Origin of the sequence: Allofournierella sp. CML151 (assembly GCF_027853465.1) — a bacterium.
Taxonomy (GTDB): Bacteria; Bacillota; Clostridia; order Oscillospirales; family Ruminococcaceae; genus Allofournierella.
In genome coordinates this window covers 54829-167921 of record NZ_JAPNNW010000001.1, presented here as the reverse complement: position 1 = coordinate 167921, position 113093 = coordinate 54829, and the positions used below count along the sequence as shown (strand labels likewise).

Sequence of the window (113093 nt, the reverse complement as noted above, 5' to 3'; positions counted from 1 at the left end):
ATGGCAGCCGCGGCAGCACAGCAGGTCCGGCATGAAGCCGGCCTCGCACACCGCCCGCAGCTCGAACACTGCCTTGATCTGTGCGAGAGGCTTTTTGCCCTCGCTGATCAGATACAGACTGTTCAATGTGAGCCGCAGCAGCGCCTCGGCCTCGCCGCCCACCGGCGAAAGGGTGAGCGCCAGCTCGGCCAGATACATGGCCAGCGCCATGGCCTCCACGCTTTCGTGCAGGCCAAAGAACACCTTTTTCACCTGGGCGTCGTTGGCCAGATACATATTCTTGCCCGCGAAAAGGGTGAATTCTGAATAACAAAAAAGCCCGCAGGCGCTGAAGAGCTTGCTTTTCAGCCGCAGGCTGCCTTTGGCGGATACCGAAATGACCCCCAGCTCCGGTGTGAGCACCGTGAGGATCCGGTCCGCCTCGCCGATCTTTACCTCCCGCAGCACAAGGCCCGGGGTCACCAGCTGCATTCCCCCTGCCATAGCGGTCAGTTGGTCTGCTTGAAGCCAAAGTCGTTGAGCAGGAAATCGGAATCGCGCCAGTCGTCCTTCACCTTGACCCAGCACTGCAGATTCACCTTGGCTCCCAGGAAATCCTCGCAGTCCAGCCGGGCCTGGCTGGCGATCTTTTTCAGCATCTGGCCGCCCTTGCCGATGACCATGCCCTTGTGGCTCTTGCGCTCGCAGTAGATGTTCACGTCAATGTCGATGATGTTTTTGTCCGGCCGCTCCTTGAACCGCTCCACCGTGACGGCGATGCCGTGGGGGATCTCGTCCCGCAGATTCAGCAGCATCTTCTCCCGCAGAATCTCGCTCACCAGCGCCTTTTCCGGCATATCGGTGTAGGCGTCATCCGGGAAGAAATGAGGGCCCTCCACCGCGTAGCGGGCCAGCACATCGAACAGCTCCTCGCAGCCCTTGTCCTCCCGCACGCTGGTGGCCAGCACCCGGTCGAACACGCCCAGCTCCTCCAGCTGGCGGCGGCGAACGTCCAGGTCGGCCTGGTTTTTCAGGGTATCGGTCTTGTTGATGACCGCCAGCGCGGGACCGCCGTTGGCCTTCAGGGCCTTCAGCATGGCCTGCTCAGCCTCGGTGAAATCGCCGTAGGGCTCGAACAGCATCATGCTCACGTCCACATCCGCCACCGAATCGCTGGCGGCCTTGCTCATCCGCTCGCCCAGCTTGGTGCGGGGAATGTGCACGCCGGGGGTGTCCAGCAGCACATACTGCACCGGGCCGCGGGTCACAATGCCGGTGATGCGGGTACGGGTGGTCTGGGGCTTGGAGGTGACGATGGCCACCTTCTCGCCCACCAGCCGGTTGGTCAGGCTGGATTTGCCCACATTGGGCCGGCCCACCAGGGCCACGAATACAGAAGAAGTTTGCACGGTTCAGTTACCCTTTCTTTTTTGGTTGCAGCACAAAGCAGACAGCGCAGGGCAGCGATGCCGCCAGCAGCGTCAGTGCCGCCGGGTGGCCTGCCAGCCAGCCCGGAATGTGCGCCAGCACGGCGGGCTGCCAGAACAGCACAACGCCCACCGCAGCGGCGGCCAGGCTGAACACCAGCACCGCTCCCGCCGCCATATCCTTGGCAAGGCCCGCGGCGGCCCAGTGGGCGGCATCCGGCCGGTCCACTGCACGCTCCACCGCGCTGTTCGCAAGCTCCAGGCTCATCACGCCGCCGATGCAAAGGAACAGCAACGCATATTCCGCCCGGTCAAAGTCGTAAAAGCAGCTGAGCAGCAGCACATACACCGCCGCGCACAGATGAAAGCGCAGGTTACGCTCGGCGCGAAGGGCTGCCCGTACGCCGCTGGCTGCGTAGCGAAAGCCCCGCAGAAAGCGGAGCAGCTCAGATTTCATCGGTGGTGTAGGAAACGGTGCGGGGCAGACCCAGCTGGATCAGCACAGCCTCTTCCTTTTCCCGCATGCGCACCGCCTCCAGGCCGCCGGCCTCGTGGTCGTAGCCCAGCAGATGCAGCATGGAATGAACGGTCAGGAACGCCACCTCGCGCTGCAGCGCATGGCCGTACAGCTCGGCCTGTTCCATGGCCTTTTCCATGGAGATCACAATGTCGCCCAGCAGGCTGGCGCCGGTGTCCTCGTTTTTGTCGTACACACCGTTTTCCCCCAGCGGGAAGCTGAGCACATCGGTGGGCATGTCCTTGCCCCGGTACTGGGCGTTCAGCTCCTGGATGGCCGCATTGTCCACAAAGGTGACGCTGATCTCAGCGGGGCCTTCGAACTTTTCGTATTCCAGCACCGCATTGCAGCTGCGGCGGATCAGAATGCGCAGCCCGGAAGGGATCTTGACGGCTTTTTGATGATTGGTGATGTAAACTTTGTTCGACATAGCTTCTCTCCTCGCTGTTCTATGGGCTCACCCATTCCTGCGGGACCGCGCGGCGGCGGCCCGATCATATGCTTTCACAATCTGCTGCACCAGCCGGTGGCGGACCACGTCCTTCTCGCTGAAATAGACCCGGCCGATGCCCTCCACGTTTTTCAGCACGCTCAGCGCGTCCACCAGGCCGCTGCGGGCCTTGTCCGGCAGATCAATCTGGGTCACGTCGCCGGTGACCACCACCTTGCTGCCCACGCCCATGCGGGTCAGGAACATCTTCATCTGCTCGGGGCTGGTGTTCTGGGCCTCATCCAGAATGATAAAGGCATCGTCCAGCGTGCGGCCGCGCATGTAGGCCAGCGGGGCCACCTCGATGCTCTGCTTCTCCTGCAGCTTCTGGAAGGTCTCGGGGCCCAGCATGTCGTACAGTCCGTCGTACAGCGGGCGCAGATAGGGGTCCACCTTGTTCTGCAGGTCGCCGGGCAGAAAGCCCAGCTTTTCGCCCGCTTCCACCGCCGGGCGGGTCAGGATGATTCGGGTGACCTCCTTGCTCTTGAAGGCCTTCACCGCCATGGCCACCGCCAGATAGGTCTTGCCGGTACCGGCAGGCCCCACACCGAAGGTGATGGCGTTTTTGCGGATGGAATTCAGGTATTCCTTCTGGCCCAGGGTCTTGGGGCGCACCGGCCGGCCCTTGGCGGTGATCGCCACAAAGTCCTCGGTGAGCTCCTGCACCCGGCTCTCCTCCCCCGCGCCGGCCAGACTGATGCAGTAGCGCACCGTCTGTTCCTCCAGGGGGGTGTGATTTTCCAGCAGCGTGAGCATCGCGTCCACCGCGCGGCCCGCGGCGGCCACGCCCTCCGGCTCACCGGTGAACTTGATCTGGGTGCCGCGGCACACCGCGGTGATCCCGAATTCATTCTCCAGCAAACGGATGTTTTCGTCGCAGCTGCCAAAGATGGCAAGCGCAGTATCCACACTGTTCAGTTCAATCAGTTTTTCGGCCATTGTACACCTGCTTTTTGGTTTGTTATCTGCTGTATTTTTACCAGAATCTTGCGATTTAACAGAAAAATACATAGTATTTCATCAGTAATTATATCACAAAATTTTTGCAATGGAACTGTTAAAAATCAACAAAATTTTTCGTCCCGCCTCTCACATCTGCCGGGCCGCCGCGATGTTCGCCTCCACCTGCAGCACCACCGTGACCGTAACATCGTCCGGACCGGCCGAAACCTCCTGGGTCTGGCGCAGAATGCGCGCGTCCGGGAAGTCCCGGAACAGCTGCCGCAGGCAGGCAAGCCGCGCCTTTTCCCGCGCCTGGTTTTCGGTCAGCCGCAACGTCTCGCTCCGCCGTTCCATCACCAGCCGTTGCTCCACCGTGACCGGCAGTGCAAAGCCGAACAGCGTGAGCGGCTGGTGGGTGACCGTGCAGCGATCCTGCCCGCCGGGCTGACGGGCAGGCAGCTCCAGGCTGCGGCCCGCCGCCCGCAGGCACAGGCAGCGCCACACCTGACCGGTGGGCAGCAGCGCCTGGTATTCCAGCGGCTGGGTACACTGGTAGCTGCGGGTGAACCGGGCCTGCACCGTCCCCTTGGCGTGGACCGGAATCAGCGCGCCGTCCCGATCCAGCTTGCCCGCGGTGACCAGCACCTCCCCCGCCGCCACCGTCTGACCCGGCTGTTTTGCGGCGAATCCCTCCTGCACGTTCATCTCCAGGATCAGCCCGTCGGTGAGGGCGGTCAGATCAGCCGGATTGTTGTCCTCCACCTCCGGCTGGGCCTGGGCGGGTGCAGCCTCCACCACCAGCCGTCCTCCGGCAAAATTCAGCGAGACCCAGGCCAGGTCATCCTGCTGGTTCAGCAGCAATTTTTCCGTCCGGCGCAGCTGGGTCTGGGTTAAAAAGGCGCCCTCGTAAATATCCATGGAGTAGAGCGCCTGCCGGATGCCGGAGCGTTCCGCCGGGGTGAGCGCCGCGTCGTAGCGAATGGCCCAGACCATCTGCTGCAGCAGCGCGAACACCGCCGCAAAGGCCAGCGGCCCCAGCAAAAGTCCCCAGCGCCCCCGGTAGCGCCGCAGCCGGAACCAGAGCCCCCGCCGCCGCTGGACCCGAAGGCGGGTGCGGCAGGGCCGGGCCTGCGCCGCCGCCTGTTTGTAATAGCGGGCCGGCATGACGCCGCACACTCCACCCGGCACTGGCCGCAGCCGGGCCAGCGGAATGCCCGCCCGGGCGCATCGGCTTACAAAACGTTCGTAGCGCCCGCCCAGCGCCACAAACCGCACCCGGGCGAACAGTCCGTCCCACAGCTTTGCCATTTCACTGTCCCTCCTTGTAGGAAAACTCCGTGCGCAGCACCCGCCCCTGCAGCAGCAGCTGCCCCCGGCTGGCGGTGCACAGCTCCAGCCCGTCGCCGTACAGGGTCACCTCCCAGCGGCCCATGTCCAGCCGGATGCGGCTGCTGTCATACAGCAGGATTTCCCGGCAGTTCTCCACCTGCACCTGCCCCTCACAGTTGATGTGCAGCATGGGCTGCGCGTAGAAATCCGCCGCCGGCTGGCGGAACAGATCCCGCAGAATCCGGCTCGCCGGTTCCCTGTTCTGTTTTGGTTTTCGCTTCACCGCAGCCGCCCCCCTTGTTTTCAAGCCCGTTACACGCATATATACGACGAGGGAGGAACCTGTTATGAAGAAATTGGACGGCAAAGCTCTGGCCCGCGGCACGGCTGCGCTGGGAATACTCTGCCTGCTGATCTGCCTGCCCGAAGCCAGCGCCCGGGGCGTGGCAGCCGGCTTGAAAAGCTGCACGCTGCAGGTAATTCCGGCACTGTTTCCCTTTTTTGTGGTCACCGGCCTTATTCTGGGCAGCCCGCTGGCCGGGTGGCTGGGACTGGGCCTGCTCCCGGTGACCCGGCTTGGCCTGGGCATCCGGCAGCGGCGAGCCGCCACGGTGCTGCTGCTGTGCTGGCTGGGCGGTTTTGCGGTGGCTGCGTCGGCCATCTCCTGCGCCTACCGCCAGGGTGAGCTGGACCGCCGCCAGGCCATGCTGCTCACGGTGTGCGGGGTCGGGTCCGGCCCGGCCTTTGTGGTAAATACCGTGGGCCTGCTGATGCTGGGCAGCGCGCCGGTGGGGATCTGTCTGCTGGGCGCGATGCTGGCGGCCAATGTGTGCACCGCACTGGCATTCCGACTGCTGCTTTCGCTGCGGCTGCCCTCGGCGGACGCTGCCCCCGGCCCGCACTCCGCCGTCCCGCCCAGGCCGGACGCTGGGCTGGTGGAGGCCGTGCAGAACGCAACGCGCTCCATGCTCACCGTCTGCGGCTTTGTGGTGTTTTTCCGCTTTCTGTGCGAGGCGGCCGCTCAGGCGCTCTCGCTGCCCGGTGCAACGGCCTATCTTCTCTGCGCCGGGCTGGAGGTGACCAGCGGCTGCGCGGCGGGCGCGGCGCTGCCCGGCCGGGCCGCATTGGCCTGCTGCGCGGCCCTGAGTGTGCAAAGCCTTTCGGTGTTTCTGCAGGTTCGGGCGCTGCTCTGTGCCGAACTGCCCCTCTGGCCGCTGGCCGTGACGCGCCCGATTCATCTGGGGTTTTCTCTGCTTTTTCTCCGGCTCCTGCTGGGCTGGCTGCCCGGCACGGTGCAGGCACTCAGCACACTGGCGCCCCGGGTGATCTGCCGCACCCGCACCGCACCGGACGCGGCGCTGGTCCTGTTCGCCCTCTGCTGCCTGATGCTGTTCCGGCTGGAGGGGAGCAAAAGCCGGTTCTGCCGGAACCGAAAGGGCAGCACGGAATAACCACCCCAGTCTGCACACAGAAAAACGGGACGCCCCCCGGCGTCCCGTTTTCCATCCGATTTTTATGGCAGCGCCGCAGTCCAGCCCCCGGCTATTCCGTTTGTTCCGGCAGCGGTCGATTCATCCGATAGTTCCCCTTGCCCTGTTTTGTCACGATTCCTTCCGTCTCGTACTGGTTGAGGATTCGCTGCAGCTGACGGGCGCTGCAGTTCAGGCGAAATGCAGCCTGCTCCACCCCCTTCAGTTCCCCGTTCTCGCATTTGTATTGCATGTAGACCAGGACCCGCTGTTTCAGGGTGGCGGGGGCGGCATCCAGCCGGGTGATCGCCTCCATCTTCCGGGTGAGCGAGGCGATCACCAGCTGCAGGAACCGGCAGCTGGCCAGCATCTTCTCCCGATTTTCCCGGATAGAAAACGCCAGACAGATCAGGTCATCACAGGCCTGCGCATAAACGCTGCCCGGCTCTTTCTGGAACAGGGCCATCTCCCCCACCAGATAATCCTTTTGGCCGTTGGCCAGCGAGTAGCTGGACCCATCGTCCCGGATGTAGTAGATGCGGAGCGTCCCCTCCACCACGATCTGAAGCAGTTCCGTATGGTTCATCGGCGATGTGACAAACTCTCCCCGTTCATATCGAATTACGAACAGGCTGTCCCTCAGATCTCTCAGGAACGCTTCGCAGCTGCTGTTTGCCAGATATTCTTCCACCAGCGCTTTGTCGTAATATTTTTTCATACCTTCCTCCAACAGGACAGATGTCCGGGTTTATGCTTTTCATTTTAGGATATGCTTACTCCGTTTGCAATAAGCAAGTCACGGAGGTTTTCATTGCATGACAACAGTATTTGAAGAAAAAAACGCATCCAAAGCAATTCTGCGCGTGGGACTGCCCGCCATGCTGGGACAGCTCACCACCCTGATTTACAACATCGCGGACACCTTTTTTGTCTCTCTGACCAAAGAGCCCGCCATGATTGCCGCAGTCACCTTGTGTACCCCCATTCTGCTGATCATCATGTCCATCGCGTCCATTTTCGGCATGGGCGGAAACAGCGTGATCGCCAGACTGCTGGGTGAAAACGATACCAAACGGGTCCGGCGCACCCTGAATTTCTGCGTGTACGCCATGGCAATCGCCGGAATCGTCATCCTGCTGATCGGCGTTGTGTTCATGCAGCCAATCGCAAGCCTTTCCGGCGCGGACGCGGAAAACATGGCGTACACCTGCGATTATCTGCGCTACATTTTCCTTGGTGCGCCGTTCATCATCCTTTCCAACGGCGCGGTCCATCTGTTCCGCTCCATCGGCTTCATCAAGGAGAGCACCATCGGCCTGGCCCTGGGCAACTCCGTCAACATCGTGTTCGACTTTCTCTTCATTGTGGTGTGGGGCTGGGGGACCGCCGGCGCCGCGCTGGCCACATCCTTCGGCTTTTTCTGCTCCACGGTTTACTACCTGGTCTGTCTGATCCGGGCCCAGCGAAAGGCAAACCCGTTGATTCAGCTTTCCCCCAAACAGTTTGCGCCCGACAGCCGCATGGTTGCCCAGGTGGTGACCATCGGCATCCCCGGCGCGCTGATCACCGTTCTGCTCAGCGTGTCCAACATCGTCCTCAACAACTTCATCGGCATCTACGGGTCCGACGCGGTCGCCGCATACGGCATTGCCTACAAACTGGACATGGTTCCCATCATGCTGTCGGTGGGCCTTGCGCAGGGCGTCGCCCCGCTGGTGGGCTATCATTTCGGCGCGGGCAGACGGGATCAGATGGCACGGCTCATGCGCACCGCCACCCTGTACGCCATTCTTCTGGGCGCGGTGTTTCTTGCCACCTTCTGCCTGTTGGGCGCCCAGCTGGCAAGCATCTTCCTGCACGATGAGGTCCTGATCCGGCAGGCAGGGCACTTCATCACGGTGCTGGGGCTTTCCGCCCCCATGGTCGGAATCATCAACACCGTGACCAGCTATTTCCAGGCACTGGGCGCGGCGCTGAAATCCCTGGCGATCACCATGATGCGGAATGCGGTGCTCTTCATTCCCGCCGTCATCCTGCTGAACCACTTCTGGCAGCTGAGCGGCGTCATTGCCGCCCAGCCCATTGTGGAGACCATCCTGGCAGTCGTTTGCGTTATCATGTATGCGCGAGACTGTGCCGCGCACAAGGCTCCCGCCCGCAAACAGGCCTGACCGGCATTCCGTAGGCATTCTCTTTTCCTTGCACCGGGTTCTTTCGCAGACCAGCCCTTTGGACGGTTCGATCCAAAGGGCTGTTTTCCTGTTTTGAAACTTTCTTTGCCTGGCCGTTTCCGGAGGTGTCGACAGGGCTCGCAAAACGCAGCAAAAAAGCCCCGCAAACAGCATGTTTGCGGGGCTTTTGGAGCTGGAGATCGGACTTGAACCGACGACCTGCTGATTACGAATCAGCTGCTCTACCGACTGAGCCACTCCAGCAAATCACACAGCCGCTTTCTCCGGCTGGGCAACAATAAATATGATACCGAAAAAAAGGCGTTTCGTCAAGAGGGAATCGCGCAAAACCGGCAAGATATGTTAAAATAAACCTGGAATCCCCACCTGCGATTTTGTCCGCCGCCATCATTTTCCGTCCTTTGCAGAAAAGGAGGTCGTTTCATGCTGCTGAGCGTCAGCCGCCGCACCGATATTCCCGCCTGGTATGCAGACTGGTTTTTCCGCCGCCTGGCCGATGGGTTTGCCCTGGTTCCCTCTCCCCATGCGCCGCACCGGCTGTACCGGGTTCCTCTGGGCCCGCAGATCGTGGACGGCATTGTGTTCTGGACCAAAAATCCGCTGCCCCTGCTGCCCCGGCTGGGCGAGCTGGCCGACTATCTCACGGTGTTTCAAATCACGCTCACCGGCTACGGGGCCAATGTGGAACCCACCCTGCCAGACAAGGACACAGTGCTGCTCCCGGCATTTCAGCGTCTCTCCCGGGCACTGGGTCCCCGCCGGGTGATCTGGCGGTACGACCCCATCTTTTTCACCCGGGAATACACCGAGGCCTGGCATCTGAACCGGTTCGCGCAGCTGGCGCACCGGCTGCGCGGATACACCGAGACCTGTGTGATCAGCTTTCTGGACGAATACCCGGGCACCCGCGCCCGGATGCGTCCCCTGGTTCCGGCGGCCTTTGATCCCCGGGCTGCCGCACGCCTGGCCGGGGGACTGGCACGCATCGCGGCCGACTGCGACATCCGCCTGCAAAGCTGCGCGGAGGCGCTGGACCTGCGGGCCCAGGGCGTTGCCCACGGCAGCTGCGTGGACGGGACGCTGCTGGAATCCCTGCTGGGGCAGCCGCTGCACTGGACCCCGGCCAAGGGTCAGCGGCCGGAATGCGGCTGCGCGGCCAGCGTGGACCTGGGTATTTACAACACCTGCCCGGGCGGCTGCCGGTATTGTTACGCAAATTTTTCGCCCGGCCGGATTGCCGCCAACCGGGCGGCCCACGACCCCCGTTCTCCCCTTCTGATGGGATGGCCCGGCCCGCAGGATGAGATCATCCGTCCCTCGTTTTCCTCCCTGCGGGGCGGTCAGCTGCGCATGGAGGGATTCTGAGTCCCCCGAAAAAACGCCCGCCCGGCACAATTGGCCGAGCGGGCGTTTGCTTTTTGGTTTACCGCTGCTCCATGGCTGCCCGATACTCCGCCGGGCCGGTCTGGTACAGATTATTGCCCAGGGAATCGATCACCACGGTCAGAGGCATCTGGTCCACCTCCAGCCGGCGAATGGCCTCGCTGCCCAGGTCTTCATAGCAGACCAGCTGGGCGGTCTTCACCCGGCTGGCCATGAGGGCACCTGCGCCGCCGATGGCCGCCAGATAGACCGCACCGGTCTGCTTCATGGCCTCCACCACCTCGTCGCTGCGTTTGCCCTTGCCGATCATGGCCTTCAGTCCCAGCTGCAGCAGCCGGGGGGCGTAGGCATCCATCCGATAGCTCGTGGTGGGACCGCAGGCGCCGATGGCCTGGCCCGGCCGGGCGGGGGTGGGGCCCGCATAATAGATGGCCGCATTCTTCACGTCGACGGGCAGTTCTTCGCCCCGGTCCAGGCATTCGCACAGCCGCTTGTGGGCCGCGTCCCGGGCGGTGTAGATCACGCCGGACAGCAGCACCGTATCGCCTGCCCGCAGCTTGCGGGTCACCTCTTCGGTGAGGGGCGTTGTGAGCTTGTATTCCATTACAGTACCGCCTCCTTGTGCCGGGTCACGTGGCAGTTGATGTTCACCGCCACCGGCATGCCCGCGATGTGGGTGGGATAGGTCTCGATCTGCACCCCAAGCGCGGTGGTCTCGCCGCCGAAGCCCTGGGGGCCGATGCCCAGTCGGTTGATCCTGTCCAGCAGCTCCTGCTCCATGGCCGCGTAGTAGGGGTCCGGATGGCGGCTGCCGACCGGGCGCAGCAGAGCCTGCTTGGCCAGCAGGGCGGCCTTTTCAAAGGTGCCGCCCACCCCCACGCCCACCACGATGGGCGGGCAGGGATTGGGCCCCGCCAGCCTGACGGTCTCCAGCACAAAATCCTTCACGCCCTGCTCCCCGTCCGAGGGCTTGAGCATGCCAAGGCGGCTCATATTCTCGCTGCCGAAACCCTTGGGGGCCACGGTGATCTTCAGCCTGTCGCCGGGCACCAGGCGGGTGTGGATAACCGCCGGAGTATTGTCGCCGGTGTTGCCCCGGCGGATGGGGTCCTTCACCACAGATTTGCGCAAAAAGCCCTCGGTGTAGCCCTTGGCCACGCCCGCGTGGATGGCAGCTTCAAAGTCGCCCTGAATGTGCACCTCCTGGCCGATCTCACAGAAGACGCAGGCCATGCCGGTATCCTGGCAGATGGGCAGGCCGGTGTCCCGGGCGGCATCCAGATTGTCGCACAGGGTCTTCAGCGTGGTTTTGGCAATGGGCCACTGCTCGGCTTCAAAGGCCGAGCGCACCGCATGCTCCATATCCGGAGAAAGGCGGCTGTTGGCCTCGATGCAGAGACGGGCCACCGTTTCGGTGATGGCCTGGGCGCTGATCTCTCTCACAGCCGGGCCACCCCCGTTTCCCGGGCGGCCTTTGCCACCGCGTCCGCCACAGCCTGCGCCACCCGGGGATCGAAGGCGCCGGGGATGATGTAATCCTCATTGCGCTCCTCGTCGCTCACCAGGTCGGCGATGGCGTGGGCCGCTGCCACCTTCATGGCGGTGTTGATGTCCCGCGCCCGCACGCTCAGGGCCCCCTTGAACACGCCGGGGAAGGCCAGCACGTTGTTGATCTGGTTTGCAAAGTCGCTGCGTCCGGTGCCGATGACCCGCACACCAGCGGCCTTGGCTTCGTCCGGCAGAATCTCCGGGGTGGGGTTGGCCATGGCGAACACAATGGCATCCTTCGCCATGGTCTTTGCCATTTCCGGCTTCAGAGCGCCCGCCACCGACACGCCAATGAACACGTCCGCACCCTTGATGGCGTCCGACAGATCGCCCCGCAGATCCTCCTTGTTGGTGATCTCACAGAGCATCTTTTTATGATCCTGGATACCCACGCCACGGTCCTTATACAGGATTCCGTTTTCATCGCAAGCAATCACGTTCTTCACGCCCGCGGCCAGCAGCATCTTGATGATGGCAGTGCCTGCGGCGCCGGGGCCGTTCACCACCACCTTGATGGAGCCGATGTCCTTTTTCACCACCCGCAGTGCACCCAGCAGCGCAGCGGTGACCACGATGGCGGTGCCGTGCTGGTCGTCGTGGAAGACGGGAATATCCAGCTCCTTTTCCAGGGTCTCTTCAATATAGAAGCAGTTGGGAGAGGAAATATCCTCCAGGTTGATGCCCCCGAAGACAGGGGCCAGCAGGCGCACCGCCTCGATGACCTTCTCCGGGTCCTCGGTGTCCAGGCAGATGGGGAAGGCATCCACGCCGCCGAACTCCTTGAACAGGATGGCTTTGCCCTCCATCACCGGCTGAGAAGCTGCCGCGCCGATGTTGCCCAGGCCCAGCACCGCCGTTCCGTTGCTCACCACCGCCACCAGATTGCCCTTGGCGGTGTAGGTGTAGGCCGCCGAGGGGTCCTTGGCGATCTCGCGGCAGGGCTCGGCCACGCCGGGGGTATAGGCGGTGGACAGGTCCTCGCGGGTCTTCACCGGGACCTTGCTCACCACTTCGATCTTGCCTTTGTGCTCTTCGTGCATTTCCAGCGCTTTTTTATAATAATCCATCGGGGTTTCGCCATCCTTTTCTTAGGTTTTCCTGTTCCAGTATACAAAAGTTTCGCAGGCTTGTACAGTCTGCGGGGCATAAGTCGCACTACTGTTTCGCTGCCCTGGCGCATACCATTTTATCAAAAGCGCGCACAGATTTTACAAAAGCAGGCTATCGCCCCGGCCGCCCGGTCTGATACACTGAAATCAGGTTCACAAAGGCGGCACGCCTTATGGGCGGCTGCGTTGCCCTGAAAGGAGTTGCATCGTTATGATTCCCTGCCGTTCCTCCTGCCCTCACTACGCCGAGGGCTGCCACAAGACCTGCGCCTACTGGAAAAACTACCAGCGGGAGCTGCAGGACCAGCAGCGCAAAAAAATGCAGTGGCTCAAGGCCCAGAATGAGGTATGCACCACCGTTCTGCGTCAATATCTGGCCATGAGCGCAGCTCGCCCCACCTATTATTGATCCGGTTCCTCCTTTTTGCAAAAGGGCCGGGCCCCAGACCGCCTGTGTGCGGCTGAGAGCCCGGCCCTGATTTTATTGTTCCTGCAAAATCCACCGATCAATGGCATAGGCCACCCCGTTGCAGCGGTTGCTTCGGGTCACCTGACTGGCCTGCGCTTTGAGCGGCTCCACCGCGTTGCCCATAGCGATGCGCAGCCCGGCGGCCTCGAACATGGACAGATCATTCTCTCCGTCGCCGATGCAGGCAATCTGTTCCTTTGGAATATTCAGCCGGGCGGCCAGTGCGGCCAGCGCCGCTCCCTTGGAGGCGTTGCGGGAGAACACCTCCACATACTGGTTTGTAAATGCCCAGCGGCAATCCGGCGCGTACCGCTCCAGCATGCAGCGCAGCTTTTGGCCGGTACGTTTGGTGAAGAAGTAGAACTGCAGCTCCTCCACATCGCTGGGCCGCAGCCGCAGCTGCCGGTTCATATTGTCGATGCACAGGCTGGCGGCGGCATCCGGCCCGAAGGCCACCCGCCCCAGCAGCCAAAAGGCGCGGCCGCGCACCAGGTATTCCTGCTCCACATGAGCAGTGATGCTTACCGGCAGACTCTGGGCCAGCTGGACCAGACGCATGGCCCGCTGCTTCGGGATGAGCGCCTGGAACAGATCCTCGCCCGTGTGCAAATCGGTGACCTGGGCTCCGTTGGAGGAGATCACGTAACGAAAAAACTTCTCATTGCGCAGCCGGTACGGCAGGCAGGAAAGGCTGCGCCCGGTGGTGGGCACCACCAGGATGCCCGCCTCGGCCGCCCGGCGCAGGGCGGCCAGATTTTCGGCGCTCATACGGCTGCGGTCATCCAGGCAGGTGCCGTCCATATCCACGGCAAGCAGTTTGATCATGGGATATTTCCTCCGTTTAACTGGGTATTTAAACTCACTCTACTCTCCCTGTTCCATTTTGTCAAGCCGGTTTTATTCCACAGCAAAAGGCCCGCGCTTTTCCAAGAAAGCACGGGCCTTTTCTCTATGGTTCAATCCGGATGGATCACAGATGGTTCGCTACCTCAAAGGCATCCCAGATGGCGTACATGATGTTGGCCACCTTGCGGGCATCGCCCAGGCAGTAGAGCTCGGGAACCGCGAACTCCAGCTCCTTGTAGAGGCTGTCCTCTTCCTTGTAGCCCACGCAGAGGATCACGTCGTCAGCCTCCAGCTTGCACTCGCCTTCCGGAGTCTGGGCGGTGAGCACACCGTTCTCGAAGTGCTGCACCTTGGCATTGGTCACAACCTGGATATTGTTGTAGGGGATCAGTGCCTCCAGCATCTCGCTGTTGGCGTGGCACAGGGGGCCGTTCACAGCCAGCAGCTTGCCCAGCGCTTCCACAATGGTCACCTGCTTGCCCTGCTTTGCCAGCCACAGAGCGGTCTCACAGCCAACCAGGCCACCGCCCACGATGGTCACCTTGTCGCCGCAGGTCACTTTGCCGTTCAGCACGTCTGCCGCAGTGTGCACCTTGGCATCGTCGCCCAGAGAGAACACCTTGGGGGTGGAACCGGTGGCAACGATCACCGCGTCGTAATCACCGGCCAGCACTTCGGCGGCGGTGACCTTGTGGTTCAGGGTCACGGGAACGCTCAGGCGCTCCAGCTCACGGCCATACCAGGCCGCCAGCGCATGATCGTCTTCCTTGAAATCAGGGGTGCCGCCGGGAATCAGGTTGCCGCCCAGCTGGCTGCCCGCCTCAAACAGATGGGGCTGGTGGCCACGGATGGCCAGCACACGGGCCGCCTCGCAGCCGGCCACACCGCCGCCCACGATCAGCACCTTCTTGGAACGGCAGATGGGCTGGTAAGCCATATCCCGCTCACGGCAGGCCTGGGGATTAACTGCGCAGTTCAGTGCGGAGTACTCCTGCACACGGCCCATGCAGCCTTCCTGACAGGACAGGCAGGGGCGAACGAACTCATACCGGTTGGCGCGCAGCTTGTTCACATAGTCGGGGTCTGCCAGCAGGGGGCGGCCCAGACTGATGATATCGCAGGTACCATCCGCAATGCAGGCACTGGCCATTTCCGGGTTGTCCATACGGCCAGCCATCAGGATGGGCACGTTCACATTTTCCTTCATCAGCTTGGCGTACTTGCGGTACAGGCCTTTTTCCTGGTACATGGGCGGATGATTCCACCACCAGGCATCGTAGGTGCCAACATCCACATCCAGAGCGTCGTAACCGTACTCCACCAGCAGTTTGGCAGCCTCCACGCCTTCGTCCAGATCACGGCCGACCTCCTGGAATTCCTCGCCGGGCAGAGCGCCGACACGCCAGTCCTTCATCATGCTCTTGGGGCTGTAACGCAGAGTAACCGGGAAGTCCTGGCCGCAGCGGCTCTTGATTTCTTCCACGATCTCCTTGGCAAAACGCAGGCGGTTTTCCAGGCTTCCGCCGTACTCGTCGGTACGGTTGTTAAACAAGGAAATGGCAAACTGGTCGATCAGGTAGCCCTCGTGCACCGCATGAATCTGCACACCGTCAAAGCCGGCACGCTTGGCGTTGTAGGCACCGTCGCCGAACTTCTTCACGATGGAATGAATCTCTTCCACGGTGAGAGGACGGCAGGTTTTATCTAGCCAGCGGTGCGGGATGGCGGAGGGCGCCACCGGCGGGAACTCGCCCAGGTTGGTGGGGATGGTCACACGGCCGAAACCGCCGGACAGCTGCAAAAACACCTTTGCGCCATAAGCGTGGATGCGCTCGGTCATCTCACGGGCGGTGCGCACGAAATGCACCGGGTTGTAGGTGGAGCAGGGGCAGCTGGGCATGGCGTGCTCCTCCACCTCGTTGTCCACAAAAGTAACGCCGGTGATGATCAGGCCGGTGCCGCCCTTGGCGCGCTCGGTGTAGTAGTCGATGCCGCGCTGGTTGAAGCCGCCCTCTGCGTCGCCCAGGCCCAGCGGGCCCATGGGCGCCATGGCGAAGCGGTTCTTCAGCTCACAGCTGCCGATGCGGGTTTTCTCGAACAAATTTGCATACGGAAACATTTGTGGTCCTCCTTGTTAAATGATTCACGTTGACAGCCATTATTATAGAACCGCTTTTCAAACATGTAAATATCGACATATAATCTTTTACATGTTTTCCTTCCAAAATTTATGCTATAATTTTATTAAAAACGACCAATAACAGGGAGGGCGCCATGCGCACGTTGAAATATGCGATCCTGGGCATGCTCAGCCGCCGGGAATTGACCGGCTACGATATGATGAAGGAATTCGACCGGGGGCTCGCCAATTTCTGGTATGCCAGCCACAGCCAGCTGTATCCGGAACTGAATCGGCTGGCCGGCGAAGGTCTGATCCAGTATGAGACCTCCATCAAGGGGGAAAGCCTGGAACGGAAGGTCTACCGCATCACGCCGGAGGGCATGGCGGACCTGCGCCAGTGGCTGGAGCAGGACGAGCCCCTGCCCCCCACTCCGAAGGATGTATTCCGGCTGCGGATGTATTTTGGCGATAACATCTCCCGTTCCCGCCTTCTGGAGCTGACCCGGGCCCAGCTGGAGCGCCGCCGGCAGAAGTTGGCTTTTCTGCAGAACTCGCTGGATCACACCGAACCGTACACCGGCCATTTCGATTCCGCCACCGGTGACCGGCTGGTGCTGGAGGGTGCGGTGATGCGGGAGAGCGCCATGGTGCAATGGCTGGAGCACTGCATCGAGACGCTGGAACACTGCAAAAGCGAGGAGTGAGCGCCCCGCCATGGAAGCTTACTATTATAATCAACTGGATAAATCCGGCCAGGCCGCCTACCACGCCATGCTTACCGGGCTGCGTGCCATTGCGCCCGCCTTCCCGGTACCGCGCCTGGAGCCGGGGCAGCTTTCCGAGATCTTTTTGAAGCTGCGGCTGGACCACCCGGAAATCTTCTACGCAGTGCGCTTCACCTACCGGTACTATCCCCAGGCCTCCAGCGTGGAGATGGTGCCGGAATATCTGTTTGAAAAGAGCAAAATTCAAGAGCACCAGAAGGCCATGACTGCCCGCATCCAGAAGCTCACCCGCCCGGCAATGAACCTGAGCGATCGGGAGAAGGAACAGTTTGTGCATGATTTCATCTGTCGGAACGTGCGGTATGACAAACTGAAAAAGCCCTATTCCCACGAGATCATCGGCCCGCTGGGCCAGGGCGTGGGGGTATGCGAGGGCATCGCCAAGACCGTAAAGGTATTGTGCGACGCGCTGGGTGTCTGGTGTATGGTGGCCCTCTCCGAGGCAAATCCGGAGCAGGGCGTGAAATATCGCCACGCCTGGAACATTGTGAAGCTGGAGGGGGCATATTATCATCTGGATGCCACCTTCGACAATACTCTGGGCAAGGCCGGGCCCATCCGCTACGACTACTTTAATCTGAACGACGAGAAGCTGCTGCGGGACCACGAGCCTCTGCTCTACCCCGCCCCGGCCTGCACCACCGGCGACCGGTTTTATTATCGGGAGAAAAATCTCTCCTTCACGAAAATGGAGGACGTGGAAAAGCGGGCGGCACAGGCCATCCGGAAAAATCAGCCGCTGATCTTCCACTGGCGGGGCGGGCCGCTGACCCGCAATGCGATTGCCGAGCTGACCGCTGCACTGGAAACCGCTGCCCGGCGCAAGGAGCTGCATCCCCGCATCGGACTCAACTGGCCCCAGGCAGTGTTTCAGGTGAGCTTCGTAAGCCAGACCCCCGAGCAGGAGCTCACCGAGGAGCAGGCCAACGAGGGCGAAACTCTGTGATCTTCTTCTCTATTCAACAAACAAAACGCCCGCCCGGGCTTTCCTGATGATCAGGAGCCCGGGCGGGCGTTTGTTTTTGCTTTAATCCAGGCTGAAATCCTCCGCCGAGAATTCCGGCAGCTTGGGCTGGCGGCGGGGAACCCGCCGCAAAGGATCGTAGCTGAATTTTTTGCAGTGATAATAGGGCGAGACCACGCCCTTCTTTGCACACAGGATCATCCGGGGGTCCGCCGCCTTCTGGCCGAACTCACAATAGGTGCAGGCCGGCTGGATGTTGGCCCCGAACATTGGCTTTTTGCGCAGCAGCATATGCTTGCAACACCTCGCTTTGCTGGTTTCTATTATACCCGCGCTGCGGCCCGGTGTAAAGCCGGTTCAGGAAAGGCGGTTTTTGAAGTCCTCGTAGCCGAAGGCCTTCACCAGTTTCTCCTGTCCGTTTGCATCCCGCCAGACGATGGCAGGCAGCGGCATACCGTTGAAGGTGTTGGTCTTGACCATGGTATAAAGGGCCATATCCTCAAACACCAGCCGGTCGCCCTCGTTCAGAGGTGCGTCGAAGGAGTAATCCCCGATTACGTCCCCCGCCAGACAGGTGGGGCCGCCCAGCCGGTAGGTGTAGGCCTTTTCCCCGCTCTCGCCAGAATTCTGCAGGGGCGGGCGGTAGGGCATCTCCAGCACGTCCGGCATGTGGCAGGCGGCGGAGGTGTCCAGAATGGCGATGTCCATCCCGTTGTGCAGGGTCTCCAGCACACTGGTCACCAGGAAGCCCGCGTTCAGTACCACAGCCTCGCCCGGCTCCAGATAGACCTCCACCTGGTAGGTGTCCTTCAGGTGCTTTACGATGCGCACCAGGCGCTCCCGGTCGTAGTCCTTGCGGGTGATGTGGTGGCCGCCGCCCAGGTTGATCCATTTCAGTCCGTGCAGGTATTTGCCGAACTTCTCCTCAAAAGCAGCCACAGTGGTCTCCAGATCATCCGAGTTTTGCTCACACAGGGTGTGGAAGTGCAGACCGTCCAACAGGGGCAGCAGGCTCTCGTCGAAGTTGGCCAGCGTGGTGCCCAGCCGGGAGCCGGGGGCACAGGGATCGTAGATGGCGTGGCCCTCCTGGGTGGAGCACTCCGGGTTCACCCGCAGGCCCACCGCCTTGCCTGCCGCCTTGGCCGCCGGGCCGAACTTTTGCAGCTGGCGGGGCGAATTGAACACAAAGTGATCGGCGTAGGTCAGCAGCTCCTCGAACTCCTCCGGTTTGTAGGCCGGGGAGAACACATGGGTTTCTCCGCCGAAATGCTCCTTGCCCAGCCGGGCCTCATACAGGCCGCTGGCGGTGCTGCCCGCCAGATAGCGGCGCAGCAGCGGATAGCAGGAAAACATGGAGAAGGCCTTCTGGGCCAGCAGGATCTTACAGCCCGCCTGGTCGGCCACCTGGCGCAGGATCTCCAGATTCTGCACCAGGCGGGTCTCATCCACCAGAAAATAGGGTGTGGAAATGGTGCTCTTCATCAGTCCACCAGCTCCGGGTTATCGTTGACCTGCCAGGGCAGACCCCACTTGTTCAGGGCATCCATGTACGGGTCCGGATCAAACTCCTCCACAGTGTACACACCAGGCTTGCTCCACTTGCCGGTGAGCAGCATCATGGCGCCGATCATGGCAGGCACGCCGGTGGTGTAGGAGATGGCCTGAGAGCCAACCTCCTTGTAGCACTCCTGGTGGTCACACACATTATAGATGTAGGCGGTCTTATCCTGGCCGTCCTTTTTGCCGGTGAAGATGCAGCCGATGTTGGTCTTGCCCTTGGTGCGGGGGCCCAGGGTGGCGGGATCGGGCAGCAGAGCCTTCAGGAACTGGATGGGCACGATCTCGTGGCCCTCAAACTGGATGGGAGTGGTGGACAGCATGCCCACGTTCTCCAGACACTTCATGTGGGTCAGGTAGCTCTGGCCGAAGGTCATGAAGAAGCGGATGCGCTTCACATTGGGGATGTTCTTGGCCAGGGACTCGATCTCCTCGTGGTGCAGCAGGTACATATCCTTCTGGCCCACCTGATCGAAGTTGTACTCCCGCTTGATGCTCATGGCGGGAATCTCCACCCAGTGGCCGTTCTCCCAGTAGGAGCCGGGGGCGGATACCTCACGCAGATTGATCTCCGGGTTGAAGTTGGTGGCGAAGGGATAGCCGTGGTCGCCGCCGTTGCAGTCCAGAATATCAATGGTGTCGATGGTGTCGAACAGGTGCTTCTGAGCCCATGCGCAGTAGGCCTGGGTCACGCCCGGGTCAAAACCGGAGCCCAGCAGAGCGGTGAGGCCGGCCTTCTCGAACTTCTCCTTGTAGGCCCACTGCCAGGAGTAGTCGAAGTAGGCGGAGAAGCCCTCTTCCTTGCAGCGCTTCTCGTAGGCAGCCTTCCACTCGGGGTCATCCAGGTTCTCGGGCTCGTAGTTGGCGGTATCCATGTAGTTCACGCCGCAGGCCAGGCAGGCGTCCATAATGGTCAGGTCCTGATAGGGCAGGGCGATGTTCATGACCAGATCGGGCTGAACCTCCTTGATCAGGGCAATCAGCTGGTTCACATCGTCCGCGTCCACCTGAGCGGTGGTGATCTTGGTGGAGGTGGTGCCCTCCAGCTTGGCCTTCAGGTCATCGCACTTGGACTTGGTGCGGCTGGCGATGCAGATCTCGGTGAATACTTCGCTGTTCTGGCAGCACTTGTGGATGGCAACGCCGGCAACGCCGCCGCAGCCGATGATCAATACCTTGCTCATGGTCTCATCCTCTTTCTCTTGATTTGAATTTATTTTAATGGAACATTACTTTTTCTTCACTGGGCAGCGCTCAGGGCTGCAGGGCCAGCAGCATCTCCCGCACGATCTTGCAGGCTACGATGGTGGACACACCGCTCTGGTCGTAATGGGGGCTCAGCTCGTTCACGTCGCAGCCCACCACCTTGGCCCGGCTGCACACCAGGGTCACCGCCTGACGCAGCGCATCAAAGGTCACACCGCCGGGCTCGGGGGTGCCGGTGCCCGGGAAGATGGAGGGGTCCATCACGTCCAGGTCCACGGTGAAGTAAACCGGCTTGCCCTCCAGCTCCTTCAAGGTCTCTTCCAGGCCCTCGAAGTCAAACCGGCGGGTGCTCACATGGGTACGGCCCCAGCTGAATTCCTCCCGGTCGCCGGAGCGGATGCCGAACTGGTGAATGCGGCCATCGCCCACCAGCTCCCAGCAGCGGCGCAGTACACAGGCGTGGGAGAGTTTGGCACCCAGGTAATCGTCCCGCAGGTCGGCGTGGGCATCAAAGTGGATGATGTGCACATCCGGGTACATGGCGGCCACCGCACGGAAGGCACCCAGGGTCACCAGATGCTCGCCCCCCAGCATGAAGGGCCGCTTGCTGGCGTGCAGGACGTGGCGGGTGCGCTCCTCGATGCGGTCCAGCGCCTTGTTCACATCGCCGAAGCACAGCTCCAGGTCGCCCAGATCAATCACATTGGCGTCCTCCAGGTCCTTGTCCTGATAGGGGCTATAGCTCTCGATGCCGTAGGACTCGTGGCGGATGGCCGCGCTGCCGAACCGGGTGCCCGGCCGGTAGGAGGTGGTGGAATCAAAGGGTGCGCCGAACAGCATGGTGGACGCGAAACGGGGGCCCTTGTCGCACCCCATGAAAACCTCAACATTCTTGCTCAACATCTCTTAAAAGCTCCTCTACGTATGCGGGCAGATAAAACGCGCCCTTGTGCAGTGTGGTGGTGTAATAGCGGCAGGTCAGCCCGCGCATGTTCCAGCGGGTCTCATCCAGATCCCGCAGCGGGTGATACTTCTTGGAGGCAAAGCCGAACAGCCAGTGCCCGGAGGGATAGGTGGGAATGTGCGCCTGGTACACCCGGCTGATGGGGAAGGATTCCACAATCCGCTTGTGGGCGCGCTGGCAGGCCACCGCATCCTCGGCGTAGAAGGGGCTCTCATGCTGGTTGACCATGATGCCGTCCTCCCGCAGGGCGTTGTAGCAGCTGCCGTAGAACTCCCGGGTAAACAGGCCCTCGCCGGGGCCGAAGGGGTCGGTGGAGTCCACGATGATCAGATCGTACTGATCCTTGCAGGAGCGGATGAACCGCACGCCGTCCTCGTAGTGGATGGTCAGGCGGGGATCGTTCAGCCGGCAGGAGGTCTGGGGCAGATACTTCTTGCATACCTCCACCACCAGCGGGTCGATCTCCACCATGTCGATGTGCTCAATCTCCGGGTAGCGGGTCAGCTCACGGATCACGCCGCCGTCGCCCGCGCCGATGACCAGCACATCCCGCACCTTGGGATGTACCGCCATGGGCACATGGGTGATCATCTCGTGGTAGATGAACTCATCCTTTTCGGTGAGCATCATATAACCGTCCAGCGTCAGAAAGCGGCCGAACTCCGGCGCTTCAAACACGTCGATGCGCTGGAATTCGCTCTTGCCGCTGAACAGCTGCTTGTCCACCTTGATGGACAGCTTCACGTTCGGGGTCTGTGCCTCGGAAAACCAAAAATCCATCGCTTCCTCCTTCTTATTTGAGCACGTTCAGCCGCAGGATGTCCGCATCCTCGGGGCCGGTCATGGAGCAGCCCTTGGCCTTCGCGTACTGAATGTAATCCAGAATCTCCTTGGTGATGCGCTCACCGGGGGCCAGAATGGGAATTCCCGGAGGATAGCACATCACGAATTCGCTGCAGATGCGGCCCGCGGTGTCCTCAATGGGCAGCGACTCCTTCTCGGCGTAGAAGGCCTCCTGGGGGGAAGCCGCCACGATGGGGTCGATGTACTCCTGCTGCATCAGGCCCGCCTTGCTGCCGCCAAACCGGCGGCGCACCTCGGCCAGCGCGCTCACCAGCCGCTCCACCTCACGAGGACGGTCACCGATGGAGAGATAGGCCAGGATATTACCCAGGTCACCAAATTCGATCTGGATGTCGTATTCGTCCCGCAGCAGATCGTAGACCTCAATGCCGGCCAGACCCACATCCAGCGTGTTCACCGAAAGCTTGGTGGTATCGAAATCAAAGATGCTGTCGCCGTTGCACAGCTCCTTGGAGAAGGCGTAGTAGCCGCCGATGGCATTGATCTCCTTGCGGGCGTATTCCGCCAGCTCGCTCACCCGCTTGAACTCCTGCTTGCCCCGCAGCGCCAGATTCCGCCGGGAGATGTCCAGGCTGGACAGCAGCAGATAGGAGCCGCTGGTGGTTTGGGTCAGGTTGATGATCTGACGCACATGGCCCTCCGGCATGGCCGGACCGGTGAGCAGCAGCGAACTCTGGGTCAGGCTGCCGCCGGATTTGTGCATGGAGACCGCGGCCATATCCGCACCCGCCGCCATGGCAGACACGGGCAGGTTTTCGCCGAAATAGAAGTGGGTGCCGTGGGCCTCGTCGGCCAGGCAGAGCATACCGTTATCGTGCGCCAGCTTCACGATGCTGCGCAGGTCCGAGCAGATGCCGTAGTAGGTGGGATTGTTCACCAGCACGGCCTTGGCGTCCGGATTTTCCCGGATGGCCTTTTCCACCGCAGAGACGCTCATGCCCAGCGGGATGCCCAGCCGGTGGTCGCATTCCGGGTTCACATACACCGGAATGGCGCCGCACAGCACCATGGCGCCCATCACACTGCGGTGCACGTTGCGGGGCAGAATGATCTTTTCGCCCCGCTTTGCCACCGACAGAATCATGCTCTGCACCGCGCTGGTGGTGCCGCCCACCATCAGAAATGCGTGGGCCGCCCCGAAGGCCTGTGCGGCCAGAATCTCTGCGTCACGGATCACCGAGATCGGGTGGCACAGGTTGTCCAGCGGCTTCATGGAGTTCACGTCCATGCTCACACACTGCTGGCCCAGCAGCTCCACCAGCTCCGGATTCCCTCGCCCGCGCTTGTGGCCGGGCACGTCAAAGGGCACCACCCGCATCTTGCCGAAGCGCTCCAGCGCCTCGTAGATGGGGGCCCTTTGCTGATCCAAACGTTCCAATTCTTTCTCCCCCTGCCTGTTGTTTAGTAGATATTGCGCCCGCTGAAGATCTCGATCATCTCGCGGCGCAGGTTGTTCATGATCTCCAGCCGGGTTTTTGGCGGGAGCTCATACACATCGGTCTTGAACAGATAGTTCTGCAGGTCCACTTCCTTGAGCATCATCTTGGTGTGGAAGATGTTCGCGTCGTAGACGTTAATGTCCACCGCGTCGTACCGGCGCAGCAGCTCCGGCTCGATGTAGTCCTGGATGCTGTTGACCTTGTGGTCCAGGAACAGCTTGCGGCCGTTCATGTCCCGGGTAAAGCCACGCACCCGGTAGTCCATGGTGATGATGTCCGAATCGAAGGAGCGGATCAGATAGTCCAGCGTGGACAGCGGGGTGATCTCGCCGCAGGTGGCCACGTCAATGTCCACCCGGAAGGTGGCCAGACAGGTCTCCGGATGATATTCCGGGTAGGTGTGCACTGTTACATGGCTTTTGTCCAGGTGAGCCAGCTGGGTCTCACCGGCGGGCAGCATGCTGCCCTCCGCAATCAGAATGGTCACCGACGCGCCCTGGGGGTCGTAGTCCTGCCGGGCAATGTTCAGCACCTTGGCGCCGATCATATCGGTGAGGGTGGTGAGGATATTGGTCAGTCGCTCGGAGTTGTACTGCTCGTCAATGTAGGCGATGTAGTCCTTCTGTTCCCGGGCGGTCTTTGCGTAGCATACGTCGTAGATGTTGAAGCTCAGCGCTTTGGTCAGGTTGTTAAACCCGTACAGTTTCAGCTTTTCTCCCATCGGTCTCCTCCTGAAATTGACATCGCCCTTTTCCGGCCCGGCGGCAACAAAAAAACAGGCAATGTGTATTTTTGCATACACATTGCCTGTAAACGAATCTTGCTTTGATCGTGAAGCGCCCGCGCGGTTCGCCAAAAAGCCCGGTACTTTACCGGAGCGCAGCGAAGCAGCGCAAAAGAGCGGCCGCCTGGGCACAGCCCGGCTTGCTTTCACACAGAGTCTATATAGCAAATACTTACTTTTACTACTCTTATTGACCGTTTTACAAGTTGATGTACGCAGAATACGCACTGGTTGTAAAGTAACCAACTTATAAAATTGAGCTTTTAACTCAATCAATAATGGCGGTATCGCACCGCCCATCGGCAGTTGACCCGGCTGTCCGTATGGCCTTGACCCAAACTGAAATGGGTGGTCAGAAGAAATATTTGCATGGATACTCTGTATGAAACTCATATCTCATGACAGAAAAAGTATACCCCGTTTTTTCACCGTTTGTCAACGGCTTTTTGCTTTTTTTAGCGATTTTTTAACGGGCACTTTTCCCTGCTTTTTTCATGGGATTTTCCAGCATTTGGAATAATTATACATGCATCAGATGCAGTCCGTTTGCCTCCATCAGCGCCTGCATTTCCGCGTCGGTGAGGCTGTATTCCACCTTCTTGGTCATTGCTTCATCGGCGAAAGCAGCCACCCAGCCGCCCTCGGCCTGCTGGCAGAAGGCCACGGTGTCCGCAGGGTCCAGCCCCTGCCCGGCCAGCTGTTGGCACAGCGGCTCAGACAGCTGCACATACACAAAAAAAGTGGTCAATCCGTGGCCACCATTGTATTGAAACGCCCCTTTCACACTGCCCTCTTGGGCACCAGCCGTCCTGGGATGAATGGCCTGTAACCAGGCCGGCTCCATTGCTTCCATATCATTGCCTCCTGTTCTGAGCGTGCAAAGCATGCCCGCTGGTTTCTATTTTACGCCCCGCCTTTTGCAAATCGCAAGCCCCACCGCACTTTTGTGTTTGTTTATTCACAGAATGCAGGTTTTCATGCAATGATTTGTGCAAAAGAACACTGCCCTTTTGTGCGCTGATATGCTATGATAAAAAAGGATGTTTTGAATAAAGGAGAGGATTTCCATGAGAAATTACATCGCCCGCCGGTTTCAGACCGCGCAGGACAGCGTGATGGCCAGCGCCGCCGCCGAGAAAGGTGCATACAGCGACCTGATCGACCTGAGCATTGGCGACACCGATTTCACCACCGACGAACGTATCATCCGCGCCGCCATGGAGGACGCCCTGGCCGGGCATACCCACTATACCTCGCCTCAGGGCGACCCGGAGCTGATCGACGAGATCCGTACTTATTATAAAACCGCTCACAATATGGACCTTGCGCGGGAACAGGTGTTCATCTCCGCCTCCAGCTGCTTCGGCATGGAGCTGGCGCTCATGAGCATTCTGGACCCGGGCGACGAGGTAATTCTCTTCGCGCCCTACTTCTCCCCCTACAAAGAGCAGGTGGAGCTGACCGGCGGTGTGGCCGTGGAGGTGCCCTGCCTGGAAGAGGAGGGCTTTGCCATCAACGCCCAGCGGCTGCGGGCCGCCATCACCCCCCGCACCAAGGCCATGATCGTGAATAACCCCTGCAACCCCACCGGCGCGGCCTACGACATGCAGACCTACCAGACCCTGGCTCAGGTGGCCGAGGAGTTCGACCTGGTGGTGATTCTGGACGAGATCTACACCGATTACATGTTCGATCAGCCTTTCCGGCCCTTCCGCGGCCTGCCCGGTATGGCACAGCGCAGTATCACGCTGAACAGCTTCTCTAAGAACTACATCATGACCGGCTGGCGCGTGGGCTCCATCATTGCCGAGCCCGCGGTGATCGACACCATCAAGCGCATCAACGAGAACATGGTCTACTCGGCGCCCTCGGTGTCTCAGCGGGCGGCCATCCACGCGCTGCGGCTGCGCGGCGAGATCGGCGATAAATACACCGGCGAATACCGCCGCCGGGTGTTCTACACCGCCGAGCGCATCAATGCCATCCCCAAACTTTCGGTGCGCGAGCCCCAGGGCACCTTCTACCTGTTCATGAACATCAAGGAAACCGGTCTGGACTCCATCACCTTCTGCCAGAAGTGCGTGAAGGAAGCCCACGTGGCCATGGTGCCCGGCGTAGCCTTCGGTGCGGCGGGCGAAGGCTATGTGCGCATCGCCTGCACCACCAGCGAGGAAAAGCTGGGCGAGGCCTTCGACCGCATTGCAGCCCTGAAATTCTGATCCGGACGCTCAGTACAGCGGCAGGCCGCCGGTGAATTCGTCGGCCTTTTCCGCCGCCAGCGGTTCCAGCGCCAGACAGGTATAGGTGGGCTCGCCGTGGAATTCGGTCATACCTGCATCCTGAATCAGGGCGCTGATGACCCCGGCGGCCTGTGCCTTCTCGTGCAGCCGCAGCAGCTCCTCCTCGGAATCCACATACACACAGATCTTGGCCACTCCCTTGTCGAACCACTCGCTCAGGGGAGTGGCTTCCTGTTTGCTCTCAGCCAGGCCCACCCAGCCGTCGGTCACCTGCACCTGGCCCAGGCGGCCTTCCTTCTGCAGAGCCATCAGGGTAGCGGTAACGCAGGCATGGCCCGCCTGGGCGGCGATTTTGCCCTTGCGCATCTTCAGATCCCGGCGCATCACAATCATCTGCTTGGATGAATACATTCTGGTTCCTCCTTAACGATCGCCGGAGATCAGACGTGCTCCGGCTGTTCCCTGCTATTATACCAGTGCCCGGCCGGTGCCGCAACGGCACTTTCCTACTCTGCCCAAATAGCACAGCACCATCTTGCACGATTCCCTGTGCGGGTGGTATGATAGAATTGAAAAAATATCATCACGCCGCGGTCCTTTCGGGTACATATTGTGTGCCCGCGGGCCGCTTTTTGTGCGCGATGGGAAAGCGAAGTGGCTATGATATGACAAACGACCAAAACCTTCTGACCGTGGGCAGTGTTCCCAAAAAGATGCTGCTGTTCGCGGTGCCCATCTTTTTCAGCAACCTGTTCCAGCAGCTGTACAATGCGGTGGACTCGCTGATCGTGGGCAACTTCATCGGTGAGCAGGCGCTGGCGGCGGTGGGCTCCTCCTCCAGCCTGATCATGCTGATGATCGGCTTCATCAACGGCGTTTCGCTGGGCGCGGGCGTTCTGGTAGCCCGGTTTTACGGTGCGCAGGACCACAAGACCCTGAAGCGGGCGGTGCATACCACCGTGGCGCTGGGCTTGTGTGCCGGTGTGCTGCTCTCGATTCTGGGCATTCTCTTCACACCCCAGATCCTGCGCTGGATGGGCACCCCCGCAGATGTGCTGCCCCAGTCGGTTTTGTATTTCCGGGTCTATTTCATGGGTTCGCTTTCGGTAGTCATGTACAACATGGGCGCCAGCATCCTGCAATCGGTGGGCGACAGCCGCAGCCCCATGATCTACCTGATCATCGCCTCCGTCACCAACGTGGTGCTGGACCTGGTGTTTGTGGCGGGCATGGGCCGCGGCGTGGAAAGCGCCGCCCTGGCCACCATCATCAGTCAGACCCTCTGCGCCTTCCTGGCCTTCCGCAAGCTGACACTGGTGCAGGCCCCCTACCGCATCATCTGGAAGGAGGTTGGCTTCCGGGCCGACATGCTGCGCCAGGTGCTCACACTGGGCGTTCCCTCCGGTGTGCAGAACTCGGTGATCTCGCTGGCCAACGTGATCGTGCAGTCCAACATCAACGCCTTCGGCTCCGCCGCCATGGCGGGCTGCGCTGCCTACAGCCGGGTGGAGGGGTTCGCCTTCCTGCCGGTGACCTGCTTTGCACTGGCGCTTTCCACCTTTGTGAGCCAGAACATCGGCGCGGGCCGCTTTGACCGGGTGCGGCAGGGCATGCGCTTCGGCCTGATCTGCAGCCCGCTGCTGGCTGAATGCATCGGCCTGTTCATCTTCACCTTCTCGCCCCAGCTGATCGGCGCCTTCAACAATGAGCCCCAGGTGGTGGCCTACGGCGTGGCGGACGCCCACACTGTGGCGTTGTTCTACTGCCTGCTGGCTTTCTCTCATTGCTGTGCAGGCATTCTGCGGGGCATGGGCCGCCCCATCATTCCCATGACCATCATGCTGAGCATCTGGTGTGTGCTGCGCATCTGCTACATTACCATTGCGGTGCGCCTGATTCCGGACATCCACATGGTCTACTGGGCCTATCCCATCACCTGGACCATCAGCTCGATTCTGTTTGCTTTGTGCCTGACCAAGCTGCGGTTCCCGCCCATGCCCGCTCAGGCGGAAAAATAAAGCCGGACGGGTATTGTAATTTGCCAGAACATGCTTTACCATTAAGTGGGGCTGCTATAGCGGCCCTGCGATTCAGCTTCTTATTGTTAAGGAGGGATCTTATTTGGCAGTTGAAGATTACAAAAAGGCCCAAAAACTGGGCCAGCGAAATTTCCGGGCCTGCGTTTCCAAAGGGCAGTACCCTTACCTGCAGGTGCTGGATGATATTCTGGAAAACACCGAGCTGGACGGCACCCAGCCTCTGGGCGTGGTGAACATTCCCCTGGATTCCATCGTGGGCACCAAGACCGAGGGCCGCAAGACCGCTTTTGCCCGGAACTTTATGCCTCTTTTGGGCGAGCGCACCGAGTTTGCGCTGAAGTGGAGTGCCCTGTGCGATTCTCAGATGGAAGAGGGCATCCGCGACCCCATTGAGGCGGTGGAGTTTCTGAACCGCTTCTACGTGGTGGAGGGCAACAAGCGGGTATCGGTGATGAAATACTTCGGTGCGGCCAGCATTCCCGGCACCGTGACCCGTTACATTCCCAAGCGCAACGGCTCCAAGGAAGTCAACATCTATTATGAATTCCTGGATTTCTACAAGCTGACCCAGATCAATCTGCTCTGGTTCACCGAAGAGGGCCGCTTTGCCAAGTTCGTGGCCGCAGTGGGCAAGGCTCCCGGCGAGCGCTGGAGCGACGACGACAAGAGCATGCTCACCTCCATGTACTACCGGTTCCGCTCGGTGTTCATGCAGCGCGGCGGCGACCGGCTGCCCATCACCCCCGCCGACGGCCTGCTGGCCGTGATGGGGGTTTACCCCTACCGGCAGCTGTGCGGCATGAGCATGCAGGAGCTGCAGCAGGCCGTGGAGCGTGCCTGGAGCGAGGTTCTGGTGCTGACCCGGCCGGATGCGGTGGAACTTTCCATGGAACCCGCTTTTCCGCCCCAGAACACCGGCCTGTTCTCCCGGCTTCACAGCCCCATCGCCTTCCAGGCGCCCAGCCTGAAGGTGGGCTTTGTATATGAAAAGAGCGCCGACACCTCCCCCTGGACCTATGCTCACGACTTTGGCCGGGGCGAACTGGAGGAGCACTTCGACGGCCGGGTGACCACCCTGTGCTACGACAATGTGCAGCCTGAGGTGAATGGCGACAAGGTTCTGGAGAAGGCCGTGGCCGACGGCTGCGACGTGATCTTCACCACCACACCCAAGCTGATCAACGCCAGTCTGAAGGCCTCCCTGGCCCATCCGGAAGTGAAGATCATCAACTGCTCGCTGAACATGTCGCACCCGTCCATCCGCACCTATTACGGACGCATCCACGAGGCCAAGTTCCTGCTGGGCGCCATTGCGGGTGCTCTGGCGGACGACAACAAAATCGGCTATGTGGCTACCTACCCCACCTACGGCATGATCGCCGCCATCAACGCCTTTGCACTGGGCGCGCAGATGACCAATCCCCGGGCGCAGGTCTATCTGGAATGGACCTCGGAAAAAGGCGTGGACATTCCCGCCCGCTTTGCGGAAAACGGCGTGACCCTGATTTCGGATCTGGATAACCGTGCTCCCCAGCAACCCCCCTGGAAGTTCGGCCTCTACCGGCTGGAGGGGGATCACATCTGCAACTACGCCATGCCCTTCTGGAACTGGGGCGAGTTCTACGTGCGTATCGTGCAGTCCATCATGAACGGCGGCTGGTCTGCCGGCAGCAGCGGTGAGCGCGCGCTGAACTACTGGTGGGGCATGGACGCCGGCGTGATCGATGTGCTGTGCTCCCGCGGCTTGCCCGTCGAGACGCAGCGCCTGGTTAACCTGCTGCGCCAGGCGGTCTGCAGCCGGGACTTTGACCCCTTCGCAGGCGTACTCTACGCCCAGGGCGGCCGCGTGGTAATGCCCGCGGACCATAGCCGTCTCACTGCGGAACAGGTCATTACCATGGACTGGCTGGCAAACAATGTGATCGGCCGCATCCCCCGCTTCGACGAACTGATCGACGAGGCCAAGCCTCTGGTTTCGCTGATCGGCGTTCACAAGGACGAAACAACCACCAAGATCCTGTAAACACAGGCTCGGCGAGGAGAAGTCAAACATGAAAATTTTGCTGCTGGCAGATGAAGAATCCAAGGCTCTGTGGGATTTTTTCAGCCCGGACAAGATTCGCGGCTACGATCTGATCATATCCTGCGGGGACCTGAATCCCCATTATCTGACCCTGCTGGCTACCTTTACCTCTGCCCCTCTGCTTTATGTACACGGAAACCACGACACCCGTTACCTGCATGACCCGCCGGAGGGCTGCATCTGCATCGAGGACGATATCTTTGAGTATCGGGGAATCCGCATTCTGGGGCTGGGTGGTTCCTTCCGCTACAAGGAAGGGCCCTTCCAGTATACCGAGCACCAGATGGCGAACCGCATCCGGCGGCTGCGCCGCAAGCTGAAAAGCTACAAGGGCTTCGACATTCTGGTCACACATGCACCTGCCCGTGGCCTGAACGACGGTGAAGACCTGCCCCACCGGGGCTTCGAGTGCTTCAACCGCCTGGTGGAGGAGTACTCCCCCAGCTATTTTGTGCATGGTCATGTACACATGAGCTACAACGCTAACCTTCCCCGTTGCTGCCAGAAGGGCAGCACCACCGTGGTAAACGCCTACGAAAAGCATGCGATTGAGATCGAGCCGGACCCGAACAGGCCGGTTCGCCCCGACTGGTGGCAGCTCTGGAAACGGCTGCCCATCGTCAGCCAGCTGTAAGTAACAAAAAACTCCGCTCCCGCACCCTGGATGCCAGGGCTTGCGGAAGCGGAGCTTTTTATTTTGTCAGAATGCATCTTCCCCGATTGACCGCTCAGCGACGGGCGCGTGCCCGCACCGGGCGCAGCCACTGGGGGACAAAAGGCAGTTGTTCCAGCCAGGCCAGCACCTGTACCGAGGGGCCGAGCCGAACCAGGGCCTGCTGCAAAAACGATTGAATCATTGTGGTGCTCTCCTTTATTCGTTGGATTTGGAAAATCACCAGGGCAAATTTCCTAGTTGTATAGTAGCAGATTCATCTGCCAGCCGCGGTAACTTTATCACCGAAGCTCCGGTTCCTGTGACCGTGGTTTTACTATACCAACTGAATTTGAACAGAATATGAGCACACTGCGAAAGATCCGAGAAATGCCCGGCTCAGCGGCCTTTGCGGGACAGCACGGTAAGCACCAGCAGGCAAAAAACGACCACACCACCCAGCGCCCAGGGCAGCCAGGTGTGCTTCTGCATGGTCCGGGCCAGCGAGCTTTGCCCAAGAACCGGAGCAGTGGACTGTACCTGGGGCCGGGTAGCCTGTTCTCCGCTCTCCGTCTCCCCCGTCTGCGATTCGCTCCCCTGCACCGGAGCATCGGTCACCTGCGCGCCGCCCAGCATTTCAGCCAGCGTATCGGCGGTAAGGCTGCACACCGCATTCAGCGGCGCATCCATGGAATCCACCGTCACGATGTTCCGCTCCTCGTCCAGCGTCATCTGTTTCTGGCTGAGCAGAAGCAGCTGCACCCCGGAATCCCCGAAGAATTTATCCTTCACCTGCTGGCGGAAAGCCTGCTGGTCACCGGTATCCGCCTCGCCAAACTGAGCCAGCACAAACCGCCGGGCCCGTTCCTCTCCGGTGATATTCTCATAATATTGTTCGATGGCTTCGGACAGATCGCTGCCGCTGCTCAATGTACTGCCGATGTTCACTCCGTCCAGATCCGCCAGCCAGTCGCTTTGCGGCATCAGGCTGGCATTCTCGTCCTCACAGGCAAAGTAGGGCTTCAGTTGCTGGATGCAGCCCTCCTCATCCGCGCTGGTTCCCTGAATGCTGCCCGCCAGCTGAATGCAGTCGCCGCCCCAGGTACAGACCACCGGCACCCGCTTGTAGGTCGCCCCGGCGCCCGCCACCAGATGTACAAAATCCACCGTCTCACCGGTAGCCGGGATCTGTACGTTTTCCAGCGTCTGCAGCTGTTCCAGTTCCGGTGCCTGCTGCTCCACAAACTGAGCAAATTCCTCGCTGGGCATCCCCAGGATCATATCCCAGGTGGCATCCGCGTAGCGCTGGGTACGGATATAATTGACTGTGAGCATCATCGGGTCACTCTCGGTCTGCTGAGCAGCGGCATATTCCTCCGCCAGCTGCTGCAGGCGGGCCGTCTGGTCCAGCGCATCCGCCAGCGATGCGGTCTCAGCCGCATGAACCGGCGTGAGCATGCAGAGTGCCAGTAACGCGGCACTCAGGGCGCTCAACCCCTTCTTGATCATCTGTTTCATGGTTTCTCCTTTGCCCCTCATTCTCGTGTGGTTCGTGCCTTATTATACCGGATGCTGCCTGCAATGCAATGGAAAATTTGTAAAAAAGCCGCCTTTTCGTCTCTGTAGCCGCAAAAAAGCCGCGGACGCAGCCCCTGAGGTGGGCGCGCCCGCGGCAATGTGTTTTGGAAAATTACTGGCCGAACACTGCCAGGTAATCCTTTTTGAACTTCTCGATGCCCTGGTCGGTGAGGGGATGCTTGGTCATCTGCTCGATCACCTTGTAGGGCACGGTAGCAATATCCGCTCCGGCCAGAGCGCAGTCGGTCACATGGATGGGATTACGTACACTGGCGGCAATAATCTGGCAGTTGATGTCCGGATAATTGTCGAACATCTGGCAGATCATCCGGATCAGATCAATGCCGGGCTGGCTGATATCGTCCAGACGGCCCAGGAAGGGCGACACATAGGTGGCGCCTGCGCGGGCGGCCAGCAGCGCCTGGTTGGCGCTGAAAATCAGGGTACAATTGGTCTTGATACCCTCGGCGCTCAGTGCCTTGATGGCCTTCAGGCCCTCGGTGGTCATGGGGATCTTCACCACCATGTTGGGGTGCATGGCCGCGATGGCCCGTCCCTCAGCGATCATGCCTTCGGCGTCTTCAGTGGTGGCTTTCACCTCACCGGAGATGGGGCCGTCCACAATGGCGGCAATCTCTTTCAGGGTTTCGGCGTAGTCTCTGCCCTCCTTGGCAATCAGGCTGGGGTTGGTGGTCACGCCGGCAATCACGCCCATCTCGTTGGCTTTGCGGATCTCATCCACATTGGCGGTATCAATAAAGAATTTCATGGCTTGTTTCTCCTTTCAGCCTTTATTCACTTTTTGCCTGCTTGAAGAACTCCTCCACCAGGTCAGCCCAGTGACCCCGGCAGATCATGTGATGGTTGGAGATGGGGGCAGTCACAAAATAATCGGTTCCCTGAGGCAGTCGGATATGCAGCTGGGTACGGCACAGATCATCCCGATGGAGGCTGGCCACCAGCTCGGCATCCTGCACATAATAGCGCTCCATGGTCTCGTCACACTTGAAGATGGTGATGGGGCCGGGAGCCAGCTCGCCTGCCAGCGCCACGCCCAGGCCGGACTCAAAATGGGTGGTCAGCTCATAGGAATCGGGCATGTTGATGGGCAAAGTGCAGTGGGCAAAGATCATCTCGCTGTTGTGGCGGTCCAGCTGGCTGGGGTTGGCCATGAACACCGGCTGGCCGGTAAGCTGATACAGCACCGTCATGGCCAGCATGCTGCGGGTATCGCCCTCACAGGCGGCGGGAATGCCTTCGGCATTCAGGATGGCCAGAGCCAGGCAGCCGGTGGTACCGATACTGCCCAGCAGATCGAAACAGCGCAGAGTCATCGCCTGCAGTCCGTACTTTTCCACCAGGCGCTTGGCTGCGCCGTATACGTTCAGAGCTTTTTCCATCTCGACCGGATCATAGCCACTGGCCTTGAGCGCACGGGTGTACTCATTTTCCGGGTAGCCGCCCTTGTGATACTCATCCACCAGCTCCTGAACCTCCAGGACCACCAGATCCGCACCGAAGCGCTGCTTGAGGGTAGCATGATCGGCACAGCTGGCCACCAGGGTGATTGCCTCACCAATGGCACCCATGCGCATGGAAGCAATTGCCTTACGGGCCTTGGCTGCTCTCAAAATCGCCAGCAGACGGCGGGCATTTTCCTCCACCGTGCCGTGGATGATCTCGCCCTGTTTGCCGTTCCGCTGCAGGTAAGAGAGGATCTCCATGGACGCAGCCAGCGAATTGTAGGCAGGCACCGTGAGCAGCACATAGGGTCCGTCCACGCAGCCGCACACCTGACTGAAGGGAGCAGCTGTACCGCCGGAGCCAATGAAGAACACATGCACATCCTGGGCCGCAAAGTCCTCTCGCCCTGCCGCATAAACCTCCACGCCCATGGCCTGGCTCAGCTGGCGCAGGTAATCTGCGCAGTAGTCAGGAATGTGGGGATCGTTGCAATTGGTGGGACCCAGAATCTGGTAAACGCCAAGTCGTTCCATTGTATTGTTCCTTTCCGCTTTGCCGCCTTAGCAAAAGCGTTGATTCTATTTCTTAGTCTTTATTACTTTTGTGGATTTTGCCTTTTCTCGCCGGTAAAAAAGCGCACAGAGAACATTCTCTGTGCGCTTTTGGCAGCGGAAGGCGCAAACCGCGGATCAGATCTGCTTATTTGCGGGCCAGTACCCGGCGCACCGCCGCAGCAATATCCGGCGCACGCAGGCCGAATTCGTCCATCAGCACATTACCGGGGCCGGAATGGCCATACTCATCCTGTACGCCCACCTTTTCCATGGGCACCGGGCAGCTGCGCAGCAGTACGTCACCCACCGCGTCGCCCAGGCCACCGATCACACTGTGCTCCTCGGCGGTCACGATGGCACCGGTCTCCCGGGCAGCCTTCACGATGGCTGCCTCATCCACCGGTTTGATGGTGTGCATGTTGATCACACGCACGCTCACGCCCTCGGCAGCCAGAAGCTCCGCCGCTTTCAGCGCTTCGCAGACCTCCGCACCCATGGCGATCACGGTAACGTCGGTACCAGCGCGCTTTTCGATGCTCTTGCCCCACTCGAAGCGGTAATCGTCGTTGTGGTTGATGCATTCTACCGGCAGGCGGCCCAGACGCAGGTAAACCGGGCCCTCATAGGCCAGCATCGCCTTGACCGCAGCCATGGTCTCATAATGGTCCGAGGGGCAGATCACGGTAATGCCGGGAATGCTGCGCATGGTGGCACAGTCCTCATTGCACTGATGGGTGGCGCCGTCCTCGCCTACGCTCACACCCGCATGGGTACCCACAACCTTCACGTTCAGATGAGGGTAGCCCACCGAGTTGCGCACCTGCTCCATGGCGCGCTCGGCGCTGAACATGGCAAAGGTGCAGGCCACGGGGATCTTACCGCAGCTGGCCAGACCAGCTGCCACGCCGATCATATTGCATTCGGAGATGCCGCAGTCCACAAAGCGCTCGGGGCAGGCCGCCTTGAACAGGTCGGTGCGGGTGGCCTTTGCCAGGTCGGCATCCAGCACCACCAGCTGGGGGTATTCCTTTGCCGCTTCGGCCAAAGCCATGCCGAAGCTCTCGCGGGTTGCCTTATTGATGATTTCAGCCATTGTTTTCCACCTCCTGCATCGCGGCGCGCAGCTCGCTCATTGCCTGCTCATACTGCTCGTCGTTGGGGGCCGCACCGTGCCAGCCAGCCTGGTCCTCCATGTAGCTGACGCCCTTGCCCTTCACGGTCTTGGCCAGCAGCACAGTGGGTTTGCCGGTCACCGCACGGGCCTTGTTGAAGGCCTCTTCCAGCTGCTCCAGATCGTTGCCGTCGGCCACCTTGATAACCTCAAAGCCAAAGCCCTCGAACTTTTTATCCAGAGGTTCAATGCCTGCCACGTCTTCCACGCGGCCGTCAATCTGCAGGCCGTTGCAGTCCACAATCCAGCACATATTGTCCAGCTTTTTGTGAGCGGCAAACATGGCTGCCTCCCACACCTGGCCTTCCTCCACCTCGCCGTCGCCCAGCAGAGCGTAGACCCGGTAATCATCGCCGAACAGCTTGGCGGAAAGCGCCATGCCGCAGGCTGCGCTCACGCCCTGGCCCAGGCTGCCGGTGGTCATATCCACACCGGGGACCTTTTTCATATCGGGATGGCCCTGCAAAATGGAGCCCGGCGCACGGAAGGTGGTCAGAAGCTCAGGGGCGAAGAAGCCGCGGCGGCACAGCGCAGAGTAATAACCCGGGCTGCTGTGCCCCTTGGAGAGCACCAGCCGGTCACGACCGGGGGCCTTGGGCTGGGCGGGGTCCACCCGCAGCTCTTTTTGATACAACCAGGTGAAAATCTCGGCGCTGGAGAGCGCGCCGCCCGGGTGGCCAGAACGGGCCGCATGCACCTGGGTCACCACATCCATGCGAAGCTGGCAGGCTGCCAGTTTCAAGCGTTTCAGCTCCTGTTTTTCCATACGTTAGCCTCCTTGCTGGACTGTTGATTTACTGGATCTCGTCGATCATCTTCACGCGCGGCTCATGGATGCCGTGCTGGAATTCCGCTGCCATATAGGCCTGCACCATGGCCCAGGCATGCTCGATGCCCACTGTGCGGCCACCAAAGGCGATCACATTGGCATTGTTGTGCTCCTTGGCCATCCGGGCGCTGTAGCAATCGGTGCAAAGGGCCGCCCGGATGCCCTTGACCTTGTTGGCCGCAATGGAAATACCGATGCCGGTGCCGCAGCACAGCAGGCCGAAATCCTGCCCCTGGGCCAGCAGCACCTTGCACAGATCCACCGCGATCATGGGATAGTCCACCATGTTTTTGTCGTGGCAGCCCACATCCAGCACCTCGTGGCCCTGGTCCATCAGGCGTTTTTTCAGTTCTTCCTTCAGTTCAAAACCGCCGTGGTCGCTTCCCACTACAATTCTCATTCCGCATTCTCCTTTTCACTCACACCTTCCAGCGCCTGCACGAAGCGGCGTGCGCTGGCGGTGACCCCGTCCGGCTGGCCGAAGCACACAAAGGCGCCGCCCACCAGAATATCCGCGCCCAGCGCGGCGCAGCGGGGACCGTTTTCAAAATCGATGCCGCCGTCCACCATGATGGAAAAGCGCAGGTTCTTCTCCCGGCGCATTGCGGCCAGCTGCTCCAGCCTCCGGTAGGTCTGGGGGAAGAATTTCTGACCGGAAAAGCCCGGCTCCACCCCCATCAGCAGCACATAATCCACCTGATCCAGCACCTCGGCCAGCAGCTCTACCGGCTGGGATGGATTCAGTACCACGCCGGGGCGGATGCCCAGCTCCCGCAGCTTCTGAATCATACGCAGTGCAAAGGGAGTGGCGTCCAGATGAAAGGCCGCCATAGCAGGCCGGACCTTTGCCAGCGCGTCCAGCCAGGCAAAGGGGTCGGTGACCATCAGGTGCACATCCACCGGCAGCTCCGGCCGGTAAGCCCGGATGGCCGCCGCCTGATCCAGGCTCAGGCAGAAGTTAGGCACGTAATGCCCGTCCATCACATCCACATGCAGCATACCGGCGCCGCCGGCCGCCACAGCGTTGATGTCCCGCGCCAGATGAAGCGGGTCGGCACAGGCCAAAGTGGGATTCAGGATCGTCATTTTGCTTCTCCTTTTTCAGGCCCCGTAACGGGCAAGCACCTTCAGGAAGTATTCCACATACTTCTCCCGGTCCACCTTTTTCAGGAACAGAACCGTCTTGTCCTCGGGGGGCTTTTTCAGGTTGTTCTCAAAATCCACCAGAGTGAAGCCGGTGGTCAGCTCGCCTTTGGTCTCCACGTCCGCGAAGTAGTGCTCGCCCTCAAACAGCTCCGGATGAGTCACATACATCACAGTGCACAGGTCGTGGATGTCGATGCCCTTCTTCTGGCCGTCCACGGTATTTTCCGCCTTGGTGGTCTGGATGTAGAAGCCGGTCACGGTGCGGACCATATCCGCCACCGGATTGTGCAGGGCGGCCACCTTGTCCAGATCGTCGTAGGTCAAGAAGCTGCCGCGGGTGCAGTCCAGGCTGCACATCACGAAGGGCACCTTGGTGGCAATCACATACTTGGCAGCCTCAGGGTCTGCCAACACGTTGAAGGTGGCCACCGGGGTGGGGTTGCCGGTGCGCAGCGAGCCACCCATAAACACGATGCGCTGAATCTTGGTCAGCGCGTCCGGATGCTGCTTGAGCAGCAGAGCGATGTTGGTGAGCGGGGCCAGCGCAATGATGGTAATGGGCTCCGGCTGAGCCATCAGCACCGAGTAGATGAACTCATGAGCAGGTTGGGGCTCAGGCTGCTTTTCGGTCTTGTGGGCAAACTCATAGCCGCCCAGACCGTTGCTGCCGTGGATGTAGGCTGCGTCCCACAGCGGGCGCTCCAGCGGAGTAGCCGCACCCTTGGCCAGGGGAATCTCCGTCCGACCCATCAGCTCCAGGGCGTTCAGGGTGTTGTAGGTGGTGATGTCCACCGGCAGGTTGCCGCAGACGGTGGTCACGCCCAGCACCTCCAGCCGGTCGGTCTTCAATGCATAGGACAGGGCGACGATATCGTCGATGCCTGTGTCACAGTCGATGAGTACTTTGATTTTTTCCATAGGGCACTCCTTCTGACCCGGGCCGATGCGGTATTCGCGCGGCCCGGGATCGGCTCAGATGGTCAATCGCGGCTCCAGCCAAAAGGCAGAAGCTCGCAAAGGTGATAAAGTTTGTGGTCGCCGGGGGCCTGGGTGCAGATCACCGGCATATCCGACGGACAGAACTGGGTAAGTACCTGCCGGCAGGTGCCGCAGGGGGTGCAGTAGCCCCGCAGCGGTTCGCCCAGCGGGCCGCCGCACACCGCCAGAGCGGCAAACTGATCACAGCCTTCGCTGAGCGCCTTGAACAGCGCCACCCGCTCTGCACAGATGCTGGGGGTCTGGCCATAGCACTCGATGTTTCCGGCGGTGAAGATCCGCCCATCCTGCCCAAGCAGGGCCGCTCCGACCCCGTAGCCGGAGATGGGGACCCGGGCCTTTTGCAGCCGGGCCTGCAGCGCCAGCTGTTCCAGCTGGAGGATCGTTTCCTTCGAGATGGTTTGTTCCATAGTCCGCTCCTTTGCCGCGCCGGTTTCTTAGCGCTGCTGCACGAACTTGGTGTAGGGCTGGCCGCCTGCGGCGATGCCCACGTTCTGCTTGCTGGCACTCAGAGCCAGCACGATCACGGTAGCCACATAGGGAATCATCTGGATGAATTCCGCGGGCACCGGGTTGTTGGGGATGGTCTGCAGATACAGCTGCAGCGCGCTGAAGAAGCCGAAGAACATGGCGGAGCCAAACACGCCCCAGGTGTTCCAGCGGCCCATGGTCACAGCGCCCAGAGCCAGGTAGCCGCGGCCGGCGACCATGTCCTCCTGGAACATGTTCATGCCGCCGATGGACAGCATCGCGCCGCCCAGGCCGCCCAGAACGCCGGAGAAGATCACGCTGAAGTAGCGGATACGGTGCACGGACAGACCTGCGGTCTCAGCCGCCTTGGGGTTCTCACCCACGGTCACAATGCGCAGGCCCAGGCGGGTGTGCTTGAACATATACCACACCAGGATCAGCACGATGAACAGGATGTACACAAAGGGAGACTGCTGCGCCAGGAAGGGTCCGATCACGGGGATCTTCTCCAGCGGAGTGGTGGTGGGCAGATAGGGAACCTGCGGGCTGTTGCCCTGCTGGTTGAACAGCGCCTTCAGACCCACGCCGGAGATACCGGTGCTCAGCAGCACCAGCGCCATGGAGCTTACCGCCTGGGTACCGCCCCAGGTGATGCACACCAGAGAGTGGATGGCCGAAATGCCCACGCCGATGACGATGGCAAACAGAATGCCCATCCAGGCGTTCTGGAACAGGTAGCTGCCCACTGCCGCACCGAAGGCGGAGGCGGTCATGATGCCTTCCAGGCCGATGTTGTTCACGCCGCTTCGTTCACTGGTCATGCCGCCCAGCGCGGTGAAAGCGATGGGAGTGCCCATGCGAAGCGTGGCGGAAAGCAGATAGGTAATGGCATTAAGCATTCTTCTTCCCTCCCATACGCTTGATGTAGTAGCGGATCACATGCTCGGCGCACAGGAACACGATGATCAGGCCCTGGATTACGTCGACCATGTTTTTGGAGATGCCCGCGCTGGACTGCATCATGGCGGAGCCGCTGCGCATGGCGCCGATGAGCAGCGCCGAGAAGATGATGGCGAAGGGATTGTTATGAGCCATCAGAGCAACAGGGATGCCGTTGAAGCCGTAGTTCGCGGAGAAGTTGTTCACGATCTTGTCCAGGCTGCCGGTAACTTCGATACCACCGGCCAGACCGGCCAGCGCACCGCTGATGAGCAGCGCCAGGAACATGTTGCGGTTCACGTTGATGCCGTTGGTACGGGACGCATTGGGGTTGAAGCCCACTGCGCGCATCTCGTAGCCAAGGCTGGTGCGGTTCAGAATGATGTAGACCGCCACGACGGCCACCAGAGCCAGCACAAAGCCCAGGTTCAGCACGTAGGGCTTGGGCAGCAGGTCAGGCAGCTGCGCGGTCTCGTCGATGGTGGCAGTGGCAGGAGATTCGCCGGGGCCCTTGAAGGGACCCAGAATCAGATAAGAGATCAGATACTGAGCAATGTAGTTGAACATAATGGTGCTGATGACCACGTTTACGTTGCCTTTCAGCTTTAGCACCGCCGGGAAGAAGGCCCAGATCATGCCGCCCACCATGCTGGCCAGAATGGTCAGAGGCAGGTGCAGCACCATGGGCAGGTGGACATAAGCGCCCACCAGCGCCGCACACATGGCGCCAATGAGCAGCTGGCCCTCGGCGCCGATATTGAACACGCTGCACCGAAAAGCGATGGCCACCGCAAGGCCGGTGAGCATTACGGGAACCGCTTTGCCCAGCGTTACCGTGAAGGCGATGCCGGTGCCGAACGCGCCGCGCCACAAAGCGCCGTAGGCTTCAATGGGGTTCGAGCCGAAGGCCCAGATCACCAGAGCGCCCACCACCAGCGCCATCACCAGCGCGATCAGGGTAATGAGCAGGCTCAGCCCGGTTTCCTGCAGCTTCTTTTTATCCAAAGCAAACAGGGGCTTTTTTACCTTTGTTTCCAATCGTTTCCCCTCCTTTTAAGCGTCTTTGTGGGAGCCCAGCATCATGCGGCCCAGCTCCTGCCGGGTCACGCCCTCGGCATCCACCACGTCCACGATGCGGCCCTTGAAGATAACGGCAATCCGGTCGCTGACCGAGAGGATTTCGTCCAGCTCCAGAGAGAAGAGCAGAACACCCTTGCCCTTGTCGCGCTGCTCCAGCAGCGTTTTCTGCACGAACTCCATGGCACCGATGTCCAAACCGCGGGTGGGCTGCACTGCGATGAGCACATCCGGGTTGCGGCTTGCCTCACGGGCGATGACAATCTTCTGCTGGTTGCCGCCGGACAGTGTACCTGCAGGTACATCCACATTGGCACAGCGAATATCGAAATCGTCCTGCAGGGTCTCGGCGTTTTTATGGATGGCCTTGTAGTCCATCCAGGTATGGCCGTGGGCGTAGGGTTCCTGGTAATGCATGCCCAACACCAGGTTATCGGCCACACTGTACTGCAGCACCAGGCCGTCCCGGTGACGGTCCTCCGGAACCAGAGCAATACCGCTGTCCTTGCGGGCGCGGATGCCCTTCTTCACGATGTTGTCGCCCTTGAACAGGATCTCACCGGAATCGGGAGTGATCTGGCCGCAGATGGCCTGCACCAGCTCCTCCTGCCCGTTGCCGTCCACACCAGCGATGCCCAGCACCTCGCCTGCCTTCAGCTGCAGGTTGATGCCGTCCAGCTTTTTCACCGTCTTATTCACGGTGTAGCTCACATTCTTGAGCTCCAGCAGGTTGGGCTGATCGGTGAATTCCTTGCGCTCCCGGCGGGACAGGTTCACGTCGCGGCCGACCATCATGCGGGTCAGCTCGTCCACATTGGTCTCGTCCTTGCGCACGGTGCCGATCACCTTGCCCCGTCGGATTACGGTAATGTGATCGCTGATCTTCATTACCTCAGCCATTTTATGGCTGATGAACAGGATGGTCTTGCCGCTGGCCTTCAGGCCCAGCAGGATATCACAGAATTCATCGATCTCCTGAGGGGTCAGCACGGCGGTGGGCTCGTCGAAGATCAGAATCTCGGCCTCGCGATAGAGGATTTTCAGAATCTCCACGCGCTGCTGCTCGGTAACCGACAGGTCCGCCACCTTGGCATGGGGATCGATCTTCAGGCCGTATTTCTCGCTCAGCTCCCGGATGCGCTTTTCCGCTCCGGCCCGGTCCACCTTCAGGCGGCTGCCCGGCTCCTGACCCACCACGATGTTCTCGGCCACGGTCAGCTTGGGAATCAGCATAAAATGCTGGTGCACCATGCCGATCTTGTGGGCGATGGAATCCTTGGAGCTCTGGAAATGCACCGGCTGCTCGTTGATGAAGATCTGGCCCTCATCCGGCTGATACAGTCCGTAAATGATGTTCATCAAAGTGGACTTGCCCGCGCCGTTCTCGCCGGCCAGGGTGTGGATCTCGCCCTGCTCCACATCGATGGTGATATGATCGTTCGCTACAATGCCGGGGAAACGCTTGGTGATGTCCTTCAGCTGGATGCTGTATTTCACACTCACAGTTCCACCATCCTTTCTGTTGATCAAAGGGCCGCAGAGGGGGCCTTGTTCCAGACCTTCTCCGCGGCCCATGCGCACTGTTCCGTCGTTATTCAGTTAGCCCAGGGAAGCGATGTAGGTATTGTACTCTTCCTCGGTGCCGGGTACGGTGATCTCACCGTTGATGATCTTGTTCTGCAGATCTTCGATGCTGGCCTTCACATCCTCAGGGATGGAGTTCAGCAGCTCGTCGTTCATGGTGGTGTAGCGCAGCTCAACGCCGCCCTCCTTCAGGCCCAGAACGGTGCAGCCGCCGCCGTTGAAGGTGCCGTTATCCTTGTAATCCTTGATCATGTCATACAGGGCCACGTCGATGGACTTGACCACAGAGGCAACGATCTTGTCCGGCATCTTGTCGAACTGGCCGGTGGCAGCGCCCAGGCAGTACTTGCCATCGCCGGCTTCCTTGGCGGCGTTGAATACGCCCAGGTTGCAGGCGCCCGCGAAGCAGCTCACGTAATCAGCGCCCTTGTCGTACAGGGCCTTGGCGGATTCCTGGCCCAGGTTGGTGTCGGTGTAGCTGTTGGTGAACAGCACGCTCACCTCACAGTCGGGGTTCACGGTCTTGGCGCCGGCCATGTAGCCGTACTGATAGCGCAGCTGCAGGGGCTCCTGCACGGCCAGCACAGTACCGATCTTACCGGTCTGGCTCAGGGAAGCAGCCAGGGCGCCGCCCAGGAACGCGGCCTCGTTTTCCTTGTACTCAACGCTCATCACGTTCTCTGCACCGGTCTCCTCACCGGCCAGATACATGAAGTCGCAGTCGGGGTATTCGGCGGCCACTTCCATCATGGCGTCGTGGAACTCAGAAGAGGGAACCACCAGCAGGGTATCGCCCTGAGCGATGAGAGTACGCAGGCTGTTGGCCGCGTCGCTTACTTCGCTCACCTCGATGTACTCGGCGGAGATGCCCAGCTCGGCCTCGGCGTTCTCCAGGCCGGCCCACACGTCATCGTTGAAGCTCTGAGTGCCCATGCTGGACGCAATCAGGCCAACCCGCAGGCTTCCGTCGTCGGTGCTTCCGCCTTCACCGGAGCCACCGCCACCGCAGGCTACCAGAGACAGTGCCATGGCCCCCGCCATAATCAATGCAAGTACCTTTTTCATTTGTTTGTCCTCCTTTTGCTTAAAAAACGAAGCGTCTATCCATGATTGAATACAGACCGTCGGTCCGTTTTTCCTGAGGGAAGCTTACGGCAGAAGCTGTTTCAGCGGTACCGGATCGCAGCTTTCCTGCTGCTTTTGCCGCAGCAGCTGGCGCATCTTCTGCTTGAGATCGTCGTATTCCGGCAGACAAGCCAGATTCTTCATCTCATAGGGGTCAGCATTCAGATCATACAGCTCATCCTGCTGGCCCTCAAAGCAGGTGTATTTGATGTTGTTTTCGTCCACCACCATGCGGCCCAGCAGGGTCAGGCCATAGCCGTGGCCGTAGGTTTCACACATCAGGCTGGTGCGCCAGTCCTTTTCACCCGGGCGGTGGCAGCCAAGCTCAAGCAGGCTTTTGCCGTCCACCCGTTCCGGGAAGGTAAGGCCTGCGGCATCCAGCATGGTCACCGGCAGATCGCAGGTGAACACCAGCCGGTCGCTGGTCTGGCCGGGCTGGATACTGCCGGGCCAGCGGATTGCCATGGGGATGCGTTCCACTTCCTGCGCCATGTGGGAATCCTTGTCGAAATGGCCGCCCTGACAGGCGATGGCATCGCCGTGGTCGGTAGTCCAGATCACGATGGTGTTTTCGTCCAGGCCCAGCTCGCGGAGCTTGTCCACCACCAGTCCGCCTGCGGCATCCACCATGGTGATGTGGGCATAGCAACGGGCCAGCATCTTCTGCCACTCGCTCCAGGGCAGCGGATTGGGCCGGATGATGTGCTTGCCGTCGCCCAGGGGGCGGCTGACCTCCCAGGTCAGATTCTCGGGCTTGTCGTGCAGGTCATTTTCAAAGCTGGGATACATGGGGATGCTTTCCGGGTCATACAGATCCGCAAATTCCTTTGTGGGGAAGAAGGGCTGATGGGGTCCCCAGAAATCCACCCGCAGGCTCCAGGGTTCATCGGAATCCTGTTTGGCCAGCTCCTCCAGCTTGTCGCAGGCCAGATTGGCCAGGAAGAAGGCCTCATGGGTCTCCTTGGGGGTTACGGTGAGGCCGATGGCATGTTCGCCGCACCAGTAGTCCTCACACTGATACAGCTCGCCCTCCTTCAGTTTTTTGAAGAAGTGGCTGTTCTCGTAGGAGTCCGGCCGGAGCACCCGCTCCACCATATGCTGTGCACGGGGCAGGCCCCTCTTTTTGCAGTACTCCGCGTATTCCGGGGTATTGTAGGGGTTGCCGTAACCGCTCTGGGAAAGGCCGGTGCAGTGATGGTCGTAAGCGCACCCGGGGCCGGCATGCCACTTACCATAATAATAATTGGTGTAGCCATTCTCGGCCAGGATGTCCAGATAGACGTCGTGGCGGTAGGGCGGGTCATTCTCGTTGTGTACCTGTCCATGCGTGTGGGGATACAGGCCGGTGAGCATGGACCGGCGGGCGGGGCCGCACATGGGGGTCACGCAATAGGCGTTGGTAAACTCCATGCCTTCTGCCGCGAACTTTTCAAAGTTCGGGCGCATGGGCTTGGGTCCGCCCTGGGCCATACCGTGGCCGTACCAGGCCTGGTGGTCGTTCAGGATGTAGACGATGTTTGGTTTCCGGTTCACGGTGCACCTTCCTTTCTTTGCTGTGCCGTTTTATGGATTCAGCTCGCAGATGCGGCGGATCTGTTCCGGCGTGCAGTGGATGTTCCCGTTGTTTTCGGTGGTAATAAGGCCCGCGTCCTTCAGCTCGCTGAGCGCCCGGCATACTGTGCGAATGGTGACGCCCAGTTCACTGGCGATCACGGTGCGTTTTTCCGCGATGCACAGGGGCTCGTTTTCGTTGGCCCCTGCTTCGGTCCATTTTCTGTGGATATAATAAAGCAGGTTCTCCCGGGCACTGAAGAAATTCAACCGCTCAATGTGGGTATAGTTGCGGTCCATCGCGCGGGACATGCTCTCCACACAGGCGTAAGAGACCGGCGCATATTTGTGCATGGCTTCCAGAAAGAAGTCACAGTCGATCTTGACTGCCAGGCAGTTGCTGCTGGCAATGATGTTGGAATAAAACACCTTGTCGGCGGTGACCAGCTGAGGAATGCCCAGAAACTCCGGCCCCCAGACCCGGGCGATCATGCCGCTGCCGCCCTTGATGGAGCTGCGCATCAGGCAGAATTCCCCTTCCACCACCAGGATGATCTTTGTGAGGATCTGGTTGCACACGATGATGGGCTTTTCCTTTGCGTAGCGCACCATGGTGATGTATTGATTCAGGTAGGGCTGCAGGTCCTTGGACGAGTATTTTCTGCCCGGAACAGGCCGCTCGATCATACGGAGCAGCCCAAGCAGCTGCTGGAACTCCGTGGTCATTGCGGGCGCTTCCCCCTTTCTCCCTTTCTCGGTGCGGGATGAAAAGCCCGCCCGCTTGCTACACCCCTAGCATAACGAAAAGCCAGGTCGCGGAACATGACGGATGTCATGGTTTGACAGCTTTCTCTTTTTTAAATAAACCACCCTGCGCTTTTCCTGTTGAAGATGCACAAGGAACGGCAAATGTTTCGCATTTTTTCAGCGGTTTTCCCCGGAAAAATAAAAAAAACTACCCAAGCGCTCTGCATTTATGCAAAACACCTGAGTAGTTCATATGAGAAAAACAATTCTTTCCGCCACATGTTCCAAACCTCGCCGAAGTTTTCTCATATTCTAACAAAAGTTGGGCATTTTGGCAATACTGAACGTTCTATTTTTGTTGAATTGTAACTAAATAAGCGCATCTGTCCCGGGATTGGGACCGTTTTCTGTGGTTCATCGGCAACAAGCAAAACCGCTTTGTTCCGGCAGTTTTCACATTTTTATCATAGTTTAAGTGTACCGGTCCGGAAAGCCGCACACAATATACAGATTTCACAAAATCCAAGTGCGTTTTTTTACCTTTACCGCGGGGCTTCTTCCAACGTAAAGCGGATGAAATCCACTGCATCCATCCCCCGGAACACAAAATAGAGCGGATGCACACCCGGCTGAGGACAAAGCCTTGCCGGGCGCAGCAGCGACTTGTCCGCAGGCACCGGGATCACTGCCAGCGGACGGCTTCCGTCCTCCCGGTGGGAAACCAGCATCACGCCCCGGCCCCGGCCCCGCAGCTGCAGAGTAATGCGCCGTTCCTGGCCGGTGAAGGCAAAGGACAAAAAGCCCGCGCTGCTGCCGCTGCGCATGTTGGCAATGTACTGGTCCGGCCTCTCTTCCCGGTCCGTTCCGGTCTGGGTAAAATAGGGGTACGCCGCCAACCGCAGCCGGGGCAGGCGGATGTCATACCGGGCCGTGCCTTTGGCGCTGCGCAGATGGCAGGCGATGCGGGCTTCATAGCTGCCCAAATCCGGCAAGGGCTCCGCCCGCAGGCCGGTGCTGCTGAGAGGCGCCTGGAAAAAGCCCCCGTCCGGCCTGCGGCGGAGCGGCTCGGCACAGGCCTGGCGGGAATAGGAATGCCGGTTGGTCTGCCGGTGATAGAACACATACCACTGCCCCCGGATACAGGCGATGCTGCCATGGGTATTGCCCAGATAGTTGACCGCCTGTTCCTCGCCGGGGTGGCCGGGCAGGAACACATCGCCGATGTCCACCAGCGTTCCGCCGAAGGTGAACGGCCCGAAGGGGTGGTCCGCCATGGCGTAACAAAGCTCGTGATTGTGCTCGGAAGAATAAATGAAGCAGTAGCGCCCGTCCACCTTGCGGATGGAGCTGGCCTCAAAGAAAGCATGGTTTTCAAAGGCCCCGGGCAGACCCTTTCGGGGAAACAGCAGATGGGGTCCCTGCCGGATGGTACGCATATCCGGCTCCAGCTCCACCGCCACTCCGCCGGGATTTTCCAGCTGGCGAAAGCCGGTGACCGGAGCCGGGATACGGGTAGCAAATCCGGAATACAGGTAGACCCGGCCGTCGTCGTCCACCAGAACGCCCGGGTCAAAGGGGAACGGTTCTCCGGCCCGCTCCCCCCAGAGATGCCCGTCCGGGAAGGTCACATGGCCGTAAAATTGAAACTTGCCCGCCGGTTCGTCGCACACTGCTACTCCTATGCGGCCCATGAAGTCAAAGGCATAGTAAAGGTAATACCGCCCGTCCGGCCCCTGCACCACGTCCGGCGCGTAAAGACAGCGCCGCCCGCCGGGGTTCATGGGGTCCTGGTCCTTGCGGTAGATCACACCCTCAAACCGCCAGTCGCTCAGATCCTCCTCCGGGGCGGACCAGCACACATAGTCGTTCATGCAGAACAGCGGCCCGCCGAAGCGGTCATGGGAGCCATACAGATACACCCTGCCGCCGAATACCCGAGGCTCGCCGTCCGGCACATACTCCCAACTGGGCAGATAAGGGTTGAACACTTCTTTTTTCATAACTTTCCTCTCCCTCGGCCCGGCTCAGAATTCCCGGGGCAGTTCCAGCAATTCAAATTCCTTTTTGCGGCAGCGCAGAATCCCCTGACGCTGTAATTTGGACAGTTCGGTGCACATAGCGCTTCGGTCCACCGACAGATAATCCGCCAGCTCCTGCCGGTCATAGGGGATGGAAAACTTTGCGCTGCCCGCCCGCTGCGCCTCGCCGGAAAGATAGGACAGCAGCTTTTCCCGGGTGGTTTTCTGGGCCATATGCTCCACCTTCTGGGTGAGCATCAGATTGCGGCCTGCCAACACCTGGGTAAGATTGTGAATCATGCGGGTATGGAAACCGCAGGCTGTGGAGCAGGTCTGAAACAGACGGCCCACATCCAGGAACATCACCCGGGTAGTGGCGGCAGCCACCACACTCACCGTGAGGTTTTCGCTGCCCAGACAAGCGTAGGATTCCGCAAACAGCTGCCCGGGACCGGACTGCCCCAGAATCACCCGGTTGCCCCAGAAATCCTCTTTGATAATGTGCGCCGTGCCCTCCAGCACAATGCCCATCCGCCGGGTGGGCTCACCCCTGTGTAGGATGAACTCTCCTTTCTGATAAGTGTTCACCACCGCGCACAGGCAGTCTAATAGAATACGAATCTGGTCCGGCTCAATGTTTTGGAACAGCTGCGACGACCGCAGAATCTGAATGTCTTCCATAAGCGCTCCTTTTGTTGGATTTGCAACTTCGTTATTTTTATTGTAGTGCTGCCCGATTTTTCTGTCAATGCTCCGGCGGAAAGGCGGCCCCTTGCTCCTCTTGAAAAGCCCCGTCCCCTTTTGTAGAATAAAAGCAGCAGCGGGAGCTTTTTGTGCCCCGCACAGAAAGGAGCGTTTGGCAATGCAGGCATTTGTTTATCATATCCCCACTCGCGTGATCTTTGGTAAGGGAACCGAAGCACAGACCGCGGAACAGGTCAAGCAGGCGGGTGCAAAACGGGTTTTTCTGGTATACGGCGGAGGCAGCGCAAAACGCAGCGGCCTGCTGGATCGGATTCAGGCAGACCTTGCCCGGGAAGGCATTGCCTGCATGACGCTGGGCGGCGTTCAGGCCAATCCCCGGCTGGGGCTGGCCCGGCAGGGTGTGCAGCAGGCCATTGAATTCGGGGCCGATCTGATTCTGGCAGTGGGTGGCGGCAGCGTGATCGACACTGCCAAGGCCATTGCCCACGGTGCAGCCTGCCCCGGCACCGATATCTGGGAGTTCTGGCTGGGCCGCCAGAAGGTAACCGCCAGCCTGCCGGTGGGCGTAGTCCTGACCATATCCGCCGCCGGGAGCGAGACCAGCGATTCCGCCGTGCTCACCGATGAGGTCACCGGCACCAAGCGGGGACTGAGCACCCCATTTAACCGGCCGCTGTTCGCCATTCTGGACCCGGAGCTCACCTACACGCTTCCCCGCTACCAGATTGCCTGCGGCATTGTGGACATTATGATGCATACCATGGACCGGTACTTTACCCCCACCAAGGGCAACCAGCTCACCGATGCCTTTGCCGAAGCTCTGCTGCGCACGGTGATTGCGAACGGTCCCGCCGCTTTGGAGAACAGCCGGGATTACCAGGCCATGAGCGAATTGATGTGGTGCGGCAGCGTTTCCCACAACGGACTCACCGGGCTGGGCGCTGTGGTTGACTTTGCGCCTCACAAGCTGGGCCATGAACTGAGCGGCCGCTTCGATGTGGCCCATGGAGCCAGTCTTTCCACGGTATGGAGGCACTGGGCCCGGTACTGCCTGCATCAGGACCCCGCCCGCTTCGCCCAATTCGGCCGCCAGGTCTGGGGTGTGACCGAGCCCGACGACCAGAGTGCAGCGGAACAGGCCATCCAGTGCACCGTAGATTTCTTCCATTCGCTGGGCATGCCCACCTGTTTCTCCGAGCTGGGCGTGGGTGTACAGCCGGAGGAGGTGCTCTACCAGATGGCGGACAAGGGCACCCGGGGCGACACCTTCCTGCTGGGCAGCTTTTTGCCCCTGAACCGGGAAAAAGCCCTGGAAATCTACCGGCTGGCCAATTGCTGAGTTGTTTTAAAAAGCTAATCCCCCGGGCAGTCATTTTTGACTGCCGGGGGATTTTGTTATACATTGTTTTTCTTTGTTTCCGGCAAAGCTTCCTCCGGATATTCCCTTGCCCGCTGGCAGCACTGACGATAATATTCTGCCGGAGTTACGCCGAACTCCTGCTTGAAGCTGCGCAGCATGGCGCTGTAGCCGGAAAAGCCGCACTGCATCCAGATCGCTGATAGCGGCACCCCATTGCACAGCAGCTCCCGGCAGCGGCTCAGCCGGGCTTTTATGATGTATTGATGCAGGGTCTGGCCGGTTCGCTGCTTGAACTGGCGTGCCAGATGCTCCGAGCTCACATAAAAATTCGCGGCCAGGTCCTTCAGCTGCAGCGGCTCGGCCAGATGAGCGTTGATATAGGCAAACACCTCGTCCACCACCAGGCGCTTCCGGCCCACCAGTGCAGTTTTTCGCTCCTCATTCACGCAGCAGCGCAGTACCCCGGCCACCAGAAGCTCCACCAGACCCCGGCGATAGACCCCTCCGGCCAGCGCATCCGGCTGCTCGGTCTCCTTTTGCAGCATGGAATACAGCCGCCGCAGCAGAGTAGCGTTCGGAGTATTCAGTCGAACCACCGCACACTGGAAAGGCACCACCGAAAAACAGGCTTCCAGATCGCATCCCGGGCAGGAGATTTCCTCCAAAAGGCCCTGCTGCAGCCGCAGCTGCCAGAGCTCCAGGCCCTGCTCACCCGCGCTGGCCCTGGCCACTGCTCCCGGCCGCAGCAGGGCAATGCTGTCCGGTCCCAGGGCCGCACTGCGGCCGGACCACTGCAGCCGTCCGCTGCCGCTGTTCACCAGCACCACCAGCTGGCCGCTCTGCGCGTCCAGCTCTTTCTCGCCGCCTGCCTCCAGCGGCCACTGCTTCAGCCGATACCTCTCTTCCATGGAAATTCCTCCCAATTTTTCTCCCAATCTTTTTATTTATTTTATCAAAAGCGCGCTTTTTCATCAAGTTTTGCGCAATTCACATCAAGAAACGGGATATATTTTTAACAATTCCCGGGCTTATAATGGCCTTAGAAACCGGGCCAAACGCCCGCACCGCTGCTTTTTGAGATCGGAAAGGAGATCTTATCATGGAACTGCTCACCCCCATCAAGGTTGGCAACATCACCCTGAAAAACCGCATCATGTTCCCCCCGCTGACCACCGGCTATGAAGGCCGCGACGGCAGCATCACCGAACAGAGCAAGGCCTTCTACACCCGCCTGGCCAAGGGCGGCGTTTCCTACATTGTGCTGGGCGACGTGAGCCCCGTGGCCTCCTTCTCCCCCACCCCTCGCCTGTTCCACGACGGCCAGATCGCCGGCTTCAAGGATCTGGCGGACAGCGTGCACGCTTACGGCGCTAAGATCGGCGTGCAGATCTTCCACCCGGAATACGACGTGAACGCCCTGATTGAGCTGTTCCAGAAGAAGGACATGATGGGCGTGCGCCAGAAGATGCACCACGACATGGAGCATTACGTAACTGACGTGACCGAAGAGCAGCTGATGGACATCATCCAGAAGATGTGCGACTGCGCCGTTCGCGCTCAGAAGGCCGGTATCGATTTTGTGCAGGTGCACGGTGACCGGCTGGTGGGCTGCCTGTGCAGCCCCCTGATGAACCGCCGCACCGACAAGTTTGGCGGCAGCTTTGAAAACCGCACCCGCTTCGCTGTGATGCTGGTGAAGGCCCTGCGTCAGGCGGTTCCCGGCATGGGCATCGACTACAAGTTCTCTGTCATCACTCCTGAACGCGGCAAGGGCGGCATCCCCCTGGCCGAGGCTGTGGATTTCGCCAAGCTGCTGGAGGAGGCCGGTGTGGACATGCTGCACGTGGCCCAGGCCAATCACACCGGCAACATGGCCGACACCATTCCTCCCATGGGCGTACAGCCCTACGGCTTCTTTGTGGACATCGCCGGTCAGGTGAAGCAGGCCGTGAACGTTCCCGTGAGCTGTGTAGGCCGCATCATCGATCCCGAGATGGCCGAGCGTGCGCTGGACAGCGGCAAGGCCGACATCGTTGCTCTGGGCCGTCCTTTGCTGTGCGACCCCGATTGGGTGGCCAAGCTGGAGGCCGGCAAGGGCTGTGATATCCGCCGCTGCATCTCCTGCAACAAGGGCTGCACCGACAACATCCAGAACCGCAGCTTCCTGTCCTGCGTGCTGAACGCGGAGAACGGCTACGAGCTGACCCGCTCCATCACCCCCGCCCAGACCAAAAAGAAGGTTGCCGTGATCGGCGGCGGTGTGGCCGGTATGGAGGCCGCCCGTGTGGCCGCTGCCAAGGGCCACGAGGTGGTTCTGTTTGAGAAGAGCGCCCAGCTGGGCGGCCAGCTGAACATCGCCTGCGTGCCTCCCCGCAAGGAGGAGATGCGCCGTGCCACTGCCAACCTGGTACATGAGGTCACCAGCGCCGGTGTGACCCTGCGCATGGGCAAAGCCGTCACCGCTGAGGACGTGCTGGCTGAGAAGCCGGACGCTGTGATCCTGGCTGTGGGCGCTTCCAGCTTTGCTCCCGCCATCCCCGGCAAGGAGAACACCAATGTGTGCGATGCCTGGCAGGTTCTGGCCGGTGCCCAGCAGGTCTACGGCAAGGTTGCCGTGATCGGCGGCGGCATGGTTGGCTGTGAGACTGCCGAATACCTGGCCGAGCGTGGCTGCAAGGTGAGCGTTGTGGAGATGATGGACAAGATCGCCAACGGCGAGAGCAACACCATCCTGCCCACTCTGATGGAAAACTACGCCCGTTACGGCGTGGAGCAGTATGTGAACCACAAGGTCAGCCAGATCGCCCTGGATCACATCCTGTGTGAGGACAAGGAAGGCAACACCGTGACCATCCCCTGCGACTACGTGGTTCTGGCCGTGGGCGCCCGCCCGGTAGCCTTCGACGCCGAGCCCCTGAAGGCCGCCGGTATCCCGGTGATTGCCGTGGGCGACTGCGGCGAGCGTGCTGCGGACATTTCCAACGCCATCCGCACTGCCTACGACGCAGCCAACAGCCTGTAATCCATTTACCGGACTTATTATAAAAGGAGAATTCTGTATCATCATGAAAAAGCTTGCCATTGCACTGCTCACCCTGACCCTGGTCTTCAACCTCTGCGCCTGCGGCCAGAGCAGCAGCTCCGCTGCGTCCGCCTCTTCCGCTGCTTCCACCAGCGCCGCTTCCAGCGAAGCTGCCAGTGAGGCCACCAGTGAGGCCGCTTCCAGCGCGGCTTCCGCCAGCGAGACTGCAGTTTCCGCCGACGCTGCCGCCACCGCCAGCGCCACCACCGGCCTGTACACCAATCTGGACCAGGCCGCTCTGCTGGAAGCCATCGGCCAGTTCAAGGGCCTGTGCAATGTGTCCACCGTGAACGCGGACGGCACCCCCAACATTGCCATCTTCGTGCCCGGCGTGGCCGATGACAGCCACATCTTCTTCAACTGGGCCGACAACGCCACCAAGGCCAACGTGCTGCGGGAGAAAACCGCCATTATGAGCTACGACATCGCCGACCCCACCGCCGAGGAGAAGGCCGGCCGCCACTCCGGCGCCGTGGTCAAGCTGGAGCTGGAGGAGGACGCCGACGTGCTGGCTCAGCTGCAGGAGTCCAACGAATCCGTGAGTGAGGCCAGCGTGGTTCTCAAGATCGTTGAGGTCCTGCCGGTGGGCTGATTTCCCCCTGCTTTTTGCACCAATTTTGCATGCCGCACCCCTGTTTTTCGGGGGTGCGGCATTTTTTATGGACTTTTGTTGAATTTTCTGTTATACTGGGTATCAATGCGGAAGCCCGCCGGAAAAGCCCTTGTTTCAGCTCCGGCCCACAGGCCGCGCCCTTCACCGCGTGTCCCCCCTGGCTGCCGCTTTTTCTTTTTGATACCTTGCGGAGGTGCCTTCTTTATGGCGGAAACCTACAAACAATCCTTTAAACAGCATTACACAGACAATGTAGAGCTGTCCATCTTCAACTGCGGGCTGCAGTCCTGTGCGCCGTCCCATGCCTGGGGCCCCGGCGTGCGGGACCATTACCTGATTCATCTGGTGGTGAGCGGTCACGGCCAGTATACCATGAACGGCCGAAGCTTTGCTCTGGGCCCCGGAGATCTGTTTCTGGTCAAGCCCAATCAGCTGGTGAGCTACTGCGCCGATGCCAACGATCCCTGGGAATACTACTGGGTAGGCTTCAACGGCGCGTTTGCCAACAAGCTGGTGCAGCAGACCCCCTTCACCGATCAGTCCCCGGTGTATCACTGCGGGGAGTCGGAATCCCTGAAGCAGGCGCTGCGCTCCATTTACGATTGCCGTGGCCCGGAATCCCACCACGAAGCTGCCATGGTAGGCCATTTGTACCTGTTTTTGTCCTGCCTGATGAAGCAGGCCCATGAATTCGACCCTCGGGTGAGCAACACCAGCTCCCAGTATGTACATGGAGCCATCAAGTACATCCAGTTCAACTATTCCCACGACATCAGCATCGACGACATTGCCAAAGCGGTGGGCGTGAGCCGCAGCCACCTGTATCGGGTATTTATGAGCAATGTGGGCCAGAGCCCCATCGATTACTTAACCAACTACCGCATCGGCGAGGCCTGCAATCTTCTGCGGGATTCCAAGCTTTCCATCGCCGAGATCGCCGTTTCCGTGGGCTTTTTTGACCAGTTCTATTTCTCCCGGGTCTTTAAAAAGACCAAGGGCGTACCGCCCAGCCGCTATCTGAGCAGCATCGAAAAGCCTTGACCTCTTCCAGGAGACCTGCCAATGAAACGAATCGCGCTTATTCTTGCCAAGCTGTTTGCCGTCTGCGCCGCTCTGGGGCTGTGCATCGTGCTGTATCTGTTCAGCGTGGGATACTTTGACCCCCAGCCCACCATCGGTTACCTGCACTCGCCCAAGGAACTGCCCTATGTGGACCTGGACGCACTGGAGGACCGCTTTGCGGAAAACGGAGTCCGCTTTCTTTTGGGGGACGAATCCGCCGACTATGAGCCCGCTGCCCGGGAATTGATTGACCAGGGCGCACAGGTACTGATCGTGAGCGAGGATGAGGACATTCTGGACCCGGCGCTTCTGCGCCTTGCCCGCCGCCACAGCGTGCCGCTGGTGGTGGTCGGCCGCAGCCCTCAGCTGCAGGAGATGGAGGATTACGACAAGCTGTGGTATGTGGGCAGCAATCCCGCACTGGGCGGCGAGCTGCTGGGCGAAGAGATGGCCATGGGCTTCCGCAGCGGTGCCATTGCGGACGCAAACGGCGATCTGCTGCTGCAGTACAGCCTTTATCTGAGTGACATCGGCCCCTATCACCAGGCACTGAGCTACTATGCCCTGCAGGAGTGCGAGCATTACGGGGTATATTCCAACCTTCTGGAATATCTGGATGAGAACGACGATCCTCTGCCCTTCACCGCCGAAGCGCTGGCGGGGCAGCAAAAGCCGGAATTGCTTTTGTGCACCACCTCCGGGGATGCCCGGTTCCTGTATGACCTGGCCGGGCAGCTGGGCTGGCTGGAAGGCGACGCGCCGGTACGCATTGCCGCCGTAGCTGAAAATTCCAAACTGGCTCAGGCCCTGGTGGACGACGGCATTGCCATGGCTGCTACGTATTATGACATTGACCAGATTACTCAGGTGGCAGGGCAGCTGGCGCTGAATGCGCTGGACAGCCAGTTCGCAGGCCAGGGCCTGGAGCTGCAGCCCGACGAGACCGGCCGCTTCTTCATTCCCTTCGGCCTGGTCACCACCCTTGAAACCGAATAAAAAAGGAGCGTTTTTGTGCCCATTCACAAGAATTCCATCATTCCATTAACCATCGAGAGCCTTTCCAGCGACGGCAGCGGCGTGGCCCATTACGAGGGCAAGGCGGTATTTGTGCCCGCCACCGCTCCCGGTGATGTGCTGAACGCCCGCATCGTGAAGGACATGGGCCGCTATTCCTTCGCCATCGTGGAGGAGATGCTTCAGCCCTCTCCCGCCCACATCGAGCCGGATTGCCCGGTGTGCAAGCCCTGCGGCGGCTGCTGCTTCCGCCATCTGAACTACGAGACCGAGGCCCGGGCAAAGCAAAGCTTTGTGGAGGATGCCTTCCGGCGCATCGGCGGGCTGGATACCCCGGTGCTGCCCATTCTTCCCTCTCCGCTGGAGGAACGGTACCGCAACAAGGTCCAGTTCCCGGTTGGTCTGGACGCGGCAGGCCACGTGATCGCGGGCTTTTACGCGGGCCGCACCCACCGCATTGTCCCCTGCGCCGACTGTAAATTACAGCCTGCGGAGCTGAACCAGATCGCCGCATTTGTATGCGAGTTCATGGAAACACACAGCATTGCCCCCTATCAGGAGGAAAAGCACACTGGCCTTGTGCGCCACATTTTTTTGCGCAAGGGCTGGCACAGCGGCGAGATCCTGGTCTGCCTGGTGGTCAACGGCCGCAAGCTGCCCCATGCCCAGGAGCTGTGCGCGGCGCTGACCGAGCGTTTTCCTGCCATCCGCAGCATCGTGCTGAATGTGAACCGTCAGAAAACCAACGTGATCACCGGTCTGGAGAATATTTCCCTGTACGGCCCCGGTTACATCGAAGATACCATGTGCGGTGTGCCCGTGCGGCTGGGACCGCTCTCCTTCTATCAGGTGAACACCCCCGCCGCCGAACAGCTGTACGGTGTGGCCCGGCAGTTCGCCCAGCTGGAGCCCGGCGACACCCTGCTGGATCTTTACTGCGGCATGGGTACCATCGGGCTTTCCATGGCGGCGGACTGCAAGGAGCTGATTGGTGTGGAGATCATCCCCGAGGCGGTGGAGAGCGCCAAGCTCAATGCGGCCGCCATGGGTGTGGAAAACGCCCGCTTCTTCTGCGCGGACGCAGGCAAAGCCGCCGCAAAGCTGGCGGACGAGGGCTTGCGTCCGGATGTGGTCTGCCTGGACCCGCCTCGCAAGGGCTGCGACGAGGCGACCCTGAACGCGGTGATCGCCATGGGCCCCCGTCGCATTGTAATGGTGAGCTGCAACCCGGCCACCGCTGCCCGGGACTGCCGGTATCTGGCCGACCGGGGCTATCGCCCGCTGCGGGCCCAGCCCGCAGACCTGTTCCCTCGCACGAAACATTGTGAGTGCGTGATCGAGCTGGTCCGGGGAAACTGATTTTTCAATCGTAATACGAAACAAAAAGGCACGCAGCCGGGTAACGGGCTGCGTGCCTTTTTCTGTCTGTTGTGCGGCTTATTCGATGCCGGTCACTTCGTAGCCTGTCTCAGTCACGGCGGCGGCCAGGGTCTCGTTGGGCACATCGGCACTCAGGGTCACCCGGGCGCACTTGCCTTCCAGGTCGGCCACGGCCTGAACGCCCTCGATGGCATTCAGGGCCTTTTCCACGTGGGCGGTGCAGTGGTGGCACATCATGCCCTCAATGTGAATCGTCTTTTCCATGTGTAAAACTCCTTTCGGCGGCTGTGCCGCGGGAATATGAGGGGTTGCCTCCTCACTGGGCAGGGCGGCGGATTCCGCCCGGCTTGCTTTGAAGAAGTTGAGCCGCAGCGCGTTGGATACCACACACACGCTGGAAAGGCTCATGGCGGCGGCCCCGATCATGGGGTTCAGCACCAGACCAAGGCTGTAGAACACACCGGCCGCCACCGGAATGCCGATGCTGTTGTAGAAGAAGGCCCAGAACAGGTTCTCCCGAATGGTACGAATGGTAGCCCGGGACAGCCGCAGCGCGTTCACCAGGTCCCACAGGTCGCTCTTCATCAGCACCACGTCAGCGCTGTCGATGGCCACGTCGGTGCCCGCACCAATAGCGATGCCCACATCTGCACGGGCAAGGGCCGGGGCGTCGTTCACACCGTCGCCCACCATGGCCACCCGACGGCCCTGGGACTGCAACGCCCGCACCTGGGCTTCCTTGTCCTGGGGCAGCACCTCGGCCACCACCTGCTCAATGCCCAGGCGGCTCTGGATGGCCGCGGCCGTGCGGGCATTGTCGCCGGTGAGCATAACCACGCTCAGGCCCATGGCCTTCAACTGACGGATGGCCGCCGCGCTGGTGGGCTTGATGGGGTCTGCCGCCGCCACGATGCCCAGCAGCCGTTTGCCGCTGGCAAAGAACAGCGGGGTCTTTCCCTGCCGGGCCAGCTCCTCGGCCTTCTTTTCCGCATCGCCCATCTCCACGCCGGACTCCTGCATCAGCCGGGCATTGCCCGCCAGATATTCCACGCCGCCCAGGGTAGCCTGCAGACCCCGGCCGGGCAGCGCCTCAAACCGCTCCGGACTGGGCAGCTCAGCCCCCTCCGCCGCACTCAAAATCGCCTCGGCCAGCGGGTGCTCGCTGGGCTTTTCCAGGCTGGCGGCCAGACCCAGCAGCTCGCCCTCCCGCTGGCCCGCCAGCGGGATCAGATCGGTGAGCACAGGCTTGCCTGCGGTGATGGTGCCGGTCTTGTCCAGTACCACAGTATCGATCTTGTGGGCGTTTTCCAGCGCCTCGGCATTCTTATAAAGGATGTTCAGCCGGGCACCCTTTCCGGTGCCTACCATGATGGCCACCGGGGTGGCCAGGCCCAGCGCACAGGGGCAGCTGATGACCAGCACCGAAATGGCCCGTGCCAGCGCAAACTCCAGTCCCTGGCCCAGCAGCATCCAGACCACAAAGGCCAGCAAAGCGATGCCCATGACCACCGGCACAAAAACGCCGCTGACCCGGTCGGCCAGCTTGGCAATGGGAGCCTTGGTGGCGGCGGCATCCTGCACCAGGGCAATGATCTGGGCAAGGGTGGTATCCTCGCCCACCTTTTGAGCCTGGAAGGTAAAGCTGCCCGCCTTGTTCAGCGAAGCGGCGATGACCTTGTCGCCGGGGCCTTTCTCCACCGGGATGCTCTCGCCGGTGACGGCAGCCTCATCCACACTGGACAGGCCGGTCAGCACCACGCCATCCACCGGGATGCGCATGCCGGGTTTGATGACCACGGTATCGCCCACAGCCACCTCAGCCGCGGGGATTTCCACTTCCTGTCCCTGCCGCAGCACCAGCGCGGTCTTGGGGGCAAGGTCCATCAACGCCCGGATGGAAGCACTGGTGCGCCCCTTGGCCCGCGCCTCCAGATATTTGCCCAGGGTGATCAGGGTGAGAATCGTTCCGGCAGACTCAAAATACAGGTCCATCCGGTAGCGGTCCACCAGAGCCAGGTCTCCGATGCCCAGGCCCCAGCCGATGCGGTACAGAGCGAACACGCCATAGATCACCGCCGCGCCGCTGCCCAGGGCAATCAGGCTGTCCATATTGGGCGAGCGGTGCCACAGGCTTTTCAGACCCACCTGATAAAATTTTCGGTTTAAATAAAGGATGGGCAGCACCAGCAGCAGCTGGGTCAGCGCAAAGGGCACCGCACCTGCCTGCCCGTGCATCCAGGCAGGCAGCGGCAGGCCCATCATGTGGCCCATGGACACGTACATCAGCGGTACTAAAAATACCAGTGAAGCAATGAGCCGGTGCTTCATTCCGGCCAGTTCGGCGGCCACCGGGTCTTCTTCCCCGATCTGCTGCCCGGCCGCCTTTGCAGCCGCCGGGGCATTTGCCGGGCTTGCGCCGTAGCCTGCCTGCTCCACCGCCTTGCAGATGCCCGCGGCATCCAGCGCGGTCTCGTCGTACTCCACCTGCATGGAATTGGCCAGCAGGTTCACCTGGGCGCTTTTCACGCCGGGCAGCTTGTTCACCGCCCGCTCCACTGCTGCAGAGCAGGCCGCGCAGCTCATGCCGGTCACGTTATACTTTTCCTTCACAGATCTTCCCCCCACTTCTTGAATGGATTCCGGTTCTATTATAGCGCCTTCTTCGCTTCTTACACAATGGAGGTGCAGTTTGAATCACGCTCTGTTTTTTCAACTCTGATTCCAGTTGTGCAGGAGTTTTCCTCCGCGCGGGCGGTCTGTACCGCCTGCTCCAACCGTTCTACCGCTCGCCGCCAGTCCGGTTGTTCGGTAAGCTGGGCGGGCAGGTTCGCTTCGGTGAGCATCTGCAGCGCATTCTGCATCAAAAAGGCCCTGCTGGCTCCTCCGCTGCAGGCCGGGCAGCTGCCGCTGCAGTCCCCCTCAGGGTACCGGATGCTGTCGGCCACAAACCGCTCGGTCTCCCGCTGGGCCTCTTCCCACCGGCCAAGGCCTGCATACAGCTCTATCCGGCGCAGCGAAGCCACCCGTCCGATGCCCTGCCCGCCCTCCGGGTCCGGGAATTGCTCGATCAGCCGGTCGATCCGGTCCAGCAGCTCCAACTGCTTTTGTTCGTCGCCCCGCTGTTTGGCAATGTTGGCAAGCCCCAGCAGACTAAGCTGGGCATTGTGCAGATGAACGGAAAGGTTCGCGGTCTCCAGCTGTTCGGCCTCGTCCAGCTTGCCCTGCCGCAGCAGGATGGAAGCCCGCATATTCTGAGCATCCTGATTGCAGCCGGGCAGCCGGTCCAGCGTGGCCATGGCGTCATCCAGCCGGTCCTCCAGCACATACAATCCTGCCAGTGACAGCAGCGCCGCCCGCTGGTTTTCTTCGTCTGTAAGTGCGCAGGCCCGCTCCATCAGCTGAATGGCCCTGCGCAGCTGCTTGTGGGCCTGCTCCTCCTGGCCGCTCACCGCCAGATATTTGGCATACAGCCCGCCGCAGCGAAACGCCAGATACAGATCGCCGGGATATTCCCGCAGCCGCCCCTCGCAGAAATCCCAGGCCTTCTGCCATTTGCCCGCCTGGAACATGCACTCGGCGGTCTCGCCCAGTGCATCCACCTCCTGCTCGGTAAGCTGAGGCTTGAAGTCCAGCAGCTCGTCCGGCGTGCAGTCCAGCGCACGGGCCAGAGGGCAGAGCAGCGCCACATCCGGCAGGGCGCTGGCGGTCTCCCATTTGCTCACCGCCGCGCTGCTCACCCCCACCAGCTGTGCCAGCTGCTCCTGGGTCATGCCCTTGGCGCGTCGTTTTGCCTGAATCACCTTTCCCATGTTCTGTTCCATTTTCTTCGCCCCTTTCCCGGCTTTGGCCGCTCATCGATTGTCGTTTGTTCTGATTTTATGCTACCACGGTTTCCGCTTCGGCACAATGGAGCCATTTTCCGAACAACAGTTGAAAAACAGGAGTAAAATTCCATATTTCATTGAAAAATCCGTGCAGAAAAGGCACAGGGCAAATCCCCTGTGCCTTTTGTCGATTGGTATGGATGCCGGTGGGTGGGACGATTATACGTCCTGCAGCTCGCCCCGGCTGGCAGCCTTCAGATAGGCATTGATGAAGCCGTCCAGATCGCCGTCCATCACAGCCTGCACGTTGCCGCTCTCGTAACCGGTGCGGTGGTCCTTAACCATGGTGTAGGGCATGAACACGTAGCTGCGGATCTGGTGGCCCCAGGCAATCTCCTTCTGAACGCCCTTGATGTCGCTGATCTTATCCAGGTGCTCCTGCTCCTTGATCTGATACAGCTTGGAAGCCAGCATCTTCATGGCGGTGTCGCGGTTCTGGAACTGGCTGCGTTCGGTCTGGCAGCTCACCACGATGCCGGTGGGCTTATGAATCAGACGAACCGCAGAAGAGGTCTTGTTGATGTGCTGACCGCCGGCGCCGGAGGAACGGAACACCTGCATCTCAATATCCTCGGGGCGGATGTCCACCTGGATGCTGTCGTCCATCTCAGGCATGACCTCCAGAGAGGCAAAGCTGGTCTGGCGGCGGCTCTGGCTGTCGAAGGGAGACACACGCACCAGACGGTGCACGCCGTTCTCGCTCTTCAGCATACCGTAGGCGTTGGGGCCCTCCACCAGGATGGAAGCACTCTTCAGACCGGCCTCGTCGCCGTCCTGATAGTCCAGAGTGGAAACCTTGTAGCCGTGGGCCACACCCCAGCGGTTGTACATACGGAACAGCATATCGGCCCAGTCCTGAGCCTCGGTGCCGCCGGTGCCCGCATGGAAAGTGAGGATGGCGTTGTTTTTATCGTACTCACCGCTGAGCAGGGTGATCATCTGCAGCTCGTCCACCGCATGGGCCACCGCCTCCACGGCGCTCTCGGCCTCGGGAATCAGATCCGGGTCGTTCTCTTCCTCGCACAGCAGCAGCATGGTCTCGGCATCGTCGTACAGGCTCTTCAGCTTGGTGTAGCGCTCCAGTTTGCCCTTCAGCGAGCTCATCTCGGCAAACACCTTCTGGCTGGCCTCGGCGTCATCGTAAAAGCCGGGCATGGTCATCTTGTGCTCCAGCTCGGCCACCCGCTTCTCGCTGGCGGCGATGGCCAGGGCATCGCCCAGCTCGTCCACCGCATTCTTGTGGCCGCCCATCTGCATTTTCAATTCGTCGATCGTGATCATATGGGAAAACCTTTCTGTTATAGAATATACATTAATACAAACTTATACAGCTATCAGCATACCAAAAAATTTTATCAAAAGCAAGGGGGAAGCCACTTCCCCGCGGGATTTTTGTTTTGCAATTTCCGGCGTTTTGCGTTAAAATGTGTTTACATGTATTTTTCCCCACCTGGGAGGTTTATTTATATGTCTAATTACATCGGCTGCAAGTGCCCTGTGTGCCAGCAGCCCTTCACCGAAACCGACGATATTGTGGTCTGCCCCGAATGCGGCGCGCCTTACCACCGGGCCTGCTACCAGAAGCAGGGCGGCTGCGTGTATGCGTCCAAGCACGGCACCGGCTTTGAATGGAAACCCGACCCCGCCGCCAGCCAGGCAGCAGAAGCGGGCCGGGCGGATTCCGCCCGCTATTCCGACCCGCAGCTGGCCTGCCCGGTATGTGGTGCGCCCAACCCGGCCACCGGCCTGTTCTGCGAAAACTGTGGTGCGCCGCTGCGCGGAACACCGGACCGGCGCGGTCCGGCCGCTGGTCAGACTCCCCCGCCGCCCTACGGCGGCTTTGGTGGGCAGATTCCGCCTCAGTATGGCCCCGGCTCCGGCCAGCAGGACCCCTTCGCCCCCAATGAGCCGGATTACTCCAATCCCTTCGGCGCCTTTCAGGCCAACTTTGTTCCCGGCGGCCTGCGGGTGGACCCGGAGGAGGAGCTGGAGGGCGTGAAGGCCCGCCATTGGGCAGCTTATCTGGGCAAAAACGCCGCCTACTATCTAACCAACTTCAAATCCATGCAGGCCACCGGCCGCAAGGTGTCGGCCTCCTTTGCTGCCTTCTTCTTCGGCCCCTTCTATTTCTTCTACCGCAAGATGTGGACTGAGGGTCTGGTGCTACTGGCCATCAATGCGGTGCTGCGCATTCCCGTCGTACTGCAGCTCATGGCTTATGCGGGCCATCCCATGGCGGCCGCCATTCCCGAACAGCCTTTGAACATCCTGCTTGCGATATCCAGCACGCTGAACATCGTGCTCATGTTCCTGCAGGGAATGTTCGCTCTCTGGCTTTACCGCCGTCGTGGTGCGGCAAACATCCGCCGTATTCTGGAAACTTCCCAGAACGCAGACCCCACCGCCGCTCTGACCAAGGCCGGCGGTGTGAGCGTGGCGGGTGCTGTAATCAGTGTGGTCGCCTGCACCGCACTCATCTATGCCGTTTCCATGTTTGCACTGTGGCCGGTATTGACCACCATGCTGTAAGCACATAAAAAGCAAATCGATCCCCGGCGGCTGTATCCAACCGCCGGGGATCTTATTATTACTTTATATAGAGCGGAAAAGCGCCCGCCCCGGAGAACATCCAGGCCGGGCGCTTTGTCCTTGCTTTTGGGGTTGTTTATCCTTCCATCCGGATCAAAGACCGGAATCAGGCAGCAGTGGTCTCGCTGTTTTTGCGGGCGGCCGCATAGGCGCGCAGCGAGTTGATCACAATGGTCAGGCCCAGCGCGATGAGCAACACCGCCAGAATCAGCTGCAGGCCCTCCACCAGGAAGGTGGCGCTGCCTGCCTGGTAAGCTTTGACCAGGGCGATCAGGCGCTGCACCAGAGCGGTGAAGGTGACGCAGAGCATGATGACCAGCGGCGGGAACAGCATCTTGTTGCTGCGGCCGGTAACCTTCAGGAACACACACAGAGTGACCAGCACCAGTGCACTGAGCAGCTGGTTGGCGGAGCCAAACAGAGGCCAGATGTTGGAATAGCCGATGCGGGTGAGCACAAAACCACCTGCCAGAGTGATGATGGTGGCAAAGTAGGTGTTGCACAGCAGCTTGCGCCAGCCCTCGGCCTTGCTCATATCATCCAGGCTGAACAGCTCCTGGAAGCTCATGCGGCCGATACGGGCAACCGCGTCCAGACTGGTCAGTGCCAGAGCGGATACGCACATGGTCATGAAGCACTGGGCCACATACACGGGTACGCCGAACATCTGGAAGAAGCCGGCCACACCGTTGCTGAACACCTGGAAAGGCGTACCGGCTGCGGGAGTACCGTCCGCCGCCGCGGCTGCACCGGCCACGCACAGAGCCAGCACGGCCAGCAGGCTTTCCAGCACCATGGCGCCGTAGCCCACCTTGAGCATATCCTTTTCGTTGCTCACGGTCTTGGAGGAAGTGCCGGAGGACACCAGGCTGTGGAAACCGGACACCGCGCCGCAAGCCACGGTAACGAACAGGATGGGGAACAGGGTTCCCAGGCTTTCATTGTTAAAGCCGGTGTAAACCGGCAGGTTCATGGTAGGATGCGCCACCAGCAGGCCCAGCACCGCACCGACGATCATGCCGATGAACATAAAGGTGGTCATGTAGTCGCGGGGCTGTTTCAGCAGCCACATGGGCAGCACAGCCGCAAAGAAAATGTAAATGAAGGTGATGTAGACCCAGGCTTCCTTGCCCGCGATCAGAGGCATGGCCATACCCAGAGCCAGAGCAGCCACGGTGCAAACCAGACCCACAGCGCCTTCCTTCCAACCGGTGAAGGCGAACTTTTTCTGCAGCAGGCCGAAAACCATGGCAAACACGATGAACAACAAGCTGATGGTACCGGCCGCGCCATTTACCTGAGCCGCTTCGGCCAGAACACCGGGCTCTGTATAGGCGTTGAAGGTACCGGCCACCATATCCGCAAAGGCGGCGATGACCAGCAGAGTGAACAGCCAGCAGAACAAAAGGAACAGCTTGCGGCCCAACTTGCCGATGTATTTCTCGATCAAAAGGCCCATGGAGCGGCCCTCATTCTTCACACTGGCATACAGTGCACCGAAGTCGGTGACTGCACCGAAGAAGATACCGCCCAGCAGAATCCACAGCAATACGGGCAGCCAGCCAAAGGCCGCTGCCTGGATGGCACCGGTAACCGGGCCGGCGCCTGCAATGGAGGAAAATTGGTGGCTGAACACGGTCCAGCCGTCGGTGGGCACATAGTCTTTGCCGTCCTTGTGGCGTACGGCGGGCGTCTCGGCCTTGGGATCAATGCCCCAGGTCTTGGCCAGCCAGCGGCCGTAAAGAGCGTAGGCGCACACCAGGCACACCGCAGCGATCAGCACGATGACAAGCGTATTCATGATTCGTTTTCTCCCCTTCTATGAAGTGTCTGCCCACGGCACGTCCGCCCGCATTCGCACGTTGTCGTGGTAGTGATTTTTAAGTTTATCCAGTTAAAGCAAGAATGTCAACGGGGTCTGCCATTTTTTGGAGAAACGCCGTGAGTTTTACTCCTGCGGCGCAGACTCATTGTCCAAATTGACAATGGATTTTGTCTGTATTTTCAACATGTCTGGTTTGCATTTCTGCAAAGAGCGGGAGCCGGAGAAAATTCCCCCGGCTCCCGCTCTTGTGTCTTTTTATATTTCAAGGCAGTGTAAAAACTATTGCTCCAGAAACTTTTTCAGCCCGTTTCCCACCAGCCAGCTGCCCGGCACGAGCAGCAGCGGTACCCCCAAAAGGGAAATCAAAAACAGCACATTCTCCCATGCGATTGCCTGCCCGCTGCAAACAAGACCAATCAAGGCCCAGTAAAGCTTCCAGAGCAGCAGAAAACTTGCCGCATAAAGCAGCACCATCAGCTTTCGTTCATTTACCCTCATGTGCAGCAGCCTCCCTTTTCTTTTGGTCAATTTTATTGTATCATAGAAATCAGATTCATTGTATCGGCGCAGGGCGTAAAAAAGCTGATATTTTTTCAAAAAACAGCTTGACACTGACGTTCTGTGTTTGATATAATGAATTGCTGCCTTGCGAAGGCAGTGATCCTTGCCCGGTTTTTGCCGGGCCATAAGTCCAAAAGGAGGTGCACAGAAATGGCAAAGTATGAGACCATGCTGGTTACCAGCGCTGCTCTCGATGAGGAGGCTTCCACCGCTCTGGTTGGCAAGTTCAAGAGCCTGATCGAGGCCAATGGTGCCATCGATTCTGTTGACGATTGGGGCAAGCGCCGTCTGGCTTATCCCATCAACGACGAGGAAGAAGGCGTCTACACCGTGATTAAGTTCACCAGCGAGCCCTCTTTCCCCGCCGAGCTGGATCGCGTTTACAAGATCACCGACGGCGTACTGCGTACGATGATCGTGGCCGAGGCTGAATAAGGAGGCATTTTTCAATGCTGAATGTTGTAGCTTTGATGGGCCGGCTCGTGGCTGACCCTGAACTGCGCCACACCCCCCAGGGCGTTAGCGTAACCACCTTTACCATCGCCGTAGACCGCAGCTTTGTGCGGCAGGGCGAGCAGCGTCAGGCCGATTTCATCGACATCGTTGCCTGGCGTTCCACCGCCGAGTTCGTTTGCAAGTATTTCCAGAAGGGCTCTCTGATCGCCGTTGACGGCAGCATTCAGACCCGGAGCTATCAGGATAAGAACGGCAACAACCGCAAGGCGTTTGAGATCGTTGCAAACAACGTGAACTTCGCCGGCGGCAAGGGCGGTAGCGGAAACGGTAATGGCGGTGCTTACAGCAGCGCCCGCCCGGAATACACTCGCGAGGCTCCCATGGAGGCAGCCCCCACTTACTCCGCCGGCAGCAATGATGATTTTGCTGTGATCGACGAAGGCGAGGATCTTCCGTTCTAACATGAATCGATTCTAACAGGAGGTAACAAGCCATGGCTTTTGAGAGAACCGAAGGCCGTCCCCAGCGCCCCATGCGCCGCGGCCGTAAGAAGGTTTGCAGCTTTTGCGTAGACCGTGTTGAGCACATCGATTACAAGGATGTTGCTCGCCTGCGCAAGTACGTCAGCGAGCGTGCGAAGATCATTCCCCGCCGCGTGACCGGTACCTGCGCGTTCCATCAGCGCGAGCTGACTGTCGCTATCAAGCGCGCCCGTCACGTTGCTCTGATGCCCTACGTGAGCGACTAATCGTTGCACCGATCCCCTGCCCTTTCGGGCGGGGGATTTTTTTATTCCTATTCACGACAAAAAGCCACCAGCAAAGCGTTCCACGGGAGACACACTTTGCTGGTGGTGGCTTTTACTTTTTATCTTATCCTGCAGGAACCGTGCTGGGAGAAGGTTCCGGACTTGGCGAAGGGCTGGGGCTGGGCGTAGGTGCAGGAGTAGGCTCCGGCGTGGGGTCCGGCACCTGCGGGATATCCCGCTCCTTGGCAATATAAACGTTCACCGTGGTCGTACCCGCATCGATCTCCGTTCCCGCCTCCGGGTCCGTGTAAACTACACAACCGCTGGCATATTCGCCGTTGTTGTCGATCATCGAGAAGCTGGCCTTGATGTGCGCGCGCTCCAGCTCCTGCTGGGCCGCCTCCTGGGTAAAGCCCTTGATATCCGGGACTTCCACAAGCTCCGGCCCCATGCTCACCACCACGCTGATCAGCGGGCGGTCTTCACTGGTTTCTGTGCCTGCCTGAGGCGACTGCTCCAGAATGATTCCGGCTTCGTACTCCGAACTGTATTCCTGAGCCACCGCAATAAAGCGGAACGCGGCGGTGTATTCCAGATTGCTCTGTACGTCCTCATAGGAAAGGCCCACCACATTGGGCACCGTGAGTACCTGCGGCGTGCTCTGGCTGGTCGAGGAAGCCGGCGCACTGCTGGAAGCCGGGGCAGGGGCATCCCGGCCCAGAATGCTCCACATCAGAAGTGCAAACAGCACTGCAATCACCAGCAGCGAACCGGTAAACAGCGTGCGGGTACTAATGCTGATATGCTGTTCCCGGGCAGGAGCGCGCTCCGGCTGGCGCTGCGGCGGGGTGATGCTGTCCGCCGCACGCTGGCTGGTGAGCGCGCCCATCAGCTCCGGCACATTCTGGATCCGGCTGCCCGGGTCCATGCGCATAGCCGCGGAAAGCACAACGGAGATATAACCGGGAACCTCCGGCTCCAGCGCGCGGGCGGGCTGCAAACTGTCGGTCACACGACGCTGATTGGCCGGAACCGGTGCCTGGCCGGTAAGCAGCCGATAGAAGACCGCTGCAAGGCCGTATACGTCGGTATAGCGGCCCTCAAACTCGGCCGCGGAATATTGCTCGGGAGCAGAGTAACCGTCATACAGCTGACTTTTCAGTTCGCTGCCTGCGGTGCGCAGACCGAGGGTAGCATAGCCACACAGACGGGCCTGGGTACCGCCGGGGCTCAGGATAATGTTATCCGGGCAAACACCCCGATGGACCAGCCCTGCCTTGTGCATGGTCGCCACACCCTCCATGATGGGTTGCAGCAGAATACGCGCCTGGGCCGGGTCCAGATTCTGGGTGTGTTCCGACAGATAGCGGCTCAGGCTTTCGCCTTCCACCTGCTCCAGCACTGCATAGACGGTGTTATTCTCCTCCACCACATCCAGCACGGCGGCAAGACCGGTGGCCGGTGTGATGCGCTGGATGCTGCGATACAGGTCCGCAAAGTCCATGCGGGTGGTTTTGAACAGCACTTCCCTGCCCTCTTTAGGCATCACAAGGCCGCTTTCATCCCGGCCCACACTTAATGTCACCGGATAGTATTCCTTCACGCTCACCCGCACGCCGCCGGTGTTTTCCACCGCTTCGTACAGAACGCCTTCACCATCGGTAGCCTGATGGCGGCCGATGGTGTACCGGCCTGCCAGCAGCGAGGCAAAGGGCAGGGTGCCCGGAGGATTCATATTGTTCAGCTCTTTGCCGCAGAAGGGGCAATCCGGCCGGCCCAGGTCCACCTTGGAAAGGCAGTATGGGCAGAGAATGGTTTGACCCATGGGTCAGAGGCCTCCTTTATTTCATAAAACGCCCTGGCCGCAAAGACAGCAGGGCTGATAAATTGCACAAACTTTCCCTATTTTATTTGTATGGGTTCATTATAGCATGGCCCCCGGCAAAAAGCAAACCGGCACGGCAGCTCTGTCCTTTCAGTCTGGCCCGGACATACGGCAGTTAATCGTTTCGCCAGGGTATAAAAAGTCCCGGCTTTCTCTGCAAAAGCCGGGACTTTGGTTGCAGGTATGAATCGAAGGGCCAGGGCCGGATCAGCGATCCAGGTCCTCTTCGTTCTCCAGGTTGTGCCACACGTTCTGCACGTCGTCGTCGTCCTCCAGAGCGTCCAGCAGCTTGGCCATCAGCTTCTGGTTGTCCTCGTCGGTGATGGCAGAGGTGGTGGAGGGCACCATTTCCACTTCAGCGGAGATGAAGGTGTAGCCCTTGTCCTCCAGAGCCTGACGTACAGCGGAGAAGGAATCGGGATCGGTGGTCACTTCCACCACGTCATCGCCCATGTCGAAGTCCTCGGCGCCGGCGTCGAAGCAATCCTCCATGACCTTCTCCTCGTCCAGGCCCTCGCCGTCCAGTACGATTACGCCCTTCTGGGTGAACAGGAAGCCCACGCAGCCCATGTTGCCCAGGTTGCCGCCGAACTTATCAAAGTAATGGCGCAGGTTGGCAGCGGTACGGTTGCGGTTGTCGGTCAGGGTCTCCACCATCATGGCGATGCCGCAGGGGCCGTAGCCTTCGTAGGTGATGGATTCGTAATTGTCCTTCTCGCCGCCCTCAGCGCGCTTGATGATGCGCTGGATGTTATCGTTGGGCACGTTCAGGCTCTTGGCCTTGGCAATCAGGTCACGCAGCTTGCCGTTGCTAGCGGGGTCCGCGCCGCCCATGCGCACGGCAACGCCGATCTCGCGGCCAACCTTGGTGAACAGCTTGGCCTTCTGGCCGTCGGTCTTTTCCTTCTTGCGTTTGATGTTATTCCATTTGCTATGTCCAGACATGGAAACTTCCTCCTATTTTATGCCGGGCCGCAAGCCGGGCCCGAACGATGTGCGGTAACTAAATAATTTTAGCACAAAAAGCCCTCTTCTGGCAAGTGCCCGTGGCTGTCCGAGCCCATTATTTCAGGTTTCGCAGGGCTTTTGGATAGTGGTTTTTCACCTTTCCCCCACTCACCTTGCCTGCCCCCAGAGAAAAGCCATCCACCAGCACGCAGCACCAACCGTTTTCCGCGGTGCGAGCCTCAATCTCCTCTCCCCGCAGCCAGGCGGCGGTGCGCTCGTCGTCCAGAGTCAACCGCTCCTGATTGGTACATGTATGGCCAAAGGCGGTAAACAGATGGTGAGCAGGAACAAACCGGTTCTTCTGCACAGTTCCCGCCGCCACGCCGCAGCGCATTACCCGCAGCTTGTGGGGCGGCAGCGGCGTCTCGGGCGGCAGGAGCAGCAGCTCGCCCGCCTTGAGCAGCGGCCGGTCCGCCAATTCCGGAAAATATTTCCCGGCAAACTCCAGCCATTCCTTGCAGGGCTTGGCGGGCTTTTCCGGCTTGAAGGGCCGGGCGCCTTCCCCCTCGGATGCCTTTACCAGCTTTGCCATGAAATGCCCCTCACCGCCCTGGAAGGGCCAGATGCGCCGCACCAGGCTCACATCAAAGGGATGCTCGCCGCAGCGGTTGGCCTCGCCGGGGCTGCCAAAGGACGCGCCGGTATCCACCAGGGTAAACTCCGGATGACGGGCAAGAAAATCCCCGATCTGACCCTCGTCTTCTTCCGGCGCGAAAGTGCAGGTGGAGTACACCAGCACCCCGCCGGGAGCCAGCAGGGCGGCAGCGTTGTCCAGGATCTCCCGGCCAATGGCGGCGCACTGGCGCACCAGGCCCTCGTTGTGCTGGGCCAACGCCTGGGGCTCCTTACGGAACATGCCCTCACCGGAGCAGGGTGCGTCCACCAGAATACGGTCAAAAAATGCGGGGAAAGCCTTGACCAGAGCAGTTGTATCGCTGTTCAGCACAACCGCATTGGCTACACCCATCCGCTCCAGGTTGGAGCGCAGGATCTCGGCCCGGCCTGCGTTGTACTCGTTGCTCACCAGCAGGCCCTGGCCCTGCAGGGCCGCCGCCAGCTGACTGCTCTTGCCGCCGGGCGCAGCGCACATGTCCAGCACCTTCATGCCGGGGTGTACATCCAGCAGCGCCGCCGGAGCGCTGGCTGAGGGCTCCTGGGAATAGAAGGCCCCACCGTGGTGATAGGGATGACGGCCGGGCTTGAATTCCGGCTCCTCCACTGCGAAGCCCTCGGCACAGAAGGGTGAGGGCCGCAGCGCCAGCTTCGCCAGATGAACAAACTCCTCCGGCGTACAGCGCAGCCGGTTCACCGTCACGCCCCGGGCCGCCTCCTCGCTGGGAGCCGCATAGTATTCCGCGTAGCGCTCGCCCAGAAGGGCCCGCTCCCGCTCTTCAAAATATTTTGCCTGCAATGCCATACCACCTTTGTATAATGGGTCTTGTTTGGGGTTACACTAGGAGCGAAGAGGCACGGCGGACAAGATTACACGCCGGGCAAACGCCCCCGCCCCCTCTTCGGATTCGGAAAGGAGATCACAAACCATGGAAAACCGTAACGCAAAAAACTACACCAGCCGCAGCGCCAAGAACAGCGCTAAGAACGAGAGCACCAATGCTACCAGCAGCACTTCCAAGAACAGCAAGAGCACTGGCGCTTCCAACATGAAGACCGGCAAGTAACACCGGCTTTCCTCTCGCCGGGCACACACCGGCAAATACGCCCTTAAGCAAACACAGAGCGTGAAAAGGCTGAGACCCTCGGAACCAATGTTTCCTGTTCCGCCGGTCTCAGCCTTTGTTTGCGTTTTCCGGCAATGCTCTGCCGCATTTTGCAGCAGGACAGCCTTGAAAAACCGTTTATTCCGGCTTTTCCACTGCCAGCGGGTCGTAGCCCTCCCACAGTGCGTCGAACAGCTCCTGGATGCGCTGATTCTGGCCGGTAAGATACAGCCAGCCGAACAGTGCCTCAAAGCCGGTGGACGCCCGGTATTCCTGGGGGGTGGCGTGCTTGGCCACGGTAGCCTTGCTGGCATTCTTGCCCCGGCGCAGCACCGCCTGCTCCGCTTCGGTGAGCTGGTCCTCAATGGCGGCCAGCGCCCGGTTCTGCCCCTTGGCAGATACATACTTCACACAGGCTGCATGCAGCTTGCCGGGCACCAGGCGGGTGCGCTCCACCAGCCGCTGGCGCACCAGCAGCTCGAACACACCGTCGCCCACGAAGGCCAAATTCAGGGGGGACTGCTCCCGGATATCAATCTCGGGGTTTGCTTCAAACAACATGGTTTTGCCTCATTTCATGCCGCGCCGGGCGCGGCTTGGGTGCCTTAGAAGATATAGTCGAACTGGTATTCGCCGATCTTGATGGTGTCCTCTTCCTCTACGCCCTGGGCCACCAGATCCCGCAGAATGCCGCTCTCGTCCAGCTGACGCTGGAAGTACTGCAGGCTCTCGTAGTCGTCCACGTCGCTGCCCGCCAGGATGCGCTCCAGCCAGGGGGCGGTGATGGTGAACTCGTGGTCGGCGGTCTTCTCGATGGTGTAGGTGCGCTCGTTGGGGTTGACAGCATAGGGCACGAAGTCCGGCTCGAATACCTGCACCGGGGGCAGCTGCTGCAGCCGGTCCCACACAATGCCGGGCAGGTTCTTCAGGCCCTGGTTGGTGGCGGCGGAGATGGGCATGAAGGTCAGGCCTTTGCCCTCCACATAGGACTTAAAGCTCTCGATCTGCTCCTCGGTGGCGATGTCGCACTTGTTGCCCAGCACGATCTGGGGCCGGGTGGCCAGCTCGGGGCTGAAGCTCTGCAGCTCGGTGTTGATCTTCTCGAAGTCCTCCACCGGATCACGGCCCTCACAGCCGGAAACATCCACCACATGCAGAAGCAGGCGGCAGCGCTCCACGTGGCGCAGGAAGTCATGGCCCAGGCCGATGCCCTCGCTGGCGCCCTCGATCAGGCCGGGGATGTCGGCGGCCACAAAGCTCTGCTCGGGGCCCACCTTGACCACGCCCAGCACCGGGCTCAGGGTGGTGAAATGATAGTTGGCGATCTTGGGCTTGGCCGCACTGATCACGCTGATCAGGGTGGACTTACCCACGTTGGGGAAGCCGATCAGGCCCACGTCGGCAATCAGCTTCAGCTCCAGACGTACCTCGTACTCCTCACCGGGCAGGCCGGGCTTGGCGAACTTGGGAATCTGACGAGTGGGGCTGGCGAAATGGGTGTTGCCCCAACCGCCCTTGCCGCCCTTGGCCACGATCACCGGCTCATCGCCGGAGATATCGGCCATCAGCAGACCGCTGGCGGCGTCGCGGATGAGGGTGCCGCGGGGCACCTTGATGACCAGGTCCGGGGCATTTTTGCCGGTGCAGCGCGAGCCGCTGCCGTTTTCGCCGGGCTGGGCGGCATACTTGCGCTTATAGCGAAAATCCATCAGGGTGGACAGGTTGTCGTCGGCCACGAAGACCACGTTGCCGCCACGGCCGCCGTCGCCGCCGTCCGGGCCGCCGGCCGCCACGAACTTTTCCCGATGGAAGCTCACAGCACCGTCGCCGCCTTTGCCTGCTTTGATGGTGATCTTCGCCACGTCTACAAACATCGACATTGTTTTTCTCCTTTTCTGATAATGGGAAATGGGGATGGAGCGGGCGGCATCTTTGCTGCACTGCCCTGCCGAGGGCAACACCGCATAATTCACGCCTCGCGGCTCAGGCGGCGTATCACGCCAAAATTTTCCGTGCTATTTTCCAAAAATGCTCGCCAATCCACCAAGGATTGGCTGTGCTTTTTGGTTCGTATCACAAAAAATTTTCTGGCGCGCTCCACCACCAGGAATTATGCGGTATTACCCTAACAGTATGCCCCGTTACAACAAAAAGCCAGGCCCAATCAACAGGCCTGGCTTTTGAAAGATCTTACTGCTTAACGCTGACCTTCTTGCGGTCACGGCCCACGCGCTCGAAGCTTACGCGGCCGTCCACCAGAGCGAACAGGGTATCGTCGCTGCCGCGGCCCACGTTCTCACCGGGATGGATGTGGGTACCACGCTGACGAACCAGGATGTTGCCGGCCAGAACGAACTGACCGTCGGCGCGCTTAACGCCCAGACGCTTGGACTCAGAGTCACGACCGTTCTTAGTAGAACCTACGCCTTTCTTATGTGCCATAGTAGTTTACACCTCCGTTATTAGCCCTTGATGGCAGTGATCTCGACCTTAGTGTAGGGCTGACGGTGGCCCATGCGGCGGGCGCTGCCCTTCTTAGGACGATAAGTGATGATGTTCAGCTTCTTGCCCTTGCCGTTCTTCACGACCTTGGCCTCGACGCTGGCGCCCTCAACAACGGGAGTGCCCACCTTAACGGAGCCCTCGTTGCCGACAGCCAGAACGGAGTCGAAGTTCACATTGGTGCCCTCAGCAACGTCCATCTTCTCAACGAAGATCACGTCGCCTTCCTGTACCCGGTACTGCTTGCCACCGGTAACAATGATAGCGTACATAGTGTTTTGCCTCTCTTATATAAGTCTCGCTGGACTAGTGGGCGGGTGATGTTGCACACCTCTTGGGTGCCCGAACCATGCGGCTATACTACTATACCACAACTTTTTCGGGATTGCAAGCCCTTTTTTGGCCTTGCAAAGCCATTTTTTTAGATTCTATCCGTTTTACCGGCCAGTCTGCCGCCGGGCGGCCTGAATGGTGTTCACCAGCAGCATGGCCCGGGTCATCAGGCCTACGCCGCCGGGCACCGGGGTGATGAAGGATGCCTTGGCTTCGGCGGCGGCAAAATCCACATCGCCGCACAGCTTGCCGTTCTCGTCCCGGTTGATGCCCACGTCAATGACCACCGCACCGGGTTTCACCATATCGCCGGTAACGAACTTGGGTTTACCAATGGCCGCCACCAGAATGTCGGCTCCGGCGCACACAGCGGCCAGATCCTCGGTTTTGGAGTGGCATATGGTGACAGTGGCGTTCTCCCGCAGCAGCAGCATCGCCGCAGGCTTACCCACAATGTTGCTGCGGCCCAGCACCACCGCCTGCTTGCCCGCGATGGGCACGCCGGTGCTTTTCAGCATCTCGATGCAGCCCGCGGGGGTGCAGGGCAAAAAGCACTCTTCGCCAATCATCATCCGGCCCACATTTACCGGAGAAAAGCCGTCCACATCCTTTTCGGGAGGAATGGCGGCGATCACTGCCTGCTCGTCGATCTGGGCGGGCAGAGGCAGCTGCACCAGAATGCCGTGGACACTTTTGTCCGCCGCCAGTTTCTCCAGCTGTTCCAGAAGCTGGGCCTGTGTCGTGTCGGCGGGAAGGCGAAGCATTCGACTCTCGATGCCGCACTCGCGGCAGTCCGACTCCTTGCCCCGCACATAGACGGCGCTGGCCGGGTCATCGCCCACCAGAACCACCGCCAGGCAAGGGGTCACTCCCCCGGCCTTCAATTCCTCCACCTGACCGCTCACCCGCTGTTTGATGCGGGCGGCCAGCTCCTTGCCGCTGATGATCTGCGCCATGGTTTCCTCCTCATTGCACGGGCGGTGCGCCCGGTTGTTTTTATTTTTCATCCAGCCCCTGGGTAAGCGAGCTGTTGGTGGCGGCCCGTTCCTCCGGGTCCACCGGCAGCTGGGCGAAGCGGGCGTTTTCCTGCCGCACGCTCTCCTGCATTTCAGCATCCATCTCCGCCTGCTCCAGCTTCTGGCGGATCAGTGCCTCCCAATCAAATTCCTGCTGCTGTTTCTGGGCTGCCACAAACTCCTTGTGGGGCGCGCTGGCGGGCAGCTTCTGCCGCATCTCCTCCAGACTCACGGTCTGGCCCAGAGCTTCCAGCTTATCGGCCCAGTCGGCCTTGGCCGCCTGGAACTTCTTCTCGGCGGCAACGCTCAAGGGCAGATCCACCATCAGCTCTTTTTTGCCGATTTTACGGCGGATGATCACAATGGCAGCCACTGCAGCCACCACGCTGATCAGGGCGATCAGCTGGCTGACCCGCAGGGTCATGCCGGGCAGCATCAAACTGTCGGTGCGCAGGCCTTCAATCCAGAAACGGCCCGCGCCGTACCAGGCGGCATACATCAGAGCAATCTCGCCGTTGAAGCGGCGCTTTTTCATGTAGGCCCACAGGGCGAAGAAGCCCACCGCACACCAGATGCTTTCGTACAAAAAGGTGGGATGCACCGGCATGCTGGGGTCCACGATCACGCCGTCCTGGGCCAGAACCGTCTGCCAGCTGCTCAGATAGCTGGCCGTGGCCTGGCTGTACATGCCCCAGGGCAGGCTGGTGTTGCTGCCAAAGGCTTCCTGGTTCACAAAGTTTCCCCAGCGGCCGATGGACTGACCGATCAAAAAGCCCATGGCCACCAGATCAAAGGTGGGCAGAATGGGCAGCTTGCGCCATTTGCAGGCAAGGCCGCCAAATACCGCCGCACCAATCACGCCGCCGTAGATGGCAAGGCCGCCCTGGCGGATGTCAATCATGTCGGCAAAGCTTTCATAGGGCACCGGCGAAAAGATCACGTAATAGGCGCGGGCGCAGATCACCGCGCACACGCTGCCCACCAGCACCACGTCCACCAGGCGGTCGGCGTCAATGCCGAAATCCACCGCATAGCGGAAGGCAAACACCAGTGCCAGCAGAAAGCCGGTGGCAATGAGCACACCGTACCAGTAAACATCCAGGCCGCCAATGGTAAAGGCCACCCGGTTGATGTTGAATTCCAGCCCCAGACCGGGGAATTGCACCAGATTCGTCATGCGTTCTCCTCCTGCTTGGGCCAGATGATCACGGTGGAGGACCGTTCCGGACGCAGCATGGTCTGCAGCGCCTCGTCCACCTCCTGGCGGGTCACGCTGGCCAGCGCCTCGATCTCCTCGGTCAGGCTGCGCTTGCGGAAGAAGCTGCCCGCCAGTGCGGTGGCACTGTCCTCAATGTTTTCCAGATCCTGCAGCATCTCGCCGTAGGACTGGTTCTTGCACAGGGTGAACAATTCCTCGTTCACGCCCTCCTTGCGCAGCCGCTCGATCTCATCCAGCAGCAGACCGCGAACCTTTTCCGGCTGGTCAGTCTCGCCGGTGAACAGGAAACAGCAGCAGCCGTCCAGCACAAGGAACTCACCGCCGAAGCCCGGGTTTACCAGGCCCTGGTCGTACAGACTGCGGTAGAAATCGGTCATGCCGCCGCACACCAGCTCGGTGATCATGTCGCAGATGATCTCGGCCTTGGCGCCCTCCACCGGAGTCTCCTTGAAGCCCACGCCCAGGCAGGGCTTGGCCAGCTGCATGGAGAACTCCATCCGCTCTTTTGCAACGGTTTCCGGCTCCTGGGGCTGGATGCGCTTGACCTGTGCGGGCTTTGCAGGCAGCTTGGCCCGCTTGCAGGCCGCCAGCACCTGATCGGTAGTGATATTGCCCGCCACCGCCAGCACCATGTTGCCAGGATTGTAGAAGCCCTTGCAGCAATCATACAGCATCTCCGGGGTGATCTGCGCAATGCTCTCCACGGTACCGGCGATATCGTTGCGAATGGGATGATTGTGATACAGGCAGCCGAACAGACCGGTCATAATCCGCCAGTCCGGGCTGTCGTCGTACATCTTGATCTCCTGGCCGATGATTCCCTGCTCCTTCTGGATGGTCTCCTTCGTGAAGTAGGGCTCGTTCACCATGCTCAGCAGAATGTCCAAACTCTCATCCACCTGCTGGGTGGCAGTGAACAGGTAGCAGGTCTTGTCAAAGCCGGTGTAGGCGTTGGCCGACGCACCGGTCTTGGCAAACTTGGCGAAGGCGTCGCCGTCCTCGCTTTCGAACATTTTATGCTCCAGGAAATGGGCCACGCCCGCGGGCAGGCTTACCCGTCGGCCGTCCACCTCAAATTCCAGGTCAATGGAGCCGAAGCGGGTACCGTAGATGGCGTGGACGCCGCTGTAGCCGGGCATGGGCCGCACCAGTACAGTCAGGCCGTTTTCCAGCGTCATGGCCTCACAGGCCACGGCGGCGCGCACCGCCTGCATGGGTTCATTCTGCATGGCTGGGCTCCTCCTTTTTGGTCACAAGATAGCCGACCGAGTACCAGAACCCGGCCAGGATGCTGCGCACATCTTCGGCGGTCACCTGCTTCAGCTGATCGGCCGCCTGCTCGGGGGTATTGATTGCGCCGCCCCGCAGAATCTCGTTGTAATACCAGTTTTCCAGACCGGCCAGGCTGTCGCCCACGCTGGTCAGGCCGGACAAAAGGCCACGGCGGCTGTTTTCCAGCTCTTCCTCGGTGATGGGGCCGTTCACCAGATTCTCCAGCTCCTTCAGGATGGCCTGCTCGGCCTTTTCGGCGTTGGCAGGCTCCACCCCGCTGTCCACCATCATAAAAGCGGTGGGCGAAGCGAACCGGCTGGCGCAGTAATAGCAAAGGCTCTGCTTTTCCCGCACATTCAGGAACAAACGGCTGGTGGTAGAGCCGCCGAACACGCTCATGGCCAGCCGGAAGGCGTTCAGCTGCTCCGGCTTTGCGCACTGGTTCCAGGTAAACAGCATGCACAGCTTGGCCTGCACCAGGTCCATCTCCTCCCGGAAATGCTCAGTGGGCTGGGCAGGCATGTACAGATAGTTCTCCAATTCGGCAGGCTCGCGCTGGATGCCCGCCAGCTTTTCCAGGGTTATGCGGCGCACCACAGCCTCGTCCGCACCCAGGCAGATCACATCCAGCTGGGCAGTGCGCAGCATCTCCTGATAAGCAGCGGTCAGGCTCTCGCAGGTAACGGCAGGCAGATCGGCCAGATAGCCGTCCCGCTCGATGCCCGCAGGGGAATCGCCGAAGAATTTGCGCCGGGCCTGCCGTACGCAGTACAGGCGCTTGTCGTTGATCTCGCTCTCCAGCTGGCGGGCCAAAGTGGTCTTTTCGATCTCCACCGCTTCGCGGCTGAAGCAGCCATTCTCAAAATAGGGCTCAAAGGCCACACCGAAGGCGATGGCCGCGTATTCCGCGGTCAGTGCTTCGCCGTTCAGGGCAAACCGGTCCTTGATGCCGGTGATGGACACGCTGAGCACCCGGCTGGCGCCCTGCATACTGGTCTCCACCGAAAGGGCCGCGCCGTACAGACGGGCCAGCTTGCGGGAGAGCTGGGTCATATCCGGGCAGGCGGCATAGCCCCGGTCCATCACCAGGGGGAGCAGGGCCTGATCGGTGGCCTTTTCCCGGCTGGCGGGGAACCGGAAATGCAGCGAGATCCGGCAGCGGTTGAATTTATCCGCCGGGATGCAGTTCAGATGCACCCCAGGCGCAAGGCATTCGCGTTGTAACATCGGTACTCCTTAATTTCAAGGGACAAAAACTGTGGCCTGCACTTGTCAGGCCTTTTGCAGGTTTTCATCCAGATATTCTTCCAGGCACAGGCCGCTGGCGGTGATGGCTTTTGCGTTTTCCACCCCCACATAGCGGTAGTGCCAGGGCTCATAAATAATGCCGGTAATGGCCTGTTTGTTCTCCGGATACCGGAGGATAAAGCCATATTCCGGCGCGTGCTCGAACAGCCACTTTGCGGCATCCGTTTTGCCGAAAGCTTCGTCCAGATTCTGATGCTTCGGGGTCACAATATCGGCGGCCAGACCGGAGTTGTGCTCGGAATAACCGGGAACGGCCACCACCGTCTTTGCCTGATTATAGGCTTCCTCTTCCGTGCTGCCCTTATCCAGCCATTTCTGCTTCTCCGCATCGAACAGGCTCTGCTGGTATTCCACGGTGCGGTAACCGGAGCAGAGCATCAGGTCGATGCCCTCCGCGGCAGCGGCGTTCTTCATGTTGATGAACGCGTCGGCCGCCACGGTGGCCAGCTCCTTACCGGTGGACTCATCGGCCACCTTTACCTCCAGGTTCTCCTCCCAGTCGTCCGGAAGCTTCACATTGTTATTCACCAGGGTGAGCAGCCAGTCAGCATCGCCGCCACCAGTGGTGACGGCGGTGCCGGTGGCGGAAGCCGGTTCAGAGGTGCTGGCAGAGCCGGATTCCGGGCTGCTGGCAGAGCCGGATTCCGAGCCGCTGGCAGGCTCCGAAGTCGAATCAGCGCTGGACGAAATGCTGGTGGAGCTGCTGATGGAGGTGGAGCCGCTGGAGGAATCCTTGTTCTTGGTGAACAGGCCCACCAGTTTGACCATTCCAAACACGATCAGCGCCAGAAGCGCCAGGCAGAGAATCGCAAAAATGATCCGGTTGCGGCGGATCTCCTTTTTGCGCCGGGCACGGGCGGCAGCCCGGAGGCGGCGTTCGGCTTCGCTCATTTCACGGGGCGGATAACTTGGCATTTGATGCAACACTCCTTAACTGTGAGGTTATAAACGAGGGCGCCGTCGCGCCCGGGCTTCCGATTCAATCGCGGATTGCAAAACCTGTTTTATAGTTTCATATTATACACGTTTTTGCCGATACTGTAAACGTGCAAAGCTGCAAAGAAAATGTGAACGAATTGTCTTTTGCCGTAAATTCCGGCACAAAAAAGCACCCTCCTGCAGGCATTTGCGCCTGCAAAAGGGTGCTGCATAAGACATTAGTGGATGAAGGCGTCGTGAATGGCAGCCACAGCGCGGTCAGCGTCCGCCTTGTCGATGATGACGCTGATCTTGATCTCGCTGGTGGAAATCATGCGGATGTTCACATTGGCCTCAAACAGAGCCTCGAACATGCGGCTGGCAACACCGGGGTTGCTCTTCATGCCGCCGCCCACCACGCTGACCTTGGCGCAGCCGGTATCCACGGTGATGTCCTTGCCGCCGAAGCGGTGCTGGTTCTCCTTCAGCACCCGCAGCGCGGTATCCGCGTCGCTCAGGGGTACGGTGAAGGTCAGGTCCTTGTCGCCCTCACGGCCGGTGCCCTGCAGAATGATGTCCACGTTGATGTTCTTCTGTGCCAGCACACCGAACACCTTGAACGAGGTGCCGGGCACGTCCGGCACATTCAGGATGGTGAGAACAGCCACGTCGGTGTCCTTGGCCACACCCTTGATCAGCATACCTTCCATATCGCTAGTAACCTCCTTAACAACTGTGCCGGGCACAGGATTCAGGCTGGAGAGCACTTCCAGCTCCACGCCGTATTTTTTTGCAAGCTCCACGCTGCGGTTGTTCAGCACCTGCGCGCCGGCGCCCGCAAGCTCCAGCATCTCGTCGAAGGTGATCTCATCCAGGCGCTTGGCGCGGGGGATGAACCGGGGATCAGCAGTGTAAACGCCCTCCACGTCGGTAAAGATCTGGCAGCGGTCCGCATGCAGAGCGGCAGCCAGAGCCACCGCGCTGGTGTCGCTGCCGCCGCGGCCCAGGGTGGTGATGTCTTCCATGCGGTTCAGACCCTGGAAGCCTGCCACCACCACAACACGGTTGCGGGCCAGCTCACTTTCCACCCGCTCGCTGTCCAGCCGGCGGATGCGGGCCTTGGTGTAGGCCCGGTCGGTGTGGAAGCCTGCCTGCCAGCCGGTCAGGCTGATGGCAGGCACGCCCAGCTCGCTCAGGGCCATGGCCAAAAGCGAAATGGAGATCTGCTCACCGGTGGCCAGCAGCATATCCATCTCCCGCTGGGAGGGATTGCTGGAAATCTCGGCGGCCTTCTGGATCAGGTCGTCGGTGGTATCGCCCTGGGCGGAAACCACTACCACTACCTCGTTGCCTGCGTTGCGGGTATTCGCCACAATCCGGGCCACGTTGAAGATCCGGTCCCGGTTTGCCACCGAGGTACCCCCGAATTTCTGCACGATCAACGCCATTGTTTCTCTCAACTCCTCTATACCAAATGCGCGCCGCCCGTACCGGAGCGGCCCGCCTGCACATGTAATCCGCGAAGTTCCGTTTCCCGGCAAAGGCTCTGCCGGAAGCGGCGCGTCACTTTACTATTCTACCACAGCGCCAGTATTGTCTGCAAGCATTCGGCGCAAAGAAAAGGCCATGGTTTCCGGCTGCTCCAGCAGGGCTTCCTCGGCTTTTTCAAAGAACTCGCAGTTGTCCCGGTGGACCACCGCCATGATGGTGGGGCCTGCACCGGAGATGTACACCGCGTAAGCGCCCAGGTCCCAGGCAATCTCAAACACCCGTTCGCCGCCGGGAATCAGGGGCAGGCGGTACTGCTGATGCAGGGCATCCTTGGTGGCCACCCGCAGCAGCTCGTAGTCGCCATCGCAGAAAGCAGCGGTGGCCAGCGCCGCGCGGGAGAGATTGTACACCGCATCCCGCCGGTCCACGGTTTTGGGCAGCGCCGCGCGGGCTTTTTCGGTGAACAGCTTGAAGTTGGGGATGAAGGCCGCGAAGGCCAGCTCCTCATTGATCTCCTTGCGGGCGGTGAACACCTGACCTTCGTCGAACACGCTGCTCACAAAGCCGCCCAGCATGGCGGGAGCCACGTTGTCCGGGTGACCCTCGATGGAGGTGGCCAGGGTAAGCATCTGCCGCTTGGTGAGCGGATTGCCCAGCAATGCGTTTGCCCCCAGAATGCCCGCCACGATGCAGGCGGAGCTGGAGCCCAGACCACGGGCCATGGGGATGGGATTTTCCTGCCGGATGCGCAGGCCCTTGATGGGCTTGCCCAGCTGCTCGTACACCGCCTTGGCGGAGCGGTAGATCAGGTTGGAGGTACCGGTGGGCACCAGAGAACCGTCGCTGGCCATGATGTCCAGCTTATCCCACTCCTCCATGGTCACGGTGTTGTGGAGCGAAAGCGCAAGGCCCAACGCGTCGAACCCGGCGCCCACGTTGGCGCTGGTGGCGGGAACCAGAATCTTGACTGCCATATTGCCTGTACCTCCTTACTGTTCCAAGCGGCGCAGCTCCATCTGCACGCTGCCGCCCAGGGCTTTTACCTGGCGGGCTGCTTCATAGAGCTTTTTCGGGGTGATGTTTTCGGCCAGATAGGCGGCCTGACCGCCGTCATCCGCCACCAGCTCGCCGGGACCGTACAGGCCAGGCAGCATGGAAGCGGAAAGCCCCTTCACCCGCACATAATATGTGGCGGGTTCGCCGCTGGTGAGAGGGGCAGGCAGCGCCGGGGAGGGCTCCCAGAAGATGCTGTTGTGCACCGCGGCTCCCTGCTGTGCAGCCAGGACCAGATCGGCGGCAATGGCGCTGGCGGTGGGCAGCTTGCCCGCGCCGCGGCCATAGAAGAACACATCGCCCACCATGTCGCCCCGTACCAGAACGCCGTTGAACACATCCTCCACACCGGCCAGCTGATTCTCCAGCGGCACCAGCATGGGCTCCACACCCACCGCCGGGCCGGTTTCGGTCTGCCGGGCCCAGGCGATCAGCTTCACCGTGCAGCCCAGCCGGGCGGCGGCACGCAGGTCAAAGGGCTCCAGCCCCCGAATGCCCCGGGTGGGAATGTTCTGGGTATGGACCTGCTTGCCAAAGGCAAGGCTGGCCAGAATCGCGATCTTGCGGCAGGCATCCGGACCATCCACGTCATCCGAGGGGTCTTTGGTCTCGGCGTAGCCCAGCTGCTGGGCTTCTTTGAGTGCGGCGGCAAAGTCCATGTTCTCCCGGCTCATGCGGGTGAGCATGTAGTTGGTGGTGCCGTTCACGATGCCGTAGACCTCCGCCACCTGGTTGGCCAGCAGGCTCTGGCACATGGGGGTGATCAGCGGCATACCGCCGCCCACGCTGGCCTCAAACAGGAAGGCCACGCCCTTTTCCTTCGCCAGTGCCAGCAGCTCGGCGCCATGGGTGGCCACCAGCTCCTTGTTGCTGGTCACCACGCTGCGGCCGCTGGCCAGCAGTGCCTTCACATAAGGATATGCAGCTTTTACGCCGCCGATGGCCTCCGCCGCCATGGTGATCTCGGAATCGTTCAGAATATCGTCGATGCTGCTGGTGAACAGCTCCGGGTTTTCGGTAACTTCCAGCACCAGCACCCGCTTGACCCGGATCTCCTGGCCCGCCCGCCGGGCAATGAGTCCGGCGTTTTTCTGCAGCACGTCATACACGCCGCTGCCCACGGTGCCAAAGCCCAGGATCGCAATGTTGATCATAAATCCTCCCCGCCCGGCGCAAAGCCCGCCAGGCCCTTGTGATAAAAATGGAAAAAACGGCCCGCGGCCGTTTTGGCGGCGTTACACGCCCTGATGTACCTCGACCACAGCGCGCTGCTGGGCCAGCTGGGCCAGCATCTCTTCGATGCTCACCCGCAGAGTGTCGGTGCGCACGGTAACCTCCACCTTGGCCGCGCCGTTTTCCGGCGTGGCCTGGTTGATGGTGACCACGCTGCCGCCCGCGGCGGAAATGCCGCCCAAAAGCGCCTGCAGTGCACCGTTCTCGTCCAGCAGGGTGGCCAGCACCGTGATGATCTGCTGGGTGCTGCGGGCATCAAAGATGCAATCCTTATATTTATAGAACGCGCTGCGGGAAAGCTCCACCGCCCGGGTGGCCGCCGAGATGTTGCGGGCTTCGCCGCTGGCGAGCAGCTCCTTCGCCTTGAGAACCTTCAGAAATACCTCGGGCAGGACCGCTGCGTCCACCATCAGAAAATGCCGTTTCATGCTGTTTTGTACACCCCTTGAACACATTTGTTTTTACGCATGTGTATAGTGTACCACTTTAGCATGTCAAAACGCAAGATGCAGTTTCAATTTTGTAAAAAGCCGCACATTTCTCACCCAGGCCCGGTTTTGTATGCACGGAATGCACAAAAAAGCCTGCTGTTCGCTCATCGCGTACAGCAGGCTTTTTGAATCAGGTTTTACGGATGCATCGGGCAGATGCCAGGCATGTTGTCTTCGGTGTAGTAACCGGTCTGCCGGTTGGGGCAATTGGCTCCGGCCAGCTCGCCGCTGTCCACACAGAAGGCGGCTGTCTTCACGTCCTCGCTCACCGGGAACTGCTTGACCTCCAGACCCTCCTGCACGGTCTCCATATAGGCCTTCCATACCTTCTGGATGGCCTTGGCGTTCTTGGCGCCCGCCTTGCTCATGTCGTAGGGCTTGTCGTAGCCCCACCACATGCTGGTCACGTAATAGGGGGTCATACCAACAAAGGTGTAGTCCTTGTTGTCGCTGGTGGTACCGGTCTTGGCGGCGGCTTCCATCTCGCCGCTGGGCTTCATGCCGCTGGCGGTACCGCTGGAGCCCAGAACACCCTGCAGCAGCCGGTTCATGATCATGGCGGTGCTCTCCTTGATGGCCTGGGTGTGCACCACATTGACCTCGTTGTCAATCAGCACTTCACCGGTGGTGGCGTACTCCACGCGGGTATACAGATGCGGGGTCACATATTCACCGCCGTTGCCGAACATCTGATAGGCCGCGGCCAGTTCGATGGGAGTGGCGCCGCCGTTCTGGCTGCCCAGCACCAGAGGTGCAAGGTCCATATCATTCTCGTTCAGATGAGACATGCCCACGGTGTCCTTGGCGAAGTTGTACATAGACTCCACGCCCACCAGCTGGCCCACCTGAACCGCAACGGTGTTCAGAGACTTGGCAATGGCGTAGTTCACGTTCACAGTGCGCTCGCCGTGGCCGGTGCTGGTCACATAGTTCTGAGGCCAGTCACGCCAGATGCCGGGGTTTGCCAGCACCTCGGGCGCATCGTTCTCGAACATCTTGCCCTTGTACTGGGGATAGCTGCTCTCGTAGTTTTCCAGCAGCATTTTGCCAATGCCAATATCCACAAAGTTGGTGGAGTAGTTGATCCAGCCCATGTCGATGCCCAGAGAGTAGGCCGCAATGGGCTTCATGGTAGAACCGGTCTGACGCGCCACAGTGGCTCGGTTCAGGCTCAGGTCGGTGGTCTTTTCGCCCAGGCCGCCCACCAGTGCCTTGATCTCGCCCTCGTAGTTCATGGTTACCATGGCCACCTGGCTGTGAACCGTCTTGTAATAATAGGTCTTGCCGCTGCTGTCGGTCGTGGTTTTCAGGCTGCCGTCCTCATTGTAAACGACGCCCTCTTCCTCGGCCAGATTCTCCAGGGTCTTGTCGCCCAGCTCAAACTGCTCTTCCCGTTCCATCCAGGGAATGCTCTCGTCCTCGTTGAGCAGCATCTTCTCCATCTCTTCCTGCAGATAGGGGTCCACAGTGGCGTAGATGCGCAGGCCGCCATTGAAGATCTCGTTATCCGCCTCAGCCTCGGTCCAGCCCAGCTCGTCCACCAGCTGCTGCTTCAGGGTGGTGTAAACCGCATCGCTGAAGTAGGATCGAACGCCGGTGCTGGTGGAACTGTCGGTGTCGGTCTCAGCCAGAACCAGAGGCGAATTCACTGCCTCGTTGTACTCTTCCTCGGTCAGATGACCCTGCTCGTACATATTTTCCAGCATCACATTGCGGCGCTGCAGATGCTCTTCCGGATTTTTGTAGGGATTGTAGGTATTGGGGCTCTTGGTAATCGCCGCGATGCTGGCACACTCGGCGGCGGTCAGCTGGCTCAGATCATCCTTGCCGAAGTACTGAATGGCCCCGGCCTTTACACCGGCGGTGTTGCCGGTAAGGCTGATGGTGTTCAGATAAGTCTCCAGGATGGTATCCTTATTATAACGGTTGTCCAGGCCCCAGGCGCGGAAGATCTCTCGAATCTTACGCATGGCGTCCTGCTCATCGTCGCCGGTGAGGTTCTTGATGAGCTGCTGCTCCAGGGTGGACGCACCCTGGCGGCTGCCAAACAGCTTGATGGGGGTGTACTCGTTGATGGCCGCGGCGATGGTACGCTTGAAGCTCACGCCGTGGTGCTCGTAGAAATCCTTATCCTCGGTGCAGATGAACGCCCATTTCAGATACGGGCTGGATTCGATCTCGCTCAGCTCGGCCCACTCACGGTTGTTGGTGCGGTAGAAATCCTCGTACTCCACCCACTCGCCGGTGTCGTGGTCCTGGGCCATGATCCAGGTGGTCTGGGCCAGCTTGACCTCGGTCAGGTCCAGATTGTCGTCTGCAGTGGCTTCCACCAGATACAGGCTCAGTGCCACAGCCACCACGCTGGCTACCATCACACCCAGGCAGAAGCAAACGGCGATGAACCGGAACAGGCCGCCGAAAAAGCGGCGCACGCCGCTCTTTTTCTTCCGTTTCGGGGTATGCCCGCCGGAGCTGGGCGCGCCGGAAGATCCCTGGCCGCCAGTTCGCTGGGCACCGGTGCTGCGCTGGGCGCCGGCTGCCGCGCTGCGGTTAACCGTGCGCTGTGTGCCCGCGCTGGGCGTGCGGTTAACCCGGCGGGGCGCACTCTGGCCGCTCTGGCTGTTTTGCGGGCGCCGGATATTGCGGTGTTCGTTGTTTTCGATGGGGACCGCCTCCTTTGCGGAAATAATTCATTGTGAGTAATGAGGGCATCGCCGCAGGGCGCATTTTGCCCCGGGCAGCCCTGCCGGAACGCTGCCGAAGCCGTCTTTCCGGCAAAGCCGGGCAGGCCCGCAGGCTTTTCAAAAAGCCTTTCACATTCAGGCGCTGCTCTGCCTATTTTGATATTATACCACAACTGCCTGCCGCAAGTACAGCAAAAACGGAATTTCACATCCATCCGTTTGAAACACACCTGCCCGGGCCATACTGTTTTCAAAGAGGTGAATCACTATGCCGAAAGTATGGATCTATCTTCTGGCTCTGCTCTGCGCATTGGGCCTTGCGGTGAGCGTGGCCGTGTTTGCCCTGCGCCCCTTTGAGAGTGAGCCGTCCACCAGCAGCTATACCCTGCGGGACTGGCACGGTAAGCTTGCCCTGTTCGCCCCCGGGGAAACCGGTGAGGAGGACCAGCCGGTGGAGGTATATGAGGTCTACACTCATCTGTTGCCGGAAAGCGATGTGCTGAGCCTGCAGGCAGGCATCCCGCTGGAAAGTCAGGAGCAGCTGCAGCGGCTTTTGGAGGATTTTGGGTTATGACGCGTTGCGCGCTGCCGGGGTTTATAGTATAATCAAACTGAATGTGACGGGCCCTGCTTGCGCCCGCGGCTTTGGCCGCCCCCTTCCGGCGGGTCATGACTTCTGCGAGGAGGAATTTGCCGTGAACTGTTTTGATTATCCCCTGGACCCGGCCTACCTGCTGCAAAAAAAGCGCAGCCTCAAGCGCCAGCTGCTGGAGAAGCAGGGTCTGATTGAAAAGAAAGTCGCCATTATGAGCGGCAGCACCATTGGCGAGATCAAAAATATCCTGGAGCTGTTTTTGCTGGAAAACGGCATCAAGCCCACCTTCCACGAAGGCGCTTACGCGCTGTTCTATGAAAACCTGGTCTTTGACGACGGTTCGCTGAAGACCTTCGCGCCGGATGTGATCTACATTCACACCAGCGTGCGCAACATCAAGCTTTGGCCGGACATTGCCGATGAGCCTTCCCGGGTGGAGGAAAAGCTGAATGCGGAGTACAGCCGCTTTGAGCAGGCCATCCGGGCCGCACTGGCCTTCGGCTGCCCGGTCATCGCCAACAATTTTGACCTGCCGGTCTACCGGGTAATGGGCAACCGGGAGGGCGTGGACTGCCACGGCCGGGTGCGCTTTGTACGCCAGCTGAACGAGAAGCTGGCTGCCCTGGCGGAGGCCACCCCCAACCTCTATCTGAATGACCTGACCTACCTGCAGGCAGTACACGGCATGGATGCCTTCAGCAGCCAGACCGCCTGGTACGCCTACAAGTACGCAGTGAGCATTGACTGCATCCCCTACCTGTGCCAGAGCGTGGCCAACATCGTCAAGAGCCTGCTGGGCAAGAACAAAAAGGCCCTGGCCCTGGATCTGGACAACACCCTGTGGGGCGGCATCATCGGCGACGATGGTCCCGAGGGCATCGTGATGGGCAACGAGACCCCCGCCGGTATGGCCTACGCGGAGTTCCAGAGCTACTTAAAAGAGCTGTCCAAGCTGGGCATTCTTTTGAATGTGTGCAGCAAGAACGAGGAGAAAATCGCTCTGACCGGCTTCGAGCGGGCGGACACCGTACTCAAGCGGGACGACTTCCTCTGCTTCAAGGCCAACTGGGAACCCAAGAGCCGGAACATCGCGGCCATGGCCCAGGAGATCAACATCCTGCCGGAAAGCTTCGTTTTCGTGGACGACAACCCCGCCGAGCGGGAGATCGTGCGCCAGGAGCTGCCGGGCGTGACCGTGCCCGAGCTGGGCGCACCGGAGGAGTACATCGCGGCCATCGACCGCAGCGGCTACTTTGAGGTGACCACCCTCTCGGCGGACGACAAGAAGCGCGCCAGCATGTACAAGCAGAATCTGGAGCGGGCCCAGCTGGAGCAGAGCTTCGGCGATTACAACGACTATCTGAAGAGCCTGGAGATGCACTGTGAGATCGGCGCCTTTGACGGGCCCCATGCCGAGCGCATCACCCAGCTGATCAACAAGACCAACCAGTTCAACCTGACCACCCGCCGCTACACCGCCGCCGAGGTGGAGGGCATCATGGCCGATCCGGCTTACATCACCCTTTACGGCCGCCTGGTGGACAAGTTCGGCGACAACGGCCTGGTTACCGCCATGATCGGCCACATCCAGGGCAACGTGATGGACATCGATCTGTGGATCATGAGCTGCCGCACCTTCAAGCGCCGTCTGGAGCACGCCATGTTCGACGAGCTGGTGCGCCGCGCCGCCGCTGCCGGAGTGGAAAAGATCGTGGGCCACTACTACCCCACCGCAAAAAATTTGCTCGTTCGCGATTTTTATGCTACAATCGGTTTTGAACAAACCGCCCAGGATGACCAGGGCAACCTGACCTTCGAATTCACCGGCTTCGCGGGTTACGAGCCGCAGTGCGGTGTGATGGAGATCGAGATCGTTTAAAAAGGAGTTTTTCAAATGGATAAGCAGAGCATTTTTGACGCCGTACAGCAGATCTTCCGCGACAACTTCGACGACGAGGAGCTGGTGATCACCCGCGAGACCTGCGCCGACGACATCGAGGATTGGGACAGCCTGGAGCAGATCAACCTGCTGACCGCCATGGAGAAGAAGTTCGGCCTGAAGTTCAAGCTGGACGACGTGCGCGGCCTGGAGAACGTGGGCGACCTGCTGGATCTGATCGAGCGTCTGACCGCGTAAATGACTACAAAAGGGGCTGGGCTGCGGGCCCGGCCCCTTTTCTGTTTGAACCCTTTTTAAAAGGAGGACATATTCCCATGAACAGCTACACGTTGGCGGACATCACCCCCGGCATGACCGAGAGCTTCACTGTGACTGTGACCGCCGAAATGATGGATGCCTTTTACGCCATCACCGGCGACAACAGCCCCATCCACATGAGCGAGGAATACGCCGCCGGGCGCGGCTACCCCGGCCGGGTGGTCTACGGGATGCTGGGCGCCAGCTTCTTTTCCACTCTGGCGGGTGTTTACCTGCCCGGCGAGCACTGCCTTTTGCACAGCGTGGAATCCAAATTCGCCAAGCCCATCTTCATCGGCGACACCCTGACCATCACCGGCAAGGTGGACGAGGTAAACGAGGTGTTCGGCGAGATCACCATCAAGGCGACCATCACCAATCAGGACGGCAAAAAAGTGACCCGCGGCGTCATCAAGGCGGGCGTGGCAAAATAAGGAGGACTTTATGGGCAATGTATATCTGATCACCGGCGCTTCCAGCGATGTGGGCTGCGCGCTGATTGAGCGGCTGTATCAGGAGGGCGATATCTTCATCGCCCAGGGCGCGGGCGATCTGAAGGGTCTGGCTGACCTGTGCCAGGCGCATCCCGGGGCCATCCGCACCTACGATGTGGACCTGACCAACGAGGCGGCACTGTGCGCCTTCATCGAGGACGTGCAGAAGAGCTGCCCCGCCCCCACCCATTTTGTGCATCTGCCCGCCCTGCGGGTGGTAAACACCAAATTCAAGAAGTTCGACGAGGAGCGCTTTGAGCTGGACCTGTCGGTGCAGGTGCGCAGCGCTGTTGCCCTGTGCAAAGCCTTCGTGCCCGGCATGGCCAAGGCCAAAAAGGGCCGGGTGCTGTTCATGCTCACCAGCTACCTGCTGGGCATGCCGCCCAAGAACACTGCCGCCTACGTGATGGCCAAAAGCGCCCTGGCCGGTCTGGCCAAGAGCCTGGCCGCGGACTACGCCAGCTTCGGCGTAACCGTGAACTGCGTGGCTCCCAGCATGATGGAAACCAAGTTCCTGGCCGAGACCAGTGACCTGATCGTGCAGGCCAGCGCCGAGGCCAACCCCATGGGCCGCAACGCCCGCCCCAGCGACGTGGTGCCCGCCATGGCCTTCCTGCTCAGTGACGAAGCCGGCTTCATCACCGGCGTAACCCTGCCCATCACCGGAGGCAGCGCCTTATGAGCGACTCTCTGACCCTGCGTCTGGCCCGGCCGGAGGAAGCCGAACGGGTGATCGGCTTCATCAACGAAAACTTCGACTGGAAGCTGCCGCTGGTAAACCTGCCGGAATATTTTAACTTCTACTACCGCAGCGGCGATGCGCTGCAATACGCGCTGGCCGAGGAGAACGGTGAGCTGCTGGCGGTGGCTGGATACATCCGGGCCAACGAATCCCCCACGCCGGACATCTGGGTCTCGGTGTGGGTGGCGAAAAAAGGCCACAACGGTGTAGGCCTAGACCTGATGAACGCACTGCCCGAACTGACCGGCGCTTCGGTGGTGGCCTGCAATAATATCCGCCCCAAGACCATGGCCTTTTACCGGTTCCTGGGCTGGCACGCGGACCGGGTGCCCCACTTCTACCGGCTTTCCGGTCAGGAGAACTACAGCCTGGCCCGGGTGAAGGACTCCACCGTGCTGCCGGTGGGCGGTGACCTGACGCTGGAGCGGGTAAGCAGCCCGGAGCAGTTGGCCGAGCTGGGTCTGCCCGAAACACCCCACACCCCCAAAAAGGACCTGTGGTACCTGACCCGTCGGTATTTCGCCTTCCCCCATCTTACATATGACGTATACTGTGCCCGGGAAAACGGCGTGACGCTGGCCTGCCTTGTGGCCCGCGTGGCGGACAGCGGCTGCGGCAAGGTGCTGCGCATCGTGGATTTCATCGGCCGAAACGAAACGCTCCCCCGGCTGGGCAAGGCCATTGACGGCCTGCTCCATGCCGCCGGGGCGGAATACGCCGAGTGCTATTGCGCGGGTATTCCCTCTGAAGTGTTCGCAGCGGCGGGCTTCTGTGAGCGTGGTGAGGACAGCGAAAACATTCTGCCCAACTACCTGACCCCTCCCCTTTTCGAGAACACCGAATACTATTACTTCACCAATGACCCGGACCAGTTCGTGCTGTTCAAGGCGGACGGCGACCAGGACCGGCCCAATCTGACGGTGGACTGAATCTTTTGCAATAGAAAAAGCACTGGGATCGGCATGCTTTGCCCATTCCCAGTGCTTTTGTTGACTCAAAACGTTTTACGCCAGGCAGCTCTTTGCCCAGGCGGCAGCGGCTTCCAGATCGTTGGCATCCGGGTGGGCCAGCGCCGCATCGAAGTTCTCGATGAGCATTTTGTAGCGGGCATTCTCCGGCTCCTTGGCCTGCATGGCCTCGTAACGGCTGCGCACCGCCTGAGGCATCCGGCCCTGGCACATATAGCCGCCCCCATACACCGCACCGGCGGGCAGGTTTTCCCGCACACGGGTCAGGATCTGATCGAAGTACTGCTGACTCTGACCGAACCCTGCGGTGCCAAACAGGTAAACGGTTTTGCCCTCGGCCTGTTTCAGCAGCTGGGCCACGGTTTCATCGCAGGTTCCCTTATCGGTCCAGAAACCCACAAACAGCACGTCCGCCTGCAGCGCCGCCGCATCCGGCGCGCCGCAGTAGAGCAGGTCCCCGGCGGGCAGCTGCCGTTCAATTGCCTCAGCCAGCTGGCGGGTGTTGCCGGTTTTGCTGGAATATACAATGGAGTAACGCATAGTTTTTCCTTTCCTGCATGCTTGCAGATTGCCGCCACCCTGGCGGCGGTGATGAGTGATTTATTCCCGGCAAGTTTCCTTGCGGATGGCTTTTCGCACCGGCCCGGGAGCCGATTCCATGGGAGATTTGGGCATGGGGATACCGGCCATTGCTTTTTGCAGCAGCCCCTTCAGCTGCGTCACCTCTTCCGGGCTCATGCCCTGGGTGCGCTGGGCCTCCCACTGATGGAACCACCGGCCTGCCTGAACAAAAGCATCCCGGCCCTGTTCGGTCAGCTCCAGCACCACTGCCCGCTTATCCTGCTGGGAGCGGGTACGAGTCATGAACCCCTGCTGCACCAGCTTTTCCACCGAACGGGTGGTATGGCCGCTGTCCGCCCCGATCACCGAGGCCAGCTCCCCCGCCGAGCAGCCCGGGTGCCGCCCCACATACAGCAAAAAGTAAAGCAGCCCCTGAGAAAGGCCCAGCTCCTTGAGCCGCTGGGCGCAGAATTGGGTGAAGTCCCCCCGCAGAAGATTGATATAGAACGCAAGTGTCTGTTCCATGTTCCGTCTTCCTCCTGTTTGATTTTCACTGACAAAATCAATTATATGAATTTATCTGCAATTGTCAAGTATTTTTTCAAAAAAGAGGCGCTCTCCCGTAAAACGGGAAAAGCGCCTCTTCTCTTCGATATCCCGATGGCAGAATCAGTTCGCCCGGATACCGGTCACAGTCTGGTCAATGATGCTGTCCATAATCTCGCGGGTCATGCTGCCCTGCAGATAACCGAACAGGTTTCCGTCGCTGTCGATCATGAAGGTGGTGGGAAAGGCCGAAATGCCGTAGTTCATCAGCACATCACCGGTGGTATCCATCAGCACCGGATAGGTGTAGCCGCCCTCCTCCAGGAAGTCTGCAATGCCGTCCGCATCCAAAGTCTCCTGGTTGAAGGGGTTATCCTCACTCTTCGGCGCAGCCACGCCCAGGATGATCACATCACCGGTATTTTCGCCGTGGTCCAGATACAGCTGCTGGATGTCCGGCATTTCCTGCTTGCAGGGGCCGCACCAGGTGGCCCAGAAGTTCAGGAACACGGTCTTGCCCTTGTAGTCGGAAAGGGTATGCTCATTACCGTACTGGTCCACCAGGGTGAAGTCCGGCGCGGCAACCACCGGGTATTCCTCTTCCTCCGGACTGCTGGCTGCGCTTTCCGACTGACTGGATGCCTCCGATTCTGCCGGTGTACTGCTTGCCTGCGGCTGGCTTTCAGGCTGGGACTCCGCCTGAGAATCGGGCTGGCTGCTGCTTACCGCCTGGGACGAGGATGCAGCAGCGCTGGAAGTGCCCACGCCGGACAGATATCCGGTGAAGCTGTTCATCCAGCCGGTGAACATCATCACGCCCATCAGAATCAGCAGCACACCGCCCGCTTTTGCAGTATATTTCAGCCAGGAGGTATGGCGGCGGAAGAAGGACAATACCTGGCTGGTGAACAACCCTACCGCCAGGAATGGCAGTACAAAGCCCAGGGTGTACACGCCGATGAGCAAAAAGCCCTGGGTTCGGGAAGCGGAGGAACCGGCCATGACCAGGACACTGGTGAGGGCCGGGCCCACGCAGGGGGTCCAGGCAAAGCTGAAGGTGAAGCCCAGGATCAGAGCAGTAAGCGGGTTCATGCTGAACCGGTTCAGATCAAACGGCAGGCGGCGCTCCTTCTGCAGGGCGTCCACCTGCAAAAAGCCCACCTGATACAGCCCCAGCAGGATGATCAGGATGCCGCCCAGCCGGGCCACCAATGCCCGGTTGCCACTGAGCAGCTTGCCCAGCGCCGTGAAGCCCAGGCCCAGCATAAAGAAGGCAAAGCTCACGCCCAGAATAAAAAACAGGGTGTTGCGCAGCGTAATGCGGCGGCGCTGCTTGTCGGTCAGGCTGGCGCTGGCCGTGCCGCCCGCCAGATAGCCCAGATAAAGCGGCACCAGCGGCAGCACACAGGGTGAAAAAAAGCTGAGCAAGCCCTGTATAAATACCGTAAACACTGAAACACTGGTTTCCAGATTAAAGCCCATACGCGAATGGTCCTCCCATGGTTTGAATTTGTATCAGTATAGCAAAACCGGCTATGCTGTTACTGTGGCAAAATCACAAACAGCACGAATTTTCTCTTTTTGAGCCGCAACAACAAAAAGCAGCCCGCCTGCCTGGGGCGGGACGCCGACGATGCGAACACCGGAACGTCTCTCTCCAGGGCAGGCGGACCGCCCTGCGTTTTATTCAGATTGCCTTGCCCGGATTACTTGGCAGCGCGGCGCTTGCCGGCCTTTTTCAGGTTCGGCTTGGGCGCAGGCTTCGGAGCCTCAACCGGCTTCGCAGCTTCCGCAGCCTTCTTTTCCTCGGCAGCCTTCAGGGCTTTCTGCTCCTCAGCAGCCTTCAGAGCCTTCTGCTCCTCGGCGGCCTTCAGGGCTTTCTGTTCCTCGGCAGCCTTCAGAGCCTTCTGCTCCTCGGCGGCCTTCAAGGCCTTCTGCTCTTCGGCAGCTTTCAAAGCCTTCTGCTCCTCGGCAGCTTTCAGGGCCTTGGTCTCTTCCGCAGTGGGCTCAGCCTTTTTGCGGGTAGCACGGGGCTTCTTGACGGGCTCTGCGTCCTCGGCCTTCTTGGCAGTGGTTTTCTTAGCTGCGGTCTTGCGGGTCGCGGTCTTCTTTGCGGGCTTGGCCTCCTCAGCGGGAACAGCTTCGGCCTCAGGCTCAGTCTTCTTACGGCTGGTCTTCTTGGGCTTTACTTCTTCCACGACCCACAGCTGGTTGTCGCCGTTCACGTCCTGCCAGATCTGCAGGCGGGCGCCATTGTCCTGGCTCATGCCCACCACATCCAGGCATTTGCCGGACAGGTTGGACTTAATCTTCACACGGCCATCGCCGGTGTTCTCCAGAACCCACAGCTGGCTGGAGCCGCTGGTGCCTTCCCACTGGTGCAGCCAGGTGCCGTCCACCACGCCGCCGGCAATCAGGTCGAGCATCTTGCCGGTGAAGCGGTTGCGAATGCGGTACACGCCTTCCCCGGCGCGCACGAACGCCCACTGCTGCCACTCTTCACCCGCGTAATCCCACAGCTGAATGGCTGCGCCATTTTCCGTGTTGAAATCCGCTACTTCAACGACCTTGCCATTTGCACTTGCAATGGTGTAGAATTTATCGGGACTGATTACCGTCTGAACCGTCTTTTTCATGATGTTCGCTGCTCCTTCCTTATCTGAAACCTCAAACCAAGCCAGCCGTACGATCCTCTCTCCTCCAAAGCTGACACGTTTGCCTTTTGCTTAGTTTCTTGCCTGATTATACCATATTATTCTGCTAAAATCCAGTGGTTGCGCCCCTGCGAAGAATACTTCACAATTGCGTCAAATTTCGCCAAAGAAGGCTGCACCGCGTTTCAGGAGGCTGTTTTATGCAATATTCCGCCGTTGTTCCCGCCCGTTTTCTCAGCCGCCCCAACCGGTTCATCGCCCGGGTTGAGCTGGACGATCAGGTGCTGAACGTCCATGTAAAAAACACCGGCCGCTGTGCCGAACTGCTGCGCCCGGGCTGCACCGTTTACCTGCAGCCCGGCGGCAACCCTGCCCGCAAAACGCCCTACGACCTGATCGCCGTGGACAAGGACGGTCTTCTGGTGAACATGGATTCCGCCGCGCCCAACCAGGCGGTAGCGGAATGGCTGGCCGCAGGCGGCATCGGACCGCTGGATGAGCTGCGCGCCGAATACAAACTAGGTGCCTCCCGCTTCGACTTTTTTGCCCGCCGGGGTGAAGAAAAGATTCTGATGGAGGTAAAGGGCTGCACTTTGGAGGAAAACGGCTTTGCCCGCTTCCCGGATGCACCCACTCTGCGCGGGCTCAAGCATGTGGAGGAGCTGGCCGCACTGGCCGGTCAGGGCTGGCGCTGCTACGTGATGATTCTTTTGCAGATGGAGGGCATGAAGCAGTTCTCCCCCAACTGGTCCACCCACCCGGACTTCGGCCACGCGCTGCGCCGAGCGGTAGAGGCGGGCGTCACACTGCTGACCTACGACTGCCGCGTCACCCCCTCCAGCCTGACGGTGAATGCCCCGATCCCTGCGGACCTGACCCCGCCGGAAAACTGAGAAAACTGATATAAATGAAACGAAAACGCGCCCTGGTCCCTGACCAGAGCGCGTTTTTTCTGTTTCGGGCAACTCAGCCCGCAAGCTTCATATTCTGATATCTATGGGTGAGGTACTCGTCCGGATACTGCTCATCCAGGAACTGCTGCACCGCATTGGTGGCCGGGATGCCTTTTTCCCGCTGATCCATACGGCCCAGCGCCATGCAGGAGAGAAGCACATCCACTGCCAGCAGCACCACCAGCACCCAGGTGAGCACCTTGCCCACCTTCATGGGAATCTTCTCGATCAGCGCCGAGATGCGGGGATAAACCTCTTTCACCCAGATCACTGCGGCAATGCCCCAGAACACGCAGTACAGCAGGTTGATACGGCCATTCAGGTTGAAGGGGATCTTGCTGTAATCCCAGAAAACCTTGCCGAACAATTTCTCGGTAACCACGCTGCACATGTACTCATACACGCCGCCCATGAGCGCGCCGCCCACAAAGATGTAACGGTCGCTCTTGTCCATCAGGCCGCGCAATACCACGGTGAGGATTGCCGCACCCAGGCCCCAGACCACGCTGAACGGGCCGTACAGAAGGCTGCTGCGGCTCATCAGCACACCAGAGGTGCCCCATACAAACACAGTCTCAATCAGATCACCCACAAAGGCACCGATCAAAAACAGCCAGAACAGCTTGTAGAAGCCGATTCCCGCTGCAAAGACGTTGGCTGCAGGGGGTTCCTCCTCCGCAGAAAGCCGGGTCAGGTTGGGGAAGGCTTTGGCCAGATGACGCTTCTGGTACCCCTGGTACCAGCCCAGGGTGCGGGTGGTCAAACCGTCACCAATGGTCTCACTGGCCTGCTGCAGGTATTCCGCGATGGGCTCGCTCATCTTCCAGCGGCGGTGCACCGCGTGTACACCGTACACCATCACCAGCGCGTCCACCGCCAGCACAACGGCCAGCACCAGCGCCAGAATCTGCAGCGCAATGGCGGGCAGGAAGCTCAGGCCCCAATGCAGCACCGGGGTCAAAAAGCGCACCGCCAAAGCCACCAGAACGCCCTTGATCAGGGAGCTCTCCAGGCAGATGTAGCCCTTCAGGTTCATGGGCCGGTCGGAGTAATCCCACCAGCGCCGGTCAAACTGCCGCTCCAGGATCACACCGGCCACCACCTCGACGGCAGCGCACAGGACTACAGCGCCCAGCACAAACACCAGAAGATTGTTCTCCTCCGGTTCCAGAAAGACACCTGCCAGGGTAGCCATCAAGCCGTAAAGCGGCACGATGGGGCCGTTCATGACGCCTCGGTTCACAAACCGGCGCTGCTTCACCGCAGTGACAGCAACCTCGGCGCACCAGCCCAAAAAGGCATAGATAATAAAATACAGGAACAACATGCTCAATTCGTACATACGTTTTCTCCTTTGGGCGGGAACATCCCGCCGTTTTCAACGAAGTCCGCCGGGATGTTTTCCTTTCTCCCTGGCATAACAGCGTAGCTTAAGTGTACCATATCCCACAGTAAAATCAATTGCACAAACAACGAACTTTATTTCCTTTGCGTTTTTTTACTGATTTTATCCGAACATAAACCTTATACACTCGTTTTTGATATTTCGTCGCTTGCTTTATCCTCGGCCGGAAGACGCAAAAAAGCCCGTGAACGCTTTCGCATTCACGGGCCTTTGGCAGGGGCAGAAGGATTCGAACCCTCGGCACGCGGTTTTGGAGACCGCTGCTCTACCAGCTGAGCTATACCCCTTTATTCTGTTGCCCCGTTCGCCGGGTGCCTTATTACTATACCAAAAAACAGTCTGCCTGTCAACAAGTATTTTCGATTTTTTCGCAATTTTTTCTGTCCTGCTTTCGGGACAGAAAGTGGTCTGCCGGATGGTAAAAAATGAGCCCTTTCGGCAAATTCCGAAAGGGCTCTACCATGGAGCTGCTAAGCAGATTTGAACTGCTGACCTCATCCTTACCAAGGATGCGCTCTACCGACTGAGCTATAGCAGCAAGATGGCGACCCGGATGGGGCTCGAACCCACGACCTCTAGCGTGACAGGCTAGCGTTCTAACCAGCTGAACTACCGGGCCATCTTTGCGTTGCCGCATCAGCGACGTTTTTTATTATACGGCATGAAAAGAGAAATGTCAACAGCTTTTTTCACATTTTTTCAATTTTTTTCGAACCCGTTTTTCTGCCCTGTTTTGCCCTGTTTTTTCTGGCAGCAAAGGCGCAAACCTGTTATAATGAAAAAAACAAACTCCGCCTGCCCTGCCGCCTGTTTGCGGCCCGGCTGCGGGAAGGGAAACTGCCATGAACATTTCTGCCAAACAGCTGGCTGGTACGCACTGCGGCCGCCGCTACGAAAAGGAATACCTGAACAAATTCCGCGACTGCCTCTCGTTCTATTACGACGGCAAGGTTCGCTTTGAGCGCTTCTGCTACGGCGAGGGAGCCTGCTTTGTATTCGGCGTGTGGGCCAGCATCTCCCCGGAGGGCGTGCTCACCTACCAACAGCCCTTTGACCCGCTGGTGGACCCCGACGCTCTGCCCAAGGCCCTGACCGGTCAGGAGGGCGACGTGCTCTACTTCGACAACCAGCGCTGGAAATGGGAGATGGCCTCCGACTTTACCTCCGACGCCAAAAACGGCTACACCCCTTTCAAAGTGAAGCTGGGCAAGCTGCTGGGCCGGTAACCGTTTTCCAATTCAATCAACAGCCCGCCGGGTAACGCGTTTTGCATGCGCTGCCCGGCGGGCTCTTTTTGTCGCTTTAGAATTTGTGGTTTGTTTCCAGGGTCAGGCAATCCGCCGCACCCTCCCGGTACTGTTCCGGTGTGCAGACGCCCAACAGCGTCTCACTGGTCCGGCTGGTAATCCACTGACCGGTCTGGTCGGTGTAGCTCTCTTCATACTCCAGATCCCCCAGATCCACGATCAGGCGGCCATCCTCCAGAACATCCCGCACCATCATAGGCCGCAGATCTCCGTTGTGGCTGGTCTGCCGCCGGATTTCCACAGGGTCTCCGTCCTTTTCCATATAAAAGGGTTTCGCCTCGCCGTCCTGAATGGAATTACAGATAAGCACATCTCCCACACAGGCCGAGCCCTCAGTAAGTTGCAGGCCTTTCGGAAGCCGGGCAAACGGCTCCGACTCGCCGGTGGCAAGGTCCAGCCGCGCCATGGTCCCGGTAGCGGAATCAAAGCAAAACGCCGCGAGCTCACCCGTATCCGGAATCAAAAATGCCTGCCCATCCTTCGCTTCGGCAACGGTGCGTATCGTTCCATCCCACTGGATCAGGCAGAGCGCCCGGTGCTGCACCACCTGGGTCTGCCCCTCCATCCGGTGCTCCCACCGAATGGCAAGCAGCCCCTGCTCGGTACAGCGTTCGGTGAGCGAAAGCATTGCGGACAGCTGCCAGAAGGCTGCCGTGGACGCCTGACCGAAGCCTTTGGCTGCATCCAATTCGATACGTATCAGGGAAACGTCGGCGCTGCCGTTCTCCAGCCACTGCTCCCAGAGATAATATACCGCAATTCCATCGGTGTAAAAGGCACCGGAGGGACGGTGAGGCAGTGGCGTCGCCGGGCAGAGCACCACCCCGGACGTATCCCGCAGCTCCACCGCCGCCGAGGGCTCCGCCCCCTGCTCCTCCAACGGGCCATACCGGCCATACACAAGCACCAGGCGACCGTCATCCACGGGCAGCACCGCGATCTCGCTTTCGCAATCCAGCCAGGCGCCGCAGCTTTCGTCCTGGTGGGTACAGCCCGGTTTGCCGCAAAGTGCCTGCCGCTTGCCGGTATTCAAATCCACGGTTTGCAATAGTTTTCCTCTGCTCTGCGGAGCGGCTACTGTTGTATACAGGGTAGTGCCGTCCAGCTGCCAGAGCGCCCCTTCCTGACTGAGCTGCCGCAGGCTTGTCAGGTTCGCCTCGGGAACGCTGCTTTGTGCAGCGGTATCCGGTTCTACGGCAACCGCTTCCCGTTCCGCCCCGCAGCTCGCCAACAGCAGCAGACAAACCGCCAGAAGGGCCAGGCCGGTTCGTTTGTGCATTCCTCTCACACTCCCTTTTAAAATGCTCCCTGGATGGGCAGGCAATCCGCACCGCCTGCCATGTACTGCTCCGGCGTAAACAGGCCGTAACGGTATTCACTGGTCTGTCCGGTGACCAGTCTGCCGTCCTTATCCTGGTAGCTGGTTTCCACCATGGTCTCGCTCAATTCCACCAGCAGCTTACCGTCCATCACTGCCGACGGGACCGCCGGGCGCACCACACCGTTCCGGCTACTCCAGCGGGCGACCGGTTCCACCGTTCCATCCCTGCTTATGGCAAACGCCTGCAGCTCTCCGCCTTCCCGGTAGGTGCTCACATACAGGGTACCCTTCAACCAGAGCGGTGTACCCGTCAACGAAAGCCCCGGTTCCAACCGGGCGGTCTGCACGCTCTCTCCGGCGGAAAGCTCCAGCCGCTCCAGCTGACCGCTCACGCTGTCGTACAGACAAATCGTTGGCTCCGGCTCCAGGCTGCCGGAATACTGAGCTGTCCAGAATATTTGCTGGGGCTGCGCCTGCCGGATGGGTCGCACAGCTCCATCCCAGCACAATTCACTGAGGAGCTGCCCCTCGTCCGTCAATTGGCAGACCAGCAGCCCCTGACCGGTGGTCTGCCCGGTGAGGATGGCCGTATGCTCCAGCTTCCAGACGGTCACCTCTTCCATTTGGCCGAATTCTTCGCCCGGCCGGGTGTGAATCCGGTAAAGCCGGTAGCGGGGCAGCCAGCCGGACCGGTACCAGCGCTCCTCCCACACCACATACAGATCCTCGCCGTCGGTATAAAAGGCCGAGGGGGACCAGCCCCGCCCTTCCTCCGGCAAGGCGGTGGGAGCCCGAAGGAGCGTGCCATCCGCCGCCCGCAGCTCCACCGCTGCTGTGCCGCCCGTCTCTCCATTGGTCAGATAATACAAAACCAGACTCCCGTTATCCAGGCAGTTCACATAGGGCAGAATGCCCCGTTCCCCCACCCAGGCCGGACAATCCGCGCCGCTGTGGGTACACCCCGCCTTGGGGCAAAGCGGCACGCAGCTGCCGTCGGTCAGGTCAATCGTTTGCAGAAGCGCTCCCTGGCCGCTTCGGGTCACGGTGAACGCGGTCCTGCCTGCAACGCACCAGTCCACGCTGCCGCTGCCGCTGGTCTGACGCAGTGTTCCCACCGCGTTCGGCTGCTCACTTTCCCGACTGTGCGCCCCGCAGCCTGCCAGAAGGAGAAGCCCCAGTGCCAGCGCAGCAATTCTTCTTTTCATCATTCCTACTCTCACATTTCCCGCTCCGATTCCACCATTATATAGCTCGTATCGCCGTTCAAGTATTGCTCCGGGGTGAAAATTCCCCACAGGAACTCGCTGGTCACTCCTTCTGTCAATTTGCCGTCATCATCCAGGTACTGCTCCAAAAACTCGTTTTGATCCATTTGCACCAGGAGCCGGCCACCCTCCAGTGCCTGCCGCACCACCGGGCTCTGCTGCCTGCCGTTGAGGACAATCTGCATCGGGCTGCGTTGGGGCTGCCCGCCCTGCTGCACCGCAATGGTGAAATCCTGCGCACCGCCGCTCACATTGCAGAACAACCAGCCATCCGTGAACACCGCTCCTTCGGTCAGCAAAAGGCCGGGCTGGAGCTGCGCAAACAGAGTGTATTCGCCGGTTTCCAGATCCACCTGTTCCAGCATGCCGGTATCGTAATCGTAGCGGAAGGCTGCTGCCTGCCCGCTGTGCGGCAGCCATAAGGCCTGCCGCTCCCCAGCCTGGGCCAGGATGGGTTGACTGCGGTCCCACGCAAGCTCATACAGCACACCGCCCATCGGGATTCGCACGCCGTCCGCGCCCTGTTCAAACGCTGTTTTCGCTGCGAGGACACCGTTTTCCGTACAGATTCCGGGCAGAAATCTCTCGCTGTCATTTTCCCAGTGGGCGATCTCCTGTTTTTGCCCAAAGCTCTCGCTTTCCAAGCTGATGCGCACCAGAACATGGGTGATCACTCCGTTTTCCGTCTGCGAATACTCCCGGTGAACCAAATAAAGCCCCACGCCGTCGCTGTAAATCACCCCCTCCAACGTCTCCGGTTCCACCGAAGCGGAACGCAGTACCCGGCCGGCTTCGTCTCGCAGCTCCAGTGTGAGCGGCTCCTCCTCTCCCGGCAGCCCCCGCCCATACAAAAGCGCAAGAGTTCCATCCGGCAGCGGGCATAGGTAGTCATCGTTGCCCAGTTCCAACCAGCCGTCGCAGCTGCGATCCGTGTGGGTACAACCTTTCTTTGCACAGAAAACTTCCCGTTCCCCGGTTTTCAGGTCGACAGTCTGCCAAAGAAATCCTCCGTCCACCTGCACATCCCCTTTGAGCCACGCGGTGTCACCCCGGGTGCTGCACACACTGCTTCCGCTTACCGGCATCATGCTCCCGGCAGGCCGCCATCTCTGCGGTTCCGCCTGCTGCTCCTGCGAAGCCGGTGCGTACCCGGCTGATTCCGTGGAGTCGGTTTCCGCAGCCCCGCAGCCCACCAGAAGAAGCAGCCCCAGCAGCAGCGCGGCCGCTTTTTGTTTGCCGTTCATTCCGCTCCCTCCTTCTCATTTGTTGCCGTGGCCACCTGTTCCGTCGTTTTGTGTTCTGCGCCAAGTGCGACGCCGCCCCGGTCCAGCGCGTACACATACAGCTGTGCCGCCGGAGAATAAGCCGCGGCAAGATGGCCGTCCTCACCGGAAAGATCCTGCCAATCGGAAAATTCCGTTACCTGCAAAAATCGTTTGTATCCCTCCAGCAGCTCGGCCGCCCGTGCCTGGCCGCTTGCGCCGCTCCACTGAAACCGCACCACCTCGCCGCCGGGGCCCAGCTCCAGCAGGAGGCTGTCCGCCTCTTTGCTCCACTCATAGCGCATGAATCCGGCCGTATCCTGCAGCGCGGTTTTCCGGATATCTGCTTTCTCGCCTTCAAGCAGCGCGTATGCGGTCGCGGCTAGGGTGTCGCTCATCAGGCCTTCGCTTTGCAGCTGTTCCACCGCTGCACGGATGGTCTGTGCCTGCTTCTCTTCGGTTTGCTCCAGCGGCTGCCAGCCGGTGGAATCCCATTCTGGCGTGCTGCCCGCCAGAAACTGCCTGTCATACAGAAGCCTTGCCAGCCCGTTCTCCCGCCCCTGGCTGGAAAGGGCATTTTCTTCCGCCGGACGGGCATGGGTGGTTTGCAGCAGCCTTGCTTGCTGCAGGGTGCAGAAGGCAGAGGGCAACGCCATGCAGGCCAAGCCCAAAAGCAGCGCTGCCGCACAGGAAAAAGCCATTCGGATTCGCTGTTTTTTGTTCATCCCTCCGCCTCCTTTAATGTAAAGCGCACCATGGTTCCTTCACTGGGCTGACTCTCAAACTCCAGCCGGGTGCCATGTAGCCGGGCGATGCGCGCGCACAGCGCCAAGCCAAATCCGCTGCCATTCTGTGCTCTGGCGCGGGACTTATCCACCATATAAAAGGGCTCGGTGATGCGTTCCAGCTCCTTTTTCGGGATACCCCGGCCCCGGTCACGCACCGTGATTTCCACCTGCCCGTTTTTCCTGTGAGCCGTGATGGATATTCTTCCATCCTTCGGCTCGGCTCGCATTCCGTTGCTGATCAGGTTTTCCAGCAGGGAGGTGAGCAGGTCCTCGTCCCCCAGTACCCGGCCCGCTTCAAAGCCCTCCCAGCACAGCCGGACCGGGCATTCTGAGGGCAACGCGCGGGCAACCTTTTCCGCCAGGGCCGTCAGGGCCACCGGGCGCAGCTCCAGAGTCCTGTGCTCCGGGTCCAGCGCCATAAAGGTCATCAGCTTAGCGCTCAGCGCTTCCAGCCGTTTTGTCTCGTGATAAATGTAATTCGCCGCCCGCTGGCGCATCTCCGGCTTCACCTCGGCGCTGCGCAGCAGGTCTGCATAGCCCAGCATACTGGTCATAGGGGTTTTCAGCTCATGGGTGAAGGCGCTCACAAAGTCCTCCCGCTGGTGCACCGCCAGGTCCAGCTGATTGGCCCGCTGCTCCACCGCCTCGGCCATGGCATCAAAGCTGGCGGCAAGGCTGGCCACCTCGTCGGCGCCGGTCATGCCGGTACGCCGGTCATATGCTCCTGCAGCAATGGCCCTGCTGGTCTCTTCCAGAGTTTTCAGCGGCCGGGTCAGGCGGCGGCTCACTGCCCACACCGCCAGCGCCACCCCTGCAAAGGCAAGCAGTTCCAGCCGGGCAAAGCCCTCCAGCTGCTGGTTCCGCAGCCGGAACACACTGCTCACATCACAGCTGCTCACCAGCCACAAGGTTCTCCCCTGCCACTGCACCGGGCTTGCAAACAGCTGCCAGACCTTCGCCCCTTCTTTCGCGTAAGTCATCCCGTCTTCCCCGGCATCCACCGCCCGCAGCACTGGCTGCCAGCCGTTTTCCATTCCGGTGCCGGAATAGAGAAAGGCGCCCTCTTCGCTGAGGATAGCCAGCCCGGCTCCCGCCTGTGCGGTCCGCTGCTGGCCATAGCGGTCCACCAGTGGAGGCTGCGTCTCCAGGTCCGGGGTCTCGATCATCGCTTTTTGCAGCTGATAGCACTCCGCCCGGTGGCCGGCCGCGTTCTGCTGCGCCGCCGCCTGCAGCTGGGCGGAAAACCCGCTGCCGATCAGCCAGGCCGCGCCCAGGTTCAGCAGCAGTGCCAGCAACAGCAGAATGGCAAGCGTTAATTTGGCTGCCAGTTTCACGTTTCCACCTCCAGCAGATAGCCGATTTTATACACGGTTTTGATTTTGTCCGCAAGGCCCAGCTTTTTGCGCAGGCGCTGGATGTGCAGGTCCAGCGTGCGGCTGCCCGCTTCCTCCTCGCCGCCCCACACCCGTTCGTACATCACGTCCCGGTAGAGGGCAATGCCCTGGTTGCGCAAAAGCAGCACCAGCAGGTCAAACTCCCGGGGGGTGAGAGGAACCGGCACGCCGTCCTTTTCCACCTTGCGGGCCGCCGGGTCCACCACAACGCCAAAAGCCCGCAGCAATCCGCCGCCCCTGCCTGCCCGGCGCAGCACGCTCTCCACTCGGGCCAGCAGCTCCAGCGGCTCGAAGGGCTTTACAATGTAATCGTCCGCCCCCATGCGCAGGCCCCGCACCCGGTCCGCCAGCATGCCCTTGGCGGTCAGAAAAATCACCGGCGTTCCGGTGGGCCGGATATATTCCATCAGCTCATAACCATCGACGCCCGGCAGCATAATGTCCAGCAAAATCAGATCATACCGGCCGGTCTCGATCTTATCCGCGGCGGTCTCGCCGTCCAGCGCAATCTCACACCGGTAGCCCGCCTGCAATAAAGTAAGCTCGATCAGCTCGGCAATGGGGCGTTCGTCATCAACGATCAAAATCGGGTTCATTAGGGGTTCCTCTTTTCTGTTTCTGCATGGGCGGAGCTCATCCTGTGCTTTGATGATACCTGCCGCTCGTATCCAAATTGTATCATGTCCGCATCCGGCCGTTGGCGTTTTTCAAATTTTTTCTGCTGCGGCCTTGACAACTGTGTATATATGCGTATATACTGTACATGTCAGATATGTACAGTCTGGCAAAATCATATGAAAAGCGAGGAAGACTGATGGAGATCTACATCAGCAATTCCAGCCCAAAGCCAATTTATGCCCAAATCACCGACCAGATCCGCGCCGCCATCTTTGACGGCAGACTCAAGGAGGGCGAGGCGCTGCCCAGCATCCGGCTGCTTGCCAAGGAACTGCGCATCAGCGTGATCACCACCAAACGAGCCTATGAGGACCTGGAAAAGGCCGGATTCATCAACACGGTGCCCGGCAAGGGCTGCTTCGTTGCGCCCCAGAACCTGGAGCTGCACCGGGAGGAGACCCTGAAAAAGATGGAGGGATACCTGCAGCAGGCGGTGGACACCGCGCTGGCCGGGGGCATCAGCAAGGCAGAGGTGCTGGCAACATTGAACTTGTTGTTGGAGGGAGACTGATCCTATGGAAAACGCGATCTGCATCCGCGGCCTGTGCAAGCATTACAAGGATTTTTCGCTGGAGAATCTGGACCTGACCGTGCCCACCGGCACCATTGTGGGATTTGTGGGAGAAAACGGTGCAGGCAAAACCACCACCCTGAAGGCCATCTTCGGGGCCATTCACACCGACGGGGGCAGCATTGAGGTGCTGGGCTGCACCGACCCCAACCGGCTGGACAAATCCCAGATCGGCGTGGTGATGGAGGATTCCTTCTTTTACGAGACGCTCACGCCCCGCCAGGTGAACAGCATCATGAAGAGCCTGCAGCCCGGCTGGGACAGCGGCGAATTCACCCGGCTGCTGAATGCCTACCAGCTGCCGGAGAAAAAGCTCATCAAGGATATGAGCAAGGGCATGCGGATGAAGTTCCGGCTGGCCACCGCTCTGGCCCACAAGCCCAGGCTGCTGATTCTGGACGAAGCCACCAGCGGCCTGGACCCGGTGGTGCGCGGCGAAGTGCTGGACTACCTGCGGGACTACATCCAGGACGAAAACCACAGCATTCTGATGAGCAGCCACATCACCAGTGATCTGGAAAAGGTGGCGGATTCCATCGCCTATCTGCACAAGGGGAAGCTGCTGTTCCAGATGGACCGGGACGAGCTGCTGGAAAAGTACGGTGTTCTGCGCTGCAGCCCGGAGCAGCTGGAGGCGCTGGACAGCCGGATCAAGGTGGCCACCCGCAAGACAGGCTTCACCTGTGAGACACTGGTCAGCGACGTGGCCGCCGCCCGCCGGGCTCTGCCGGACGCAGTGATCGACCGGGCCAGCATCGAGGACATCATGCAGTTTTATACCGGGAGGGATGCACAATGATCGGCCTGCTGAAAAAAGACTTTTTCATTCTCTGGCATGCGTACCACAAAAATCTGACTCTGGTCCTGGTGCTTTACAGCGCTATGGCTCTGACGATGGACTTCACTTTCATGGTGTTCTTCTTTGCCTGGATTTCCGGCTTCTATATTCTGAGCGGACTGACCATCGACAACTATTCCAAATGGGACCTGTATGCTGCCAGCCTGCCGGTGAGCAAGCGGCAGCTCGTAGGCGCCAAGTTCATTCTCATCACCCTGGCACTGCTCATCAGCTTTGCCATCGGCACACTGCTGTGCGGTCTGCTGGCTCTGCTGAAGGGCGAGCCTTTGATGGAAAACCTGCTGAGCCTGCTTGCGGTTTCCTTTGTATGCCTTGCCTACTTCGGCGTTTCCCTGGCGCTTTCCTACAAATACGGCGTGGAGAAAGCCCGCACCGCAGTGCTGCTGGTTGCGGCGGCGTTGTTCGGCTGTGTGATGATGCTGGACAAGCTGGACCTGTTGCAGGATCTGACTTTGCCGCCCCTGCTGCAAACACTGTTTCTGGGCGATCTGGCCATCTGGGGCTGGGCCGTGGTGATGCCGGTGGGCTGCATTGCGGTATACCTGCTTTGCTGGGCCATTGCCACCCGCATCTACAGCCGCAAGGAGTTTTAAACTTTTTGTGAACCCTCTTGCAGTTTTCTTCAAAAAGGTGTATATTAGATTAGCACTCAAACATAACGAGTGCTAATCTTTTTTTGTTTTACAATACTTTTTCATAAAAGGGAGCGTTCAATCATGGCTGTAAAAGAATTCAAGGCCGAAAGCAAAAAGCTGCTGGACATGATGATCCATTCCATCTACTCCAACAAGGAGATCTTCCTGCGCGAACTGATTTCCAACGCCAGCGACGCCATCGACAAGCTCTATTTCAAGAGCCTGACCGACCACAGCGTCACCACCAAGAAAGAGGATTACCAGATCCTGCTGGAGCTGGACAAGGCAAACCGCACCCTGACCCTGACCGATAACGGCATCGGCATGACCAAGGAAGAGCTGGAGGAGAACCTGGGCACCATCGCCCGCAGCGGCAGCCTGGACTTCAAGAAGGACAACAAGGCCGAGGACATCGACATCATCGGTCAGTTCGGCGTGGGCTTCTACTCCGCCTTCATGGTTGCCAGCCGAGTCACCGTGATCAGCCGCGCCTTTGGCAGCGACACCGCCTGGCAGTGGGAGAGCACCGGTGCTGAGGGCTACACCATCACCGAGGCCGACAAGGAAGATGTGGGCACCAAGATCATCATGGTGATCAAGGAGAACGCCGAGAACGAGAACTACGACGAGTTCCTGGACGAGTACAACCTGGTGCACATCGTGAAGAAGTACAGCGACTATGTGCGCTACCCCATCCGCATGGAGCGGGAGAAGACCCGTGCCAAGGAGCGTCCTGCCGATGCCGGTGAGGATTACAAGACCGAGTACGAAACCTACACCGAGCTGGAGACCCTGAACAGCATGGTCCCCCTGTGGAAGCGCAGCAAGAGCGAGGTAACCGACGAGGAGTACAACCAGTTCTACAAGGATAAGTTCTACGACTTCACCGACCCCGCCCGGGTAATCGTGAGCCGCACCGAGGGCACTGCCACCTACAACGCGCTGCTCTTCATCCCCGGTCACGCTCCCTTCAACTACTACAGCCGCGACTACGAGAAGGGCCTGCAGCTGTACGCCTCCGGCGTGCTGATCATGGACAAGTGCGCCGATCTGCTGCCCGACCACTTCAGCTTTGTGAAGGGCATTGTGGACAGCCAGGACCTGAGCCTGAACATCAGCCGTGAGATGCTGCAGAAGGACGGCCAGCTCAAGCTGATCCGCAACAGCCTGGAAAAGAAGATCAAGAACGAGCTGAACGCCATGAAGAACAACGACCGTGAGAAGTACGACGAGTTCTTCAAGAGCTTCGGCCGCCAGCTGAAATTCGGCTGCTACGAGAGCTACGGCGCCAACAGCGATCTGCTGAAGGACCTGCTGCTCTTCCACAGCGCCAAGGAAAACAAGCTGATCAGTCTGCAGGAATATGTGGACAAGATGCCTGAGGATCAGAAATACATCTACTACGCTGCCGGCGATTCCACTGAGCGTCTGGCCAAGCTGCCTGCCGCCGAGCTGGTGCTGGATAAGGGCTACGACCTGCTGCTGCTCACCGAGGACGTGGATGAGTTCTGCCTGCAGGTGCTGCGTCACTACGGCGAAAAGGACAAGGAGAAGGAGTTCAAGAACATCTCCAGCGGCGATCTGGGCCTGGAATCCGAAGAGGAGAAGAAGGCCGCCGAGGAGGCCAGCGAGGCCAACAAGGACCTGTTCGAGGCCATGAAGACCGCGCTGGACGGCAAGGTTACCGCGGTGCGTCTGTCCACCCGTTTGAAGAGCCATCCGGTCTGCATCGCCAGCGAAGGCCCCCTGAGCCTGGAAATGGAGAAGGTGCTGAACGCCATGCCTAACAGCGGTGACATGCCTGCTCCCAAGAGCGAGAAGGTACTGGAGCTGAACGCTTCTCATCCCGTATTCGAGACCCTGAAGAATCTGCAGGCAAACGGCGAGACCGAAAAGCTGGGCAAGTATGCGAACATTCTGTACAATCAGGCGCTGCTCATTGAGGGCATGCCCATCGAGGACCCCGTGGCCTACGCCCAGGCTGTGTGCGAGCTGCTGAAGTAATTCCGGCTCCCCTGCCCTGATTCCCCCAAAAGCAAACAGAACAAAACCGCCCGGTATCATCAGCAATGCTGATTTTACCGGGCGGTTTTTCTTTCTTCTTTTCTCGCCCCGAAACAGGAGTCTATCTTTAAATCAAAAAGCCCGGCAGAAATACTCCGCCGGGCTTTTATCAAGTTTACTTTTGAAGAAAGAATGGTTTCAGGTTCTCAGAACCGCTCCACACCTTCCTCGGTCACACGGGCCATAACCAGTGCGGGCACCGGCTCAGGCGCAGGGCCGAAGGTGAGCGCCGCACGGAACATCTCCTCCGCCGCGGCAAACTTCTCCTCGTGATCCGCATACAGGGTGGCCAGGCATTCGCCCGCTTCCACCTTGTCGCCGGTCTTTTTGTGCAGCACAATGCCGGCTGCAAAATCGATGGTATCCTCTTTGGTGATGCGGCCCGCGCCCAGGCAGACGCTGGCGTTGCCCACCATCTCGGTGTTCATCCGCACCAGGTAGCCACTCTCGGCTGCCAGCAGCGGACGACTGAACTTCGCCTTCTGGAACTTATCCGGATCATCCAGCACCGACACATCACCGCCCTGGGCAGCAAACATCTGCTTGAGCTTCTCGTAGGCTGCGCCGCTGGCAACGGCCTCCTCCGCCATGCGGCGGCACTCCTCCAGCGAACCCTTGCCCGCCAGATACAGCATATTAGCCGCCAGCTGGTAGCACACTTCGGTCAGGTCCGCCGGGCCGTGGCCCTTGAGCACCTCCACCGACTCGATCACCTCCAGGCTGTTGCCGATGTTATGACCAAGCGGGGTGTCCATATCAGTGATGAGGGCGGCCACCTTGCGGCCGTTGTGCTGACCGATGCTCACCATTGCCTTTGCCAGCTCGATGGAATCGTCCAGCGTCTTCATGAAAGCGCCGTTGCCGGTCTTCACATCCAGCAGGATGCAATCGGAGCCGGCGGCCAGCTTCTTACTCATGATGGAAGAAGCAATCAGCGGTACACAGCCGATGGTGGCAGTCACATCCCGCAAAGCGTACATCTTCTTGTCCGCCGGGGCCAGGTTGCCGCTCTGACCGATCACGCTGATGCCGATCTCGTTCACCTGAGCGAAAAAGCGCTCCCGGTCCACAGCGGTCTGGGTGCCGGGCACGGCTTCCATTTTGTCCACCGTGCCGCCGGTATGGCCCAGGCCGCGGCCGCTCATCTTGGCGATCTTCACCCCGCAGGCAGCCACGATGGGTGCAATGACCAGAGTGGTCTTATCACCCACACCGCCGGTGGAGTGCTTATCGGCCTTGATGCCGGAGATGGCGGAAAGGTCCACCATATCGCCGGAATGGGCCATCACATCGGTGAGCTGAGCGGTCTCCTTCTCGGTCATGCCTCGAAGGTAGATGGCCATGAGCAGGGCGCTCATCTGGTAATCCGGCACCTGGCCGTTTACGAAACCCATCACCGCAAATTCCAGTTCTTCGCGGCTCAACACGCCGCCATCGCGCTTTTTCGCGATAATATCAAACATACGCATAGGGCCGCAGCCTCCTTGTTATTTTGCTTTCACATAGGGCTTGCCGTTGGCAGAAGGCACATGAGCCTTGCCCACGAACAGGATCAGAACCACCACGGTAACCACATAGGGGATCATGGAAATCAGCTGAGCGGATACCATCGCATTGCTGCCCACAACCACGCGGATGCCGGAGCACATGCCGAACAGCAGGCAGGCGATCATGGCGCCCTGGGGACGGAACTTACCGAAGATAACGGCAGCGATGGCAATAAAGCCCTGGCCCACGATGGAGGTGGGGCGGAACTGGTTCATAGTAGCCATGGT

The 113093-nt window shown here is 60.0% G+C and carries 109 protein-coding genes and 4 tRNA genes (2 of these 113 only partly in view); 33 read left to right on the top strand and 80 right to left on the bottom strand.

Annotated features, from left to right (window positions below; all coding sequences use genetic code 11):
• The 7 genes from recO to PH256_RS00855 all read right to left on the bottom strand — a co-directional run.
• A protein-coding gene (recO, locus tag PH256_RS00885) for a DNA repair protein RecO (RefSeq protein WP_270912604.1) crosses the window boundary here: on the bottom strand, positions 1 to 471 show its 5' portion. The gene continues 273 nt to the left of window position 1, outside the view; 471 of the gene's 744 nt are visible here — the first part of the coding sequence; it begins with the start codon at positions 469 to 471; the stop codon falls past the left edge of the window.
• A 17-nt stretch (positions 472 to 488) separates the two neighbouring features.
• Positions 489 to 1388 carry a GTPase Era gene (gene era, locus PH256_RS00880; RefSeq protein ID WP_270912603.1) on the bottom strand — a complete coding sequence of 300 codons (900 nt, stop codon included), beginning with the start codon at positions 1386 to 1388 and terminating at the stop codon, positions 489 to 491.
• Positions 1389 to 1395: 7 nt separating this feature from the next.
• Complete coding sequence (locus PH256_RS00875) at positions 1396 to 1863, bottom strand: diacylglycerol kinase family protein (protein WP_270912602.1); 468 nt, start codon at positions 1861 to 1863, stop codon at positions 1396 to 1398.
• Positions 1853 to 2353: an rRNA maturation RNase YbeY gene (gene ybeY, locus PH256_RS00870; RefSeq protein ID WP_087185377.1), complete on the bottom strand. Its 501-nt coding sequence runs from the start codon at positions 2351 to 2353 to the stop codon at positions 1853 to 1855. The genes PH256_RS00875 and ybeY overlap by 11 nt, the downstream gene beginning before the upstream one ends.
• A 27-nt stretch (positions 2354 to 2380) precedes the next feature.
• A complete protein-coding gene (locus tag PH256_RS00865) occupies positions 2381 to 3352 on the bottom strand; it encodes a PhoH family protein (RefSeq protein WP_270912601.1) in 972 nt (323 codons plus the stop codon).
• 150 nt (positions 3353 to 3502) lie between these two features.
• Entirely contained in the window at positions 3503 to 4663 is a 1161-nt protein-coding gene (locus PH256_RS00860) for a sporulation protein YqfD (RefSeq protein WP_270912600.1), read from the bottom strand.
• Between the two features lies 1 nt (position 4664).
• Positions 4665 to 4967 (bottom strand): YabP/YqfC family sporulation protein, encoded by a 303-nt coding sequence (locus PH256_RS00855; RefSeq protein WP_270912599.1) that lies wholly within the window; start codon positions 4965 to 4967, stop codon positions 4665 to 4667.
• 64 nt (positions 4968 to 5031) lie between these two features.
• Here PH256_RS00855 and PH256_RS00850 point away from each other — a divergent pair, with 64 nt between their 5' ends.
• The gene (locus tag PH256_RS00850) at positions 5032 to 6135 is read left to right on the top strand and encodes a hypothetical protein (RefSeq protein WP_270912598.1); all 1104 of its coding nucleotides are present in this window, start codon (positions 5032 to 5034) and stop codon (positions 6133 to 6135) included.
• 91 nt (positions 6136 to 6226) lie between these two features.
• Here PH256_RS00850 and PH256_RS00845 read toward each other — a convergent pair whose 3' ends face one another.
• The gene (locus PH256_RS00845; protein ID WP_270912597.1) at positions 6227 to 6871 is read right to left on the bottom strand and encodes a Crp/Fnr family transcriptional regulator; all 645 of its coding nucleotides are present in this window, start codon (positions 6869 to 6871) and stop codon (positions 6227 to 6229) included.
• A 97-nt stretch (positions 6872 to 6968) separates the two neighbouring features.
• Here PH256_RS00845 and PH256_RS00840 point away from each other — a divergent pair, with 97 nt between their 5' ends.
• On the top strand, positions 6969 to 8324 hold the full coding sequence (locus PH256_RS00840; RefSeq protein WP_270912595.1) for an MATE family efflux transporter: 1356 nt from the start codon (positions 6969 to 6971) through the stop codon (positions 8322 to 8324).
• 188 nt (positions 8325 to 8512) lie between these two features.
• Here PH256_RS00840 and PH256_RS00835 read toward each other — a convergent pair.
• Positions 8513 to 8588, bottom strand: a tRNA-Thr gene (locus PH256_RS00835).
• Between the two features lie 180 nt (positions 8589 to 8768).
• On the opposite strand from PH256_RS00835, the gene PH256_RS00830 reads away from it, so the two are divergent.
• Positions 8769 to 9710 carry a DUF1848 domain-containing protein gene (locus PH256_RS00830; protein WP_270912594.1) on the top strand — a complete coding sequence of 314 codons (942 nt, stop codon included), beginning with the start codon at positions 8769 to 8771 and terminating at the stop codon, positions 9708 to 9710.
• A 58-nt stretch (positions 9711 to 9768) separates the two neighbouring features.
• Here PH256_RS00830 and PH256_RS00825 read toward each other — a convergent pair whose 3' ends face one another.
• From PH256_RS00825 to PH256_RS00815, 3 genes are read right to left on the bottom strand one after another with little or no spacing between them, the layout of a single operon-like run.
• On the bottom strand, positions 9769 to 10332 hold the full coding sequence (locus PH256_RS00825; protein ID WP_270912593.1) for a Fe-S-containing hydro-lyase: 564 nt from the start codon (positions 10330 to 10332) through the stop codon (positions 9769 to 9771).
• Complete coding sequence (locus PH256_RS00820) at positions 10332 to 11171, bottom strand: fumarate hydratase (RefSeq protein ID WP_270912591.1); 840 nt, start codon at positions 11169 to 11171, stop codon at positions 10332 to 10334. The genes PH256_RS00825 and PH256_RS00820 overlap by 1 nt, the downstream gene beginning before the upstream one ends.
• On the bottom strand, positions 11168 to 12343 hold the full coding sequence (locus PH256_RS00815; RefSeq protein ID WP_270912590.1) for an NAD(P)-dependent malic enzyme: 1176 nt from the start codon (positions 12341 to 12343) through the stop codon (positions 11168 to 11170). Before PH256_RS00815 ends, PH256_RS00820 begins: the two co-directional genes overlap by 4 nt.
• Before the next feature lie 253 nt (positions 12344 to 12596).
• Here PH256_RS00815 and PH256_RS00810 point away from each other — a divergent pair, with 253 nt between their 5' ends.
• Positions 12597 to 12794, top strand: a complete 198-nt coding sequence (locus tag PH256_RS00810) for a hypothetical protein (RefSeq protein WP_087181078.1) — start codon at positions 12597 to 12599, stop codon at positions 12792 to 12794.
• A 72-nt stretch (positions 12795 to 12866) separates the two neighbouring features.
• Here the strand turns inward: PH256_RS00810 and PH256_RS00805 are convergent, their stop codons facing one another.
• The gene (locus PH256_RS00805; protein ID WP_087185391.1) at positions 12867 to 13679 is read right to left on the bottom strand and encodes an HAD family hydrolase; all 813 of its coding nucleotides are present in this window, start codon (positions 13677 to 13679) and stop codon (positions 12867 to 12869) included.
• A 145-nt stretch (positions 13680 to 13824) separates the two neighbouring features.
• Positions 13825 to 15819: an oxidoreductase gene (locus tag PH256_RS00800; protein ID WP_087184211.1), complete on the bottom strand. Its 1995-nt coding sequence runs from the start codon at positions 15817 to 15819 to the stop codon at positions 13825 to 13827.
• Positions 15820 to 15974: 155 nt separating this feature from the next.
• Here PH256_RS00800 and PH256_RS00795 point away from each other — a divergent pair, with 155 nt between their 5' ends.
• Positions 15975 to 16526, top strand: a complete 552-nt coding sequence (locus PH256_RS00795) for a PadR family transcriptional regulator (RefSeq protein ID WP_270912589.1) — start codon at positions 15975 to 15977, stop codon at positions 16524 to 16526.
• 10 nt (positions 16527 to 16536) lie between these two features.
• Positions 16537 to 17553 carry a transglutaminase domain-containing protein gene (locus PH256_RS00790; protein WP_270912587.1) on the top strand — a complete coding sequence of 339 codons (1017 nt, stop codon included), beginning with the start codon at positions 16537 to 16539 and terminating at the stop codon, positions 17551 to 17553.
• A gap of 81 nt (positions 17554 to 17634) precedes the next feature.
• Here the strand turns inward: PH256_RS00790 and PH256_RS00785 are convergent, their stop codons facing one another.
• The 8 genes from PH256_RS00785 to PH256_RS00750 all read right to left on the bottom strand — a co-directional run bounded on the left by PH256_RS00785 (position 17635) and on the right by PH256_RS00750 (position 25238).
• On the bottom strand, positions 17635 to 17862 hold the full coding sequence (locus PH256_RS00785) for a hypothetical protein (protein WP_058965216.1): 228 nt from the start codon (positions 17860 to 17862) through the stop codon (positions 17635 to 17637).
• A gap of 66 nt (positions 17863 to 17928) precedes the next feature.
• Complete coding sequence (gene nspC / locus PH256_RS00780) at positions 17929 to 19053, bottom strand: carboxynorspermidine decarboxylase (RefSeq protein ID WP_270912585.1); 1125 nt, start codon at positions 19051 to 19053, stop codon at positions 17929 to 17931.
• Positions 19053 to 20312, bottom strand: a complete 1260-nt coding sequence (locus PH256_RS00775) for a saccharopine dehydrogenase family protein (protein WP_270912584.1) — start codon at positions 20310 to 20312, stop codon at positions 19053 to 19055. Before PH256_RS00775 ends, nspC begins: the two co-directional genes overlap by 1 nt.
• A gap of 70 nt (positions 20313 to 20382) precedes the next feature.
• Positions 20383 to 21237: an agmatinase gene (speB, locus tag PH256_RS00770; protein WP_087184217.1), complete on the bottom strand. Its 855-nt coding sequence runs from the start codon at positions 21235 to 21237 to the stop codon at positions 20383 to 20385.
• On the bottom strand, positions 21218 to 22078 hold the full coding sequence (gene speE, locus PH256_RS00765; protein WP_087184218.1) for a polyamine aminopropyltransferase: 861 nt from the start codon (positions 22076 to 22078) through the stop codon (positions 21218 to 21220). The genes speB and speE overlap by 20 nt, the downstream gene beginning before the upstream one ends.
• Positions 22079 to 22091: 13 nt before the next feature.
• On the bottom strand, positions 22092 to 23540 hold the full coding sequence (locus tag PH256_RS00760; protein WP_270912583.1) for an aminotransferase class I/II-fold pyridoxal phosphate-dependent enzyme: 1449 nt from the start codon (positions 23538 to 23540) through the stop codon (positions 22092 to 22094).
• Positions 23541 to 23563: 23 nt separating this feature from the next.
• Complete coding sequence (gene speD, locus PH256_RS00755; protein WP_058965222.1) at positions 23564 to 24322, bottom strand: adenosylmethionine decarboxylase; 759 nt, start codon at positions 24320 to 24322, stop codon at positions 23564 to 23566.
• A gap of 583 nt (positions 24323 to 24905) precedes the next feature.
• Complete coding sequence (locus tag PH256_RS00750) at positions 24906 to 25238, bottom strand: hypothetical protein (protein ID WP_270912581.1); 333 nt, start codon at positions 25236 to 25238, stop codon at positions 24906 to 24908.
• Between the two features lie 214 nt (positions 25239 to 25452).
• On the opposite strand from PH256_RS00750, the gene PH256_RS00745 reads away from it, so the two are divergent.
• The gene (locus PH256_RS00745) at positions 25453 to 26604 is read left to right on the top strand and encodes an aminotransferase class I/II-fold pyridoxal phosphate-dependent enzyme (protein ID WP_087184222.1); all 1152 of its coding nucleotides are present in this window, start codon (positions 25453 to 25455) and stop codon (positions 26602 to 26604) included.
• A gap of 9 nt (positions 26605 to 26613) precedes the next feature.
• Here PH256_RS00745 and pth2 read toward each other — a convergent pair whose 3' ends face one another.
• The gene (gene pth2 / locus PH256_RS00740; RefSeq protein ID WP_087184223.1) at positions 26614 to 27036 is read right to left on the bottom strand and encodes an aminoacyl-tRNA hydrolase; all 423 of its coding nucleotides are present in this window, start codon (positions 27034 to 27036) and stop codon (positions 26614 to 26616) included.
• 254 nt (positions 27037 to 27290) lie between these two features.
• Between pth2 and PH256_RS00735 the strand changes: the two genes are divergently transcribed.
• The 3 genes from PH256_RS00735 to PH256_RS00725 all read left to right on the top strand — a co-directional run bounded on the left by PH256_RS00735 (position 27291) and on the right by PH256_RS00725 (position 31381).
• Entirely contained in the window at positions 27291 to 28643 is a 1353-nt protein-coding gene (locus PH256_RS00735) for an MATE family efflux transporter (RefSeq protein WP_270912580.1), read from the top strand.
• Between the two features lie 103 nt (positions 28644 to 28746).
• A complete protein-coding gene (locus PH256_RS00730) occupies positions 28747 to 30687 on the top strand; it encodes a BMP family ABC transporter substrate-binding protein (protein ID WP_270912578.1) in 1941 nt (646 codons plus the stop codon).
• Positions 30688 to 30715: 28 nt separating this feature from the next.
• Positions 30716 to 31381 carry a metallophosphoesterase family protein gene (locus PH256_RS00725; protein ID WP_087184225.1) on the top strand — a complete coding sequence of 222 codons (666 nt, stop codon included), beginning with the start codon at positions 30716 to 30718 and terminating at the stop codon, positions 31379 to 31381.
• 94 nt (positions 31382 to 31475) lie between these two features.
• On the opposite strand, the gene PH256_RS00720 is transcribed toward PH256_RS00725, so the two are convergent.
• The 18 genes from PH256_RS00720 to PH256_RS00635 form a co-directional block, all read right to left on the bottom strand.
• Entirely contained in the window at positions 31476 to 31604 is a 129-nt protein-coding gene (locus PH256_RS00720) for a hypothetical protein (protein WP_255396680.1), read from the bottom strand.
• A gap of 194 nt (positions 31605 to 31798) precedes the next feature.
• Entirely contained in the window at positions 31799 to 32917 is a 1119-nt protein-coding gene (locus PH256_RS00715) for a hypothetical protein (RefSeq protein WP_270912577.1), read from the bottom strand.
• 172 nt (positions 32918 to 33089) lie between these two features.
• Positions 33090 to 33746, bottom strand: coding sequence for a fructose-6-phosphate aldolase (fsa, locus tag PH256_RS00710; protein WP_087184227.1), 657 nt, complete (start codon positions 33744 to 33746; stop codon positions 33090 to 33092).
• A gap of 22 nt (positions 33747 to 33768) precedes the next feature.
• Complete coding sequence (locus PH256_RS00705) at positions 33769 to 34974, bottom strand: hypothetical protein (RefSeq protein WP_270912576.1); 1206 nt, start codon at positions 34972 to 34974, stop codon at positions 33769 to 33771.
• Between the two features lie 166 nt (positions 34975 to 35140).
• A complete protein-coding gene (locus PH256_RS00700) occupies positions 35141 to 36088 on the bottom strand; it encodes a transketolase family protein (protein WP_270912575.1) in 948 nt (315 codons plus the stop codon).
• On the bottom strand, positions 36081 to 36932 hold the full coding sequence (locus PH256_RS00695; protein ID WP_270912574.1) for a transketolase: 852 nt from the start codon (positions 36930 to 36932) through the stop codon (positions 36081 to 36083). Before PH256_RS00695 ends, PH256_RS00700 begins: the two co-directional genes overlap by 8 nt.
• Before the next feature lie 28 nt (positions 36933 to 36960).
• Entirely contained in the window at positions 36961 to 37395 is a 435-nt protein-coding gene (gene rpiB / locus PH256_RS00690) for a ribose 5-phosphate isomerase B (protein WP_270912572.1), read from the bottom strand.
• Complete coding sequence (locus tag PH256_RS00685) at positions 37392 to 38081, bottom strand: ribulose-phosphate 3-epimerase (RefSeq protein WP_270912571.1); 690 nt, start codon at positions 38079 to 38081, stop codon at positions 37392 to 37394. Before PH256_RS00685 ends, rpiB begins: the two co-directional genes overlap by 4 nt.
• Before the next feature lie 15 nt (positions 38082 to 38096).
• The gene (locus tag PH256_RS00680; RefSeq protein ID WP_270912570.1) at positions 38097 to 39059 is read right to left on the bottom strand and encodes a nucleoside hydrolase; all 963 of its coding nucleotides are present in this window, start codon (positions 39057 to 39059) and stop codon (positions 38097 to 38099) included.
• Between the two features lie 62 nt (positions 39060 to 39121).
• Positions 39122 to 39547, bottom strand: a complete 426-nt coding sequence (locus tag PH256_RS00675; protein WP_087184233.1) for a cytidine deaminase — start codon at positions 39545 to 39547, stop codon at positions 39122 to 39124.
• Positions 39548 to 39574: 27 nt separating this feature from the next.
• Positions 39575 to 40507: an ABC transporter permease gene (locus tag PH256_RS00670; protein WP_087181101.1), complete on the bottom strand. Its 933-nt coding sequence runs from the start codon at positions 40505 to 40507 to the stop codon at positions 39575 to 39577.
• A complete protein-coding gene (locus PH256_RS00665) occupies positions 40500 to 41585 on the bottom strand; it encodes an ABC transporter permease (protein ID WP_242956141.1) in 1086 nt (361 codons plus the stop codon). The genes PH256_RS00670 and PH256_RS00665 overlap by 8 nt, the downstream gene beginning before the upstream one ends.
• 15 nt (positions 41586 to 41600) lie before the next feature.
• Positions 41601 to 43121: an ABC transporter ATP-binding protein gene (locus tag PH256_RS00660; RefSeq protein ID WP_087184277.1), complete on the bottom strand. Its 1521-nt coding sequence runs from the start codon at positions 43119 to 43121 to the stop codon at positions 41601 to 41603.
• Positions 43122 to 43223: 102 nt separating this feature from the next.
• Complete coding sequence (locus PH256_RS00655) at positions 43224 to 44273, bottom strand: BMP family lipoprotein (protein ID WP_087184234.1); 1050 nt, start codon at positions 44271 to 44273, stop codon at positions 43224 to 43226.
• 84 nt (positions 44274 to 44357) lie between these two features.
• Positions 44358 to 45866 (bottom strand): sulfatase-like hydrolase/transferase, encoded by a 1509-nt coding sequence (locus PH256_RS00650; protein ID WP_270912569.1) that lies wholly within the window; start codon positions 45864 to 45866, stop codon positions 44358 to 44360.
• Between the two features lie 30 nt (positions 45867 to 45896).
• Positions 45897 to 46610 (bottom strand): Crp/Fnr family transcriptional regulator, encoded by a 714-nt coding sequence (locus PH256_RS00645; RefSeq protein WP_087184236.1) that lies wholly within the window; start codon positions 46608 to 46610, stop codon positions 45897 to 45899.
• Between the two features lie 563 nt (positions 46611 to 47173).
• On the bottom strand, positions 47174 to 48631 hold the full coding sequence (locus tag PH256_RS00640) for a family 43 glycosylhydrolase (RefSeq protein WP_270912568.1): 1458 nt from the start codon (positions 48629 to 48631) through the stop codon (positions 47174 to 47176).
• Positions 48632 to 48655: 24 nt separating this feature from the next.
• Entirely contained in the window at positions 48656 to 49330 is a 675-nt protein-coding gene (locus PH256_RS00635; RefSeq protein ID WP_270912567.1) for a Crp/Fnr family transcriptional regulator, read from the bottom strand.
• 181 nt (positions 49331 to 49511) lie between these two features.
• On the opposite strand from PH256_RS00635, the gene PH256_RS00630 reads away from it, so the two are divergent.
• Positions 49512 to 50693: an iron-containing alcohol dehydrogenase gene (locus tag PH256_RS00630; RefSeq protein WP_270912566.1), complete on the top strand. Its 1182-nt coding sequence runs from the start codon at positions 49512 to 49514 to the stop codon at positions 50691 to 50693.
• 56 nt (positions 50694 to 50749) lie between these two features.
• Here PH256_RS00630 and PH256_RS00625 read toward each other — a convergent pair whose 3' ends face one another.
• Positions 50750 to 51622 (bottom strand): AraC family transcriptional regulator, encoded by an 873-nt coding sequence (locus PH256_RS00625; protein WP_270912564.1) that lies wholly within the window; start codon positions 51620 to 51622, stop codon positions 50750 to 50752.
• Between the two features lie 191 nt (positions 51623 to 51813).
• Here PH256_RS00625 and bilR point away from each other — a divergent pair, with 191 nt between their 5' ends.
• The 5 genes from bilR (at position 51814) to rlmD (ending at position 57844) form a co-directional block, all read left to right on the top strand.
• Positions 51814 to 53736 (top strand): bilirubin reductase, long form, encoded by a 1923-nt coding sequence (gene bilR / locus PH256_RS00620; protein WP_270912562.1) that lies wholly within the window; start codon positions 51814 to 51816, stop codon positions 53734 to 53736.
• Between the two features lie 43 nt (positions 53737 to 53779).
• Entirely contained in the window at positions 53780 to 54388 is a 609-nt protein-coding gene (locus PH256_RS00615; RefSeq protein ID WP_270912561.1) for a hypothetical protein, read from the top strand.
• A gap of 225 nt (positions 54389 to 54613) precedes the next feature.
• On the top strand, positions 54614 to 55450 hold the full coding sequence (locus tag PH256_RS00610; RefSeq protein ID WP_270912560.1) for an AraC family transcriptional regulator: 837 nt from the start codon (positions 54614 to 54616) through the stop codon (positions 55448 to 55450).
• 21 nt (positions 55451 to 55471) lie between these two features.
• A complete protein-coding gene (locus tag PH256_RS00605; protein WP_270912559.1) occupies positions 55472 to 56467 on the top strand; it encodes a hypothetical protein in 996 nt (331 codons plus the stop codon).
• Between the two features lie 15 nt (positions 56468 to 56482).
• Positions 56483 to 57844: a 23S rRNA (uracil(1939)-C(5))-methyltransferase RlmD gene (gene rlmD / locus PH256_RS00600; RefSeq protein WP_270912558.1), complete on the top strand. Its 1362-nt coding sequence runs from the start codon at positions 56483 to 56485 to the stop codon at positions 57842 to 57844.
• A gap of 78 nt (positions 57845 to 57922) precedes the next feature.
• Here rlmD and PH256_RS00595 read toward each other — a convergent pair whose 3' ends face one another.
• The 3 genes from PH256_RS00595 to prfB form a co-directional block, all read right to left on the bottom strand.
• Entirely contained in the window at positions 57923 to 60475 is a 2553-nt protein-coding gene (locus tag PH256_RS00595) for a heavy metal translocating P-type ATPase (RefSeq protein ID WP_270912557.1), read from the bottom strand.
• Positions 60476 to 60534: 59 nt separating this feature from the next.
• Positions 60535 to 61686, bottom strand: a complete 1152-nt coding sequence (locus PH256_RS00590) for a helix-turn-helix domain-containing protein (RefSeq protein ID WP_270912556.1) — start codon at positions 61684 to 61686, stop codon at positions 60535 to 60537.
• Between the two features lie 222 nt (positions 61687 to 61908).
• Positions 61909 to 63030 carry a peptide chain release factor 2 gene (gene prfB / locus PH256_RS00585; RefSeq protein WP_087184246.1) on the bottom strand — a complete coding sequence of 374 codons (1122 nt, stop codon included), beginning with the start codon at positions 63028 to 63030 and terminating at the stop codon, positions 61909 to 61911.
• 186 nt (positions 63031 to 63216) lie between these two features.
• Here prfB and PH256_RS00580 point away from each other — a divergent pair, with 186 nt between their 5' ends.
• The gene (locus PH256_RS00580) at positions 63217 to 64278 is read left to right on the top strand and encodes an RING finger protein (RefSeq protein WP_158096403.1); all 1062 of its coding nucleotides are present in this window, start codon (positions 63217 to 63219) and stop codon (positions 64276 to 64278) included.
• Between the two features lie 166 nt (positions 64279 to 64444).
• Here the strand turns inward: PH256_RS00580 and PH256_RS00575 are convergent, their stop codons facing one another.
• Together PH256_RS00575 and PH256_RS00570 are read right to left on the bottom strand one after the other, a co-directional pair.
• Entirely contained in the window at positions 64445 to 66139 is a 1695-nt protein-coding gene (locus tag PH256_RS00575) for a carbon starvation CstA family protein (RefSeq protein ID WP_087184248.1), read from the bottom strand.
• Positions 66140 to 66442: 303 nt separating this feature from the next.
• Positions 66443 to 66760, bottom strand: coding sequence for a hypothetical protein (locus PH256_RS00570; protein ID WP_270912555.1), 318 nt, complete (start codon positions 66758 to 66760; stop codon positions 66443 to 66445).
• 114 nt (positions 66761 to 66874) lie between these two features.
• Here PH256_RS00570 and rpsF point away from each other — a divergent pair, with 114 nt between their 5' ends.
• Genes rpsF through rpsR form a run of 3 tightly spaced genes read left to right on the top strand, consistent with a single transcriptional unit; the run spans position 66875 to position 67928 of the window.
• Complete coding sequence (gene rpsF, locus PH256_RS00565; protein WP_270912554.1) at positions 66875 to 67159, top strand: 30S ribosomal protein S6; 285 nt, start codon at positions 66875 to 66877, stop codon at positions 67157 to 67159.
• A gap of 14 nt (positions 67160 to 67173) precedes the next feature.
• Positions 67174 to 67641, top strand: coding sequence for a single-stranded DNA-binding protein (locus tag PH256_RS00560; RefSeq protein ID WP_058966578.1), 468 nt, complete (start codon positions 67174 to 67176; stop codon positions 67639 to 67641).
• Between the two features lie 32 nt (positions 67642 to 67673).
• Positions 67674 to 67928: a 30S ribosomal protein S18 gene (rpsR, locus tag PH256_RS00555; RefSeq protein WP_187120513.1), complete on the top strand. Its 255-nt coding sequence runs from the start codon at positions 67674 to 67676 to the stop codon at positions 67926 to 67928.
• Between the two features lie 124 nt (positions 67929 to 68052).
• Here rpsR and PH256_RS00550 read toward each other — a convergent pair whose 3' ends face one another.
• From PH256_RS00550 to PH256_RS00540, 3 genes are all read right to left on the bottom strand, one after another.
• Positions 68053 to 69753, bottom strand: coding sequence for a PASTA domain-containing protein (locus PH256_RS00550; protein WP_270912553.1), 1701 nt, complete (start codon positions 69751 to 69753; stop codon positions 68053 to 68055).
• A gap of 267 nt (positions 69754 to 70020) precedes the next feature.
• The gene (locus PH256_RS00545; RefSeq protein ID WP_087184251.1) at positions 70021 to 70758 is read right to left on the bottom strand and encodes a YebC/PmpR family DNA-binding transcriptional regulator; all 738 of its coding nucleotides are present in this window, start codon (positions 70756 to 70758) and stop codon (positions 70021 to 70023) included.
• 118 nt (positions 70759 to 70876) lie between these two features.
• Positions 70877 to 72238, bottom strand: coding sequence for an RsmB/NOP family class I SAM-dependent RNA methyltransferase (locus tag PH256_RS00540; protein WP_270912552.1), 1362 nt, complete (start codon positions 72236 to 72238; stop codon positions 70877 to 70879).
• A gap of 124 nt (positions 72239 to 72362) precedes the next feature.
• Between PH256_RS00540 and PH256_RS00535 the strand changes: the two genes are divergently transcribed.
• Positions 72363 to 72500, top strand: coding sequence for a hypothetical protein (locus PH256_RS00535; protein ID WP_158097542.1), 138 nt, complete (start codon positions 72363 to 72365; stop codon positions 72498 to 72500).
• Positions 72501 to 72677: 177 nt separating this feature from the next.
• Here the strand turns inward: PH256_RS00535 and PH256_RS00530 are convergent, their stop codons facing one another.
• From PH256_RS00530 to PH256_RS00465, 14 genes are all read right to left on the bottom strand, one after another.
• Positions 72678 to 73100, bottom strand: a complete 423-nt coding sequence (locus tag PH256_RS00530) for a Mini-ribonuclease 3 (RefSeq protein WP_270912551.1) — start codon at positions 73098 to 73100, stop codon at positions 72678 to 72680.
• Between the two features lie 44 nt (positions 73101 to 73144).
• Positions 73145 to 74413 carry a GTPase ObgE gene (gene obgE / locus PH256_RS00525; protein WP_270912719.1) on the bottom strand — a complete coding sequence of 423 codons (1269 nt, stop codon included), beginning with the start codon at positions 74411 to 74413 and terminating at the stop codon, positions 73145 to 73147.
• Between the two features lie 316 nt (positions 74414 to 74729).
• Complete coding sequence (gene rpmA / locus PH256_RS00520) at positions 74730 to 74981, bottom strand: 50S ribosomal protein L27 (RefSeq protein WP_058966590.1); 252 nt, start codon at positions 74979 to 74981, stop codon at positions 74730 to 74732.
• A gap of 20 nt (positions 74982 to 75001) precedes the next feature.
• Positions 75002 to 75313, bottom strand: coding sequence for a 50S ribosomal protein L21 (rplU, locus tag PH256_RS00515; RefSeq protein WP_058966591.1), 312 nt, complete (start codon positions 75311 to 75313; stop codon positions 75002 to 75004).
• A gap of 165 nt (positions 75314 to 75478) precedes the next feature.
• A complete protein-coding gene (gene folD / locus PH256_RS00510) occupies positions 75479 to 76330 on the bottom strand; it encodes a bifunctional methylenetetrahydrofolate dehydrogenase/methenyltetrahydrofolate cyclohydrolase FolD (RefSeq protein ID WP_270912550.1) in 852 nt (283 codons plus the stop codon).
• 40 nt (positions 76331 to 76370) lie between these two features.
• Positions 76371 to 77567: a prolipoprotein diacylglyceryl transferase gene (lgt, locus tag PH256_RS00505; RefSeq protein ID WP_270912549.1), complete on the bottom strand. Its 1197-nt coding sequence runs from the start codon at positions 77565 to 77567 to the stop codon at positions 76371 to 76373.
• Positions 77564 to 78838 carry an EF-P 5-aminopentanol modification-associated protein YfmH gene (yfmH, locus tag PH256_RS00500; protein WP_270912548.1) on the bottom strand — a complete coding sequence of 425 codons (1275 nt, stop codon included), beginning with the start codon at positions 78836 to 78838 and terminating at the stop codon, positions 77564 to 77566. Before yfmH ends, lgt begins: the two co-directional genes overlap by 4 nt.
• On the bottom strand, positions 78828 to 80108 hold the full coding sequence (gene yfmF, locus PH256_RS00495; RefSeq protein WP_270912547.1) for an EF-P 5-aminopentanol modification-associated protein YfmF: 1281 nt from the start codon (positions 80106 to 80108) through the stop codon (positions 78828 to 78830). Before yfmF ends, yfmH begins: the two co-directional genes overlap by 11 nt.
• 45 nt (positions 80109 to 80153) lie before the next feature.
• Positions 80154 to 80957 carry a M15 family metallopeptidase gene (locus PH256_RS00490; protein WP_442866641.1) on the bottom strand — a complete coding sequence of 268 codons (804 nt, stop codon included), beginning with the start codon at positions 80955 to 80957 and terminating at the stop codon, positions 80154 to 80156.
• 389 nt (positions 80958 to 81346) lie between these two features.
• Positions 81347 to 82555 carry an aspartate kinase gene (locus tag PH256_RS00485; RefSeq protein WP_087184259.1) on the bottom strand — a complete coding sequence of 403 codons (1209 nt, stop codon included), beginning with the start codon at positions 82553 to 82555 and terminating at the stop codon, positions 81347 to 81349.
• A 123-nt stretch (positions 82556 to 82678) separates the two neighbouring features.
• Positions 82679 to 83572 carry a homoserine kinase gene (gene thrB, locus PH256_RS00480; protein ID WP_087184260.1) on the bottom strand — a complete coding sequence of 298 codons (894 nt, stop codon included), beginning with the start codon at positions 83570 to 83572 and terminating at the stop codon, positions 82679 to 82681.
• A gap of 15 nt (positions 83573 to 83587) precedes the next feature.
• On the bottom strand, positions 83588 to 84805 hold the full coding sequence (locus PH256_RS00475) for a homoserine dehydrogenase (RefSeq protein ID WP_270912545.1): 1218 nt from the start codon (positions 84803 to 84805) through the stop codon (positions 83588 to 83590).
• A gap of 81 nt (positions 84806 to 84886) precedes the next feature.
• Positions 84887 to 85312, bottom strand: coding sequence for an ACT domain-containing protein (locus tag PH256_RS00470; RefSeq protein WP_270912544.1), 426 nt, complete (start codon positions 85310 to 85312; stop codon positions 84887 to 84889).
• A 200-nt stretch (positions 85313 to 85512) separates the two neighbouring features.
• On the bottom strand, positions 85513 to 87807 hold the full coding sequence (locus PH256_RS00465; protein ID WP_270912543.1) for a transglycosylase domain-containing protein: 2295 nt from the start codon (positions 87805 to 87807) through the stop codon (positions 85513 to 85515).
• Positions 87808 to 88327: 520 nt separating this feature from the next.
• Here PH256_RS00465 and PH256_RS00460 point away from each other — a divergent pair.
• The 6 genes from PH256_RS00460 to PH256_RS00435 all read left to right on the top strand — a co-directional run bounded on the left by PH256_RS00460 (position 88328) and on the right by PH256_RS00435 (position 93016).
• Entirely contained in the window at positions 88328 to 88633 is a 306-nt protein-coding gene (locus PH256_RS00460) for a BofC C-terminal domain-containing protein (protein ID WP_087184263.1), read from the top strand.
• Between the two features lie 121 nt (positions 88634 to 88754).
• Complete coding sequence (locus PH256_RS00455; RefSeq protein WP_270912542.1) at positions 88755 to 90533, top strand: HAD-IIIC family phosphatase; 1779 nt, start codon at positions 88755 to 88757, stop codon at positions 90531 to 90533.
• A 15-nt stretch (positions 90534 to 90548) separates the two neighbouring features.
• On the top strand, positions 90549 to 90791 hold the full coding sequence (locus PH256_RS00450; RefSeq protein ID WP_058966615.1) for an acyl carrier protein: 243 nt from the start codon (positions 90549 to 90551) through the stop codon (positions 90789 to 90791).
• A 77-nt stretch (positions 90792 to 90868) separates the two neighbouring features.
• Positions 90869 to 91285 carry a MaoC family dehydratase gene (locus tag PH256_RS00445; RefSeq protein WP_270912541.1) on the top strand — a complete coding sequence of 139 codons (417 nt, stop codon included), beginning with the start codon at positions 90869 to 90871 and terminating at the stop codon, positions 91283 to 91285.
• A gap of 10 nt (positions 91286 to 91295) precedes the next feature.
• A complete protein-coding gene (locus PH256_RS00440) occupies positions 91296 to 92027 on the top strand; it encodes an SDR family NAD(P)-dependent oxidoreductase (RefSeq protein WP_270912540.1) in 732 nt (243 codons plus the stop codon).
• The gene (locus PH256_RS00435) at positions 92024 to 93016 is read left to right on the top strand and encodes a hypothetical protein (protein WP_270912539.1); all 993 of its coding nucleotides are present in this window, start codon (positions 92024 to 92026) and stop codon (positions 93014 to 93016) included. The genes PH256_RS00440 and PH256_RS00435 overlap by 4 nt, the downstream gene beginning before the upstream one ends.
• A 75-nt stretch (positions 93017 to 93091) precedes the next feature.
• Here the strand turns inward: PH256_RS00435 and bilS are convergent, their stop codons facing one another.
• The 4 genes from bilS to PH256_RS00415 form a co-directional block, all read right to left on the bottom strand.
• Entirely contained in the window at positions 93092 to 93595 is a 504-nt protein-coding gene (bilS, locus tag PH256_RS00430) for a flavodoxin family protein BilS (protein WP_270912537.1), read from the bottom strand.
• 60 nt (positions 93596 to 93655) lie between these two features.
• Complete coding sequence (gene bilQ, locus PH256_RS00425; protein WP_270912536.1) at positions 93656 to 94141, bottom strand: bilirubin utilization transcriptional regulator BilQ; 486 nt, start codon at positions 94139 to 94141, stop codon at positions 93656 to 93658.
• Positions 94142 to 94285: 144 nt separating this feature from the next.
• Entirely contained in the window at positions 94286 to 95644 is a 1359-nt protein-coding gene (locus tag PH256_RS00420) for a redoxin family protein (protein WP_270912535.1), read from the bottom strand.
• 224 nt (positions 95645 to 95868) lie between these two features.
• On the bottom strand, positions 95869 to 96798 hold the full coding sequence (locus PH256_RS00415; RefSeq protein WP_270912534.1) for an RICIN domain-containing protein: 930 nt from the start codon (positions 96796 to 96798) through the stop codon (positions 95869 to 95871).
• Positions 96799 to 97016: 218 nt separating this feature from the next.
• On the opposite strand from PH256_RS00415, the gene sfsA reads away from it, so the two are divergent.
• Positions 97017 to 97709, top strand: a complete 693-nt coding sequence (gene sfsA / locus PH256_RS00410; protein WP_270912533.1) for a DNA/RNA nuclease SfsA — start codon at positions 97017 to 97019, stop codon at positions 97707 to 97709.
• A 73-nt stretch (positions 97710 to 97782) separates the two neighbouring features.
• Here the strand turns inward: sfsA and PH256_RS00405 are convergent, their stop codons facing one another.
• The 4 genes from PH256_RS00405 to PH256_RS00390 all read right to left on the bottom strand — a co-directional run bounded on the left by PH256_RS00405 (position 97783) and on the right by PH256_RS00390 (position 99793).
• On the bottom strand, positions 97783 to 99111 hold the full coding sequence (locus tag PH256_RS00405) for a putative ABC transporter permease (RefSeq protein WP_270912532.1): 1329 nt from the start codon (positions 99109 to 99111) through the stop codon (positions 97783 to 97785).
• A 274-nt stretch (positions 99112 to 99385) separates the two neighbouring features.
• Positions 99386 to 99461, bottom strand: a tRNA-Trp gene (locus tag PH256_RS00400).
• Positions 99462 to 99636: 175 nt separating this feature from the next.
• Positions 99637 to 99712: transfer RNA gene (locus PH256_RS00395), tRNA-Thr, on the bottom strand.
• Between the two features lie 4 nt (positions 99713 to 99716).
• Positions 99717 to 99793: transfer RNA gene (locus tag PH256_RS00390), tRNA-Asp, on the bottom strand.
• 223 nt (positions 99794 to 100016) lie between these two features.
• Between PH256_RS00390 and PH256_RS00385 the strand changes: the two genes are divergently transcribed.
• Positions 100017 to 100400 carry a hypothetical protein gene (locus tag PH256_RS00385; RefSeq protein WP_270912531.1) on the top strand — a complete coding sequence of 128 codons (384 nt, stop codon included), beginning with the start codon at positions 100017 to 100019 and terminating at the stop codon, positions 100398 to 100400.
• Between the two features lie 76 nt (positions 100401 to 100476).
• On the opposite strand, the gene PH256_RS00380 is transcribed toward PH256_RS00385, so the two are convergent.
• The 6 genes from PH256_RS00380 to PH256_RS00355 are packed head-to-tail and all read right to left on the bottom strand — an operon-like array spanning position 100477 to position 107107.
• Complete coding sequence (locus PH256_RS00380) at positions 100477 to 101760, bottom strand: hypothetical protein (RefSeq protein ID WP_270912530.1); 1284 nt, start codon at positions 101758 to 101760, stop codon at positions 100477 to 100479.
• Between the two features lie 17 nt (positions 101761 to 101777).
• Positions 101778 to 103010, bottom strand: coding sequence for a hypothetical protein (locus PH256_RS00375; protein ID WP_270912529.1), 1233 nt, complete (start codon positions 103008 to 103010; stop codon positions 101778 to 101780).
• 8 nt (positions 103011 to 103018) lie between these two features.
• Positions 103019 to 104311 carry a hypothetical protein gene (locus PH256_RS00370; protein ID WP_270912528.1) on the bottom strand — a complete coding sequence of 431 codons (1293 nt, stop codon included), beginning with the start codon at positions 104309 to 104311 and terminating at the stop codon, positions 103019 to 103021.
• Entirely contained in the window at positions 104308 to 105054 is a 747-nt protein-coding gene (locus tag PH256_RS00365) for a hypothetical protein (RefSeq protein ID WP_270912527.1), read from the bottom strand. The genes PH256_RS00370 and PH256_RS00365 overlap by 4 nt, the downstream gene beginning before the upstream one ends.
• On the bottom strand, positions 105051 to 106451 hold the full coding sequence (locus PH256_RS00360) for a sensor histidine kinase (protein WP_270912526.1): 1401 nt from the start codon (positions 106449 to 106451) through the stop codon (positions 105051 to 105053). Before PH256_RS00360 ends, PH256_RS00365 begins: the two co-directional genes overlap by 4 nt.
• Positions 106448 to 107107, bottom strand: a complete 660-nt coding sequence (locus tag PH256_RS00355) for a response regulator transcription factor (protein ID WP_270912525.1) — start codon at positions 107105 to 107107, stop codon at positions 106448 to 106450. Before PH256_RS00355 ends, PH256_RS00360 begins: the two co-directional genes overlap by 4 nt.
• Positions 107108 to 107325: 218 nt before the next feature.
• Here PH256_RS00355 and PH256_RS00350 point away from each other — a divergent pair, with 218 nt between their 5' ends.
• The 4 genes from PH256_RS00350 (at position 107326) to htpG (ending at position 111258) form a co-directional block, all read left to right on the top strand.
• Positions 107326 to 107700: a GntR family transcriptional regulator gene (locus tag PH256_RS00350; protein ID WP_270912524.1), complete on the top strand. Its 375-nt coding sequence runs from the start codon at positions 107326 to 107328 to the stop codon at positions 107698 to 107700.
• A gap of 4 nt (positions 107701 to 107704) precedes the next feature.
• The gene (locus PH256_RS00345; protein ID WP_270912523.1) at positions 107705 to 108559 is read left to right on the top strand and encodes an ABC transporter ATP-binding protein; all 855 of its coding nucleotides are present in this window, start codon (positions 107705 to 107707) and stop codon (positions 108557 to 108559) included.
• Positions 108556 to 109212, top strand: coding sequence for an ABC-2 transporter permease (locus PH256_RS00340; RefSeq protein WP_087185235.1), 657 nt, complete (start codon positions 108556 to 108558; stop codon positions 109210 to 109212). The genes PH256_RS00345 and PH256_RS00340 overlap by 4 nt, the downstream gene beginning before the upstream one ends.
• A gap of 123 nt (positions 109213 to 109335) precedes the next feature.
• Positions 109336 to 111258 carry a molecular chaperone HtpG gene (gene htpG, locus PH256_RS00335; protein ID WP_087185236.1) on the top strand — a complete coding sequence of 641 codons (1923 nt, stop codon included), beginning with the start codon at positions 109336 to 109338 and terminating at the stop codon, positions 111256 to 111258.
• Between the two features lie 206 nt (positions 111259 to 111464).
• Here the strand turns inward: htpG and PH256_RS00330 are convergent, their stop codons facing one another.
• Together PH256_RS00330 and PH256_RS00325 are read right to left on the bottom strand one after the other, a co-directional pair.
• A complete protein-coding gene (locus PH256_RS00330) occupies positions 111465 to 112787 on the bottom strand; it encodes a pyrimidine-nucleoside phosphorylase (protein WP_270912522.1) in 1323 nt (440 codons plus the stop codon).
• Between the two features lie 18 nt (positions 112788 to 112805).
• Positions 112806 to 113093, bottom strand: the 3' portion of a protein-coding gene (locus PH256_RS00325) for an ABC transporter permease (protein WP_087185238.1). 657 nt of this gene lie beyond the right edge of the window; 288 of the gene's 945 nt are visible here — the last part of the coding sequence; the start codon falls outside the window, past its right edge; its stop codon occupies positions 112806 to 112808.

Excerpts from the sequence above, each read along its gene's own strand:
- PH256_RS00625 (WP_270912564.1), bottom strand. The coding sequence starts at position 51,622 with ATGGAAGAGAGGTATCGGCTGAAGCAGTGGCCGCTGGAGGCAGGCGGC.
- rpmA (WP_058966590.1), bottom strand. The coding sequence starts at position 74,981 with ATGGCACATAAGAAAGGCGTAGGTTCTACTAAGAACGGTCGTGACTCT.
- PH256_RS00775 (WP_270912584.1), bottom strand. The coding sequence starts at position 20,312 with ATGAGCAAGGTATTGATCATCGGCTGCGGCGGCGTTGCCGGCGTTGCC.
- bilR (WP_270912562.1), top strand. The coding sequence starts at position 51,814 with ATGGAACTGCTCACCCCCATCAAGGTTGGCAACATCACCCTGAAAAAC.
- rpsF (WP_270912554.1), top strand. The coding sequence starts at position 66,875 with ATGGCAAAGTATGAGACCATGCTGGTTACCAGCGCTGCTCTCGATGAG.
- bilS (WP_270912537.1), bottom strand. The coding sequence starts at position 93,595 with ATGCGTTACTCCATTGTATATTCCAGCAAAACCGGCAACACCCGCCAG.
- PH256_RS00350 (WP_270912524.1), top strand. The coding sequence starts at position 107,326 with ATGGAGATCTACATCAGCAATTCCAGCCCAAAGCCAATTTATGCCCAA.
- rpiB (WP_270912572.1), bottom strand. The coding sequence starts at position 37,395 with ATGAGAATTGTAGTGGGAAGCGACCACGGCGGTTTTGAACTGAAGGAA.
- PH256_RS00810 (WP_087181078.1), top strand. The coding sequence starts at position 12,597 with ATGATTCCCTGCCGTTCCTCCTGCCCTCACTACGCCGAGGGCTGCCAC.
- PH256_RS00705 (WP_270912576.1), bottom strand. The coding sequence starts at position 34,974 with ATGGAACGACTTGGCGTTTACCAGATTCTGGGTCCCACCAATTGCAAC.
- PH256_RS00715 (WP_270912577.1), bottom strand. The coding sequence starts at position 32,917 with ATGAAACAGATGATCAAGAAGGGGTTGAGCGCCCTGAGTGCCGCGTTA.
- PH256_RS00860 (WP_270912600.1), bottom strand. The coding sequence starts at position 4,663 with ATGGCAAAGCTGTGGGACGGACTGTTCGCCCGGGTGCGGTTTGTGGCG.
- yfmF (WP_270912547.1), bottom strand. The coding sequence starts at position 80,108 with ATGTTACAACGCGAATGCCTTGCGCCTGGGGTGCATCTGAACTGCATC.
- PH256_RS00490 (WP_442866641.1), bottom strand. The coding sequence starts at position 80,957 with ATGGTCAAACTGGTGGGCCTGTTCACCAAGAACAAGGATTCCTCCAGC.
- PH256_RS00530 (WP_270912551.1), bottom strand. The coding sequence starts at position 73,100 with ATGTTGTTTGAAGCAAACCCCGAGATTGATATCCGGGAGCAGTCCCCC.
- PH256_RS00440 (WP_270912540.1), top strand. The coding sequence starts at position 91,296 with ATGGGCAATGTATATCTGATCACCGGCGCTTCCAGCGATGTGGGCTGC.
- PH256_RS00365 (WP_270912527.1), bottom strand. The coding sequence starts at position 105,054 with ATGAACAAAAAACAGCGAATCCGAATGGCTTTTTCCTGTGCGGCAGCG.
- PH256_RS00420 (WP_270912535.1), bottom strand. The coding sequence starts at position 95,644 with ATGGGCTTTAATCTGGAAACCAGTGTTTCAGTGTTTACGGTATTTATA.
- PH256_RS00800 (WP_087184211.1), bottom strand. The coding sequence starts at position 15,819 with ATGTTTCCGTATGCAAATTTGTTCGAGAAAACCCGCATCGGCAGCTGT.
- ybeY (WP_087185377.1), bottom strand. The coding sequence starts at position 2,353 with ATGTCGAACAAAGTTTACATCACCAATCATCAAAAAGCCGTCAAGATC.
- pth2 (WP_087184223.1), bottom strand. The coding sequence starts at position 27,036 with ATGTATTCATCCAAGCAGATGATTGTGATGCGCCGGGATCTGAAGATG.
- PH256_RS00670 (WP_087181101.1), bottom strand. The coding sequence starts at position 40,507 with ATGCTTAATGCCATTACCTATCTGCTTTCCGCCACGCTTCGCATGGGC.
- bilQ (WP_270912536.1), bottom strand. The coding sequence starts at position 94,141 with ATGGAACAGACACTTGCGTTCTATATCAATCTTCTGCGGGGGGACTTC.
- PH256_RS00445 (WP_270912541.1), top strand. The coding sequence starts at position 90,869 with ATGAACAGCTACACGTTGGCGGACATCACCCCCGGCATGACCGAGAGC.
- PH256_RS00560 (WP_058966578.1), top strand. The coding sequence starts at position 67,174 with ATGCTGAATGTTGTAGCTTTGATGGGCCGGCTCGTGGCTGACCCTGAA.
- PH256_RS00815 (WP_270912590.1), bottom strand. The coding sequence starts at position 12,343 with ATGGATTATTATAAAAAAGCGCTGGAAATGCACGAAGAGCACAAAGGC.
- lgt (WP_270912549.1), bottom strand. The coding sequence starts at position 77,567 with ATGACGAATCTGGTGCAATTCCCCGGTCTGGGGCTGGAATTCAACATC.
- rpsR (WP_187120513.1), top strand. The coding sequence starts at position 67,674 with ATGGCTTTTGAGAGAACCGAAGGCCGTCCCCAGCGCCCCATGCGCCGC.
- PH256_RS00685 (WP_270912571.1), bottom strand. The coding sequence starts at position 38,081 with ATGACGATCCTGAATCCCACTTTGGCCTGTGCCGACCCGCTTCATCTG.
- PH256_RS00475 (WP_270912545.1), bottom strand. The coding sequence starts at position 84,805 with ATGATCAACATTGCGATCCTGGGCTTTGGCACCGTGGGCAGCGGCGTG.
- PH256_RS00610 (WP_270912560.1), top strand. The coding sequence starts at position 54,614 with ATGGCGGAAACCTACAAACAATCCTTTAAACAGCATTACACAGACAAT.
- PH256_RS00605 (WP_270912559.1), top strand. The coding sequence starts at position 55,472 with ATGAAACGAATCGCGCTTATTCTTGCCAAGCTGTTTGCCGTCTGCGCC.
- PH256_RS00725 (WP_087184225.1), top strand. The coding sequence starts at position 30,716 with ATGAAAATTTTGCTGCTGGCAGATGAAGAATCCAAGGCTCTGTGGGAT.
- PH256_RS00345 (WP_270912523.1), top strand. The coding sequence starts at position 107,705 with ATGGAAAACGCGATCTGCATCCGCGGCCTGTGCAAGCATTACAAGGAT.
- PH256_RS00545 (WP_087184251.1), bottom strand. The coding sequence starts at position 70,758 with ATGTCTGGACATAGCAAATGGAATAACATCAAACGCAAGAAGGAAAAG.
- PH256_RS00865 (WP_270912601.1), bottom strand. The coding sequence starts at position 3,352 with ATGGCCGAAAAACTGATTGAACTGAACAGTGTGGATACTGCGCTTGCC.
- folD (WP_270912550.1), bottom strand. The coding sequence starts at position 76,330 with ATGGCGCAGATCATCAGCGGCAAGGAGCTGGCCGCCCGCATCAAACAG.
- nspC (WP_270912585.1), bottom strand. The coding sequence starts at position 19,053 with ATGAAGAGCACCATTTCCACACCCTATTTTCTGGTGGATGAGACCCGC.
- PH256_RS00575 (WP_087184248.1), bottom strand. The coding sequence starts at position 66,139 with ATGAATACGCTTGTCATCGTGCTGATCGCTGCGGTGTGCCTGGTGTGC.
- obgE (WP_270912719.1), bottom strand. The coding sequence starts at position 74,413 with ATGTTTGTAGACGTGGCGAAGATCACCATCAAAGCAGGCAAAGGCGGC.
- PH256_RS00645 (WP_087184236.1), bottom strand. The coding sequence starts at position 46,610 with ATGACCACGGAGTTCCAGCAGCTGCTTGGGCTGCTCCGTATGATCGAG.
- PH256_RS00745 (WP_087184222.1), top strand. The coding sequence starts at position 25,453 with ATGAGAAATTACATCGCCCGCCGGTTTCAGACCGCGCAGGACAGCGTG.
- PH256_RS00735 (WP_270912580.1), top strand. The coding sequence starts at position 27,291 with ATGACAAACGACCAAAACCTTCTGACCGTGGGCAGTGTTCCCAAAAAG.
- PH256_RS00450 (WP_058966615.1), top strand. The coding sequence starts at position 90,549 with ATGGATAAGCAGAGCATTTTTGACGCCGTACAGCAGATCTTCCGCGAC.
- PH256_RS00590 (WP_270912556.1), bottom strand. The coding sequence starts at position 61,686 with ATGGAACAGAACATGGGAAAGGTGATTCAGGCAAAACGACGCGCCAAG.
- PH256_RS00485 (WP_087184259.1), bottom strand. The coding sequence starts at position 82,555 with ATGGCGTTGATCGTGCAGAAATTCGGGGGTACCTCGGTGGCAAACCGG.
- speB (WP_087184217.1), bottom strand. The coding sequence starts at position 21,237 with ATGTTGAGCAAGAATGTTGAGGTTTTCATGGGGTGCGACAAGGGCCCC.
- rplU (WP_058966591.1), bottom strand. The coding sequence starts at position 75,313 with ATGTACGCTATCATTGTTACCGGTGGCAAGCAGTACCGGGTACAGGAA.
- PH256_RS00640 (WP_270912568.1), bottom strand. The coding sequence starts at position 48,631 with ATGAAAAAAGAAGTGTTCAACCCTTATCTGCCCAGTTGGGAGTATGTG.
- fsa (WP_087184227.1), bottom strand. The coding sequence starts at position 33,746 with ATGAAATTCTTTATTGATACCGCCAATGTGGATGAGATCCGCAAAGCC.
- PH256_RS00875 (WP_270912602.1), bottom strand. The coding sequence starts at position 1,863 with ATGAAATCTGAGCTGCTCCGCTTTCTGCGGGGCTTTCGCTACGCAGCC.
- PH256_RS00615 (WP_270912561.1), top strand. The coding sequence starts at position 53,780 with ATGAAAAAGCTTGCCATTGCACTGCTCACCCTGACCCTGGTCTTCAAC.
- PH256_RS00720 (WP_255396680.1), bottom strand. The coding sequence starts at position 31,604 with ATGATTCAATCGTTTTTGCAGCAGGCCCTGGTTCGGCTCGGCCCCTCG.
- PH256_RS00470 (WP_270912544.1), bottom strand. The coding sequence starts at position 85,312 with ATGAAACGGCATTTTCTGATGGTGGACGCAGCGGTCCTGCCCGAGGTA.
- PH256_RS00550 (WP_270912553.1), bottom strand. The coding sequence starts at position 69,753 with ATGGGTCAAACCATTCTCTGCCCATACTGCCTTTCCAAGGTGGACCTG.
- PH256_RS00700 (WP_270912575.1), bottom strand. The coding sequence starts at position 36,088 with ATGGCTGAAATCATCAATAAGGCAACCCGCGAGAGCTTCGGCATGGCT.
- htpG (WP_087185236.1), top strand. The coding sequence starts at position 109,336 with ATGGCTGTAAAAGAATTCAAGGCCGAAAGCAAAAAGCTGCTGGACATG.
- PH256_RS00790 (WP_270912587.1), top strand. The coding sequence starts at position 16,537 with ATGGAAGCTTACTATTATAATCAACTGGATAAATCCGGCCAGGCCGCC.
- PH256_RS00635 (WP_270912567.1), bottom strand. The coding sequence starts at position 49,330 with ATGGAAGACATTCAGATTCTGCGGTCGTCGCAGCTGTTCCAAAACATT.
- PH256_RS00695 (WP_270912574.1), bottom strand. The coding sequence starts at position 36,932 with ATGGAAAAACAGGAGCTGAAACGCTTGAAACTGGCAGCCTGCCAGCTT.
- thrB (WP_087184260.1), bottom strand. The coding sequence starts at position 83,572 with ATGGCAGTCAAGATTCTGGTTCCCGCCACCAGCGCCAACGTGGGCGCC.
- PH256_RS00380 (WP_270912530.1), bottom strand. The coding sequence starts at position 101,760 with ATGCACAAACGAACCGGCCTGGCCCTTCTGGCGGTTTGTCTGCTGCTG.
- PH256_RS00840 (WP_270912595.1), top strand. The coding sequence starts at position 6,969 with ATGACAACAGTATTTGAAGAAAAAAACGCATCCAAAGCAATTCTGCGC.
- PH256_RS00535 (WP_158097542.1), top strand. The coding sequence starts at position 72,363 with ATGGAAAACCGTAACGCAAAAAACTACACCAGCCGCAGCGCCAAGAAC.
- PH256_RS00845 (WP_270912597.1), bottom strand. The coding sequence starts at position 6,871 with ATGAAAAAATATTACGACAAAGCGCTGGTGGAAGAATATCTGGCAAAC.
- PH256_RS00675 (WP_087184233.1), bottom strand. The coding sequence starts at position 39,547 with ATGGAACAAACCATCTCGAAGGAAACGATCCTCCAGCTGGAACAGCTG.
- sfsA (WP_270912533.1), top strand. The coding sequence starts at position 97,017 with ATGCAATATTCCGCCGTTGTTCCCGCCCGTTTTCTCAGCCGCCCCAAC.
- PH256_RS00785 (WP_058965216.1), bottom strand. The coding sequence starts at position 17,862 with ATGCTGCTGCGCAAAAAGCCAATGTTCGGGGCCAACATCCAGCCGGCC.
- PH256_RS00805 (WP_087185391.1), bottom strand. The coding sequence starts at position 13,679 with ATGATCAAACTGCTTGCCGTGGATATGGACGGCACCTGCCTGGATGAC.
- PH256_RS00375 (WP_270912529.1), bottom strand. The coding sequence starts at position 103,010 with ATGATGAAAAGAAGAATTGCTGCGCTGGCACTGGGGCTTCTCCTTCTG.
- PH256_RS00385 (WP_270912531.1), top strand. The coding sequence starts at position 100,017 with ATGAACATTTCTGCCAAACAGCTGGCTGGTACGCACTGCGGCCGCCGC.
- PH256_RS00655 (WP_087184234.1), bottom strand. The coding sequence starts at position 44,273 with ATGAAAAAGGTACTTGCATTGATTATGGCGGGGGCCATGGCACTGTCT.
- speD (WP_058965222.1), bottom strand. The coding sequence starts at position 24,322 with ATGGGAGAAAAGCTGAAACTGTACGGGTTTAACAACCTGACCAAAGCG.
- PH256_RS00830 (WP_270912594.1), top strand. The coding sequence starts at position 8,769 with ATGCTGCTGAGCGTCAGCCGCCGCACCGATATTCCCGCCTGGTATGCA.
- prfB (WP_087184246.1), bottom strand. The coding sequence starts at position 63,030 with ATGATCACGATCGACGAATTGAAAATGCAGATGGGCGGCCACAAGAAT.
- PH256_RS00370 (WP_270912528.1), bottom strand. The coding sequence starts at position 104,311 with ATGAACGGCAAACAAAAAGCGGCCGCGCTGCTGCTGGGGCTGCTTCTT.
- PH256_RS00435 (WP_270912539.1), top strand. The coding sequence starts at position 92,024 with ATGAGCGACTCTCTGACCCTGCGTCTGGCCCGGCCGGAGGAAGCCGAA.
- PH256_RS00580 (WP_158096403.1), top strand. The coding sequence starts at position 63,217 with ATGTCTAATTACATCGGCTGCAAGTGCCCTGTGTGCCAGCAGCCCTTC.
- PH256_RS00460 (WP_087184263.1), top strand. The coding sequence starts at position 88,328 with ATGCCGAAAGTATGGATCTATCTTCTGGCTCTGCTCTGCGCATTGGGC.
- PH256_RS00680 (WP_270912570.1), bottom strand. The coding sequence starts at position 39,059 with ATGGAAAAAATCAAAGTACTCATCGACTGTGACACAGGCATCGACGAT.
- PH256_RS00850 (WP_270912598.1), top strand. The coding sequence starts at position 5,032 with ATGAAGAAATTGGACGGCAAAGCTCTGGCCCGCGGCACGGCTGCGCTG.
- PH256_RS00405 (WP_270912532.1), bottom strand. The coding sequence starts at position 99,111 with ATGTACGAATTGAGCATGTTGTTCCTGTATTTTATTATCTATGCCTTT.
- PH256_RS00540 (WP_270912552.1), bottom strand. The coding sequence starts at position 72,238 with ATGGCATTGCAGGCAAAATATTTTGAAGAGCGGGAGCGGGCCCTTCTG.
- PH256_RS00795 (WP_270912589.1), top strand. The coding sequence starts at position 15,975 with ATGCGCACGTTGAAATATGCGATCCTGGGCATGCTCAGCCGCCGGGAA.
- PH256_RS00415 (WP_270912534.1), bottom strand. The coding sequence starts at position 96,798 with ATGAAAAAGACGGTTCAGACGGTAATCAGTCCCGATAAATTCTACACC.
- PH256_RS00630 (WP_270912566.1), top strand. The coding sequence starts at position 49,512 with ATGCAGGCATTTGTTTATCATATCCCCACTCGCGTGATCTTTGGTAAG.
- PH256_RS00355 (WP_270912525.1), bottom strand. The coding sequence starts at position 107,107 with ATGAACCCGATTTTGATCGTTGATGACGAACGCCCCATTGCCGAGCTG.
- PH256_RS00340 (WP_087185235.1), top strand. The coding sequence starts at position 108,556 with ATGATCGGCCTGCTGAAAAAAGACTTTTTCATTCTCTGGCATGCGTAC.
- speE (WP_087184218.1), bottom strand. The coding sequence starts at position 22,078 with ATGGATTTTTGGTTTTCCGAGGCACAGACCCCGAACGTGAAGCTGTCC.
- PH256_RS00750 (WP_270912581.1), bottom strand. The coding sequence starts at position 25,238 with ATGGAAGCAATGGAGCCGGCCTGGTTACAGGCCATTCATCCCAGGACG.
- PH256_RS00330 (WP_270912522.1), bottom strand. The coding sequence starts at position 112,787 with ATGCGTATGTTTGATATTATCGCGAAAAAGCGCGATGGCGGCGTGTTG.
- yfmH (WP_270912548.1), bottom strand. The coding sequence starts at position 78,838 with ATGCAGAATGAACCCATGCAGGCGGTGCGCGCCGCCGTGGCCTGTGAG.
- PH256_RS00825 (WP_270912593.1), bottom strand. The coding sequence starts at position 10,332 with ATGGAATACAAGCTCACAACGCCCCTCACCGAAGAGGTGACCCGCAAG.